The 115343-nt window shown below is 59.3% G+C and carries 99 protein-coding genes, 1 pseudogene and 1 riboswitch (2 of these 101 only partly in view); of the genes and pseudogenes, 47 read left to right on the top strand and 53 right to left on the bottom strand.

Annotated features, from left to right (window positions below):
- From FQ185_RS04735 to FQ185_RS04725, 3 genes are all read left to right on the top strand, one after another.
- Nucleotides 1–119: the end of a PepSY domain-containing protein gene (locus tag FQ185_RS04735; protein WP_149416483.1), read on the top strand. Its footprint begins 1012 nt before the window's first position; the window shows 119 of its 1131 coding nt (coding positions 1013–1131); its start codon lies off the left edge, out of view; it ends in the stop codon at nucleotides 117–119.
- Entirely contained in the window at nucleotides 116–295 is a 180-nt protein-coding gene (locus FQ185_RS04730; RefSeq protein ID WP_090178942.1) for a hypothetical protein, read from the top strand. Before FQ185_RS04735 ends, FQ185_RS04730 begins: the two co-directional genes overlap by 4 nt.
- 171 nt (nucleotides 296–466) lie before the next feature.
- On the top strand, nucleotides 467–1096 hold the full coding sequence (locus FQ185_RS04725) for a glutathione S-transferase (RefSeq protein WP_149416482.1): 630 nt from the start codon (nucleotides 467–469) through the stop codon (nucleotides 1094–1096).
- Nucleotides 1097–1292: 196 nt separating this feature from the next.
- On the opposite strand, the pseudogene FQ185_RS04720 reads toward FQ185_RS04725, so the two are convergent.
- Together FQ185_RS04720 and FQ185_RS04715 are read right to left on the bottom strand one after the other, a co-directional pair.
- Nucleotides 1293–1634: pseudogene (locus FQ185_RS04720) on the bottom strand (inner membrane CreD family protein); the annotation flags it as partial.
- Between the two features lie 75 nt (nucleotides 1635–1709).
- Entirely contained in the window at nucleotides 1710–2216 is a 507-nt protein-coding gene (locus tag FQ185_RS04715) for an ATP-dependent zinc protease (RefSeq protein ID WP_149416481.1), read from the bottom strand.
- Nucleotides 2217–2409: 193 nt separating this feature from the next.
- Between FQ185_RS04715 and FQ185_RS04710 the strand changes: the two genes are divergently transcribed.
- Entirely contained in the window at nucleotides 2410–3297 is an 888-nt protein-coding gene (locus FQ185_RS04710; RefSeq protein ID WP_149416480.1) for an acyltransferase, read from the top strand.
- A gap of 1 nt (nucleotide 3298) precedes the next feature.
- Here FQ185_RS04710 and FQ185_RS04705 read toward each other — a convergent pair whose 3' ends face one another.
- From FQ185_RS04705 to FQ185_RS04665, 9 genes are all read right to left on the bottom strand, one after another.
- Nucleotides 3299–3856 (bottom strand): DUF2780 domain-containing protein, encoded by a 558-nt coding sequence (locus tag FQ185_RS04705; RefSeq protein WP_149416479.1) that lies wholly within the window; start codon nucleotides 3854–3856, stop codon nucleotides 3299–3301.
- Nucleotides 3857–4059: 203 nt separating this feature from the next.
- Nucleotides 4060–5259, bottom strand: a complete 1200-nt coding sequence (gene fdhA, locus FQ185_RS04700) for a formaldehyde dehydrogenase, glutathione-independent (RefSeq protein WP_033053966.1) — start codon at nucleotides 5257–5259, stop codon at nucleotides 4060–4062.
- A gap of 205 nt (nucleotides 5260–5464) precedes the next feature.
- Nucleotides 5465–6322, bottom strand: coding sequence for a formyltetrahydrofolate deformylase (gene purU / locus FQ185_RS04695; RefSeq protein ID WP_149416478.1), 858 nt, complete (start codon nucleotides 6320–6322; stop codon nucleotides 5465–5467).
- A gap of 126 nt (nucleotides 6323–6448) precedes the next feature.
- Nucleotides 6449–7081: a sarcosine oxidase subunit gamma gene (locus FQ185_RS04690; protein ID WP_149416477.1), complete on the bottom strand. Its 633-nt coding sequence runs from the start codon at nucleotides 7079–7081 to the stop codon at nucleotides 6449–6451.
- Between the two features lie 148 nt (nucleotides 7082–7229).
- On the bottom strand, nucleotides 7230–10247 hold the full coding sequence (locus tag FQ185_RS04685; protein WP_149416476.1) for a sarcosine oxidase subunit alpha: 3018 nt from the start codon (nucleotides 10245–10247) through the stop codon (nucleotides 7230–7232).
- On the bottom strand, nucleotides 10244–10573 hold the full coding sequence (locus tag FQ185_RS04680) for a sarcosine oxidase subunit delta (RefSeq protein ID WP_059407449.1): 330 nt from the start codon (nucleotides 10571–10573) through the stop codon (nucleotides 10244–10246). The genes FQ185_RS04685 and FQ185_RS04680 overlap by 4 nt, the downstream gene beginning before the upstream one ends.
- Nucleotides 10574–10587: 14 nt before the next feature.
- On the bottom strand, nucleotides 10588–11838 hold the full coding sequence (locus tag FQ185_RS04675; protein WP_007947735.1) for a sarcosine oxidase subunit beta: 1251 nt from the start codon (nucleotides 11836–11838) through the stop codon (nucleotides 10588–10590).
- A 23-nt stretch (nucleotides 11839–11861) separates the two neighbouring features.
- On the bottom strand, nucleotides 11862–13115 hold the full coding sequence (gene glyA, locus FQ185_RS04670) for a serine hydroxymethyltransferase (protein ID WP_149416475.1): 1254 nt from the start codon (nucleotides 13113–13115) through the stop codon (nucleotides 11862–11864).
- 284 nt (nucleotides 13116–13399) lie between these two features.
- Nucleotides 13400–14119 (bottom strand): TraX family protein, encoded by a 720-nt coding sequence (locus tag FQ185_RS04665; protein ID WP_149416474.1) that lies wholly within the window; start codon nucleotides 14117–14119, stop codon nucleotides 13400–13402.
- Between the two features lie 133 nt (nucleotides 14120–14252).
- On the opposite strand from FQ185_RS04665, the gene FQ185_RS04660 reads away from it, so the two are divergent.
- The gene (locus FQ185_RS04660) at nucleotides 14253–15293 is read left to right on the top strand and encodes a low specificity L-threonine aldolase (protein ID WP_149416473.1); all 1041 of its coding nucleotides are present in this window, start codon (nucleotides 14253–14255) and stop codon (nucleotides 15291–15293) included.
- A 127-nt stretch (nucleotides 15294–15420) separates the two neighbouring features.
- Nucleotides 15421–16245, top strand: a complete 825-nt coding sequence (locus FQ185_RS04655; protein ID WP_149416472.1) for an NAD(P)-dependent oxidoreductase — start codon at nucleotides 15421–15423, stop codon at nucleotides 16243–16245.
- Between the two features lie 138 nt (nucleotides 16246–16383).
- On the opposite strand, the gene gbcB is transcribed toward FQ185_RS04655, so the two are convergent.
- On the bottom strand, nucleotides 16384–17484 hold the full coding sequence (gbcB, locus tag FQ185_RS04650) for a glycine-betaine demethylase subunit GbcB (protein WP_149416471.1): 1101 nt from the start codon (nucleotides 17482–17484) through the stop codon (nucleotides 16384–16386).
- Between the two features lie 284 nt (nucleotides 17485–17768).
- Between gbcB and gbcA the strand changes: the two genes are divergently transcribed.
- Nucleotides 17769–19064 (top strand): glycine-betaine demethylase subunit GbcA, encoded by a 1296-nt coding sequence (gene gbcA, locus FQ185_RS04645; protein ID WP_149416470.1) that lies wholly within the window; start codon nucleotides 17769–17771, stop codon nucleotides 19062–19064.
- A gap of 108 nt (nucleotides 19065–19172) precedes the next feature.
- Here the strand turns inward: gbcA and FQ185_RS04640 are convergent, their stop codons facing one another.
- The 10 genes from FQ185_RS04640 to FQ185_RS04590 all read right to left on the bottom strand — a co-directional run bounded on the left by FQ185_RS04640 (nucleotide 19173) and on the right by FQ185_RS04590 (nucleotide 35426).
- A complete protein-coding gene (locus FQ185_RS04640) occupies nucleotides 19173–20423 on the bottom strand; it encodes a metallophosphoesterase (RefSeq protein WP_149416469.1) in 1251 nt (416 codons plus the stop codon).
- A gap of 27 nt (nucleotides 20424–20450) precedes the next feature.
- On the bottom strand, nucleotides 20451–22319 hold the full coding sequence (locus FQ185_RS04635; RefSeq protein ID WP_149416468.1) for a hypothetical protein: 1869 nt from the start codon (nucleotides 22317–22319) through the stop codon (nucleotides 20451–20453).
- Nucleotides 22320–22478: 159 nt separating this feature from the next.
- A complete protein-coding gene (locus FQ185_RS04625; RefSeq protein ID WP_149416466.1) occupies nucleotides 22479–25931 on the bottom strand; it encodes a GMC oxidoreductase in 3453 nt (1150 codons plus the stop codon).
- Between the two features lie 1027 nt (nucleotides 25932–26958).
- Complete coding sequence (locus FQ185_RS04620; RefSeq protein ID WP_149416465.1) at nucleotides 26959–27525, bottom strand: GNAT family N-acetyltransferase; 567 nt, start codon at nucleotides 27523–27525, stop codon at nucleotides 26959–26961.
- A gap of 113 nt (nucleotides 27526–27638) precedes the next feature.
- Nucleotides 27639–28409: an electron transfer flavoprotein subunit beta gene (locus FQ185_RS04615; RefSeq protein WP_149416464.1), complete on the bottom strand. Its 771-nt coding sequence runs from the start codon at nucleotides 28407–28409 to the stop codon at nucleotides 27639–27641.
- Between the two features lie 15 nt (nucleotides 28410–28424).
- A complete protein-coding gene (locus FQ185_RS04610; protein ID WP_149416463.1) occupies nucleotides 28425–29645 on the bottom strand; it encodes an electron transfer flavoprotein subunit alpha/FixB family protein in 1221 nt (406 codons plus the stop codon).
- Nucleotides 29645–31594, bottom strand: a complete 1950-nt coding sequence (gene dgcB / locus FQ185_RS04605; RefSeq protein WP_149416462.1) for a dimethylglycine demethylation protein DgcB — start codon at nucleotides 31592–31594, stop codon at nucleotides 29645–29647. Before dgcB ends, FQ185_RS04610 begins: the two co-directional genes overlap by 1 nt.
- Before the next feature lie 169 nt (nucleotides 31595–31763).
- Nucleotides 31764–33824 (bottom strand): dimethylglycine demethylation protein DgcA, encoded by a 2061-nt coding sequence (gene dgcA / locus FQ185_RS04600; RefSeq protein ID WP_149416461.1) that lies wholly within the window; start codon nucleotides 33822–33824, stop codon nucleotides 31764–31766.
- A 15-nt stretch (nucleotides 33825–33839) separates the two neighbouring features.
- Nucleotides 33840–34370: a DUF5943 domain-containing protein gene (locus tag FQ185_RS04595; protein ID WP_008033249.1), complete on the bottom strand. Its 531-nt coding sequence runs from the start codon at nucleotides 34368–34370 to the stop codon at nucleotides 33840–33842.
- Nucleotides 34371–34448: 78 nt separating this feature from the next.
- Nucleotides 34449–35426 (bottom strand): dipeptidase, encoded by a 978-nt coding sequence (locus FQ185_RS04590; protein ID WP_149416460.1) that lies wholly within the window; start codon nucleotides 35424–35426, stop codon nucleotides 34449–34451.
- Between the two features lie 236 nt (nucleotides 35427–35662).
- Between FQ185_RS04590 and FQ185_RS04580 the strand changes: the two genes are divergently transcribed.
- Both FQ185_RS04580 and FQ185_RS04575 read left to right on the top strand, forming a co-directional pair.
- Nucleotides 35663–36064, top strand: coding sequence for a lysozyme inhibitor LprI family protein (locus tag FQ185_RS04580; RefSeq protein WP_149416459.1), 402 nt, complete (start codon nucleotides 35663–35665; stop codon nucleotides 36062–36064).
- Nucleotides 36065–36125: 61 nt separating this feature from the next.
- On the top strand, nucleotides 36126–36542 hold the full coding sequence (locus tag FQ185_RS04575) for a DUF3010 family protein (RefSeq protein ID WP_149416458.1): 417 nt from the start codon (nucleotides 36126–36128) through the stop codon (nucleotides 36540–36542).
- 138 nt (nucleotides 36543–36680) lie between these two features.
- On the opposite strand, the gene FQ185_RS04570 is transcribed toward FQ185_RS04575, so the two are convergent.
- The gene (locus FQ185_RS04570; protein ID WP_149416457.1) at nucleotides 36681–37640 is read right to left on the bottom strand and encodes a GlxA family transcriptional regulator; all 960 of its coding nucleotides are present in this window, start codon (nucleotides 37638–37640) and stop codon (nucleotides 36681–36683) included.
- A 223-nt stretch (nucleotides 37641–37863) separates the two neighbouring features.
- Here FQ185_RS04570 and FQ185_RS04565 point away from each other — a divergent pair, with 223 nt between their 5' ends.
- From FQ185_RS04565 to FQ185_RS04535, 6 genes are all read left to right on the top strand, one after another.
- Nucleotides 37864–38808, top strand: a complete 945-nt coding sequence (locus tag FQ185_RS04565) for a choline ABC transporter substrate-binding protein (RefSeq protein WP_149416456.1) — start codon at nucleotides 37864–37866, stop codon at nucleotides 38806–38808.
- 74 nt (nucleotides 38809–38882) lie between these two features.
- Nucleotides 38883–39770 carry a 3-keto-5-aminohexanoate cleavage protein gene (locus FQ185_RS04560; protein ID WP_149416455.1) on the top strand — a complete coding sequence of 296 codons (888 nt, stop codon included), beginning with the start codon at nucleotides 38883–38885 and terminating at the stop codon, nucleotides 39768–39770.
- A gap of 142 nt (nucleotides 39771–39912) precedes the next feature.
- A complete protein-coding gene (locus tag FQ185_RS04555; protein WP_149416454.1) occupies nucleotides 39913–40878 on the top strand; it encodes an L-carnitine dehydrogenase in 966 nt (321 codons plus the stop codon).
- A gap of 143 nt (nucleotides 40879–41021) precedes the next feature.
- Nucleotides 41022–41498, top strand: a complete 477-nt coding sequence (locus FQ185_RS04550) for a thioesterase family protein (RefSeq protein ID WP_149416453.1) — start codon at nucleotides 41022–41024, stop codon at nucleotides 41496–41498.
- A 13-nt stretch (nucleotides 41499–41511) separates the two neighbouring features.
- Nucleotides 41512–42675: a gamma-butyrobetaine dioxygenase gene (locus tag FQ185_RS04545; protein ID WP_149416452.1), complete on the top strand. Its 1164-nt coding sequence runs from the start codon at nucleotides 41512–41514 to the stop codon at nucleotides 42673–42675.
- A gap of 388 nt (nucleotides 42676–43063) precedes the next feature.
- Nucleotides 43064–43327: a hypothetical protein gene (locus tag FQ185_RS04535; protein ID WP_149416450.1), complete on the top strand. Its 264-nt coding sequence runs from the start codon at nucleotides 43064–43066 to the stop codon at nucleotides 43325–43327.
- A gap of 52 nt (nucleotides 43328–43379) precedes the next feature.
- Here the strand turns inward: FQ185_RS04535 and FQ185_RS04530 are convergent, their stop codons facing one another.
- Nucleotides 43380–44483, bottom strand: coding sequence for a GlxA family transcriptional regulator (locus FQ185_RS04530; protein WP_149416449.1), 1104 nt, complete (start codon nucleotides 44481–44483; stop codon nucleotides 43380–43382).
- Between the two features lie 535 nt (nucleotides 44484–45018).
- Complete coding sequence (locus FQ185_RS04525) at nucleotides 45019–46395, bottom strand: L-serine ammonia-lyase (protein ID WP_149416448.1); 1377 nt, start codon at nucleotides 46393–46395, stop codon at nucleotides 45019–45021.
- 435 nt (nucleotides 46396–46830) lie between these two features.
- On the opposite strand from FQ185_RS04525, the gene FQ185_RS04520 reads away from it, so the two are divergent.
- The 3 genes from FQ185_RS04520 to choV all read left to right on the top strand — a co-directional run bounded on the left by FQ185_RS04520 (nucleotide 46831) and on the right by choV (nucleotide 49879).
- The gene (locus tag FQ185_RS04520) at nucleotides 46831–47781 is read left to right on the top strand and encodes a choline ABC transporter substrate-binding protein (RefSeq protein ID WP_149416447.1); all 951 of its coding nucleotides are present in this window, start codon (nucleotides 46831–46833) and stop codon (nucleotides 47779–47781) included.
- Between the two features lie 77 nt (nucleotides 47782–47858).
- A complete protein-coding gene (gene choW / locus FQ185_RS04515; protein ID WP_149416446.1) occupies nucleotides 47859–48704 on the top strand; it encodes a choline ABC transporter permease subunit in 846 nt (281 codons plus the stop codon).
- The gene (gene choV / locus FQ185_RS04510) at nucleotides 48701–49879 is read left to right on the top strand and encodes a choline ABC transporter ATP-binding protein (RefSeq protein WP_149416445.1); all 1179 of its coding nucleotides are present in this window, start codon (nucleotides 48701–48703) and stop codon (nucleotides 49877–49879) included. The genes choW and choV overlap by 4 nt, the downstream gene beginning before the upstream one ends.
- Before the next feature lie 157 nt (nucleotides 49880–50036).
- Here the strand turns inward: choV and FQ185_RS04505 are convergent, their stop codons facing one another.
- Nucleotides 50037–51986: a BCCT family transporter gene (locus FQ185_RS04505; protein ID WP_256730368.1), complete on the bottom strand. Its 1950-nt coding sequence runs from the start codon at nucleotides 51984–51986 to the stop codon at nucleotides 50037–50039.
- A 379-nt stretch (nucleotides 51987–52365) separates the two neighbouring features.
- Here FQ185_RS04505 and betI point away from each other — a divergent pair, with 379 nt between their 5' ends.
- The 9 genes from betI (at nucleotide 52366) to yccS (ending at nucleotide 66148) form a co-directional block, all read left to right on the top strand.
- Complete coding sequence (gene betI / locus FQ185_RS04500) at nucleotides 52366–52959, top strand: transcriptional regulator BetI (protein ID WP_149416443.1); 594 nt, start codon at nucleotides 52366–52368, stop codon at nucleotides 52957–52959.
- 108 nt (nucleotides 52960–53067) lie between these two features.
- Nucleotides 53068–54540, top strand: coding sequence for a betaine-aldehyde dehydrogenase (gene betB / locus FQ185_RS04495; RefSeq protein ID WP_149416442.1), 1473 nt, complete (start codon nucleotides 53068–53070; stop codon nucleotides 54538–54540).
- A 144-nt stretch (nucleotides 54541–54684) separates the two neighbouring features.
- The gene (betA, locus tag FQ185_RS04490) at nucleotides 54685–56388 is read left to right on the top strand and encodes a choline dehydrogenase (protein ID WP_149416441.1); all 1704 of its coding nucleotides are present in this window, start codon (nucleotides 54685–54687) and stop codon (nucleotides 56386–56388) included.
- Between the two features lie 268 nt (nucleotides 56389–56656).
- A complete protein-coding gene (locus FQ185_RS04485; RefSeq protein ID WP_149416440.1) occupies nucleotides 56657–58099 on the top strand; it encodes a TldD/PmbA family protein in 1443 nt (480 codons plus the stop codon).
- Nucleotides 58099–59436: a TldD/PmbA family protein gene (locus FQ185_RS04480; RefSeq protein ID WP_149416439.1), complete on the top strand. Its 1338-nt coding sequence runs from the start codon at nucleotides 58099–58101 to the stop codon at nucleotides 59434–59436. The genes FQ185_RS04485 and FQ185_RS04480 overlap by 1 nt, the downstream gene beginning before the upstream one ends.
- Nucleotides 59437–59493: 57 nt before the next feature.
- The gene (mdtD, locus tag FQ185_RS04475) at nucleotides 59494–60921 is read left to right on the top strand and encodes a multidrug transporter subunit MdtD (RefSeq protein ID WP_149416438.1); all 1428 of its coding nucleotides are present in this window, start codon (nucleotides 59494–59496) and stop codon (nucleotides 60919–60921) included.
- Nucleotides 60922–61026: 105 nt separating this feature from the next.
- On the top strand, nucleotides 61027–62364 hold the full coding sequence (gene dbpA, locus FQ185_RS04470; RefSeq protein WP_256730367.1) for an ATP-dependent RNA helicase DbpA: 1338 nt from the start codon (nucleotides 61027–61029) through the stop codon (nucleotides 62362–62364).
- Between the two features lie 142 nt (nucleotides 62365–62506).
- The gene (locus FQ185_RS04465) at nucleotides 62507–63685 is read left to right on the top strand and encodes an NAD(P)/FAD-dependent oxidoreductase (RefSeq protein ID WP_149416436.1); all 1179 of its coding nucleotides are present in this window, start codon (nucleotides 62507–62509) and stop codon (nucleotides 63683–63685) included.
- 279 nt (nucleotides 63686–63964) lie between these two features.
- The gene (gene yccS, locus FQ185_RS04460) at nucleotides 63965–66148 is read left to right on the top strand and encodes a YccS family putative transporter (RefSeq protein ID WP_149416435.1); all 2184 of its coding nucleotides are present in this window, start codon (nucleotides 63965–63967) and stop codon (nucleotides 66146–66148) included.
- Between the two features lie 50 nt (nucleotides 66149–66198).
- Here yccS and FQ185_RS04455 read toward each other — a convergent pair whose 3' ends face one another.
- Nucleotides 66199–66936, bottom strand: coding sequence for an ABC transporter substrate-binding protein (locus FQ185_RS04455; protein WP_149416434.1), 738 nt, complete (start codon nucleotides 66934–66936; stop codon nucleotides 66199–66201).
- Between the two features lie 259 nt (nucleotides 66937–67195).
- Here FQ185_RS04455 and FQ185_RS04450 point away from each other — a divergent pair, with 259 nt between their 5' ends.
- Nucleotides 67196–67648 carry a GNAT family N-acetyltransferase gene (locus tag FQ185_RS04450; RefSeq protein ID WP_149416433.1) on the top strand — a complete coding sequence of 151 codons (453 nt, stop codon included), beginning with the start codon at nucleotides 67196–67198 and terminating at the stop codon, nucleotides 67646–67648.
- 123 nt (nucleotides 67649–67771) lie between these two features.
- Here FQ185_RS04450 and FQ185_RS04445 read toward each other — a convergent pair whose 3' ends face one another.
- Genes FQ185_RS04445 through FQ185_RS04435 form a run of 3 tightly spaced genes read right to left on the bottom strand, consistent with a single transcriptional unit; the run spans nucleotide 67772 to nucleotide 70761 of the window.
- Nucleotides 67772–68068 (bottom strand): helix-turn-helix domain-containing protein, encoded by a 297-nt coding sequence (locus FQ185_RS04445; RefSeq protein ID WP_085697800.1) that lies wholly within the window; start codon nucleotides 68066–68068, stop codon nucleotides 67772–67774.
- 31 nt (nucleotides 68069–68099) lie between these two features.
- Nucleotides 68100–68591 (bottom strand): M48 family metallopeptidase, encoded by a 492-nt coding sequence (locus FQ185_RS04440; protein WP_149416432.1) that lies wholly within the window; start codon nucleotides 68589–68591, stop codon nucleotides 68100–68102.
- A gap of 46 nt (nucleotides 68592–68637) precedes the next feature.
- Complete coding sequence (locus FQ185_RS04435; protein WP_149416431.1) at nucleotides 68638–70761, bottom strand: bifunctional diguanylate cyclase/phosphodiesterase; 2124 nt, start codon at nucleotides 70759–70761, stop codon at nucleotides 68638–68640.
- Nucleotides 70762–71085: 324 nt separating this feature from the next.
- Between FQ185_RS04435 and FQ185_RS04430 the strand changes: the two genes are divergently transcribed.
- Nucleotides 71086–71754, top strand: a complete 669-nt coding sequence (locus FQ185_RS04430; protein WP_149416430.1) for a polysaccharide lyase family 7 protein — start codon at nucleotides 71086–71088, stop codon at nucleotides 71752–71754.
- Nucleotides 71755–72455: 701 nt separating this feature from the next.
- Entirely contained in the window at nucleotides 72456–72743 is a 288-nt protein-coding gene (locus FQ185_RS04425) for a fructose-bisphosphate aldolase (RefSeq protein ID WP_149416429.1), read from the top strand.
- 135 nt (nucleotides 72744–72878) lie between these two features.
- On the opposite strand, the gene FQ185_RS04420 is transcribed toward FQ185_RS04425, so the two are convergent.
- Nucleotides 72879–73109, bottom strand: coding sequence for a hypothetical protein (locus tag FQ185_RS04420; protein WP_149416428.1), 231 nt, complete (start codon nucleotides 73107–73109; stop codon nucleotides 72879–72881).
- A gap of 46 nt (nucleotides 73110–73155) precedes the next feature.
- On the bottom strand, nucleotides 73156–73404 hold the full coding sequence (locus FQ185_RS04415) for a hypothetical protein (RefSeq protein ID WP_149416427.1): 249 nt from the start codon (nucleotides 73402–73404) through the stop codon (nucleotides 73156–73158).
- 285 nt (nucleotides 73405–73689) lie between these two features.
- On the opposite strand from FQ185_RS04415, the gene FQ185_RS04410 reads away from it, so the two are divergent.
- Complete coding sequence (locus FQ185_RS04410) at nucleotides 73690–75075, top strand: IS4 family transposase (RefSeq protein ID WP_149416426.1); 1386 nt, start codon at nucleotides 73690–73692, stop codon at nucleotides 75073–75075.
- Nucleotides 75076–76804: 1729 nt separating this feature from the next.
- On the opposite strand, the gene fba is transcribed toward FQ185_RS04410, so the two are convergent.
- The 6 genes from fba to tkt all read right to left on the bottom strand — a co-directional run bounded on the left by fba (nucleotide 76805) and on the right by tkt (nucleotide 83147).
- On the bottom strand, nucleotides 76805–77869 hold the full coding sequence (gene fba / locus FQ185_RS04405; RefSeq protein WP_149416425.1) for a class II fructose-bisphosphate aldolase: 1065 nt from the start codon (nucleotides 77867–77869) through the stop codon (nucleotides 76805–76807).
- A gap of 251 nt (nucleotides 77870–78120) precedes the next feature.
- Nucleotides 78121–78453: an MliC family protein gene (locus tag FQ185_RS04400; RefSeq protein WP_149416424.1), complete on the bottom strand. Its 333-nt coding sequence runs from the start codon at nucleotides 78451–78453 to the stop codon at nucleotides 78121–78123.
- 56 nt (nucleotides 78454–78509) lie between these two features.
- The gene (locus FQ185_RS04395; protein ID WP_149416423.1) at nucleotides 78510–78734 is read right to left on the bottom strand and encodes a hypothetical protein; all 225 of its coding nucleotides are present in this window, start codon (nucleotides 78732–78734) and stop codon (nucleotides 78510–78512) included.
- A gap of 34 nt (nucleotides 78735–78768) precedes the next feature.
- A complete protein-coding gene (locus FQ185_RS04390; RefSeq protein ID WP_149416422.1) occupies nucleotides 78769–79932 on the bottom strand; it encodes a phosphoglycerate kinase in 1164 nt (387 codons plus the stop codon).
- A gap of 12 nt (nucleotides 79933–79944) precedes the next feature.
- A complete protein-coding gene (gene epd / locus FQ185_RS04385) occupies nucleotides 79945–80997 on the bottom strand; it encodes an erythrose-4-phosphate dehydrogenase (protein ID WP_149416421.1) in 1053 nt (350 codons plus the stop codon).
- A 152-nt stretch (nucleotides 80998–81149) separates the two neighbouring features.
- Nucleotides 81150–83147 carry a transketolase gene (tkt, locus tag FQ185_RS04380; RefSeq protein ID WP_149416420.1) on the bottom strand — a complete coding sequence of 666 codons (1998 nt, stop codon included), beginning with the start codon at nucleotides 83145–83147 and terminating at the stop codon, nucleotides 81150–81152.
- 273 nt (nucleotides 83148–83420) lie between these two features.
- Between tkt and FQ185_RS04375 the strand changes: the two genes are divergently transcribed.
- The 4 genes from FQ185_RS04375 (at nucleotide 83421) to FQ185_RS04360 (ending at nucleotide 88052) form a co-directional block, all read left to right on the top strand.
- Nucleotides 83421–84416 carry a metalloregulator ArsR/SmtB family transcription factor gene (locus tag FQ185_RS04375; protein WP_149416419.1) on the top strand — a complete coding sequence of 332 codons (996 nt, stop codon included), beginning with the start codon at nucleotides 83421–83423 and terminating at the stop codon, nucleotides 84414–84416.
- A gap of 18 nt (nucleotides 84417–84434) precedes the next feature.
- Entirely contained in the window at nucleotides 84435–85625 is a 1191-nt protein-coding gene (gene metK / locus FQ185_RS04370) for a methionine adenosyltransferase (RefSeq protein ID WP_149416418.1), read from the top strand.
- Between the two features lie 253 nt (nucleotides 85626–85878).
- The gene (gene ligB, locus FQ185_RS04365; protein ID WP_149416417.1) at nucleotides 85879–87558 is read left to right on the top strand and encodes an NAD-dependent DNA ligase LigB; all 1680 of its coding nucleotides are present in this window, start codon (nucleotides 85879–85881) and stop codon (nucleotides 87556–87558) included.
- Between the two features lie 98 nt (nucleotides 87559–87656).
- Nucleotides 87657–88052, top strand: a complete 396-nt coding sequence (locus FQ185_RS04360) for a DUF1090 domain-containing protein (protein ID WP_149416416.1) — start codon at nucleotides 87657–87659, stop codon at nucleotides 88050–88052.
- Between the two features lie 66 nt (nucleotides 88053–88118).
- Here FQ185_RS04360 and FQ185_RS04355 read toward each other — a convergent pair whose 3' ends face one another.
- Nucleotides 88119–88568: a cytochrome c gene (locus FQ185_RS04355; protein ID WP_149416415.1), complete on the bottom strand. Its 450-nt coding sequence runs from the start codon at nucleotides 88566–88568 to the stop codon at nucleotides 88119–88121.
- Between the two features lie 127 nt (nucleotides 88569–88695).
- Between FQ185_RS04355 and FQ185_RS04350 the strand changes: the two genes are divergently transcribed.
- On the top strand, nucleotides 88696–89868 hold the full coding sequence (locus tag FQ185_RS04350) for a murein transglycosylase A (RefSeq protein ID WP_149416414.1): 1173 nt from the start codon (nucleotides 88696–88698) through the stop codon (nucleotides 89866–89868).
- A gap of 80 nt (nucleotides 89869–89948) precedes the next feature.
- On the opposite strand, the gene FQ185_RS04345 is transcribed toward FQ185_RS04350, so the two are convergent.
- Together FQ185_RS04345 and FQ185_RS04340 are read right to left on the bottom strand one after the other, a co-directional pair.
- Entirely contained in the window at nucleotides 89949–90332 is a 384-nt protein-coding gene (locus tag FQ185_RS04345) for an MAPEG family protein (RefSeq protein WP_149416413.1), read from the bottom strand.
- Between the two features lie 40 nt (nucleotides 90333–90372).
- The gene (locus tag FQ185_RS04340; RefSeq protein ID WP_149416412.1) at nucleotides 90373–91206 is read right to left on the bottom strand and encodes an EamA family transporter; all 834 of its coding nucleotides are present in this window, start codon (nucleotides 91204–91206) and stop codon (nucleotides 90373–90375) included.
- A gap of 219 nt (nucleotides 91207–91425) precedes the next feature.
- Here FQ185_RS04340 and FQ185_RS04335 point away from each other — a divergent pair, with 219 nt between their 5' ends.
- Together FQ185_RS04335 and FQ185_RS04330 are read left to right on the top strand one after the other, a co-directional pair.
- Nucleotides 91426–92595 carry an MFS transporter gene (locus tag FQ185_RS04335; RefSeq protein ID WP_149416411.1) on the top strand — a complete coding sequence of 390 codons (1170 nt, stop codon included), beginning with the start codon at nucleotides 91426–91428 and terminating at the stop codon, nucleotides 92593–92595.
- A gap of 101 nt (nucleotides 92596–92696) precedes the next feature.
- Entirely contained in the window at nucleotides 92697–93962 is a 1266-nt protein-coding gene (locus FQ185_RS04330; protein WP_149416410.1) for a sodium:proton antiporter, read from the top strand.
- Here FQ185_RS04330 and FQ185_RS04325 read toward each other — a convergent pair whose 3' ends face one another.
- Nucleotides 93963–94850 (bottom strand): formate/nitrite transporter family protein, encoded by an 888-nt coding sequence (locus FQ185_RS04325; protein WP_149416409.1) that lies wholly within the window; start codon nucleotides 94848–94850, stop codon nucleotides 93963–93965.
- Between the two features lie 192 nt (nucleotides 94851–95042).
- Nucleotides 95043–95447: an acyl-CoA thioesterase gene (locus FQ185_RS04320; RefSeq protein ID WP_149416408.1), complete on the bottom strand. Its 405-nt coding sequence runs from the start codon at nucleotides 95445–95447 to the stop codon at nucleotides 95043–95045.
- Nucleotides 95448–95645: 198 nt separating this feature from the next.
- Nucleotides 95646–95748: riboswitch (S-adenosyl-L-homocysteine riboswitch) on the top strand.
- 23 nt (nucleotides 95749–95771) lie between these two features.
- Here FQ185_RS04320 and ahcY point away from each other — a divergent pair.
- From ahcY to FQ185_RS04300, 4 genes are all read left to right on the top strand, one after another.
- On the top strand, nucleotides 95772–97181 hold the full coding sequence (ahcY, locus tag FQ185_RS04315) for an adenosylhomocysteinase (protein WP_149416407.1): 1410 nt from the start codon (nucleotides 95772–95774) through the stop codon (nucleotides 97179–97181).
- Nucleotides 97182–97371: 190 nt separating this feature from the next.
- Entirely contained in the window at nucleotides 97372–98217 is an 846-nt protein-coding gene (gene metF, locus FQ185_RS04310) for a methylenetetrahydrofolate reductase [NAD(P)H] (RefSeq protein WP_149416406.1), read from the top strand.
- Nucleotides 98218–98408: 191 nt separating this feature from the next.
- Nucleotides 98409–99224 carry an ABC transporter substrate-binding protein gene (locus FQ185_RS04305; protein WP_149416405.1) on the top strand — a complete coding sequence of 272 codons (816 nt, stop codon included), beginning with the start codon at nucleotides 98409–98411 and terminating at the stop codon, nucleotides 99222–99224.
- 223 nt (nucleotides 99225–99447) lie between these two features.
- The gene (locus tag FQ185_RS04300) at nucleotides 99448–101337 is read left to right on the top strand and encodes a DEAD/DEAH box helicase (protein ID WP_149416404.1); all 1890 of its coding nucleotides are present in this window, start codon (nucleotides 99448–99450) and stop codon (nucleotides 101335–101337) included.
- A gap of 66 nt (nucleotides 101338–101403) precedes the next feature.
- Here FQ185_RS04300 and FQ185_RS04295 read toward each other — a convergent pair whose 3' ends face one another.
- Both FQ185_RS04295 and FQ185_RS04290 read right to left on the bottom strand, forming a co-directional pair.
- On the bottom strand, nucleotides 101404–102030 hold the full coding sequence (locus FQ185_RS04295) for a YceI family protein (protein ID WP_178113488.1): 627 nt from the start codon (nucleotides 102028–102030) through the stop codon (nucleotides 101404–101406).
- Nucleotides 102030–102581: a cytochrome b gene (locus tag FQ185_RS04290; RefSeq protein WP_149416402.1), complete on the bottom strand. Its 552-nt coding sequence runs from the start codon at nucleotides 102579–102581 to the stop codon at nucleotides 102030–102032. Before FQ185_RS04290 ends, FQ185_RS04295 begins: the two co-directional genes overlap by 1 nt.
- A gap of 590 nt (nucleotides 102582–103171) precedes the next feature.
- Between FQ185_RS04290 and FQ185_RS04285 the strand changes: the two genes are divergently transcribed.
- The gene (locus tag FQ185_RS04285; RefSeq protein WP_149416401.1) at nucleotides 103172–103663 is read left to right on the top strand and encodes a hypothetical protein; all 492 of its coding nucleotides are present in this window, start codon (nucleotides 103172–103174) and stop codon (nucleotides 103661–103663) included.
- 435 nt (nucleotides 103664–104098) lie between these two features.
- Here the strand turns inward: FQ185_RS04285 and FQ185_RS04280 are convergent, their stop codons facing one another.
- Complete coding sequence (locus FQ185_RS04280; protein WP_149416400.1) at nucleotides 104099–105862, bottom strand: flavin monoamine oxidase family protein; 1764 nt, start codon at nucleotides 105860–105862, stop codon at nucleotides 104099–104101.
- A gap of 222 nt (nucleotides 105863–106084) precedes the next feature.
- Here FQ185_RS04280 and FQ185_RS04275 point away from each other — a divergent pair, with 222 nt between their 5' ends.
- Complete coding sequence (locus tag FQ185_RS04275; protein ID WP_149416399.1) at nucleotides 106085–107491, top strand: adenosylmethionine--8-amino-7-oxononanoate transaminase; 1407 nt, start codon at nucleotides 106085–106087, stop codon at nucleotides 107489–107491.
- Between the two features lie 174 nt (nucleotides 107492–107665).
- Nucleotides 107666–108385 (top strand): 16S rRNA (uracil(1498)-N(3))-methyltransferase, encoded by a 720-nt coding sequence (locus FQ185_RS04270; RefSeq protein ID WP_149416398.1) that lies wholly within the window; start codon nucleotides 107666–107668, stop codon nucleotides 108383–108385.
- 99 nt (nucleotides 108386–108484) lie between these two features.
- Here the strand turns inward: FQ185_RS04270 and FQ185_RS04265 are convergent, their stop codons facing one another.
- From FQ185_RS04265 to FQ185_RS04255, 3 genes are read right to left on the bottom strand one after another with little or no spacing between them, the layout of a single operon-like run.
- Entirely contained in the window at nucleotides 108485–109387 is a 903-nt protein-coding gene (locus FQ185_RS04265; RefSeq protein ID WP_149416397.1) for a transporter substrate-binding domain-containing protein, read from the bottom strand.
- A 27-nt stretch (nucleotides 109388–109414) separates the two neighbouring features.
- On the bottom strand, nucleotides 109415–109765 hold the full coding sequence (locus tag FQ185_RS04260) for a RidA family protein (protein ID WP_149416396.1): 351 nt from the start codon (nucleotides 109763–109765) through the stop codon (nucleotides 109415–109417).
- 18 nt (nucleotides 109766–109783) lie between these two features.
- Nucleotides 109784–111025, bottom strand: a complete 1242-nt coding sequence (locus FQ185_RS04255; RefSeq protein ID WP_149416395.1) for a D-amino acid dehydrogenase — start codon at nucleotides 111023–111025, stop codon at nucleotides 109784–109786.
- Nucleotides 111026–111132: 107 nt separating this feature from the next.
- On the opposite strand from FQ185_RS04255, the gene FQ185_RS04250 reads away from it, so the two are divergent.
- Entirely contained in the window at nucleotides 111133–112041 is a 909-nt protein-coding gene (locus FQ185_RS04250) for a LysR family transcriptional regulator (protein WP_149416394.1), read from the top strand.
- Nucleotides 112042–112046: 5 nt separating this feature from the next.
- On the opposite strand, the gene FQ185_RS04245 is transcribed toward FQ185_RS04250, so the two are convergent.
- Nucleotides 112047–112664 carry a hemolysin III family protein gene (locus FQ185_RS04245; RefSeq protein ID WP_149416393.1) on the bottom strand — a complete coding sequence of 206 codons (618 nt, stop codon included), beginning with the start codon at nucleotides 112662–112664 and terminating at the stop codon, nucleotides 112047–112049.
- 138 nt (nucleotides 112665–112802) lie between these two features.
- On the opposite strand from FQ185_RS04245, the gene FQ185_RS04240 reads away from it, so the two are divergent.
- On the top strand, nucleotides 112803–113717 hold the full coding sequence (locus FQ185_RS04240) for a LysR substrate-binding domain-containing protein (protein WP_149416392.1): 915 nt from the start codon (nucleotides 112803–112805) through the stop codon (nucleotides 113715–113717).
- An 85-nt stretch (nucleotides 113718–113802) separates the two neighbouring features.
- On the opposite strand, the gene madM is transcribed toward FQ185_RS04240, so the two are convergent.
- From madM to mdcH, 3 genes are all read right to left on the bottom strand, one after another.
- On the bottom strand, nucleotides 113803–114567 hold the full coding sequence (gene madM, locus FQ185_RS04235) for a malonate transporter subunit MadM (protein WP_149416391.1): 765 nt from the start codon (nucleotides 114565–114567) through the stop codon (nucleotides 113803–113805).
- 5 nt (nucleotides 114568–114572) lie between these two features.
- Nucleotides 114573–114965 (bottom strand): malonate transporter subunit MadL, encoded by a 393-nt coding sequence (gene madL / locus FQ185_RS04230; protein ID WP_149416390.1) that lies wholly within the window; start codon nucleotides 114963–114965, stop codon nucleotides 114573–114575.
- Nucleotides 114966–115029: 64 nt separating this feature from the next.
- Nucleotides 115030–115343, bottom strand: partial view of a malonate decarboxylase subunit epsilon gene (mdcH, locus tag FQ185_RS04225; protein WP_149416389.1) — the final stretch only. It continues 598 nt past the right edge of the window; only the last 314 of its 912 coding nucleotides appear in the window; its start codon lies beyond the right edge, outside the window; it ends in the stop codon at nucleotides 115030–115032.

The raw sequence follows: 115343 nt of genomic DNA, 5'->3' as shown, positions 1-115343 counted from the left end.
TCCTCTGGGCGACGCTCGATGTGCTGACGATCATCGTGCTCGGCAGCGGGGTTTACCTGTGGGTGGTGCGGCGCAAGGCTGCCAAACCTGCGCTTGAACAAGCAGAGGCTCAAGCATGAGGCCAAGGCAGTCGAACTTCTGGAAAGTCTTCGCCACCCCCACGGTCATCGCCCTGCTCAGCGCCGCCGGGTTATTTGCCGCGCTGTTGGGGGATGGCGTGTGGGACGCGTTGAGCTGGCTTGGCCTGGGCGTTCCCGCCGCTCTCGCGCTGCGCGGCCTGCTGCAACGTCGCTGACGCAAACGGTCCGATCGCAACCCTCGTAACAGCTGCCGAGCCCGCGAGGCTCGACAGCTGCTACGAAATCAGTCCGCCTCGAAATCGGGTCGCCTGGTTCCACATGTGCCGCTTGAGCTCCCGGGTCAACGCGCTATGCTGCCCAGCACTGCCACCGACCGAGACGCTGCCATGTCCGCCCCCAGCATGACCCTGATCCACAACCCTTTGTCGCCGTACGTTCGCAAAGTCATGGTGCTGCTGCACGAGACCGGACAACAGGACCGCGTGGCACTGCAAGCCAGTGTGCTCAGCCCGGTCAGCCCGGATCTTGCCCTCAACGAAGACAACCCGTTGGGCAAGATTCCCGCCCTGCGCCTGGCCGACGGCAACGTCATCCATGACAGCCGGGTGATCCTCGATTACCTCGACCACCAGCACGTCGGCAACCCGCTGATCCCCCGCGATGGCTCGGCCCGCTGGCGCCGCTTGACCCTGGCCTCCCTGGCCGACGGGATCATGGACGCCGCGGTGCTGATTCGTTATGAAGTGGCCCTGCGCGCCCCGGAGAAACACTGGGACGAGTGGCTCGATGGCCAGCGCGACAAGATTCGTCGCGCGCTGGCGCTGCTGGAAAAGGACGCGATCGCCGAGCTGACCAGCCATTTCGATGTCGCTGCGATCAGTGTGGCGTGTGCGTTGGGCTACCTGGATTTGCGCCATCCGGATCTGCAATGGCGCACGGCGAATCCGCAGCTGGCGGCCTGGTATTTTGAGGTGAGTCAGCGGGCTTCGATGCTGGCGACAATGCCTAAGGTCTAGGTTTTCGCCGACGCTACGGGCCTCATCGCGAGCAAGCTCACTCCCACCGTTGATCGGTTGTGTGCACAAACTTTGTGTTCATTGGAGATCCCTTGCTCGCGATGGCACCACAGCGGATCCACTGGAAACAACACCGCAACCCGCGTCGCCAGCCCTTCCCCTTCTCACTGATCCTCGCGCAATCCCAACGACCGGTTCATTCCACCGCTCCGATATCAAACTCCAGTGGCTTCACCGATTTCTGCCCAATCCCGTACCCGTCCAGCTTGCGCGTCAGCACCATGAACACGCCCAGCAACCCAAACAACAGCAACGAGCCCATCAACAGCGCGTAATCCTCGGCGCTCAACAATCCATAAAGCAGGCCATACAGCGCCGCCAACCCCGCCGACAGCAGATACGCCAGGGCGAAGCCGATGTGTTCGGACAGTGACAGCAACAGCAGGTAGAAAAACGCCAGAGCGACACCCACCAAGGCGTATTGCACAGGGTGTACCGCCAGGCTTTTGAACACTTCGAAGAGGAAGAATCCAGCAAAGGGGAATATGAAGCATGGCGTCCGAGCCCGGCAGTTAAGTGGGCGAACGGTGCTCCAGGGCTGATTCGCCGTCAATCAGCAGTCGGGTTTGTCTGCCGTGAAGCGTCGCGCCGGGTTCACCGCCGCACCGAACTCACGCAAGGCTTTGGCGCCGATCAACAGCGGGTAGTTGAAGCTGCTGCGGTCGGTGAGGTTGACCTCCACCGTGCGTTTGACGTTGCCCAGGCACAGCTCCAGATCGACGACCGGACGTTTGGTGGGTGCGCTCTCGTCCTTCTCGTCCTCGTCTTCTTCGGAGCGGGTCTTGATCTTGCTGATCCGCGCGATCTTGTGTTCGTAGACCTTGTTGCTCGCGTCTTTGGTGCCGAGGCGGAAGCGCACCCACTCGTCGCCGTCGCGGGTGAAGGTCTCAATGTCCTTGGCCGACAGCGACGCAGTCAGGGCGCCGGTGTCCATTTTGGCCTTGAGGACTTCGCCGCCGATTTCCGGCAGCGCGATATATTCGTAGCGCCCGTACAGGGTCGGCTCAGCAGCCAGGACTGGCAGTGCCACGAGGGAAAGCAGTGCAAGGAGGGATTTCACGTAATGGGCTTCCTTGAAGAGTGGGCTGCGGGATTTTAGACCGTTATACGCATGATCGTTCCCATGCTCCGCGTGGGAACGATCGGTTAGGCCAAACATACCGGTTCGAAAGTGAAACATTTGTCGTCACCGATTTGGCCTTCCGCCCGAAGCTGCCTATCATGGCGCGCCCAAAAGCTTTCAAGAGTTACTTATGCGCCGCCTGCTCACCGGCTGTTTCGTTACCCTGCTGCTGTTGCTCAACACTTTGGTCCTGTTCGGCCCGCTGATGCTGTTCGCCTTGCTCAAGCTGGTCCTGCCCGGGCGCTTTCGCGATGTTGCCTCAGGGGTGGTGATGTGGATCGCCGAAACCTGGGCCGAAATCGACAAGCTGATCTTCCGGCTGTGCATCCCTACTCAATGGGACATTCGCGGTGGCGATCATCTGCGCCGCGACACCTCGTACCTGGTGATCAGCAACCATCAATCCTGGGTGGATATTCCGGCACTGATCCAGACGCTGAACCGACGCACGCCGTTCTTCAAGTTCTTTCTCAAGAAAGAGCTGATCTGGGTGCCATTCCTGGGACTGGCCTGGTGGGCCCTGGATTACCCGTTCATGAAGCGCTACACCAAGGCGTTTCTGGCGAAAAACCCTGAACTGGCCGGCAAGGATCTGGAGATCACCAAAGCGGCGTGCGCGTTGTACAAGCGTCAGCCGGTAACGGTGGTCAATTATCTGGAAGGTACCCGGTTCACTGCAGCGAAAAGTGCCCAGCAGCAGTCACCCTTCACTCACCTGCTCAAACCCAAGGCGGGTGGTGTGGCGTTTGTGTTGGCGGCGATGGGCGAACAGCTGGACGCCGTTCTGGATGTGACGGTGGTATATCCGAACCAAAAGATTCCGGGGTTCTGGGATCTGATCAGCGGCAACGTGCCGCGGATCATTATCGACATCAAGACCCGCGAGCTGGACCCGGCGTTGTGGCAAGGCGATTACGAAAACGATCCAGTGTTTCGCGAAACGGTCCAGAACTGGGTCAACCAGCTCTGGATCGAGAAGGACCTGCGCATCGACGCGTTGCGCGCCGAGCGCCGCTGAATCAGATACCGGAACCGGTGCCTGCGCCCCAGATCCCGCCCAGGTTTTGCAGCAGTGAACCGCCGACGCCCTGCTGACCGAAAAACTGCAGAAGCACGGGGGCAAACAGGCCGATCATGCCAGTGTCCATGCCCAATGCGCTGAAGGCACTGTTCAGGTCGTTGGTGTTACTCACGTTGCCCATGAGGTTGTCCAGGCCTGCCGATTTACCGGACGAGCCAAGCAAGCCGCTGAGGACACCCAGTTCACCGCCACCGGACAGCAACTCGATGCCGGGCACGCTTTTGGCCAACTCCGAGTAGTCGGTCGAACTCAATTGATTCTTCGCCAGACCAAGCATCGCCCCGGCACCGCCAATGGCTTGTTCTGGCGTCACGTTCAATTGACTGAGCGCACTCAGCAGACCGGCCGTCTGCGAAGTCGGCGCGGCCGCGGCGGCGTCATCGCCCTGCGTGCCGGAGAGGGCATTGGCCGCATCGAACAGGCTGAACTGAGCAAAGACCGGACTGGCTGCCAGACACATCAGCGAAGCCAGTGCAAAACCGCGTGAAATCTTCATCCAGACATCCTCAAGTGCCATGAAAACCGCCCGGCAATGGGCAGCGAAAAATCGTGTGTTGGACTGGCATCCAGAGGGATTGTTCCCAGCCTTGGCGAGTCCCTGACGAACAGTCGAAAAAGAACTGACCGAGCGTGAGAACGATCATTCCAGTCATAAAAAACGGCGCCCCAAGGGTCGCCGTTTTGTTTTGCCAGAAGCCTTTACGCTGCGCTAAACAGTTTGTGCGGATCGATCACAAACTTCTTCGGTACACCCGCATCGAACTCGCCATAACCACGTGGCGCGTCATCCAGGCTGATGACTTCCACGCCCACGATGTCGGCAATGTGAATGCGGTCCCACATGATCGCCTGCATCAGCTGGCGGTTGTACTTCATGACTGGCGTCTGGCCAGTGTGGAAGCTGTGGGATTTGGCCCAGCCCAAACCGAAGCGGATGCTCAGGCTGCCCATCTTCGCGGCGGCGTCGACTGCACCCGGATCTTCAGTCACGTACAGGCCTGGGATACCGATTTTGCCGGCAACCCGAACCACACCCATCAGCGAGTTGAGCACGGTGGCCGGAGCCTCGTGTTTCACGCCGTCATGGCCGTGACCACGCGCTTCGAAGCCCACGGCGTCGACGGCGCAATCCACTTCTGGTTCGCCCAGCAGTGCAGCGATTTGTTCGTGCAGCGGGGTGTCCAGGGACAGGTCGGCGATTTCGAAACCCTGAGCCTTGGCGTGCGCCAGGCGGACGGTGTTGACGTCACCGATGATCACCACCGCTGCGCCCAACAGGCGAGCGGAAGCGGCAGCGGCCAGACCGACAGGACCGGCACCGGCGATGTACACGGTGCTGCCCGGACCAACGCCGGCCGTCACTGCGCCGTGGTAACCGGTCGGCAGGATGTCGGAGAGGCAGGTCAGGTCGCGGATTTTTTCCATCGCACGATCGCGATCCGGAAGTTTCAGCAGGTTGAAGTCGGCATACGGCACCATCGCGTATTCAGCCTGACCGCCGGTCCAGTCGCCCATGTCGACATAACCGTACGCACCGCCCGGACGCGCCGGGTTAACGCTCAGGCAAACACCGGTGTGCATCTCTTTGCAGGAACGGCAGCGCCCGCAAGCGACGTTGAACGGCACCGATACCAGGTCGCCAATCTGCAGGTTCTCGACGTCGCTGCCCTTCTCGATCACTTCACCGGTGATTTCGTGACCCAGTACCAGGCCGGTTTGAGCCGTAGTACGACCGCGCACCATGTGCTGATCGGAACCACAGATGTTGGTGGAAACCACGCGCAGGATGACAGCGTGATTAATCTTCCTGCCGCGCGGGTCCTGCATTTTCGGATAGTCGATTTTCTGTATTTCGACTTTGCCATCGCCGAGATACACCACACCACGATTGCCAGACATGCTTTCACCTCGCTGTTGTTTTTATGTAGCGGTCGCGTCGCCATGGATCGGCGGCGCGTTGATTGCTCGGGTTGTTGCCTGTGTGTCTTGTGTTGTCTGTTATGGCCCCATCGCTGGCAGGCCAGCTCCCACAGTGATTCGGGTGAGCACAGGATTTGTGAACAACCCAAAACCCTGTGGGAGCTAGCCTGCTAGCGATGGCGATCTAAAGAACGACGGTGCGATTGGCGTTCAAAAACACTCGTCTTTCAATGTGATAACCAACGGCCCGGGCCAACGTCAGTCCTTCGATATCCCGCCCCTTGGCGATCAAATCTTCCGGGTAATGACTGTGGTCCACGACCTCGACCCCCTGGGCGATGATCGGGCCTTCGTCCAGGTCGTTGTTGATGTAGTGCGCCGTAGCGCCAACCAGTTTCACGCCCTTGTTGTAGGCCTGGTGATAGGGCTTGGCGCCCTTGAAACCCGGTAGCAGGGAGTGATGGATGTTGATCGCCTTGCCGTCGAGTTTGCGGCACAGCTCTGGCGACAGGACTTGCATGTAACGGGCAAGGATCACCAGTTCGGCGCCAGACTCTTCGATCACCTGCAAGACCTGACGCTCCTGCGTCGGCTTGTCGTTCGGGTCGAGCGGGAAGTGGTAGTACGGAATCTGGTGCCAATCGGCCAACGGTTTGAGGTCCGGGTGGTTGGAGACCACGGCGGCCACGTCCATCGACAACTGGCCGATGCGCTGGCGGTAGAGCAAATCGTTGAGACAGTGATCGGCCTTGGAGACCATGATTACCACTTTTGGCCGGTAGTTCGGTGGCGTCAGTTCGAAGATCATGCCGAAGGCTTGGCCGCGTTCTTCGAGGCCGGCGCGGAAGGCTTGCTCGTCGAAGCCGTCCGGCTGGCGGAATTCCACGCGAATGAAGAAACGGCCCGAAAGCCGATCATCGAAGGAATGGTGCTCGGTGACGTAGCAGCCCTGCTCGAACAGAAAGCGGGTCACCGCGTCCACGGTGCCGAGAACGCTTGGGCAGTCGGCGGTCAGAATCCATGTGTCTGGGGCGCGGCTCATAGTGCGGTGACTCCTATCTGATCGTTCCCACGCTCTGCGTGGGAACGCCGCCATGGACGCTCTGCGTCCGCTTTGGGACGCGGAGCGTCCCGGGATGCATTCCCACGCAGAGCGTGGGAACGATCATTACGCCTGAACGCTAAGGCCGTATTCGGCGGCCGCATCCTGCAACCACAACCACCAGTAATCCGAGAAGCTGCGACGAATCAGCAGCTCCCAGGTGTCTTCGGAGGTATGGCGGATCACCAGTTGCGACTTGGCAAACACGGTGCCGACGGCCTTGCCCACCGGAAAGCTGTTGGGGTGCACGTCGTAGCTGGTGGACTTCATCAGCACCTGGCGCACGTTCGGGCCGCTCAGTTCGAGGAGCTGCTGGCCGCCGCTGACGTTGGTGATCGCGATGTGCAGGTCGCCCAGCGCTTCACGCAGTTTTTGCTCGGCGGCGAATTCTTCACCGGTCGGCACGATCAGCAGCCATTCATCCGGCCCCATCCATTGCAGGCTGGTTTCGCCTTTGACGATGACGGTGAGCGCGCCCGGCAATTCGATGCCGAGGGCTTTGTGCACACCGGCAGCGAACGCCGCATCATGGCCATCGCCACGGATGGTCAGGTGGCCGAGGAGTTTTTTCTCACGCACGATCACGCCGGCGCTTTTGCGACCCTTGCCCACCAGGCTGGCGAGGTCGGCGTGATGCAGCGACGACTCGGCCTTGGCCCCGGTGGTTGGGCGTTGTTGGTAAACATTGGCTGCGGTCATAAAGCACCTTTCCTAAATTCTGTTGGTCCTGTGGAGGCTGTTCTGCCGCCATCGCGAGCAGGCTCGCTCCCACATTTGACCGCGATCTCCTGTGGGAGCGAGCCTGCTCGCGATGGCGGTAGCAGGCACCCCACAGGACCCGAAGCCATTAGATGTTCTGGCGATCCCCTTTCGGATCGAAGAACACCGAAGAAACGATTTCCGCTTCGATCACGCTGCCATCGGCCAGCGGTGCGAACACGCGCTCGCCGATACGCTTCAACCCGCCTTTCACCACACCCATGGCAAACGAATAGCCGAGAGAGTTGTGCAAGTAGCTGGAAGTCACGTGGCCCACCATGGTCATCGGGATGGTTTGCTTGGTGTTGAACACCAGTTGCGCACCTTCCGGCAGCCATTTGGTCGGATCGATCGGCTTCAGGCCCACCAGCTGTTTGCGCTGGTCACGCACGCAGTCTTCACGGTTCATGCCACGCTGGCCGATCCACGAGAACGGTTTGGTGCGACCGACACACCAGCCCATGTTCAGGTCATCCGGAGTCATCGACCCGTCAGTGTCCTGGCCAACGATGATGAAACCCTTCTCGGCCCGCAGCACGTGCATGGTTTCGGTGCCATACGGGGTCAGGTTGTACTGCTTGCCGGCCTCGACGATTTTTTCCAGCACGCCCATGGCGTAGTCGGCCTGAACGTTGACTTCGTACGACAGCTCACCGGTAAACGAAATCCGGAACACCCGCGCTGGTACGCCGCCGACCAGACCTTCTTTCCAGGTCATGAACGGGAACGCTTCGTTGGTCAGGTCTATGTCGGTGACTGCGCTGAGCAGCTTGCGGCTGTTCGGCCCCGACAGGGTCATGGTTGCCCAGTGATCCGTCACGGAGGTGAAGTACACCTTCAGGTTTGGCCATTCGGTCTGGTGGTAGATTTCCAGCCATTGCAATACGCGTGCAGCGCCGCCAGTGGTGGTGGTCATCACGAAATGGTTGTCAGCGAGACAGGCTGTTACGCCGTCGTCGAACACCATGCCGTCTTCTTTGCACATCAGGCCGTAGCGCGCCTTGCCCACGTCGAGCTTGGTCCAGGCGTTGGTGTAGATGCGGTTGAGGAACTCGCGCGAGTCCGGGCCCTGGATGTCGATTTTGCCCAGGGTCGAGGCGTCCAGCAGGCCGACGCTGTCGCGCACGGCTTTGCATTCGCGTTTCACGGCGGCGTGCAGGTCTTCACCGTTTTTCGGGAAGTACCAAGGGCGCTTCCATTGACCGACGTCTTCAAACTCGGCGCCGTTTTTCACGTGCCAATGATGCAGCGCGGTGTGACGGACAGGCTCAAAGATGTGCCCACAATGACGGCCGGCCACGGCGCCGAATGTTACCGGCGTGTAGTTCGGACGGAACATGGTGGTGCCCATCTGCGGGATGGTCACGTTCAGCGAACGGGCGGCAATGGCCAGACCGTTGACGTTGCCGAGCTTGCCCTGGTCAGTGCCGAAGCCCAGCGCGGTGTAGCGTTTGACGTGCTCGACCGACTCGAAGCCTTCGCGGGTCGCCAGTTCGATGGCGGCAGCGGTGACGTCGTTCTGCAGGTCGACGAATTGCTTCGGCCCGCGCGCGGTGCCTTTTTCGTGAGGCACCTGGAACAGCGCCAATGTCGGTTCTTCCAGACGGCTCAGGGCTTTCGGCAAGGCGCCTTCGACCACGCTGAAACCGGCTTCGCTGGCGGCGCGAGCACCACCTGCAAAACCATCTACCAGGGAATCACCGAGGCCATAGACGCCGTTGATGCCACCCACGCATACGCGTTTCTGCGGTGCTTCGCCCGGTACGAAACCGAGGATGTCTTCACGCCAGGTCGGCTTGCCGCCCAAGTGCGAAGCCAAGTGAACCACCGGGCTGTAACCGCCAGACGTCGCGACGAGGTCGCAATCCAGCCATTCGCCAGGACTGGTAACAGCGTGACCTTTGACATCAATCGCAGCGATGCGCGCCGCGGTCACGCGCTTGGTGCCGCGAGCCTCGATCACGGCACTGCCGGTCAGGATGCGAATGCCTTTGGCGCGTGCTTCTTCCACCAGCGCACCGCGCGGATTGCTGCGGGCATCGGCGATGGCGACGACTTGCAGGCTGGCGTCGAGCCAATCCAGAGCAACGCGATAGGCGTGATCGTTGTTGGTCGACAGCACCAGTTTTTTGCCCGGTGCCACGCCGTAACGGCGCACGTAGGTGGAAACAGCGCCGGCGAGCATGTTGCCCGGCACGTCGTTGTTGCCGTAGACCAGCGGACGCTCGCACGCGCCGGTCGCCAGGACCACACGCTTGGCGCGAACCCGGTGGATGCGCTGACGCACTTGGCCAATCGGGGCGCGGTCGCCGAGGTGATCGGTCAGGCGCTCGTGAATGGTCAGGAAGTTGTGGTCGTGGTAACCGTTGACCGTGGCGCGCGGCAACAGCAGCACGTCCGGGGTGTTTTTCAGCTCGTCGATAACGCTGGCGACCCACTCGCTGGCAGGCTTGCCGTCGAGGCTTTCGCGGGAGTCGAGCAGGCTGCCGCCGAACTCTTCCTGCTCATCGGCGAGGATTACGCGGGCGCCGCTGCGGGCAGCCGCCAGTGCAGCGGCCAGTCCAGCCGGGCCACCGCCGACGATCAGCACGTCGCAGTGCTGGTTCATGTAGTCGTAGGTGTCCGGATCGTTCTCGGTCGGCGAGCGGCCTAAACCTGCAGCCTTACGGATGTATTTCTCGTAAGTCATCCAGAACGATTGCGGGTACATGAAAGTTTTGTAGTAGAAGCCCGGCGGCATCAGCTTGCCGCCGACCTTGCCGAGAATCCCCATCATGTCGTTGTTCACGCTCGGCCAGCCGTTGGTGCTGGTGGCGACCAAACCTTGATAGAGCGCTTGTTGCGTAGCGCGTACGTTCGGGATCTGCGTGGCTTCGGTCGCGCCGATCTGCAGCACAGCGTTCGGCTCTTCGGCGCCAGCGGCGAAGATGCCGCGCGGACGGGAATACTTGAAGCTGCGACCGATGATGTCGACACCGTTGGCCAGCAAGGCTGCGGCCAGGGAGTCGCCTTCAAAGCCTTTATAGGTCTGGCCGTTGAAGGTGAAGCTCAGCACTTTGTTGCGGTCGATCCGTCCGCCGTTGGACAGGCGATTGATCTGGCTCATACCTTCTCTCCCAGAGCCGTGGCGGCCGCTTTCGGGCTATCGGTCTTGTCGGTGAATTGTGGCTTGGTGCCGATCTTGTAAGTTTCGAGAATCTCGTAGGTCACGGTGTCGCGGGTGGCGTTGAAATACTGACGGCAACCGGCGACGTGATCCCACAGCTCGTGGTGCAGACCGCGAGGGTTATCGCGGAAGAACATATAGTCGCCCCACTCCTCGTCGGTGCAGGTAGTCGGATCCAGTGGACGCGGGATGTGCGCCTGGCCGGATGCGTGGAATTCCTCTTCGGAGCGCAGCTCGCCGCAGTGAGGACAGAAGATATGCAACATGGGGATTTCTCCTGTTAGTGGGCAACCGCAGCAGCGCCGTGTTCGTCGATCAACGCACCGTTGTGGAAACGGTCGATGGAGAAAGGTGCAGCCAATGGGTGCATTTCACCCTTGGCCAGACTCGCGGCAAACACGTTGCCCGAGCCAGGTGTTGCCTTGAAGCCACCGGTGCCCCAACCGCAGTTGAAGAACATGTTCGGGACCGGGGTTTTCGAGATGATCGGGCACGCATCCGGCGTGGTGTCGACGATGCCGCCCCACTGACGGTTCATGCGTACGCGGGACAACACCGGGAACATCTCGACGATGGCCTGGATGGTGTGCTCGATCACCGGGTACGAACCACGCTGGCCGTAGCCGTTGTAGCCGTCGATACCGGCGCCGATCACCAGGTCGCCCTTGTCGGACTGGCTGATGTAACCGTGTACGGCGTTGGACATGATCACGCTGTCGATAATCGGCTTGATCGGCTCGGACACCAGCGCTTGCAGCGGGTGGGATTCGATCGGCAGACGGAAACCGGCGAGTTTGGCCATGTGCCCGGAGTTACCGGCGGTCACCACACCGACGCGCTTGGCGCCGATGAAGCCTTTGTTGGTTTCAACGCCGATGCACACGCCGTTTTCCTTGCGGAAACCGATCACTTCGGTCTGTTGAATCAGGTCAACGCCCAAGGCGTCGGCGGCACGGGCAAAGCCCCACGCCACGGCATCGTGACGAGCCACGCCGCCGCGACGCTGGACGGTGGCGCCCATGACCGGGTAGCGCGTGTTCTTGGAGCAGTCGAGGTACGGAATCTCGTCAGCCACTTGTTTGGCATCGAGCAGTTCGCCGTCCACGCCGTTAAGGCGGTTGGCGCTGACCCGACGCTCGGAATCACGAATGTCCTGCAGGGTGTGGCACAGGTTGTAAACGCCACGCTGGGAGAACATCACGTTGTAGTTCAGGTCCTGGGACAGACCTTCCCACAATTTCATCGCGTGTTCGTACAGGTGCGCCGACTCGTCCCACAGGTAGTTGGAGCGAACGATGGTGGTGTTGCGCGCGGTGTTACCGCCGCCCAGCCAGCCTTTCTCGACCACGGCCACGTTGGTGATGCCGTGCTCTTTGGCCAGGTAGTAGGCGGTCGCCAGACCATGCCCGCCACCGCCGACGATGACCACGTCATAGACCTTTTTCGGGGTCGGCGTGCGCCACATCTTCTGCCAGTTTTCGTGATGGCTGAGGGAGTGTTTGAAGAGGCCGAAGCCCGAGTAGCGTTGCATAGTCATTTACTCCAAAACCGCGCTCAGCGATAAACCGGGAAGTCCGCGCACAGTGCCGAAACTTGTTGCGCAACATTGGCCTCGACATCGGCGTCGCCGAGGTTATCGAGGATGTCGCAGATCCAGCCGGCCAGCGTGATGCACTGGGTCACCTTGAAGCCGCGAGTGGTCACCGCCGGGGTGCCGATGCGCAGGCCGGAGGTTACGAACGGCGACTGTGGATCGTTCGGAACAGCGTTCTTGTTCACGGTGATGTGGGCACGACCGAGTGCTGCATCTGCCTCTTTGCCGGTGAGGCCCTGACGGATCAGGCTGACCAGGAACAGGTGGTTGTCGGTACCGCCGGACACTACATCGTAGCCGCGTTTGATAAATACGCCGGCCATGGCCTGGGCGTTGTCGATCACTTGTTGTTGGTAGGCCTTGAAGCCAGGCTCCAGCGCTTCCTTGAAGCACACCGCTTTACCGGCGATGACGTGCATCAGCGGGCCGCCCTGTGCGCCGGGGAATACCGCGGCGTTGAGTTTTTTCTCGATCTCTTCGTTGGACTTGGCCAGGATCAAGCCGCCACGCGGACCGCGCAGGGTCTTGTGGGTGGTGGTGGTGACCACGTCAGCGTACGGCAGCGGATTCGGGTACAGGCCAGCGGCGACCAGGCCGGCAACGTGGGCCATGTCGACGAACAGCAGCGCACCGACCTTGTCAGCAATCTGCCGGAAGCGCGGGAAGTCGAGGGTCTTGGAGTAAGCCGAGAACCCGGCGACGATCATTTTCGGCTTGCACTCGACGGCCAGACGTTCAACTTCGTCGTAGTCGATCAACCCGGTCTTGGTGTCGATGCCGTACTGCACGGCGTTGTAGAGCTTGCCCGAGGACGATACTTTCGCGCCGTGGGTCAGGTGACCGCCGTGAGCCAGGCTCATGCCGAGAATGGTGTCGCCCGGCTGGATCAGGGCCAGGTAAACGGCGCTGTTGGCGGAAGAACCGGAGTGCGGCTGCACGTTGGCGTAGTCGGCGCCGAACAGCTGCTTGGCGCGTTCGATGGCCAGTGTTTCAACTTTATCGACGTGCTCGCAGCCACCGTAGTAACGCTTGCCCGGATAGCCTTCGGCGTATTTGTTGGTCAGGCCGCTGCCTTGCGCTTCCATGACGCGTTTGCTGGTGTAGTTCTCTGACGCGATCAGCTCGATGTGATCTTCCTGGCGTTGCTCCTCGGCATTCATCGCCGCCAGCAGTGCATCGTCGTAACCCTTGATCTGGTCTTGCTTGCTGAACATCGCGTCTCTCCCAGCGGCATCTCTGCGCCATTCGTCTCGGTAAGGCACTGGCGTTTTCGACAGTGCCCTTTGATGCGATGGTATGACCGGCGCAGACAGGTCAAATGCCTACGGACGCCACGCAAAGGTGCGTTTACGACATGGCGGGAAATGGCATGCCGAACATAACCTTCGAACCAGCGAAGATCCCCTGTGGGAGCGAGCCTGCTCGCGATAACGGCCTCACATTCAACATTGATGTTGCCTGAGCTGCCGCCATCGCGAGCAGGCTCGCTCCCACAGGGTCAGGCGATGACCTGACGTATTGCGAGCAGCAGTAGAAAATGCATCGGATAGAGCGCATAAGCCCAGCGACGCATCGGTGGTGGTGGCTTGAAAGACTGGGCGTATCGCAACAAGAGTAGCCCGAGCAATGGCGCAATCAGACAAGCGGCGATGCCGAGGATGGCGGAGTTGCTACCCAGTCGGGCACCGTAATACAACACTTGCCATTGATTAGCCGCCAGGCAAACCAGCCCCGGCAGCAGGCTGAAATACCAGGGCCGCCCGATCACCAGCAACATCGCCAACGGCAACAGCACGCCGAAGAACCCGAACATCAGGCGCTCAGAGAACAGAGCTGCCAGCAGCAAGGCGCCTGCCGCCAACAGTCGCGTTTGCAGGGTTCGTCCCTGCCAGCCACGGGCCACCAGCAATCCCAGCGCCAACGTGGGCAGCACGTTCAAGGTGTCGATATCAGGAATGAACATCCGGTAGGGAATTTCGCTGACGGCGCTAAACAACAGCAACCATCCCAAGTACCGCCACTGGCCGTCGGTCGACACTGCTCGCGTCCGAGCCAGATTGGCGGCCATTGCCAGACAGAACCACGGGAACGCCAATCGTCCCGGCACATACAGCAGATCGACGGAATAGCCGACATATCGCAGGTGATCGATCACCATGCTCAACAGCGCCAGCCACTTAAGCAGATCCAGTGCCCCATCCCTTTGCGTCATGTGCATAATTGCCCGTCGTCTTTGTATTGTTCTGTCAGACGCATCGCGTGTGCTCCCCGGATGATCTTCGGTAAAGTGCGCACCATCATTGACCACGAGTCGCTTCACCATAAGCGCCTCGACCACGGAAAGCAGGGCCATGACCGATAAGAGCCAACAATTCGCCAGCGACAACTATTCCGGTATCTGCCCTGAAGCCTGGGCTGCCATGGAACAGGCCAACCACGGCCACCAGCGCGCTTATGGCGACGATGAATGGACCGCCCGCGCGTCCGACGATTTCCGCAAACTGTTTGAAACCGACTGCGAAGTGTTCTTCGCCTTCAACGGCACTGCGGCCAACTCACTGGCCCTGTCGTCACTGTGCCAGAGTTACCACAGCGTGATCTGCTCGGAAACCGCCCACGTCGAAACCGACGAATGCGGCGCACCGGAATTCTTTTCCAACGGTTCCAAGCTGCTCATCGCCCGCACCGAAAACGGCAAGCTGACCCCGGAATCGATCCGCGAAATCGCCCTCAAGCGTCAGGACATTCACTACCCGAAACCGCGCGTGGTGACCCTGACCCAAGCGACCGAAGTCGGCAGCGTCTACACCCCGGAAGAAATCCGCGCCATCAGCGCCACCTGCAAAGAGCTGGGCCTGAACCTGCACATGGACGGCGCACGCTTCTCCAACGCCTGCGCTTTCCTTGGCTGCTCGCCAGCGGACCTGACCTGGAAGGCCGGCGTCGACGTACTGTGCTTCGGCGGCACGAAAAACGGCATGGCGGTGGGGGAAGCAATTCTGTTCTTCAACCACAAGCTGGCTGAAGACTTCGATTACCGCTGCAAACAGGCCGGGCAACTGGCGTCGAAAATGCGCTTTCTGTCGGCGCCGTGGGTCGGGATTCTGGAAAACGACGCCTGGCTCAAATACGCCAAACACGCCAACCACTGCGCGCAGTTGCTGGCGGAACTGGTGAGCGACATTCCAGGCGTGGAACTGATGTTCCCGGTGCAGGCCAACGGCGTGTTCCTGCAACTGTCGGAACCGGCCATCGCCGCACTGACCGCCAAGGGCTGGCGCTTCTACACCTTCATCGGCAACGGCGGCGCACGCTTCATGTGCTCATGGGACACCGAAGAAGAACGCGTGCGGGAACTGGCGGCGGATATTCGCGAAGTCATGTCCCGCTAACCCCCCGCCGACCCACTGATCGTTCCCACGCGGAGCGTGGGAACGATCAGTGGCGACTGGAGAGTTGGTCTACATTGATTGGCGAGCCGTTCCATCCGCTCAGATAACAATAATCAGGAGCGCACGCATGTCTTTACAAGGCAAAACCCTGTTCATCACCGGCGCCAGTCGCGGGATCGGTCGCGAAATTGCGCTACGCGCCGCACGGGATGGGGCCAACATTGTGATTGCCGCCAAAAGCGCCGATCCCCACGCCAAACTGCCGGGCACGATTTTCAGCGTGGCCAAGGAAGTTGAAGACGCGGGCGGCAAGGCGCTGCCGTTGCAGGTGGATGTTCGCGATGAACTCGCGGTACGCGAGGCGCTGGCCCGGGCCCACGAACATTTCGGCGCCATTGATGCGCTGATCAACAATGCTGGGGCGATCAAGCTGACCGGGGTTCAACACATCGAGCTCAAGCGCTTCGACCTGATGCACCAGATCAACACCCGCGCCGTGCTGCTGTGCAGTCAGGCTGCCCTGCCCTATCTGAAAAAAACCAGTGGTCACATTCTTAACCTGTCGCCACCGTTGAACCTGGCGACGAAATGGTTCGCCCAATACAGCCCCTACACGGTGACCAAATACGGCATGAGCATGCTGACCCTGGGCATGAGTGAGGAATTTGCCGGTTATGGCATCAGCGTTAATTCGCTGTGGCCGCAGACGATGATTGCCACCGCCGCCATCGAATTTCAGCTCGGCTCACGCGAGTCCTTCAAACACGCACGAACGCCGGCGATCATGGCGGATGCCGCCCATGCCATTCTGGACAGCAGCGGTCGCAGCATTACCGGGCGGTTGCTGATTGATGAGGAAATTCTGGGTGAAAACGGGGTGACGGATTTTGAACAGTATCGGTTTGCGCCCGACACCACCGACCCGCTGATGCCGGACCTGTTTGTCGACTGAAGAAAAACAACCGATCAGAAAAGATACAAAACCTGTGGGAGCGAGCCTGCTCGCGCAGGCGTACTGACATTCAACATTGATGTTGACTGATCCGGCGCTTTCGCGAGCAGGCTCGCTCCCACAAGGGATTGGCGTTGCTTAAAACTCGATGCGCACGTCACCCTTCGGCACGCTGCAGCACGAAAGAATGAACCCTTCCGCTTCGTCTTCCTCGGTGATCCCGCCGTTGTGCTCCATTTCCACCTCGCCGCCCAGCTTCATCACCTTGCACGTCCCGCAAATCCCCATCCCGCAAGCCTTCGGAATCAACAGACCCAACTTGGCAGCGGCGGCGTGAACGGTTTCCCCCGGCGCCACACGAATGCTCTTGCCGGACGCAGTGAACTCCACCTGGTGCAGGTCCGCGACGTCGATATCCGGTGCGTCTGCGGCGATTTCGGCTTGTTCCACCGCATCGGCGCGGGCTTCCGGTGGCGTAGCACCGAAAGATTCCTCGTGATAACGCGACATGTCGAAGCCGACCGCTTCGAGCATGTGCTTGATTGCGTTCATGTACGGCGTCGGGCCACAGCAGAAGACTTCCCGCTCAAGAAAGTCAGGCGCCATCAGTTCGAGCATCTTGTGATTCAGGTAACCGCGATAACCGGCCCACGGCTCGCCCAGACCGTGCTTTTCGCAGATCAGGTGCAGGCTGAAGTTATCGATCCGCGACGCCATGTGTTCCAGTTCGCGGTGGTAAATGATGTCTTTGGGCGAGCGGGCGCTGTGGATAAACACCATGTCGACATTGCCGTTGGTGTCATAGAACCAGCGCGCCATCGACATGACCGGCGTGATGCCGACGCCACCGCTGAGGTACAGCACCTTCGGCGCGGTGAAGTCCATGGCGTTGAACAGCCCGACCGGCCCGTGCACCGCCAGCTCCTGGCCTTCGTGCAGGGTGTCGTGCAGCCAGTTCGACACCTTGCCGCCCGGCACGCGCTTGATGGTCACCGAAAAGCTGTACGGCACCGACGGCGAGCTGGAAATGGTGTACGAGCGCATGATCGGCACGCCTTCGATTTCCAGCTCCAGGGTGACAAACTGCCCCGGCTTGAAAAAGAACAGGATCGGCTGGTCAGCCATAAAGCAGAAGGTGCGCACATCCCAGGTTTCCTGGATGACTTTGACGCAACGGACGATGTGTCGACCATTGGCCCAGGTCTGGGTGGTTACCGGATTCAGGAAGCTGTTGGACATGCTGTTCTCCACCGCCGATGGTCGGCCTTATGTTGGCGATTCTGCGTAACGAGCGAACCACCCATTTACCTATCTGCGACATTCACATACTTATCGCGACCAGCCCCCAATTACCGGGGGTTGCGCGTCGGGAACAGATTGGGCCATGTCGCCCATGGATAAGGTTCCGGACAACGCCGGCCCCACACTCGCTCCATACCAAGACACAATCTTTACACCCTTGCGTAGCAAACCTGATTAGCCACTTTCGCCGGCCACACAGAATGGCCATGAGGATCAAATCGATGGACGTCACCGCAAAAATCAGCCTGGGCGATCCGCTGGAACCCGCACGCAAGGCCACCGCGCAGATGCTGCAAGAGCGCGAGCGCACTTTCTCGCTGCCGCAGCCGTTTTACTCTGACGAGCGGCTGTTTGATATCGACATGCAGGAAATCTTCCAGAAAGAGTGGTTGATCGCCGGCATGACCTGCGAGATCCCGACCAAGGGCAACTACCTGACCCTGCAAGTCGGCAAGAACCCGATCATCGTGATTCGCGGCGCCGAAGGCGTGGTGCATGCGTTCCATAACGTCTGCCGCCACCGTGGTTCGCGGCTGTGCACCAGCGAAAAAGGCAAGGTCGCCAAGCTGGTCTGCCATTACCACCAGTGGACGTATGAGCTGGACGGTCGTCTGTTGTTCGCCGGCACCGAAATGGGCGCCGACTTCGACATGAAGCAGTACGGCCTCAAACCGGTGAACGTGAAGACCGCTGGCGGCTATATCTTCATCAGCCTGTCGGAGAATCCGCCGGCCATTGATGACTTTCTGTCGACGCTGAACCATTACATGGAACCGTACGACATGGAGAACACCAAGGTGGCGATTCAGACCACCTTGTTTGAAAAAGCCAACTGGAAACTGGTGCTGGAAAACAACCGCGAGTGCTACCACTGCAACGCGTCGCACCCGGAACTGCTGAAAACCCTGCTGGAATGGGATGACATCACCGACCCACGCGCCGACCAGGCCTTCAAGGACCACGTCGCGGCCTCCGCCGCTGCCTGGGAAGCCGAGAAAATCCCTTACGCCCACGCAAGCTTCGGTTTGCGTAACCGCATCGTGCGCATGCCGCTGCTCAAAGGCACCGTGTCGATGACCCTGGACGGCAAACAAGGCTGCGCCAAACTCATGGGCCGGATCAAAAACCCGGATCTGGGCTCGATGCGCATCCTGCACCTGCCGCACTCCTGGAACCACTGCATGGGCGACCACATCATCGTGTTCACGGTGTGGCCGATCAGCGCGCAGGAAACCATGGTCACCACCAAATGGGTGGTCCACAAGGACGCGGTGGAAGGCGTGGACTACGACGTGGAGCGCATGCGCCAGGTCTGGGATGCGACCAACAACCAGGATCGTCGCCTGGCCGAAGAGAACCAGCGCGGCATCAACTCCACGGCTTACCAGCCTGGGCCTTACTCCAAGACCTATGAGTTTGGCGTGGTGAACTTTGTGGATTGGTACAGCGAGCGGTTGCTGAACAACCTGGGGGCAGAGCCTGCGCCTTACCTCAAGGGCGTGCCGGTTCAGGGCTAACGTCAAAAGCTTCGCGAGCAGGCTCGCTCCCACACTGGATCTATGTGCACTGATGATCCCTTGTGGGAGCGAGCCTGCTCGCGATGACGGCCTACCCGTCACCACAAATCAATGGGCTGACGAAGACCACCGCACCGACCCATCCTCCCCAATAAACGTCTCTTCGATGTTTTCCCCCACCAGCCGCACCTTCACATAACCGTTCAACACCCGATCCGGGTACGCCTCATCCCGCGCATTTTGCGTTTCCGACCACAGCACCCGCGTATGCCCGTCCAACTCGCTGGCATTGCCATACGGAATCGCCCCGTGCCCGGCGCAGCGTGCATGCAAACCGCCCTGAGCCGCGTAGCAGATGCCGTTGTGCAAATGCCCCCAATACCAGTAATCCGGCTCCCGCCCCAAGGCGTCACACACCGTTTGATACAGCGCGGTCTTGTTGTGCCCGGAGATATCAAAACCCTGGTGGTGGCTGAGCACCATGATCTTCTTGCGCTGGGGCAGGTCTTTCATCCAGGCGATCTGCTCCTTGTTCAGCGTGCCGTCCATGTACAGGTTGATCGCATCGGAGGCGTACGCGCTGTCGAGCCCGACCACCAGCCAGTCGTCGTTGTACAACGCGAAGTAACTGGTGCCCTGCTGCGCCGGAAAACGTTCGGCCAATTCCTTGAAGTAGCCGTGGGCGCCGCTGTACATCTCGTGGTTGGAATTGAGGGTAAACGAGCCGTGCTTGCCCATGGGCCAGCCGACCATGTCGACGTCTTCCTGGGAGTGGGTGCCGGCGTAATACACATCCCCCAGGTGAACGGTGAAATCAGCCTGGGCCAGTTGCATCTGATTGGCCACCGCTACCGCCGGGGCGTGGCTGTCGAACGGTCCGGTGCCCCAGTCGCCAGCAATCGCCAGGGTCACGTCGCTGTCCATTTTCATCAGCGCCGGGTTGGTGGCGAACGGTGCGTGATGGCGCAGGTTCTCGATCCACTTCAGCAGCGCCTCGCTCCACAGCAAATCCAGCAGCTCCCATTTACGACAACCGAGCAGGCTGCCGTCCTTGAGCACCCGGGTTTGCAATTCGTCTACCGATTGCGGCAAGGGAGCGGCGTTGCCGATGTGCAGGATCGACAAACCGTGGGACAACTCCCACGGCACGCTCGGCTGATCGTCGGGCAAGTCGCCGTTTTTGAGCACGTATTGCGCCTGATCGTGACCCCGTTGCAGCAGCGCGACGATCGCCTCGAACTCCTCGGGCTCGAGATCGCTGATGAGCTTTTTCCAGGACATCTCCAGCCGCGTGAACAGCCCGTGCAGGCGCAGCTTGACCTTGTCGTATTCATGCTCCCAATGAGTGACGAGTGACATGTCGGTATTCCTCCATCCGTAGTGGGATTACAGGGTTTTCATGAACTCGATGAGCGCCCGCTTATCGAGTTCCGACAGCTGCGTGCCGTACAGGTGGCCACCGTTGTGGTTGCCCTCCAGGCGCGTGTCGTATTCAAAGTCCGCCGAGGCTTTCATTTGCTCACCACTGGTGACGAAGCCGACCTTGACCTGGTCGTACACATCGGAGCCGGTGAAGAACACCTGCGGCCGCTGTTCCGGTGGTTGCAGCAAATCCCACAGGGTCGGCACCGAACCGTTGTGCAAGTACGGCGCACGCAACCAGACGCCGTCGGTCGGCGTGTTGCTGTAGCTCTGGGTCTTGCGGTAGGCGCCAAAATCGAACGGCGATGTCTTGAAGCCGTGAAAGGCCGTCACTAAACCTGTGGTGAACGAGTTCAGCCGATGGGGATCGGTGCCCAGTTCATCAATGTTGGTGGTGACCTGACCGGTGTCGGCGCGACCGAAATCATGGCAACCGGCGCAGTTGGTTTCCCAGACCGGTTTGCCCTGGGCAGCCTTGGCCTGATCCAGCGCGAACGGCCAGGCCGGTGATTTGTGGCCCAGCAGCCAGTTGGTCACCCGGTTGAAACTGGCTGGCAACACTGATTCCTGCGTCGCGCCCACGGCCATGGCCGCCGCGTAGTTGCGCTCATGGATGTCGTTGTTGTTGCCGTCCCAGTGCAGGTACAGCGACTCCCGGGGTTTCTGGTTCCAGACTTGCGGCAAGTCGACGGTGCCGATGGTCGAGTCATCCGGGAAGCCGAACACCACCATTTTTGTCGGGTTGAAGGTGTCGGTCCGCCCCGGCCCTTGCGGCGCGCGCAGTTGCTGCCAGGCATAGGCCTGTTTCTGCTTGATCAGCGCGCTCGTGGCCATCGGGATGATCAGGTAGCGGTTGTACAGGCGTTCGAAGAACCCGAGCTGGAACTTGCTGTTGATCGCGGTCATCACCGCGTCGGTGGTGAATTTCGGGTCGCTGGCGCAATCGTAGGCGAACCACTGGAAGGCCTGCAGTTGCAGGGTATTGGCCGGCGCAGTGGCCACCGGGATCGCGACATCGCTGGTATTGGCCCGATAGGAGCCGGTGTGGCACAGGGCGCAGTTGGGCTCCACGGTCGGGTAGCCGATCTGCCGCTTGGCCATGCCGATGGGCAGGTCATTGCCATTCTCGTAGAGGAAACCGAAGACTTCGTAGCCGCCGGGTTTTGGCATTTTCTCCGGGCACATCTGCGGCAACACGGCAAACAGGTAATAGGGAATCCGCGCTTCGATACCCAGGCCAATGGCGGCGTATTTGTAGTGATCTTCGTCGGAGGCGTATTGCTCTGCCGGCACCACCCGCAGCATCTGGTACCAGGTCTGGTAACCGATGAATCCCAGCGCCAGCACCACGACCAGCGTGGCGACCTTGAAGCTGTGCCGCTGCCAGCGTCGCGCCCAACCTGCGCGCCATTCCCGCCCGCCGTCGCGAAGCAACGCCAGCGGTCGATTGGCCGGAGCGCTGCCCAGGTACAGCAGGATCCCGAGGATCAGGAACATGCTCAGATCGCCCATCAGCATCGGCACGAACACCTGAGCCTGATTGCTGGTGTTGATCAGGTAGATCCAGAACGCTACGGCGACCAATCGCGACAACACGCACAGCCACGAATGCACAACGTATCGTGGTGCGTTGAAGCCTGACGGCATGTAGAACAGGCTGATCCCCACCAGCAGCATGCCGGCGTTTTCCAGCCACGGGTCGGAGAGTTGCGGTGGCATCCCGAGCAACGAGGTCAGCAGCGCCGGAGCGAAAAGCGCCGGGATTGCGAAGACCATGTTCATCACGATGCCTAGCCAGATGAAGCGTTGAAACCAGCGGATGTAACTGTCCATATCATCCTTTTCCTTCTAATCCTGAACACCGTCCACTGTGGGAGCGAGCCTGCTCGCGATAGCGGTGTGTCAGGCGACATCAATGTTGACTGTGCCGCCGCTATCGCGAGCAGGCTCGCTCCCACAGGTTGTGTGACAAATTTCCAGCCACCGGCAGTTCTAGCCGAGGGCAGTTTTCTCCAGGTGTTGCAGGATGATCGGGTACACATCGACCACCGCATCCTTGCCGAACATGCAATCGATATGGCCGTAACCCGGCACCACATGCCGGCTGTAGCGCTCCGGCCCATGCACCTTGCACACCCGCTCGTAAGTCTTGAGCGTGCTTTCCGGCAGGTAGCACTGGTTGTCCGCGCCGCTGATAAAGCAGATCGGCATGCTCAGCCGGTCGAAGTGCGGCATGTAGACATCCTCGCCCTTGAAGTCCACCAGATGCCCTTTGCGCACGATCAGCGCCAGGTGCTCGAAGGTGTGCATGTTCGACTCGCCGAACAGCTCGTGCAGGTTGTCGTGCAGGGTTTCATTGAGGGTGTCGTGGCGATACAACGATGCGTACATGAAGGTGATGCGGTGGCACACCGGGTTGGTGCAGTAGCCCTGCGCCTCGATCCGGGCATAGCCGTTGAGGGCTTTGTCATAGAGTTTGTTGAACCAGTTTTCCTTGTTGTCGGCGTACGCCGTGAGGGATTTGATGCCAATGGCGTCGAGCATGCCTGGCAGGTGCAAACCGGCCTTGAGCCCGGTGGCCGTGGCAACCACGGCATCTGCCGCGATCTGCGAACAGACCACCGAACGCACGCCCTGCAACCCGGCCAGCAATGACATGAAGAAGGTTGTCGCGCCGTAGCAGTGCACCACGCACTGGACGTCTGGTGCTGTGGTTTCCTGCTGGATCTGCGCGATGGCAGCCTTGAAGTCGTATTGGGCGATCTGGTCGCCGTTCCATTCCTTCTTGCTGGCGGGCAGCAGGATGCTCACTCGCAAGTCCAGTAACCAGACGTCGTACTCGTGCTTGCACAAGTACTCCAGCAGGTTGGTCTGGATGGTGTCGGTCGAGAAAATATTCGAGCCCACCCCCAAGCCATGAACCAGCATCACCGGTCCTTTGCTGCCGCCCTGATAACGGGTCAGGCGCAGCTCGACGTTGTCTTCGGTCTCGAAGAAGTGCACCACTGGCGGCGGCGCATCCAGCGGTCGTTTGAGCCGTGGCGGTGCGTCGGGATTGAAGTAGATGTCACCCGCAAACACCCCGCCGTAGCTCTCCCAGAGAATCCCGGCGAAGAACTTGCCGAAGCGCGCCAACCCATCGATGCGCTCGCGCTCATTGCGGGCATTGAGCACCTTCATGGTGGTCATCTGCTTGGCGAAGTCGGTCGGATGGATGTGCATCACCCCCGACCCGATAACCTCGCCGGTCTTGTCCGGCCCGCGATAGAGCGTCACGTAGAGGGTACTGGTGTCGTGCCAGATGTTCAGCACGCCGTTGTCTTCCGGCACGGTTTTGAAGGCGCTGAAGAAATAGTCGTTGCCGTCCTCGGCGGTCAGTTTCATGTCGTACTTCATGTGCCGTACGCCGACCTGTTCCTGATACTGCTCGAACAGGTTGAACACGCCGTTACTTGCCGTCAACGGCTGCGGCGACAGGCTTGGAGCGTTGACCGTCCCCACCAGCGTCGCGGCGTGCTCCGGCTCCTTGATCATGCGATTGAGGTCGTTGGCGGTGATGGTCAAGGTGAAATCGATGGGCGAGTTGTCCGCCTCACCGCGCTTGGCCGCCGCTTCGTAGACCTTCAGGTCAGTGCTCTGGGCCGCCGTGAACGCCCGGGAGAAGTAGCCTTTCATGGTTTCGGTGAACTGCACGCCAAGGGTCGGTGGCGCCACTTGTTTGCGCGGCGCCGAAGGTAGCGTGTAATCGATTTGCCACCCGCGATCGGCGGCCAGCAGGCCCATGTTGCGCTCACTCACCGCCGAAATAGTCAGCAGCGGATTCACGGCCAGCGACGTCGGGATAACCGCGCCGTCGGTCACATACAAACCGGCATACACATCGGTGCCGCTGGCCCCGCTGAACACCTGGCCCTTGTGGTTGACCACGCCCTGCCCCGCGTCCTCGCCCATGACGCAACCGCCCAGCGGGTGAACCGATACGATGCTGTGCTTGAGCAGCTTGGTCCAGATCGGATTTTCGACCCAGATTCCGCCCAGCGCCTTGGTGCTCTGTTGCAGCCGCTCGTTGCCGATCTTCACGTTCTCCTGTTCGCCGACGCCCGGCCAATCGATGCGCAGCTGATCCTTGCTATCCAGCACCATGCGGCCCTTGCCGTTGTCGTGGCTCATGATCAGGTACGTCTGCATGTTGTGCAGTGCGCCGTAGTACGGTCCACGGAGGAAGCTTTCGGCTTCGCGCTCCTTGTACTTCATTTTCGCAGTGAAGCCGTCGTCGGTAGGTACGCCGATCAGCTCGGCGAACCCGGCCATGCTCGGCACCATCGGCCGCCCGAGAGCGCCGGGGATCGAGCCTTCTTCGATGACCATCCGGCTGCGCCAGTCGCCTTCGGTGCGCATGTCGATGACCGAGGTGATGCACGGGCCGACCGGGTGCAGTTCCTTGGCCGGATGCGCGCCGAAACCGATGCCGTTGATCGGTTGCTCGCAGTTGTGGCCGAAGCCAAGGATGTCACCGTTGCCGCTCATGTTTTCCCCGAGCTGGCCGGACATCGACAGGCCTTTATCCCGGGAGCGCAGAAGGATTTCAGTAGAGCCCAAGGTGCCGGCGGAAACGACCACGATGTCGGCTTTGACGAACAACGTCGGCGCGGAAAACTTCTCGCGACCACTGTCCAGGTACTGGAAGTGCACGATCCAGCCATCGCCGTCGCGTTCCAGATGCCGCACCTCGGCCTGACAGAAAATCTCCGCGCCGTGATTCCAGGCGTCCGGCAGGTAGTTCATCAGCGTGGTGTTCTTGGCCTTGTTGTTACAGCCCGAAACGCAGTCGCCGCAGTGGTTGCAAGGTAATTGCTCGACGCCGACGTGGTTGAGGTTGTTCGGCAGTTTGTCGAAGGTCACGTTGATCGGCGGCTTGTAAAAATGCGCGCCTTGCTTGAGGTAATCCGCCGACTTCTTGTTGGCTTCGAGTTTGGGCAACACCGGCGACGTGTTGGGGTACGGCATGGGTTTGAGCATTTCCCGAGCCCGGGCATAACCGTCCTTGAGCAAGGTGTCGCGATGTTCACGCACCGCCAGTGGCCAGCGCGGATCGTCGAATACGCCGGGCTCCGGCTCCAGGGCGACGTTGGCGTTGATCAGCGATGTACCACCCAGGCCGCAACCGACCACCACGTTCTGCTGGGCGTTGACGTGCAAGTCGAACAACCCGGTGCGCGAGCCGATGTGACCATCCGGGTCATGCACCTGCAACTCCTCGGTCGCCGCCAACATCGTGTTGGGGTACTCGCCGGGCTGCATTTCGCGACCGCGTTCCAGCAGGCAAACCCGCTTGCCGGCGCGAGACAGGCGCGACGCAGCGATCCCGCCGCCGTAACCCGAGCCTATGACGATCACGTCGTAATGTTCCTTGATGTCGCTGATGGGCGTTGCGATCCGTGTCATGGGTCTATTCCTCTGTCAGGCAGATGGGCAACTCTGCGGTTGCCTGCAATCAATGGGCGAACGAATACCTGGCCACTGAGTGAACTCAGCGGCAGTAAGCGGGTGTCATTGGAAAAGGTCAGGCGCTATAGACGAGCACGCTGATTGGCGGCGTGCCGGTGAATACGTTTGCGCAACAAAGCTGCCGGCGTGGGCACGCAGGTTATGCAGAGAATGGGGGGCGAGCGGTGTGGCTGGCTATCCATCACGCGTTCTCCCTTGAACCAGATGTGGATAAGTGGCGGCTGTCCTTGTGTGCCCTGAGAGTGAAGACAGCGGACAGTTCGAAGTCAAGGAGCGACTTAGAACTGTATGAAATCTGATCTATTGCGTTCAGGCCTATACCGGACGTGGCTTGCAGGGTTTCGCGAACAAGTTATCCACACCTCCACCCACAGTTAATGGGGACAAGTGTGGATTTCGTGGAAACTTTCTCCACAGAAACTGAAGAAAATCCGTGACTTATCCAGTAGTAGGGTTTTCAAGAGCAATTGGTTGTTTTTTGATCGAAAGGCTGTAAGTCACGTATTACATGGCCTTCAGAGGATGGCGAACACCTTATCCACAGAAGCGCCAACAGACTTTGGGGGCAACTTGGGCGGATCTGTGGAAAACCGTTGGAGTCCGCGATAAATCGGGGTTTGCGCGAGGTTTATCAGCTTAAAACGACGATTTGATCGTTTTTTGATCAGCTGCCTGATAAGCCCGCTTTATATGGCCTGTAGAGGACAGCGAACATCTTATCCACAGATGCGCTAACAGAGATTGGGGGCAAGTATTGGCTCGCTTACAAAGTTATCCTCTGGAAAAAGCCTGAAAAAACCGCAAGTTAGGCTGGTTGTTTTTTGTACGAAGGGTCGCAGGGCTTGATTTACATGGGATGTAGCGAAGGGCGAACATGTTATCCACAGAAGCGCTAACAGGGATTGTGGGTAAATGCATAACAACTGTGGGAGCGGGCTTGTTCCCACAGGGATTGGATTCGACTTTACGGCCGATACATCAAATAGGCCTCACCCGTAACCCGAATCATCGGATGGGGCGTGATCTGGCAGGTATCAACGATACGAAAGCCATGTCGCTCGTAAAACCGGCGGGCGCCGGTGTTCACGGCGTAGTCGATCAGGCTCAAGCCATTGAGCTCCAGTTGGTTGGCACGGTCGTAAGCGTAGGCGAGGAACTGCTTGCCCAAGCCCTGGTTTCGCCAGCCTTCATGAAGCGCGAGGCTGGAGATGTAGAGGGTGTCGGGGATTTCCATTTTGGCGTACGGCGCCAGCACGGGATCGGTGACGGGAGCGGCCAGCGGATCGTGACGCATCACATAGCTGTGCATCATGCCGATGACGTTTCCCCCTGCCTCGGCGATGAGGCAGTTCTGCCAGGAAAAATCCACGCCTTCACGCGCATAGCGACTGGCACCGACATCCAATAGATCCTGACCGGGTTGCGCCAGTTGGCTCCAGATGTAATCCGCAGCACCTTCTGACGAAATCTGGAACAAGCGAGCAATCTCCCGCGCATCCGCGCGCAGGGCAGAACGAAATTCAACGGTCATTACTTTCTCCGACGGGATGATAGCGAGCGTCCTTCACGCTCAGCGTTTCAGGCAGGCAAAGAGTCCCGGGCGGCATTCCCACGCAGAGCGTGGGAACGATCACGGTGTGAAGATCAGCGGACTACGCCTTCTTCGATCAGCAACTTGAGGATCGCCTCGGCACCTGCTTGCGCAGTCACGCCTTTAAGCACTTGCCCGCCACCGCCGCTGGCCTTGGCCGTCGCGGCTTTCATCCGGTCCGCGCCGCTCTTGGCCTTGATCACTTTCAAGCGTTTAGGCCGTGGCTTGGCCGGTTGCAGCGTGGCGACCGCCAGCAGTTCATCGTCGATCACTTCGACTTCATCTGCCTGCAACACCCCGCGTCGGGCCGGGCCGTAGGCGCTCTGCCGAGGTTTCGGTGCAGCGTTATCCACAGTGGCGAGGAACGGCAGCCGCACTTTCAACCGACGGCGTTGACCGCGAGGCAAGGCTTGCAGCACCAGCGCTGAACTGCCGTCGATGGATTCAACTTGAGCCAGCCCTACCACCAGCGGCCAGCCCAGGCTTTCGGCCAGCAAAAACGGCAACATGCCCGAGCCTTCGCCGGTTTCCGCCTGACTGCCGGTCAGCACGACCTGCGCCCCGGCGTCGCGCAAATAGGCGGTCAATGCTGGTAGTGCATCGGCGCCTGAAGGTTGTTCAAGCACGTGCAGCTGTTCCAGGCCCATGCCCAGATACGCGCGCAACGCCGGTTCGGCGACGTCGCCGGCATGCAGCACTTGCAGGTTATCCCCAGCCAGCTGCAGACCCAGCTCCACCGCCCGCGCATCCTGCTCCGCGCGACGTGGCCGGCCGGAGGTCGGGTGGGCGCCGATGGACACCAAGCTGATGATTTTCGTGCTCATAACCCTTTCCTTTCCTTAAGCCGCATCGCGCTTGGCTTCGTTGCGGTAAGCCTCTACCGCCGCGATCAAGGCTTGAAGAATCTCAGCGCTCTCGCCGACCACCGACAGGTCGGCCCGTTTGATCATGTCGCAGCCTGGGTCGAGGTTGATCGCCACCACCTTGTCGCAGGCACCGATGCCTTGCAGGTGCTGGATCGCCCCGGAAATCCCAACCGCCACGTAGACCCTTGCGGTGACCCAGGTGCCGGACGCGCCGACCTGACGGTCACGGGCCATGAAGCCATCGTCCACCGCCACTCGGGACGCGCCTTCGGTAGCGCCCAACGCCTCGGCCGTCCTGTGGAAAAGTCCCCAGTCCTTGACCCCGTTGCCGCCGGAGAAGATGAACTCGGCTTCGGCCATCGGAATCGCCGCCGGGTCCACCGCTACCGCGCCCAAATCCTCGATGCGCGACAAGCTGCGCGCGACAGCTGTGGATAACTCCACCGGCAAGGCTTCGTGACGGGTTTCGCTGACCGGTTCGGCGCACTCGACGGCAGCCAGAATCAAGCGTGCCACCGGGCGCGCAAGGTCTTGCAAACCGGCACCGGCGCGGCCGATGCATTCCTGATCCTTGACTTGCCAGACCCGCGTGGCCGGGCGTTCGCCCAGTGCTGCGGCAAAGCGCCGACCCAGTTCACCACCGCCGCTGCGGCTGTCGGGCAGCAACCAGTGACGCGGGCTGAACTGGTTATCCACAGCCCGCAGGCCCTGGACCCGTTGTTCCGGTGCATAACCGCTGAATTCGTCGCCATCCAGCACCAGCAAGCGATCAACGCCAGCGGTGGCGAAAGCGTTTTCTTTGTGTTCACCGAAGACTACGGCCAATACAGCGCCGTCCTTGCCGGCCAATTGATGAGCCAGGCCCAGCAAGTCGCGGTCGTGACTGCTCAAGCGGCCGCCGACCATGTCCGGCACCACGCTGATGTAAAACGCAGGTGCCGGCACTTGATGCAGCGGCAACTGCACTTCAACCGCGGCCGAGCGTTTGCTCGCCCCGCCCTGTTGAGCGCCGCTGCGGTCAATGCGTTTGATGCCGTTGGGACCGATAAAACCGATGCCGTGCAGATTCTTGCGGATGACGCCGTTAGGCCCCATCCAGCTGTGTTGCGCCGGCTGCATGGCCGCGTGCAGCGGGTGCAGGCGATTGCGGGCGATCCATTCGGCACGTGGGTCGCGGCGGATAATGTCGCTCATCAGTGGGCCTCCGCAGGTTCACGTTGGGCCGGTGCGGCCGGTTTGCTCGGCGTCGCGTCTTCGAGCAACGCGTCGGCCACCAGTTCGGCGATGTCCTTGATCAAAGGGCGAGGTTCGACCACGCCTTCGAGCATCGCGGTGCACTGCGGACAACCCACGGCCACCAGTTCGGCACCCGTTTCGCGGATGTCTTCCATGCGCATGTCGGGGATCCGTTGTTTGCCCGGGATGTCGGTAATCGGCGCACCGCCGCCACCGCCGCAGCAGCGCGAGCGGAAACCGGAGCGTTGCATTTCTTTCACTTCAATCCCGAGGGCACGCAGCACTTCACGCGGCGCCTCGTATTCGCCGTTGTAGCGGCCGAGGTAGCACGGGTCGTGATAAGTCACGCTGCTGCCTTTGTGCTGGCCGAGGTTCAGGGCGCCAGCGCCGATGATTTCCGCCATGTAGGTGCTGTGGTGCTGCACGAGGTAGTTGCCGTCGAAGGCGCCGTACTCGTTTTTAAGCACGTGAAAGCTGTGCGGATCGCAGGTGACGATGCGGTTGAAGCTGTACTTGGCCAACGTCTGGATGTTGCGTTTGGCCAACAGCTGGAAGGTCGCTTCGTCACCCAGACGTCGGGCCACGTCACCGCTGTCGCGCTCTTCAAGGCCCAGCACCGCGAAGTCGACCTTGGCCGCTTTCAGCACTTTGACGAAGGCGCGCAACGTGCGCTGGTTGCGCATGTCGAAAGCACCGTCGCCGACCCAGAACAGCACGTCGACCGCTTTCTTCTCGCTGAGCAGGTTCAGGTTCAAATCCGCCGCCCAGTTCATCCGCCCGCCCGGCGCGAAGCCGCCAGGGTTGTCAGTGGCGATGAGGTTTTCGAGGACGTCGGCGCCCTTGTTCGGGGTCGCGCCTTTTTCCAGGGTCAGATGGCGGCGCATGTCGACGATGGCGTCGACGTGCTCGATCATCATCGGGCACTCCTCGACACAGGCGCGGCAAGTGGTGCAGGACCACAAAGTTTCAGCGTCCACCAGACCGTTGACGATCGGTTGATGCGGGTTGCCGGCGTGTTCGCCAATCGCCTTGCCTGGATACGGACTGCCGGCGAATTTGGCGTCAGTACCGCCAGCCAAACCAACGACCATGTCCTGAATGAGTTTTTTCGGGTTCAGCGGCTGGCCGGCGGCGAACGCCGGGCACGCGGCTTCGCACTTGCCGCACTGCACGCAGGCGTCGAAGCCGAGCAGTTGGTTCCAGGTGAAATCCTTGGGTTTTTCCACGCCCAGCGGCGCGGTTGGGTCGTTCAGGTCCAGCGGTTTCAAACCGGTGGAACGGCCGCCGCCAAAACGCTCGGCGCGACGGTGCCAGGCGAGGTGCAAAGCACCGGCGAAGGCGTGCTTCATCGGCCCGCCCCAGGTCATGCCGAAGAACAGTTCGCTAACGCCCCACAGCACGCCGACGCCGAGGATCGCAGCCACCACCCAACCGCCGAAGTTTTCCGGGAGGATGCCCGCCACCGGCAAGGTCAACAGGAAGAAGCTCGCCGAGAACGCCAACAGGCTTTTCGGCAGACGCATCCATGGCCCTTTGGAAAGGCGAGCCGGTGGGTTGCGACGACGCAGGAACATGAAAATCGCACCGACGAACATCACCGCCGAGGCAATCAACAGGGCAACGCCGAGAATGCGACTCTGCAGGCCGAAACCGTGAACCAGGATCGCCAGCACAATGGACGCCACCGCACCGCCAGCCGTGGCGACGTGAGTGTTGGCGATGTATTTGTCCCGTGCGACGACGTGGTGCAAGTCGACCATGTAACGCTTGGGCATGGCGAACAGGCCGCCGATCAGGTCGACCTTGGAGGCCCGGCCTCGGCGCCACATAGCCACCCGCCGCAACGCGCCGAGGACGGCAAGTCCGGTGGCTGCGAACAACAGGATTGGAAGAAGGGTGTTCAACATGGTGGAGCTCCCAAAGACCTCGGGGTCTTGCAGGCCAAACTACCTGGATGCCTTGCTCGATTCCTGTGGGAGTGAGCCTGCTCGCGATTCAGACGCCGCGGTGCCTCAGGCAAACCGCGTTATCGTTCATCGCGAGCAGGCTCACTCCTACAGGGTTATCCACAAGCTCTTAGAAATCCTTGCACAACCGCAGCGCGTCATAGATCGCCGCGTGGGTGTTGCGCTGGGCCACGCAGTCGCCGATGCGGAACAGCAAGTAGCCGTCGCCCGCCTGGCTCAATGAAGGTTGTGGCTTGATTGCGAACAGGGCCTCGATGTCCATCTGGCCTTTGTTGCGCGAGCCTTCCTTCATGGCGTAGTAGATTTCTTCGTCCGGACGCACGCCGTTTTCGACGACGACCTGGTCCACCACCCGCTCCTCTTTGGCGCCGGTGTATTCGTTTTCCAGTACCGCGATCAGCTTGTCGCCTTCGCGGTAGACCTTCTCCAGCATCATGTCGCCGGTCATGATCACTTCTTTGGGGTACATGCTGCGGTAGTACGTCGGGAACGATGTGCCGCCAATCGCCACGCCCGGTTTGATGTCGTCGGTGACGATCTCCACCTGGCTGCCCTTGTCGGCAAGGAAGTCCGCCGCCGACATCCCGGTGAACTCGCAAATGGTGTCGTAGACCAGCACGTTTTTGCCCGGCGCGACCTTGCCATCGAGGATGTCCCAGCTGCTGACCACCAGGCCTTCAGCCGCGCCCCAGTGCTCGTTCTGCTCCAGGAATGGATGACCGCCGACGGCGAGTACTACCACGTCCGGACGCAGGTCGAGAATGGTTGCCGCATCGGCTGCCACGCCAAGGCGCAAGTCGACTTTCAAACGCGCCAATTCCAGCTGGAACCAGCGGGTGATACCGGCGATCTGGTCCCGTTGCGGGGCTTTCGAAGCGGTGGTGATCTGCCCGCCGATGAATTCTTTCTTCTCGAACAGGGTCACGTCGTGGCCACGTTCGGCCGACACACGCGCCGCTTCCATCCCGGCAGGACCGGCACCGACCACCACAACTTTGCGCTTCACACCGGTCGATTTCTCGATGATGTGCGGCACGCCCATGTATTCACGGGAGGTTGCGGCGTTCTGGATGCACAAGACGTCCAGGCCCTGGTACTGACGGTCAATGCAGTAGTTGGCGCCGACGCATTGTTTGATCTGGTCGATCTGGCCCATTTTGATCTTGGCGATCAGGTGCGGGTCGGCGATGTGGGCGCGGGTCATGCCGACCATATCGACGTAACCGCCTTCCAGAATACGGGTCGCCTGGTTCGGGTCCTTGATGTTCTGCGCGTGCAGTACCGGAACCTTGACCACTTCCTTGATACCGGCTGCCAAATGCAGGAACGGCTCCGGTGGATAACTCATGTTCGGGATAACGTTGGCCAGGGTGTTGTGGGTATCACAACCCGAACCGACCACACCGATGAAGTCGAGCATGCCGGTGTCGTCGTAATACTTGGCGATTTGTTTCATGTCCTCATGGGACAGGCCATCCGGATGGAACTCGTCACCACACAGGCGAATACCGACACAGAAATCCGGGCCCACTTCGGCCCGTACGGCCTTGAGCACTTCCAGGCCGAACTTCATCCGGCCCTCAAAGGTGCCGCCCCATTCGTCGGTACGCTTATTGACCCGTGGGCTCCAGAACTGGTCGATCATATGCTGATGCACCGCGGACAGTTCAATACCGTCCAGGCCACCGGCCTTGGCACGACGTGCAGCCTGAGCGTAGTTGCCGATCACTCGCCAGATTTCTTCCGGCTCGATGGTTTTGCAGGTAGCACGGTGCACCGGTTCACGAATGCCCGACGGCGACATCAGGGTTGGCCAGTTGAAGCCGTCCCAACGCGAACGACGCCCCATGTGGGTAATCTGGATCATGATCTTGGCGCCGTGCTTGTGCATGGCGTCCGCAAGATTCTGGAAGTGCGGGATGATGCGGTCGGTGGACAGGTTCACCGAACTCCACCATTCCTGTGGACTGTCGATGGCCACCACAGACGAACCACCGCAAATCGCCAGGCCGATCCCGCCCTTGGCTTTCTCTTCGTAATACTTGACGTACCGGTCGGTGGTCATGCCGCCGTCGGTGGCGTAGACCTCGGCGTGCGCGGTGCTGAGCACGCGGTTGCGGATGGTCAGTTTGCCGATCTGGATCGGCTGGAACATTGCTTCGAAAGCCATGGCGGGGTCCTCGACTTACAACGGCTTGACGGTGAACAAACCGTCGTCGTGGCCTTCTTCGGAGCCACCGTAGACTTGTTCGGCGACGGTGCGAATCTTGCTGCCACGGGCTTGCAGAATCTGGTCCATGGCACCGGCAAACCAACCGGTGAACATGTAGTCGACCTTGCGCCCGACCTTGCCGTACACGTAGACGAACGCCGAGTGTTCGAGCTTGACGCTGGCGGTGCCTTTGTCGAGGTCGATGTCCTGAATCTTGAACAGGCCCCAGCCGCGTTGCGACAGACGTTTCATGTAGTGCTCGAATACCGCGACACCTTCCAGGCCGTGGCATTCAGCTTCTTTTTCACACCAGTGCCAGGCGGATTTGTAGCCGGCCTTGTAGAGGATTTCGGCGTAGGCGTCGGCGCCCAGCACTTCCTCGATGCCCATGTGGTTGTTGACGAAGAAATGACGCGGTACGTACAGCATTGGCAGGGCGTCGGAAGTCCAGACACCCGTTTCGCTGTCGACTTCGATTGGCAATTGCGGGGCGATCTTGGCCATGGAAACTTAACTCCAGAAAATTTTTGGTGTTGCCCCCGGCACGGACGGCCGGGGGAAAGGATTCAGAGGTGCTGTGGCTTACTCGCCCCAGACGTCCTTTAGGACATTGACCCAGTTCTCGCCCATGATCTTGCGCACCACGCGCTCGCAATGGCCGCGCTTGAGCAGCGTCTCGGTCAGGTTCGGGAACTCGCCGACGGTGCGGATGCCCAGCGGGTTGATGATCTTGCCGAAGCTGGTCAGACGGCGGGCGTAGCCCTTGTCGTGGGTCAGGTATTCGAAGAAGTCCTGGCCATGGCCCTGGGTGAAGTCGGTGCCGATGCCGATGGCGTCTTCGCCGACGATGTTCATGGTGTATTCGATGGCTTCGGCGTAATCGTCGATGGTCGAATCGATGCCTTTGGCCAGGAACGGCGCGAACATGGTCACGCCGACGAAACCGCCGTGGTCGGCAATGAATTTCAGTTCTTCATCGGATTTGTTGCGCGGGTGAATTTTCAGACCCGACGGCAGGCAATGGGAGTAGCAGACCGGTTTCTTCGATTCGAGGATGACTTCTTCGGAGGTTTTCGAGCCGACGTGGGACAGGTCGCACATGACGCCGACGCGGTTCATCTCGGCGACGATTTCGCGACCGAAACCCGACAGGCCGCCATCGCGCTCGTAGCAACCGGTACCGACCAGGTTTTGGGTGTTGTAGCACATCTGCACAATACCGACGCCCAGCTGCTTGAACATCTCGACATAGCCGATCTGGTCTTCAAAGGCGTGGGCATTCTGGAAGCCGAAAAGGATGCCAGTCTTGCCCTGCTCCTTGGCTTTGCGGATGTCGGCGGTGGTGCGCACCGGAATCACCAGGTCGCTGTTCTCGCGGATCAGCTTCTGGCTGGCGGCGATGTTGTTGACGGTGGCCTGGAAGCCCTCCCACACCGACACGGTGCAGTTGGCCGCGGTCAGACCGCCCTTGCGCATGTCTTCAAACAGCTCGCGGTTCCACTTGGCAATAATCAGCCCGTCGATAACGATGCTGTCGGCGTGCAATTCGGCTGGGCTCATCAGGCTGTCCCCTATTAGCGATTCATGCGCCGAATCGTATGCCGGCGCTTTGGGGCCAGCATATGCCTGAGGGAGGGGGCAGCCGGGTGCAAAAACGACAGGGGGTTTGCCGAAAGCGTCAATCCGCGACAAAGGGTCGTCGCCGGACGTCATGAGCCACCTGTTCAAGGGCCTGCGCATGGGCCAGAATTCGCGCCATTACTGGATGCTTTACTGGAAAAAGGGGCGGCGGCGCAATGAAATCGATCTTCCTGGCTTTGGCACTGATAGCGACCGGCGTACACGCGGCTGAAGAGGCCGACGATAACCCCTGCGACAAAGTCGAAAACGAGGTCCAGACCCTGGAATGCTCGGTCTACAGCAGAAGCGCCGCCGAAGACCTGCTGAGCGAAAACTACAAGAGCCTGGCTGATCGCATGCAAATGCTCTACGAAAAGAACCCGGCGCAACTGACCGACATCACCGCCAAGCTCAAGGCGGCTCAACAGCAGTGGTTGAAGACGCGTGACGCGGATTGCGCAGTTGAAGCGTTCCCGGCGACGACCGGTAGCAAGGCGTTCACTATTGCGCAGAATGACTGTGTGGCGCGGATGAGTGACGAGCGGTCGGAGTTTTTGGAGTCGATTGGGCAGGAGTAAGCACAAATCCCAGCCAACCATACCTGTAAGCTGAACACCTTCTGCCAGTAAAGGAATTCAAATGAAAATCTGCGGCATCGAAATCAAAGGCAGCGAAGCCATCATTGCCGTGGCCTCCCTCGACGATCAGGTCCTGAGCCACATCCCGCTGAACACCAAGAAAATCGCCCTCGACGATGACGACGAAGCCGCGAACGTCAAAGTCTTTGCCGCTCAGGTGGCGTCGTTTGTGCGGGAAAATTCCATTGATCGGATCGCGATCAAGAAGCGCAGCAAGAAGGGTGAGTTTGCCGGTGGGCCGACCACGTTCAAGATCGAGGGCGTTTTCCAGCTGCTGGAAAATTGCGAGGTCACGCTGCTGTCGCCACAAACCATCAATGCGCAGAACAAGAAATTCGACTTCGAACTGCCGGCCACGCTGAACAAGTATCAGCATGAAGCGTTTAAAGCGGCCTGTTCGGCGCTGATGAAGAAGTAAGGCCCACAGCAGATCAAAACGGTGGGAGCGAGCCTGCTCGCGATAGCGGTGGATCAGTCGACATCAACTTGAATGACCGACCGCCATCGCGAGCAGGCTCGCTCACACAGGGTTCTCTGGTGTTGTCAAAACTTAAGTTCAGACCAGTTCCCGGCCATCCCCCAACCGCCGCCGATCCTCTCGCGGACACCGCTCAAACCGCGCCCGATAGCTGCGGGTGAAGTACGACGGTGATTCAAACCCGCACGCAATACTCACTTCCAGCACGCTCATATCGGTCTGGCGCAACAACTGCCGGGCCTTCTCCAGCCGCAAGCGCAGGTAGAAATTGCTCGGTGTGTCGTTCAGGTGCAGGCGAAACAACCGCTCCAACTGCCGTCGCGTCACCTTGATCGACTCCGCCAATTCCAGCGTGCTCAGCGGCGGCTCGCTGTGCTGCTCCATCTCGCCAATCACGTGAACAAGTTTCTTGTTGCTGATGCCATAACGCGTGGCGACTTCCATGCGCTGGTGGTCTTTGCGCGGTCGGATACGGCCGAGTACGAATTGTTCGCTGACCTGGATCGCCAGTTCCGGGCCATGGGCCTGACCGATGAGGTCGAGCATCAGATCAATCGATGCGGTACCGCCGGCAGAGGTGATGCGCCGGCGGTCGATCTCGAACAGTTCCTGGGTGACGCTCAGCTGTGGATAGGACTCCTTGAAGGCGTCGATGGCTTCCCAGTGCAGAGTCAGGCGATGACCATCGAGCAAGCCGGCCTCGGCGAGGACGAAGCTGCCGGTGTCGATGGCGCCGAGGGTCACGCCTTCGTTGTCCAGTCGGCGTAGCCAGTGCTCCAGAGACGGGGTGGCGAATTTCAGCGGCTCGAAGCCAGCGACCACCAAAAGAGTCGCACCTTTTTTCAGCGGCTCCAGCGCCGCATCGGCGTTAACCGACATGCCATTGCTGGCCAAAACCGCACCGCCATCGGCGCTTAGTACGTGCCAGCGATACAGCTCGCCGCGAAAGCGATTGGCGACCCGCAACGGCTCGATGGCCGAGATAAAACCGATGGCCGAGAAACCCGGCATCAACAAGAAGTAGAAATCCTGGGACATGGAGCGCACTCGCTTAGCAGGTAAAAAGAGGCCAGGTAACGAGAGGGCGGGTAGCGTGTGGACGTTGATACGCCACTTGCACCCGGCATTCAAGAGCACAGGTCGCTGCAGTGCAAGAGCTGGTCGCCGCAGTGCGCTTTCATAGGGGCTTAGCTGCGTAACTTGTCATCACCGGCGCACGAAGATGCCGGAACCCACAATAACGTCTGCCGAGGAACCCGACATGAAACGACTGATCAGCAGCTGTGTTCTTGCACTCAGCGGTACCGCTTTCTTGAGCGCCAGTGTCATGGCGGCCGAACCCGCATCGTGCCAGAACGTACGCATGGGCGTAGTGAACTGGACCGACGTGATCGCCACCAGTGCCATGACCCAGGTCCTGCTCGACGGCCTCGGCTACAACACCAAACAAACCAGCGCCTCCCAGCAAATCATCTTCGCCGGGATCCGCGACCAGCGCCTGGACTTGTTCCTGGGCTACTGGAACCCGCTGATGACCCAGACCATCACCCCGTTCGTCGATGCCAAGCAGGTCAAGGTGCTTGAGGCGCCAAGCCTCAAGGACGCCCGCGCCACCCTTGCCGTACCGACTTACCTCGCCGACAAGGGCCTGAAAACCTTCGCCGACATCGCCAAGTTCGAAAAAGAACTGGGCGGCAAAATCTACGGCATCGAGCCAGGCTCGGGCGCCAACACCCAGATCAAGGCGATGATCGCCAAGAACCAGTTTGGCCTCGGCAAGTTCCAACTGGTCGAATCCAGCGAAGCCGGCATGCTCGCGGCGGTGGATCGCGCCGTGCGGCGCAAGGAAGCCGTGGTGTTCTTCGGCTGGGCGCCGCACCCAATGAACGTCAACGTGCAAATGACTTACCTCACCGGCAGTGAAGACGCCCTGGGCCCGAACGAAGGCATGGCCACCGTCTGGACCGTTACCTCGCCGAACTACGCCCAGCAATGCCCGAACATCGGTCGCCTGCTGAGCAACCTGACCTACACCGCCGAAGACGAGAGCCGGATGATGCAGCCGCTGCTGGATCACAAGGACGCCTTCGAATCAGCCAAGCAATGGCTGAAGGATCACCCGCAAGACAAGCAACGCTGGCTCGAAGGCGTGACCACCTTCGATGGCAAACCAGCGGCTGAAAACCTGAAACTGACGACCAAATAAACCTGATTGAACCACCGCCTCGCAGCCCGACCGGGCTGCGAACGGAATCATCACGCCTGCAAGGAACCCGCCTCATGAACCACGACGTCATCATCACCTGCGCACTCACCGGTGCTGGCGACACGACCAGCAAGAGCCCACACGTGCCGGTCACCCCGAAACAAATCGCCGCGGCCGCCGTGGAAGCCGCCAAGGCCGGAGCCACGGTCGTTCACTGCCACGTTCGTAACCCCGAAACCGGCAAATTCAGCCGTGATGTAGCGCTGTATCGCGAAGTGATGGAGCGCATCCGCGAAGCCGACGTAGACATCATCGTCAACCTTACCGCCGGCATGGGCGGCGACCTGGAAATCGGCGCCGGTGAGAACCCGATGGAGTTCGGCCCCAACACCGACCTGGTCGGCCCGCTGACCCGTCTGGCCCATGTTGAAGCACTGCTGCCGGAAATCTGCACGCTCGATTGCGGCACCCTGAACTTCGGCGACGGCGACACCATTTACGTGTCCACCCCTGCCCAGCTGCGCGCTGGCGCCAAACGCATTCAAGAGCTGGGCGTGAAGGCCGAGCTGGAAATTTTCGACACCGGTCACCTGTGGTTCGCCAAACAGTTGATCAAGGAAGGTCTGCTCGACGACCCGCTGTTCCAGCTCTGCCTGGGCATCCCGTGGGGCGCACCGGCCGACACCACCACCATGAAAGCCATGGTCGACAACCTGCCTGCCAATGCAGTCTGGGCCGGGTTTGGCATCGGTCGCATGCAAATGCCGATGGCCGCGCAAGCCGTGCTGCTGGGCGGCAACGTGCGGGTCGGCCTGGAAGACAACATCTGGCTGGACAAGGGCGTGCTGGCGACCAACGGCCAACTGGTCGAACGCGCCTCGGAGATCCTCAGCCGTCTTGGCGCTCGCGTTCTGACGCCGGCTGAAGGCCGGGAAAAAATGGGCCTGACCAAGCGCAGTTGACCCTTACACACTTTCCCCCTGTGGGAGTGAGCCTGCTCGCGATAGCGGTTTACCTGCCTCAATTGATGCATCGGATGTACCGACGCCATCGCGAGCAGGCTCGCTCCCACAGTTTTTTCCGAGCCAAATTCAGGAAGTGACCATGAGCTTTATCACCGAAATCAAAACCTTCGCCGCTCTGGGCAGCGGTGTCATCGGCAGCGGTTGGGTGTCCCGCGCCCTCGCCCACGGCCTCGACGTGGTCGCCTGGGACCCGGCGCCTGGTGCCGAAGCGGCCCTGCGCAAGCGCGTCGCCAATGCCTGGGGAGCGCTTGCGAAACAAGGCCTGGCACCCGGCGCATCGCAGGATCGACTGCGCTTTGTCGCGACGATTGAAGAATGCGTGCGTGATGCGGACTTCATTCAGGAAAGCGCCCCTGAGCGTCTGGACCTGAAACTGGAACTGCACAGCAAGATCAGCGCCGCGGCCAAGCCCGATGCGCTGATCGGTTCAAGTACGTCGGGCCTGTTGCCAAGCGAGTTCTACGAGAATTCGACGCACCCGGAACGCTGCGTGGTCGGGCACCCGTTCAACCCGGTTTACTTGCTGCCATTGGTCGAAGTGGTCGGCGGCAAAAACACCGCGCCTGAAGCCGTTCAAGCGGCGATGAAAGTTTACAAATCCTTGGGCATGCGCCCGTTGCATGTGCGCAAGGAAGTGCCCGGGTTTATCGCTGACCGCTTGCTGGAAGCGCTGTGGCGTGAAGCGTTGCACCTGGTCAACGACGGCGTGGCGACCACCGGTGAGATTGACGATGCGATCCGCTTTGGCGCGGGGCTGCGCTGGTCGTTCATGGGTACGTTTTTGACTTACACCCTGGCGGGTGGCGACGCGGGCATGCGCCACTTCATGGCGCAGTTCGGTCCGGCGTTGCAATTGCCGTGGACATATTTGCCGGCGCCGGAGCTGACCGACAAGTTGATCGATGATGTGGTGGATGGCACCAGTGAGCAGTTGGGCACGCACAGCATTTCGGCGCTGGAGCGCTATCGTGATGATTGCTTGCTGGCAGTGCTGGAGGCGGTGAAAACCACCAAGGAAAAGCACGGGATGGCGTTCAGCGAGTAACTGCGCACTGATCGTTCCCACGCTCTGCGTGGGAATGCAGCCCGGGACGCTCCGCGTTCCAAAGAGCGGACGCAGAGCGTCCATTGAGGCATTCCCACGCGGAGCGTGGGAACGATCATCCCCGATCCTGCCTGGAGAGAATCATGCCCACCCTCACCACCTACCAAACCAAAATCATCCCGGATTGGGTCGATTACAACGGCCACCTGCGCGACGCGTTCTACCTGCTCATCTTCAGCTACGCTACCGACGCGCTGATGGATCGCCTCGGCATGGACAGCAACAACCGCGAAGCCAGCGGTAACTCGCTGTTCACCCTCGAACTGCACCTCAATTACCTGCACGAAGTGAAGCTCGACGCCGATGTTGAAGTGCACACCCACATCATCGGCCACGACGGCAAACGCCTGCACCTCTATCACAGCCTGCATCTGGTGGGCGATGACAAGGAACTGGCAGGCAACGAGCAAATGCTGCTGCACGTCGACCTCGCCGGGCCGCGATCCGCGCCGTTCTGCGAAGAAACCTTGAGCAAGCTGCAAGCCATCGTCGCTGAGCAAACCGGCCTTCCCGCCCCCGCCTACATTGGTCGAGTGATCGCTTTACCCCCCCAAAAATAACAAGGAGATCGCCATGAACACCGCCGCCGCTTTTGCCGACTTCCGTACCTACCCGTTGATCAGCGCGTTAACCGCCGTGCAAACACTGACGGATCGAATTCAAGTGAAGTGGGCCGACGGCAGGGTCAGCCCCTTTCATCATCAGTGGTTGCGCGACAACTGTCCGTGCCCGCTGTGCGTCTACACCGTGACCCGCGAGCAAGTGCTGGAAATTGTCGACGTCGAAGAAAACCTGATCGCGACTCAGGCAAGCGTCGATGCGCAAGGATGCCTCTGCGTCGACTGGCAGGACGGCCACCTCAGCCGCTTCGATCCAGGCTGGTTGCGCGCCCATGCCTATGACGATGAATCCCGCGCCGAACGCCGCGCCCCCAAGCCGAAAAGTCAGCTGTGGGACAACCATCTGAAGCTGCCGGTGTTCGAGTATCAGGCGTTGATGAATGACAACGACGCGTTGCTGCAATGGCTGCTGGCGGTGCGCGATATCGGCCTGACCCAGGTCCGTGGCGTGCCCACCGAACCGGGTTCGCTGAAGCTGATTGCCCAACGGATTTCCTTCATCCGCGAGAGCAATTTCGGCGTGCTGTTCAACGTGCAATCCAAGGCCGATGCCGACAGCAATGCCTACACCGCTTTTAACCTGCCGTTGCACAGCGATTTGCCGACTCGGGAGCTGCAACCGGGGCTGCAATTTCTGCATTGCCTGGTGAATGACGCCGAGGGTGGCGAGAGTATTTTCGTTGATGGTTTTGCCATCGCCGAAGCCCTGTGCCAGGAAGATCCCGAGGCGTTTAAAGCCTTGTGTGAAATCCCCGTGGAGCTCCGCAACAAAGACCGCCACAGCGACTACCGCTGCCTCGCACCGATCATTGCCCTGGATGCATTGGGGCAGGTGTCGGAAATCCGCATGGCGAACTTTCTGCGCGGCCCGTTCGATGCTTCGGTCGAGCAGATGCCCGCTCTCTATCATGCCTACCGCCGCTTTATTGCGATGACCCGGGAAATGCGATTCCGGGTGATGACGCGGTTAAATCCCGGCGAAATGTGGTGTTTCGACAACCGCCGCACCCTCCACGCCCGCAACGCTTTCGACCCCGCCACCGGCGCCCGGCATTTTCAGGGGTGCTATGTCGATCGTGATGAGTTGTTGTCGCGCATCCTTGTGTTGCAACGCTAGACCGCGTCATCGTTCATCGCGAGCAGGCTCACTCCCACAGTTGACCGAGTTCTAACAGGAGAATGCGGTCGAATGTGGGAGTGAGCCTGCTCGCGATGGCGTCGGCTCAAACACCTCATTCCTCCCTGATTCACAGGCAAAAAAAACCCCGATCAAGCCGTGACAGGATCGGAGCTGAGGAGGGTACTGTTGAGGAGCCGTTGCGCGAGGGTGACCAAACCTTCGTGAAGCCAGCTGATCCCAGTGTGCCCACTCTCCCTTCTCGCAAGTTAGCCGAAAACGACCTGTTCATAGGTATTGCGGCCATTGCGACAAATCGTCCTTGCCGCCACTCCGTACCCCTACGAGAATCGAACCACGACACCGTTCCCTGAAGAAGGATTGCGTCATGATGTATGCCGATTTGATTGACCAGGAAGACCTGTTGGGCCAGCTCAAGGCGTTAGGGTTTGCAGTGCCCCCTGGTGCAACCGCCGAGCAGGCCTGCGAATGCGCGGTACGGGGTTTGAACAACGAACGGGCAACGGAACTGCGGACCATGGTCAAGCAGATGTACACCAGCAGCGCGACCATCCTGCCGGCCGTGCGCCAAGCCATCGACAGGCAATTGCTGCCCGCGTTGGCGGAGTATCAGCAGAGCCGTAGCGCCTGAGTATCGCCTCGCCATGATCGTTCCCACGCTCTGCGTGGGAACGATCAGAGCGTCAGAGCCTTACGCTGGCAAACGTCGACTCGTTGCGCGCCTGACTCAACGCCGACAACGGCCCGGACAACGGCGACAGCACCAACGCTTGCGGCAGCGGCATCATCGCCACTTGTTGCGTGGTGTTGGAACCTACGCGCTCGTCACGCGGTGGAATGCCGAAGTATTCGCGGTAGCACTTGGAGAAGTGCGGCGTGGAAACGAAACCACATACCGACGCCACTTCGATGATCGACATCGGTGTTTGCTTGAGCAGTTGCCGAGCACGGATCAAACGCAGTTTCAGGTAGTAACGCGACGGCGAGCAGTGCAGGTATTTCTGGAACAGCCGCTCCAGCTGACGACGCGACACAGCGACGTACACCGCCAGTTCGTCGAGGTCGATCGGCTCTTCCAGGTTGGCTTCCATCAGCGCGACGATTTCCTGCAACTTCGGCTGGTTGGTACCAAGCATGTGCTTGAGCGGCACACGCTGGTGATCCTGCTCGTTGCGGATGCGCTCATAGACGAACATTTCCGAGATGGCTGCCGACAGTTCACGACCATGATCGCGGCTGATCAGGTGCAGCATCATGTCCAGCGGCGCGGTGCCGCCGGAACTGGTGAAACGGTTACGGTCGAGGGTGAACAACCGGGTGCTCATGGCCACACGCGGAAACGCTTCCTGCATAGCGGCCAGGCATTCCCAGTGCACGCTGCAATCGAAACCGTCCAGCAGGCCGGCGCACGCCAGGGCCCAGCTGCCGGTACAAACAGCACCGAGACGGCGCGACTGACGCGCCTGGCTTTGCAGCCACGACACGTGTTCGCGAGTAACAGTGCGCTGGATGCCGATTCCGCCGCAGACAATGATGGTGTCCAGGGCAGGCGCTTTGTGCATGGAGCAGTCGGGGGTGATCTGCAGACCATCACTGGCCCAGACCTGACCACCATCGACGGTGAGTGTGGTCCAGCGATACAGCTCGCGACCGGACAATTGGTTGGCCATGCGCAGGGGTTCGACTGCGGAGGCCAGAGAAATAAGCGTGAAATTGTCCAGCAGCAAAAAGCCGATGGATTGAGGCGCACGGTTCTGGGGTTGGGCCCCGGAGTTGAACGTCGTCATCGCGGTATCTCCTCACACAAAGCGGGTGATGGCCTCAGGCGGAGGCTCTTGTTATTGCCATCGTTCTCGCGTGGAGACGGGCTTTGTAATGACAGAGCAAATGCCATGCCTAAAATTGAATGGCCGTTCAATAACTCCTGAAAACGACGTCGCGGCGCGTCTATATAAGCCGCGCCGTGAGTGGGGGTTATAAGTGCCATCAATGGAAGCAAACGCTCTGTTCCGTAGCGCGTGAGCAAATCGGTAGCACTTGTGGGAACAGGGCTGCGACGTGCTGGAGAAGAGTGTCACCACAAGCACGGGTGACAGGCGGTAATGGCCAAACTGGATCCTGGCTTTCGGGAAGTCGCTTATCTGTAAGCGACGCTCCAAAACGTGGCGCGTTTTGATTTCGGTGTTCACTTGGCGCGCAGTTTTGACTGGTCTGACACTATCGCTGGCAAGCTCCCACAAGGTTCTGCTATGTCGCATAGATAGCCTTCACACCAGAGATCCCTGTGGGAGCTGGCTTGCCAGCGATTGGGGCGACGCGGTATCAACACTCAACCGCACTCACCGCCAACCCGCCCCGCGATGTCTCTTTATATTTGTCATGCATATCCGCCCCGGTATCACGCATGGTGCGGATCACCCGATCCAGCGAGATAAAGTGCTGACCATCGCCCCGCAACGCCATCTGCGCGGCATTGATGGCTTTCACCGCGGCAATCGCATTGCGCTCGATGCACGGCACTTGCACCAGCCCGCCGACCGGGTCGCAGGTCAGGCCGAGGTTGTGTTCCAGGCCGATTTCCGCCGCGTTGCACAACTGTTCCGGCGTGGCGCCGAGAATCTCCGCCAACCCAGCCGCCGCCATGGCGCAGGCTGAACCGACTTCGCCCTGGCAGCCGACTTCGGCACCGGAAATCGAAGCGTTCTTCTTGCACAGAATCCCTACCGCCGCCGCACTGAGGAAGTAGTCGACGACGTTGGCGTCAGTCACCACCTCGCTGAACTTCATGAAGTAGTGCAGCACCGCCGGAATAATCCCCGCCGCGCCGTTGGTCGGTGCCGTGACCATGCGCCCGCCCGCGGCGTTTTCTTCGTTGACTGCCAGGGCGAACAGGTTGACCCACTCCATCGCGCTCAGCGTCGAGCCGATCACGTTGGGTTTGCCCAACTCCTGCAGACTGCGATGCAGTTTGGCCGCACGACGGCGCACATTCAGGCCGCCGGGCAGGATGCCTTCGTGCTTGAGGCCTTGGTCGACGCAATCCTGCATGGCGCGCCAGAGTGTCATCAGGCCGGCGCGAATTTCCTCTTCGCTGCGCCAGACCCTCTCGTTGGCCATCATCAATTCGGCCACGCGCAGGTTGTGTTTCTGGCAGAGGCTGAGCAGTTCGACGGCGCTGGAAAAGTCATACGGTAATACGGTGCGATCCAGATCGACCACGCCGCTGGAGGCCTGTGCCTCATCGACGACAAAACCGCCGCCAATGGAATAGTAGGTGTCGCGATGCAGCTCACCGTGATCGCCTTCGACGATCAGGGTCATGGCGTTGGGATGGAATGGCAGGTTTTCGTCGATCAGACGCATGTCGCGGCCCCAGATGAACGGGACCGACAGGCGACCGTCGAGCAACAGCGTGTGAGTTTCGCGCAGGGTTTCGATGCGAATACCGATTTGCGACGGATCGATCGCATCCGGCCACTCGCCCATCAGCCCCATGATCACGGCGTTATCACTGCCGTGGCCGATGCCGGTGGCCGACAACGAACCATAAAGCTGAACTTCAACGCGCCTTACTTGTTCCAAAAGACCCTGCTCACGCAAACCTTGCACGAACAACGCCGCGGCCCGCATAGGCCCCACGGTGTGAGAACTGGAAGGGCCAATGCCGATTTTGAACAGGTCGAAAACGCTGATAGCCATTACTGCCGAACTCCTGGATGTGCCAACTCCAGACGCAAAAGCGCCCAGTGACGGAGCTGCTACGCTCAAGCTGCAATCCGTCGGGATGGCCGCATCATCAGGCTTTTACCGTGTCGTTCGACGTCTCACACCGACGCACTCATGCTCACCAACGCCGCGGGCCTTTTACGCTGCGTTTTCGCCGTTTTTTTGCGGTTCAGGTGGGCAAACGGGGCTGAAAAAAGCTGTAAACGACGTCACCGACACTGGATGCGACCATCCCTGTACTGGATACGACGCCCCCTGTAGGCGTCAGATTTTCACTGGTACATGATCGTATCGACTCGATTGCAAGGCGCCGTGGTAGAGCTGTCTCCAAAACGCCATCCAACCGCAACCTATAAGTGCGGTGGTCCAGTCGGAACACTGCCAAAAAAAACACCAAGGAGTCCATCCATGAAAGGTTCCCCGTCGTTGTTGTTGGCCGCCATGCTGAGTCTGCCGTTTCTGGCGCAAGCCGCAGAACCGGCTCAGTGCGATACCGTAAACTTCTCCGATGTCGGCTGGACTGACATTACCGCAACGACCGCGACCACCAGCGTCGTCCTCCAGGCGCTGGGCTACAAGACCAAAACCACGATGATTTCCGTGCCGGTAACCTACAAGTCCCTGGCTGATGGCAAGAACATGGACGTGTTCCTCGGTAACTGGATGCCGACCATGGAAAACGACATCAAGGCTTATCGTGATGCCGGCACCGTGGACGTCGTACGCACCAACCTCACAGGCGCCAAGTACACCCTCGCCGTGCCGCAAGCGCTGTACGACAAAGGTCTTCACGACTTCGCCGACATTCCGAAATTCAAGAAAGAACTCGACGGCAAGATCTACGGCATCGAACCGGGTAACGATGGCAATCGTCTGATTCAGAGTATGATCGACAAGAACGCCTTCGGCCTGAAAGACGCCGGTTTCAAGATCGTCGAGTCCAGCGAAGCGGGCATGCTGTCGCAAGTCGACCGCGCCCAGAAACGGGACACCGCAGTCGTGTTCCTCGGCTGGGCACCGCACCCGATGAACAAGCGTTTCAAGATCCAGTACCTGACCGGTGGTGACGATTTCTTCGGCCCAGACTTCGGTGCCGCCACCGTCGCAACCAACACCCGCAAGGGCTATGCCCAGGAATGCAGCAACGTTGGTCAGCTGCTGAAAAACCTGGAATTCACCGTCGACATGGAAAGCTCGCTGATGGGCAACATCCTGGACGACAAAATGAAGCCTGACGCGGCCGCCAAGGCCTGGCTCAAGAAGAATCCACAGGTGCTCGATACCTGGCTCGCTGGCGTGACCACCATTGACGGTAAACCAGGCCTGGAGGCCGTGAAAGCCAAGCTCGCGCAGCCTTGAATTAAGAAGCACCGCTTACGCCGGGCGGGTTCGCTCGCCCGGGCTGTTTATTTCCTTGCATGCGGACGTTCACTACCATGCTGATTGATCAGAAAATACCCTTAGGCCAGTACATCGCGGGATTCGTTGAATGGTTGACGCAAAACGGCGCCGACACCTTCGACGCAATCGCCGTGTCACTGGAAACGATGATTCACGGCGTGACTTTTGCGCTGACCTGGTTCAACCCGCTGGCATTGATCGGCCTCATTGCGCTACTGGCTCACTTCATTCAACGAAAGTGGGGCCTGACCGTTTTCGTCATCGCCTCCTTCCTGCTGATCCTCAATCTGGGGTACTGGCAGGAAACCATGGAAACCCTCGCCCAGGTGCTATTCGCAACCCTGGTCTGCGTGGTCATCGGCGTGCCGTTGGGCATCGTCGCCGCGCACAAACCGATGTTCTACACACTGATGCGTCCGGTGCTCGATCTGATGCAGACCGTACCGACCTTCGTGTACCTCATTCCTACCCTGACCCTCTTCGGTCTGGGTGTGGTCCCGGGTCTGATCTCCACGGTGGTGTTCGCGATTGCCGCGCCCATCCGCCTGACCTACCTGGGCATTCGCGATGTTCCCGCAGAATTGATGGACGCCGGCAAAGCCTTTGGCTGCTCGCGCCGTCAACTGCTCGCGCGCATCGAATTGCCCTACGCCATGCCAAGCATCGCGGCCGGTGTCACCCAGTGCATCATGCTGTCGCTGTCGATGGTGGTGATCGCGGCACTGGTGGGTGCCGATGGCCTGGGCAAACCCGTGGTCAACGCACTGAACACTGCTGATATCGCCCTGGGCTTCGAAGCAGGCCTGGCGATCGTACTGCTGGCGATCATGCTCGACCGTATCTGCAAACAACCCGACGCTAAAGTAGGGGGTGACGCATGAGCATTATTCGGTTCGAAGACGTTGACGTAATCTTTTCGAAAGACCCGCGCGAGGCACTCAAACTCCTCGACCAAGGCATGACCCGCGATCAGATCCTGAAAAAGACCGGGCAAATCGTCGGTGTCGAAAAAGCCAGCCTGGACGTCGACAAAGGTGAAATCTGCGTACTGATGGGCCTCTCCGGCTCCGGCAAATCCAGCTTGCTGCGCTGCATCAACGGCCTCAATACCGTCAGCCGTGGCAAGTTGTTCGTCGAGCACGAAGGCAAGCAGATCGACATCGCCTCCTGCACCCCGGCAGAGCTGAAAATGATGCGCACCAAGCGCATCGCGATGGTGTTCCAGAAATTCGCCCTGATGCCTTGGCTGACCGTTCGCGAGAACATCAGCTTCGGCCTGGAAATGCAGGGCCGTCCGGAAAAGGATCGGCGCAAACTGGTGGATGAAAAGCTTGAGCTGGTGGGCCTGACCCAATGGCGCAATAAGAAACCCGACGAGCTCTCCGGTGGCATGCAGCAGCGTGTTGGCCTGGCCCGCGCGCTGGCGATGGACGCCGACATTCTGCTGATGGACGAACCGTTCTCGGCACTTGACCCGTTGATCCGCCAAGGTCTGCAAGACGAACTACTGGAACTGCAAAGCAAGCTGAACAAAACCATCGTATTCGTGAGCCACGACCTCGATGAAGCCCTGAAGCTCGGCAGCCGTATCGCAATCATGAAAGACGGCCGGATCGTCCAGTACAGCAAGCCTGAAGAGATCGTTCTCAACCCTGCGGACGACTACGTGCGGACCTTCGTGGCCCACACCAACCCGCTGAACGTTTTGTGCGGTCGCAGCCTGATGCGCACCCTGGACAACTGCAAACGCATCAACGGTTCGGTGTGTCTGGATCCGGGTGGCGATTCGTGGCTGGACCTGGCCGAAGGCAACACCATCAAAGGCGCTCGCCAGAACGGCGCGAGCCTGGACCTGCAGAACTGGATTCCTGGGCAGGCGGTTGAAGGTTTGGGTCGTCGGCCAACGCTGGTGGACTCGAACATCGGCATGCGCGACGCGCTGCAGATTCGATATCAGACGGGCAACAAGCTGGTGCTGCACGACAACAACAAAGTGGTCGGTATTCTCGGTGACAGCGAGCTGTATCACGCACTGCTCGGCAAGAACCTGGGGTAAGGCAGCAGACACAAAAAACGCCGCGAGAGGATCGCGGCGTTTTTGTTTATAGGGATATCGGGGCGTTGGTGTATCGGCGCTGACACCCCCTTCGCGGGCAAGCCCGCGATGAAAGCGACGCGGTGCTTCAGACAGAAACACCGCGCATTCTCACAACTCAGCTATAGACACGGCCAAGGAGCTGCCGATGGCTTTCAAACTGATCGAGCACGTCACGGGTGATCTGATCCTGAGTGAAGCCCATCAAGTCGTAATCCTGGCTGCCGTTGTGCAGGTACACCTCGGCACGGTAGTAACGTGCGCGCGGTTCATCAGCACTTTCAGCCGACACCATGTCGCTCGCCGCTGCCAGATAGCCGTCCAGGCTCACTTCGTAGACAAAAGGGTTGCCCTCTTCCATCTCGATGCGCACGCCCATGCAACGCTTCGACTTGCCCAGCAACGTTTGCACGTCCAGACCCTGAGCGCCCAATTGCGCAGCGGCATCTTCCAGCGCCGGGCTGACTTGTTTGTCCATAAAGCGCTGCACGATCGACTGATTCGGTTGCAGGTCCAGCTGAGTCAAACGCTCGCTGAAACCACGACGACCGCGCGCTGCGAGCTCCGCTTGCTCCTGTTCGATCTGCACGTCCTGGCGCATCGCCTTGTGCAAGCCGAACATGAAGAACACCAGCACCACCGAGAACGGCAAACCGGCCAGCACCACCATGGTTTGCATGGCTTCGAAGTTACCGGCGAACAGCAGGCCGATGGTCACCAGGGTAATCACCGCCGACCAGAAGATCCGCAGCCAGTGCGGCGCATCTTCATCGACGTTACCGCCCTTGCACGAAAGGTTGGCCATCATCACCGCGCCGGAATCCGCCGGAGTCAGGAACAGCACGAAACCGACAAAGATCGATACGCCGATCACAACCTTCGACGCCGGGTAATGCTCCAGCAACTGGTAAATCGCCATCGACGGCTGTTCCAGCGCCGTCTTCCCGAGTTCCACTGCCCCATGGTTCATCACCAGGTCCAGGGCCGAGTTACCGAAAATCGACAACCATGCCAGGGTGAAACCCAGTGGAATCAGCAGCACGCCAGCGACCAGTTCACGCACCGTGCGGCCACGGGAAATACGCGCGATAAACATGCCTACAAATGGCGCCCAGGAAATCCACCAGGCCCAGTAGAACAGGGTCCACAGGCCCAACCAGCGGTCAGATTTCTCGCTGTCGCCTTCGTACACATAGAGGTCGAAGGTCTTCAGCACCACGCCGTTCAGGTAGTCACCGATGTTTTGCACGAAGCCGTTGAGCAGGTGCAAGGTCGGGCCGAACAACAAGACGAAAATCAGCAGACCGCTGAACAGCACGATGTTCAGGTTGGACAAACGACGGATGCCGTTTTCCACGCCAGACACGGCAGCGATGGTCGCCACGGTGCTCATTACGATGATCACGATCAGCAGGTTGGTGTTGCTGTGTTCCATGCCGAACAGGTTTTCCAGCCCCGACGACACTTGCAGCGAACCAATCCCCAGGTTCGTCACCAGACCCAGCAGGGTCACAAACATGCCGAAGCCGTCCACCGCATGACCGGCCGCGCCTTTGACCCAACGCTCACCCACCAGCGGATACAACGCCGAACGCAACGCCAGCGGCTGGTTATGACGGTAAGCAAAGTACGCCACAGCCAGGCCGACCAACGCGTAAATCGCCCAGCCATGCAGGCCCCAGTGCAGGAACGTCAGCTGAACCGCCTGACGTGCCGCGAGGTTGCTGCCGGCCACGCCTTCCGGCGGGTTGAAGTAGTGGTCCAGAGGCTCGGAAGCACCGAAGTACAACAGCGAAATGCCGATCCCCGACGAGAACAGCATCCCCGCCCAGGCGCCGTAGCTGAAGTCCGGGGTGTCGTCCTTGCTGCCCAGCTTGAGTTTGCCGTAGGAAGAAAACGCCAGGCCGACCACAAAAACCAGGTAAGCGGCGATCACCACCATGTAGTACCAGCCGAAGCTGCGCGACAACCAGGCCTGGGCAATACCGAGCAATCTGCCGGCCTCTTGCGGGGCGATGATCAGAATGGCGGTCAACAACAGGATCAACGCGGTAGAGGTGTAGAACACCCAACCGTTGACCGTCACCTTCTCGGGCGGGGTCTTTATAAGAGAGGCAGAACTCATGGCACAGATGCTCCGGGCAGTGCGGGAGAAGAACACAAGGCAACGCGGTACCCGACCAATCGGTTAGTTGGCAGCCGACCGGCGGGTGATATAAAGACACCCCGAAAAAAGCCCGAAGCCCGGGAGCGCCAGTGCGCGGGGGTTTCGAGCGATTTCAGACGTCGTTTTTCCGCCAACTACGTGTAGGAAAAACCTGTAGGCAGCGACGAATTGTCGCAGATCTTATTCTTTGTTGATTGAACGTTCAATCAAAACAAAATAGACTGGCCTTCAATCCGATAGACGCTTTACGTCCGCCGGAAGGCCTAAGGAGATGTGCAAGATGCCCAAGGTCGGTATGCAACCCATCCGCCGTCAGCAGTTGATCGAAGCCACATTGCAGGCGGTTGATCAGGTCGGAATGGGGGACGCCAGCATTGCGCTGATCGCCCGTTTGGCCGGTGTCTCGAATGGCATCATCAGTCACTATTTTCAGGACAAGAACGGCCTGATCGCGGCCACCGCGCAGTATCTGATGAGTGTCCTCAGCGAGAACGTCACCGTGCGCCGTCAGGCGCTGACAGATGACAGCCCGCGGGCGCATCTGCAGGTGATTATCGAAGGCAACTTCGACGCCAGCCAGGTCAATGGCCCGGCAATGAAAACCTGGCTGGCCTTCTGGGCCACCAGCATGCACCACCCGTCTTTGCACAGGTTGCAGCGGATCAACGATCACCGTCTGTATTCCAACCTGTGCTGCCAGTTCCGCCGTGTATTGCCGCTTGATCAAGCGCGCAGTGCAGCCCGAGGCCTGGCAGCCCTCATTGACGGTTTGTGGTTGCGCGGCGCGCTGTCGGGAGATGCTTTCGACACCGAGCAGGCGCACCAGATCGCTTACGAATACATGGATTTACAACTGGCCAAGCAGGTGAGTTAGAGCACACAGAACCGCTCAGCACCTGAACTGCCACTGACCAGCGTTGCCAAGGCTTTAGGGCACGCCCGGTGGTTAACGCCAACTAACTTATGCACTTGCGAGGACTTTATGGCCCGTTTCGAACTGCAAAAACTCTACATCGATGGCGGCTACAGTGACGCCAGCAGCGACGCCACCTTCGAAGCCATCAACCCAGCTAACGGTGAAGTCCTCGCAACAGTACAGCGTGCGACCCAGTCAGACGTCGAGCGCGCTGTGGTCAGCGCCGAAAAGGGTCAGAAAATCTGGGCCGCGATGACCGCCATGGAGCGTTCGCGCATCCTGCGTCGTGCCGTCGACATCCTGCGCGAGCGCAACGATGAACTGGCCGCCCTGGAAACCCTGGACACCGGCAAGTCGTTCTCCGAAACCAAGTACGTCGACATCGTTACCGGCGCTGACGTGCTGGAGTACTACGCTGGTCTGGTGCCGGCCATCGAAGGCGAGCAGATCCCGCTGCGCACCACTTCGTTCGTCTACACCCGTCGCGAGCCGCTGGGCGTCGTCGCCGGTATCGGCGCGTGGAACTACCCGATCCAGATCGCTCTGTGGAAATCCGCACCCGCCCTGGCAGCCGGTAACGCGATGATCTTCAAGCCAAGCGAAGTCACTTCCCTGACCACGCTGAAACTGGCCGAGATCTACACCGAAGCCGGCGTGCCGGCTGGCGTGTTCAACGTGCTGACCGGCAGCGGCCGTGAAGTCGGCACCTGGTTGACCGAGCACCCGCGCATCGAAAAGATCTCCTTCACCGGCGGTACCGACACCGGCAAGAAGGTCATGGCCAGCGCTTCCGCTTCGTCGCTGAAAGACGTGACCATGGAACTGGGCGGCAAATCCCCGCTGATCATTTTCGACGACGCCGACCTCGATCGCGCCGCCGATACCGCCATGATGGCCAACTTCTACAGCTCCGGTCAGGTCTGCACCAACGGCACTCGCGTGTTCGTACCGACTCACCTCAAAGCAGCATTCGAAGCCAAGATCGCCGAGCGCGTTGCCCGCATCCGCATCGGCAACCCGGAAGACGAAAACACCAACTTCGGCCCGCTGGTCAGCTTCGCCCACATGGAAAGCGTGCTGGGTTACATCGCCAAAGGTAAGGAAGAAGGCGCTCGCGTTCTGTGCGGCGGTACTCGCCTGACCGAAGGCGAATTCGCCAAAGGCGCGTTCGTGGCACCGACCGTGTTCACCGACTGCACCGACGAGATGACCATCGTTCGCGAAGAAATCTTCGGCCCGGTCATGGCGATCCTGACTTACGACACCGAAGAAGAAGTGATCCGTCGCGCCAACGACACCGACTTCGGCCTGGCCGCTGGCGTTGTCACCAAAGACCTGAACCGCGCTCATCGCGTGATTCATCAACTGGAAGCCGGTATCTGCTGGATCAACGCCTGGGGCGAGTCCGACGCGAAGATGCCGGTCGGTGGCTACAAGCAGTCGGGTGTGGGCCGTGAGAACGGCATCAGCTCGCTGAACAACTTCACACGCATCAAATCGGTACAGGTCGAACTGGGCGATTACACCTCGGTTTTCTAAGGCGGTATTTGCTTCGCCTGCGAGGCCGTCATCGCCAGCAGGCTGGCTCCCACAGGAGTACGCATTCCAATGTGGGAGCCAGCCTGCTGGCGATCGAGTGCGCAGCACTCGCCGACCTGAACAATTTCAAAGAGGGTGCATTCAATGTCCCAAGAATTCGATTACATCATCATCGGTGCCGGCTCGGCCGGTAACACCCTGGCGACCCGTCTGACTGAAGACGAAGGCGTCACCGTCCTGCTGCTCGAAGCAGGCGGCCCGGATTACCGCTTGGATTTTCGCACGCAAATGCCGGCCGCTTTGGCGTTCCCGCTGCAAGGTCGTCGCTACAACTGGGGCTACGAAACCGATCCAGAGCCACACATGGACGGTCGCCGGATGGAATGCGGTCGCGGCAAGGGCCTGGGCGGTTCCTCGCTGATCAACGGCATGTGCTACATCCGCGGCAACGCGATGGACTACGACAACTGGGCCAAACTGCCAGGTCTTGAAGACTGGGACTACCTGAACTGCCTGCCGTATTTCCGCAAGGCTGAAACCCGTGACATCGGCCCGAACGACTATCACGGTGGCGAAGGTCCGGTCAGCGTGACCACGCCAAAAGCCGGCAATAACCCGCTGTTCAGCGCGATGGTTGAAGCCGGCGTGCAAGCCGGTTACCCGCGCACCGAAGACCTCAACGGTTACCAGCAGGAAGGTTTCGGTCCGATGGACCGCACCGTGACGCCAAACGGCCGTCGCGCCAGCACCGCTCGCGGTTACCTAGACATCGCCAAGAAGCGTTCGACCCTGACCATCGTCACCCACGCCCTGACCGACAAGATCCTGTTTGAAGGCAAGCGTGCGGTTGGTGTGCGTTACTTGATCGGCGCCGCTGAAGAACGCGTTGAAGCCCGCGCCCGCAAAGAAGTGCTGCTGTGCTCCGGCGCCATCGCTTCGCCGCAGATCCTGCAACGCTCCGGCGTCGGCCCGGCCGAACTGCTGAAAAAACTCGACATCCCGGTGGTCCACGACCTGCCGGGCGTGGGTGAGAACCTGCAGGATCACCTCGAGCTGTACCTGCAATACGCGTGCACCCAACCGGTCTCGCTGTACCCGTCGCTGCTCTGGTACAACCAGCCGGCCATCGGTGCCGAGTGGCTGTTCAACGGCACCGGCATCGGCGCCAGCAACCAGTTCGAAGCCGGTGGTTTCATCCGTACTCGCGAAGAATTCGATTGGCCGAACATCCAGTACCACTTCCTGCCGGTCGCGATTAACTACAACGGCAGCAACGGGGTGAAAGAGCACGGTTTCCAGGCGCACATGGGCTCCATGCGTTCGCCGAGCCGTGGTCGCATCCAGGCCAAGTCGAAGGATCCGCGCGAGTACCCGAGCATCCTGTTCAACTACATGGCCACCGAGCAGGACTGGCAGGAATTCCGCGACGGCATCCGCCTGACCCGTGAAATCATGCAACAGCCTGCACTGGACGCTTTCCGTGGCCGCGAAATCAGCCCGGGCATCGACGTGCAAACCGATGAGCAGCTCGACAAGTTCATCCGCGAACACGCCGAAACCGCGTTCCACCCGTCTTGCTCGTGCAAGATGGGCACCGACGAAATGGCCGTGGTTGATGCTGAAGGTCGTGTGCACGGCATGCAAGCCTTGCGTGTGGTCGATGCCTCGATCATGCCGATCATCACCACCGGTAACCTGAACGCGCCAACGATCATGATCGCCGAGAAAATCGCCGACAAGATCCGCGGTCGCAAGCCGTTGCCGCGTAGCAAGGCTGCCTATTTCGTAGCCGGCGATGCGCCGGTGCGTGGCAAGCCGCTGCGGGATGTGAGCCTGACCTCGCAGTAAACCCGCGTCACGGCCAATCGCGAGCAGGCTCGCTCCCACAGGTTCCGGGTTGGATTGCAAATGTGCGATCAACCCAAAAACCCATGTGGGAGCGAGCCTGCTCGCGATGGGGTCCTGACAAACACCACACATCTCTCGGCATTCCTTTTCCCACGCCGATCCAAGCTTGATCCTACCCCCCGCACCGGCCTAATCTAGCGCCACGCAAACGTTTCACCCCCCCTCGCAACATCGATACACCGCCACTCCATACCAAGGAGGTTCCCGAATGTTCGATTTCCACCCCCAGCTCAAGCAGCGCTTCGCTGCCTTGCGCACGGGCGCAGAATTCTTTTCGCTGCGTTATGTACGCGAGTCCGGCCAATACCTGTCGGTGCGCAAAAACGTTGCCGAACCTCCCAGCCTGAGCCGAGACGAAGGCGCGATGCTGACCGTTCGGGTCAACGGCGTCGAAGCCTACGCCGCGACCAACGACCTGTCCCGATCAGGCCTGCAAGCCGCCCTCGAGCGAGCCGAGCAACAAGCCCGCCGACTCAAGCCCCACGCCCTGCTCGACCTGCGCGAGCAAGCCGTTTCCAGCGACCGCGCCGACTACTTTTCGCCGAATCTGGACCAGCCCTTCCCGTCCCTGAGTGATTGCTATCAACTGCTCGGCGCCGAATCCGCGTCCGTGCCCAAGGACGAGCGACTGGTGAACTGGCAGGTGAGCATCGGCATCACCAACGTCGAGCAGATCTACCTCAACAGCGCCGGTGCCGAGCTGCGCCAGGCCCAACGTTTCGTCTACCCGAGTCTGGAAGTCACCGCCTACGACGGCCGCGACAGCCAGACTCGCAGCCTCGGCCGCGAAAACTTTGGCCAGCAAGGCGGCGCCGATGTCATCAGCCGTTGCGGCCTGGTCGGTGCCGGTCCGAAAGTTGCTGATCAAGCGCTGCAATTGTTGCTGGCGCCGAATACCCCGCAAGGCCCGCGCGACCTGCTGTTGATGCCGGACCAGATGATGCTGCAGATCCACGAGTCCATCGGTCACCCGCTGGAACTCGACCGCATCCTCGGTGATGAACGCAATTACGCGGGGACCAGCTTCGTCAAGGCAGAAGACTTTGGCAGCCTGCAATACGGCTCCAAACTGCTCAACGTGACCTTCGATCCGGACATCCCCGAGCAGCTCGCCAGTTATGGCCATGACGACGACGGCACGGCGGCAAGCAAACAGTTTTTGATTAAAGAAGGCTTGTTGCTGCGCCCATTGGGTGGCGCACTCTCGCAATTCCGGGCCGACATGGACGGCGTGGCCAACAGCCGCGCCTGCGGTTGGAACCGCCCACCGATCGACCGCATGGCCAACCTGAACATCGAGCCCGGCGAGCAACCGCTGGATCAGCTGATCGGCAATATCGAACACGGAATCATGATGTCGACCAATCGTTCCTGGTCCATCGACGATGCGCGCAACAAATTCCAGTTCGGTTGCGAATGGGCTCAGTTGATCGAAAACGGCGAACTCAAGGGCGTGGTGAAGAACCCCAATTACCGGGCGATTTCCGCGCAGTTCTGGAAGAGCCTCAGCGCCGTCGGCGACGCCAGCACCGTCAAGGTCCTGGGCACGCCGAACTGCGGCAAGGGCGAACCGAATCAGGTAATCCGCGTCGGCCATGCCTCGCCTGCCTGTGTGTTCAGCAACGTGGATGTGTTTGGGGGAGATGCCTGATGAGTACTTCAAAAAATCAGGCCGAGTCGTTCAAGGCTTTGGTCAATTGGTTGCGCGACGCCATGCGCGAACCGGAACAGTTCACCCTCAGCTACGCCGCCGAGTCGTCGGCCTTCGTGCGATTCAATCACGCCAAGGTGCGTCAGGCCGGTCAGGTGCAGCAGGCGAGTGTCGGTTTCAAACTGATCAATGAGGGTCGCCACGCCGACCTCAACATCACACTGGCAGGCGACCCTGAAGTCGACCTTGAGCGTCTGGCCGAAGGTCTGCAACAGTTACGCGAAACCTTGCCGCTGCTGCCGCAGGATCCGTACCTGCTGCTCAATCACAACGGTTGGCAGAGCAAGAATGTGCAGGAGCATCCGCTGCCGGACACCGAGCACGTGGTCGCTGAAATCACCCAGGCGGCTGAAGGGCTGGACCTGGTCGGTTTCTACGCAGCCGGGCCGATCAGTCGTGGTTTCGCCAGCTCCTCGGGTGCGTTCGGCTGGCATCAAGCCAATAGCTTCAACTTCGATTTCAGCCTGTTCCATGACAACGGCCAAGCGGTGAAAGCCAGCTACGCCGGGCACGACTGGAACAGCGAAGTGTTTGCCAAGCGCTTTGCGCAGGCTCGCGAGCAGTTGGCCTTTCTAGGCAGACCGCAACACACCCTCGCGCCGGGTCAGTACCGCGCCTATCTCGCTCCGGCAGCCTTGGGTGAAATCATGGACATGCTCGGCTGGGGCGGTTTCTCTGCACAGTCGATTGCCAGCAAGAGCAGTCCGCTGCAGAAGCTTTACGCAGGCGACAGTTCGTTCAGCCCGTTGGTGTCCGTCGATGAAAAGGTCAGCGGTTCGTTGAGCCCGGCATTCTCCGGCGAAGGTTATCCGCGCAGCGATCTTGGGTTGATCGTCAACGGCAAGGCCGGCGAACAAATGGTCAGTTCACGCAGTGCGGCCGAGTACGGCCTGACCGCCAACGGCGCCAGCGGCGGTGAAATGCCGAGCGCAGTGAACATGACGGCCGGTGCGTTGCCAGACGCTGAGATTCTCAAGCAACTGGGCACGGGGTTGTACATCAGCAACCTGTGGTACCTGAACTACTCGGATCAACCGGCGGCGCGCCTGACCGGCATGACGCGGTTTGCGACCTTCTGGGTCGAGAACGGCGAGATTCAGGCACCGGTGAGTACGATGCGGTTTGATGACAGTGCTTTCAGTTTGCTGGGGTCGCAGCTTGAAGCGTTGACTGAGGAGCGTGAGCTAATGCTGTCGGCCAGCACCTATAGCCAGCGGGCCACCGCCTCGGCGTTACTGCCGGGCGCGCTGATCAGCAAACTGACCTTGACCCTCTGACCCTGATCGTTTCCACGCTCCGCGTGGGAACGATCATCTCCAACAACAAGAGGTCCCATGCCCAACCGCCCGCCTCTCGACGCTGTCACCGCCCGCTGGGTGCCGTGGGTCGTCGCCATCGCGTTCTTCATGCAATCCCTCGACGGGACCATCCTCAACACCGCCCTGCCCGCCATGGCCCGTGACTTGGCCGAAGACCCGCTGCGCATGCAAGGCGTGATCATCGCCTACATGCTCACCGTCGCCCTGCTGATCCCTGCCTCGGGCTGGATTGCCGACCGTTTCGGTACCCGGAAAATCTTCTTCAGCGCGATCCTGCTGTTCAGCCTCGGCTCGTTGCTCTGCGCCCTGTCGAGCACCCTGAGCCAGTTGATTGGCGCGCGGGTGATTCAGGGCCTGGGCGGCGCGCTGATGTTGCCGGTCGGGCGACTCGTAGTACTCAGGGCGTACCCGCGCTCGGAGCTGGTGCGAATCATGGGTTTCATCACCATCCCCGGCCTGCTCGGCCCATTGCTCGGCCCGACCATGGGCGGCTGGATGGTGGAATACCTGACCTGGCACTGGATCTTCCTGATCAATCTGCCGGTGGGCGCCGTCGGTTGCTACGCCGTGTGGAAATTCATTCCCGACCTGCGTGGCAGCGAGCGCACGCGTTTCGACAGCCTGGGCTTTTTGCTGTTTGGTGCCGCGATGGTACTGATCACCGTTGCCATGGAAGGCCTCGGCGAACTGCATCTGCCACACTTGCGGGTGATGTTGCTGCTGTTTGGCGGCATGGCGTGTCTGGCGGCGTACTGGCTACGGGCCGGGCACATCGATAATCCGCTGTTCGCGCCGTCGCTGTTCAAGACCCGGACCTTCGCCGTGGGCATCCTCGGCAACCTGTTCGCCCGTCTTGGCAGCGGCGCCCTGCCGTTCCTCGTGCCGTTGCTGCTGCAAGTGGCGCTGGGTTATTCGCCGTCCCAGGCGGGGATGAGCATGTTGCCGCTGGCCGCTGCGGCAATGGTCGCCAAATCGGTGGCGCGACCGCTGATCGAACGCCTGGGCTATCGCATTGTGCTCACCGGCAATACGTTGGCGCTGGGGCTCATGCTGGCGAGCATGGGGCTGGTCAGCGAGCAGACGCCGTACTGGCTGCTGTTGGTGATGCTATCGATTCTGGGCGCGATCAACTCCTTGCAGTTCACCGCGATGAACACCGTGACCCTGATCGACCTCGACGACGCCAGCGCCAGCAGCGGCAACAGCTTGCTGTCGGTGGTCGCGCAATTGTCCCTCAGTCTTGGTGTTGCCTGCGCCGGCGCGCTGCTCGGCGGCTTCACCGCAGAGGTCGGTAATGATGGCGTGAACACGGTCCTGGGCGCGTTCCAGCTGACCTTCCTGACCGTCGGAATCATGGCGATGCTCGCCGCAACCATCTTCTCCCAGCTCTCAAAGGAAGACGGACGGCGCGTCAAACGTCCGGAAGAACACATCGAGCCTTAGGGCGAATGGCCACCGGGCTGGTACACTGCGCGACATTTTGTTTTGCAGGCCAGTCCCGTGACCACCATCGCCACCGCTTTTAATACTTTGCCGCTGTCCGCCGCCATGCTGGCTAACCTCGACTCCCTCGGTTATGCCCAGATGACGCCGATCCAGGCGCAAAGCTTGCCGGTGATCCTCAAGGGGATGGACCTGATCGCGCAAGCCAAGACCGGCAGCGGCAAGACCGCCGCCTTCGGTATCGGCCTGCTGAACCCGATCAATCCGCGCTTCTTCGGTTGCCAGGCGCTGGTCATTTGCCCGACTCGCGAGTTGGCTGACCAGGTCGCCAAGGAAATCCGTCGTCTGGCCCGTGCCGAAGACAACATCAAGGTCCTGACCCTGTGCGGCGGCGTGTCTTTCGGCCCGCAGATCGCTTCGCTTGAGCACGGCGCGCACATCATCGTCGGCACCCCGGGGCGCATCCAGCAGCACCTGCGCAAGGGTTCGCTGGTGCTCCATGGCCTGAACACCCTGATCCTCGACGAAGCCGACCGCATGCTCGACATGGGTTTCTACGATTCCATCGAAGAAATCATCGCCCAGACCCCGGAGCGCCGCCAGACCCTGCTGTTCTCCGCCACGTACCCGGTGGGCATCAAGCAGCTGGCGTCGAAATTCATGCGCACCCCTCAGATCGTCAAGGCCGAGGCGTTCCACGACGATACGCAGATCGAGCAGCGCTTCTACGAGATTTCTCCGGAAGAGCGTATGGATGCGGTGGTCAAAGTCCTCGCGCATTTCCGCCCGGCGTCTTGCGTAGCGTTCTGCTTCACCAAGCAGCAGGTTCAGGAAACCGTTGATCACCTGACCTCCAAAGGCATTTCCGCCGTCGGCCTGCAAGGCGATCTGGAACAGCGTGATCGCGACCAGGTGCTGGCGATGTTCGCCAACCGCAGTACGTCGGTATTGGTCGCAACCGACGTCGCCGCTCGCGGTCTGGACATCGATGCGCTGGACATGGTGATCAACGTCGAACTGGCCCGTGATTCGGAAATCCACATCCACCGTGTTGGCCGTACGGGCCGCGCCGGTGAGAAAGGGATTGCGATCAGCCTGGTCGCACCGTCCGAAGCCCACCGCGCCCAAGCCATCGAGCAACTGCAGAAGTCGCCGTTGAGCTGGGATCAGCTGGACAACCTCAAATCCCAGGGCGGTGCACCGCTGCTGCCGGTCATGAGCACGTTGTGCATCGGTGCTGGCCGTAAAGACAAGGTGCGTCCGGGTGACATTCTGGGTGCACTGACGGGCGATGCCGGTATTCCGGGCGCTCAGGTTGGCAAGATCGCGATTTTCGATTTCCAGGCGTATGTGGCTGTTGAACGCGGGATCGCCAAGCAAGCCTTGCAGCGCCTGAACGACGGAAAGATCAAAGGCCGTTCGCTGCGCGTTCGCATTTTGTAAGGACACTGTCTTTCCCTGTGGGAGCGAGCCTGCTCGCGATGGCGGACTGTCAAACAACATCTATGTTGAATGTGCAGGCCTCATCGAGAACAGGCTCGCTCCCACAGTTTGTTTTGTGGCGTCACATCAAGAGGACACCGTTTTGCGCTCTACCGAAGTCGTGATCATTGGCGCTGGCGCCGCAGGGTTGATGTGTGCGCTGACTGCCGCCGGGCGCGGGCGCAAGGTTATGTTGCTCGACCACGCCAACAAGGCCGGCAAGAAAATCCTGATGTCGGGCGGTGGCCGCTGTAATTTCACCAACATGTACACCGAACCGGGCAATTTCCTCTCGCAGAACGAACACTTCTGCAAATCCGCCCTGGCGCGCTACACCCAGTGGGATTTCATCGGCATGGTCGCCAAGCACGGCGTGCCATACCACGAGAAAAAACTCGGCCAGTTGTTCTGCGATAACAAATCCAGCGACATCCTCGAGATGCTCCTCAACGAGTGCGATCAGGTCGGCGTCAGCCTGCATCTGGACACCTCGATCCAGACCATCGAGAAACTCGAAAGCGGTTATTTACTGGACACCACGCTAGGCCAAATCACCTGCGAATCCCTGGTAATCGCCACTGGCGGCTTGTCGATCCCGACGCTGGGCGCGACCGGTTTCGGCTATCAGGTGGCCAAGCAGTTCGGCCACGACTTGCTGCCGACCCGCGCAGGTTTGGTGCCGTTCACCATTACCGATCAGCTCAAAGAGCTGTGCACCGAGCTGTCCGGTACGTCGGTGGATTGTCTGGTGAGCTGCAATGACCAGAGTTTCCGCGAGAACATTCTGTTCACTCACCGCGGCCTCAGCGGTCCGGCGATTTTGCAGATTTCTTCGTTCTGGGAATCCGGCGATACGATTGAGATCAACCTGCTGCCGGATCACGACGTACCGAGCTGGTTGCAACAGCAGCAAGCCGAACGTCCCAACAGCGAACTGAAAACCCTGCTCGGTGAAATCTTCACCAAGAAAATGGCCAACCTGCTGGCGGACAACTGGTTCGTCTCCAAACCGATGAAGCAATACACCCACGCGGAAATTGCCGACATCGCCGAAAAACTGGCGAGCTGGAAAGTCGTGCCGGCCGGCACCGAAGGCTATCGCACCGCTGAAGTGACACTGGGCGGCGTCGACACGCGCGAAGTGTCGTCCAAGACCATGGAATCGCTGAAAAGCCCCGGCCTGTACTTCATCGGTGAAGTGCTGGATGTCACCGGGCATTTGGGCGGTTTCAACTTCCAGTGGGCGTGGGCCTCGGGCTACGCGGCTGCGCAGTACGTCTGACTCACATAACCTGAATGTGAAATACGCTCAATTGTGGGAGCTGGCTTGTCGGGGCGCCGTATCGCTGCGATAGCGGTCTGACAGTCAGCATAGATGTTGAATGTGCTGGCTTTCTCGCAGGCAAGCCCGCTCCCACAGGTTTCTCTGCCATTCCCGATTTTTGCGATCAGCATTGAGCTCCAAGGAACAGATTTTGCTGTCAGATGTGATCGGCGCCATTGCGTCGACGTCATTACTGGCTCAATTTAGCGGCATTGCCTCGGAAGGCCTTCGCACTTCATGTCATCGACCCCATTTAGTCAGTCTCTGCGTCGCCTCTGGGCGCTGGATAAATTCAGCTACAGCGTGCGGGTATTCATCGCCCTGACCGGCAGCATGGCGCTGTGTTGGTATAAGGATGAAATGGGGCTGCTGATCCCGCTGTTCCTCGGGATTATCGCCAGCGCCCTGGCCGAGACCGACGACAGTTGGCAGGGCCGCCTCAACGCGCTGGCCGTGACGCTGGTGTGTTTCAGCGTTGCCGCCCTTTCCGTCGAATTGCTGTTCCCCTACCCCATCGTCTTTGTCATCGCCCTCGCACTGGCCAGTTTCGGCCTGACCATGCTCGGAGCCCTCGGTGAACGCTATGGCGCCATTGCTTCGGCGACATTGATTCTGTCGGTCTACACCATGATCGGCGTGGAACAGCGCGGCGGCGAGGTCACTGATTTCTGGCACGAGCCGGTGCTGCTGGTGGCCGGTGCGGCCTGGTACGGTCTGCTCTCGGTGCTGTGGCAGGCGATGTTCTCCAACCAGCCGGTGCAGCAGAGCCTGGCGCGGTTGTTCCGTGAACTGGGTTTTTACCTGAAGCTGAAATCGTCGCTGTTCGAACCGATCCGGCAGATGGATGTGGAAGCGCGGCGGCTGGAACTGGCGCAGCAGAACGGTCGGGTTGTCGCCGCACTGAACGTCGCCAAGGAGATCATCCTGCACCGGGTCGGCAACGGTCGGCCGGGCTCGAAAGTCAGCCGATACCTCAAGCTGTACTTCCTTGCCCAGGACATCCACGAGCGCGCCAGTTCATCGCACTACCCCTACAACGCCCTGGCCGACGCCTTTTTTCACAGTGACGTGATGTTTCGCTGTCAGCGTCTGCTACGCCAGCAAGGCAAGGCCTGTCGAGCGTTGGCCGAGTCGATCCAGATGCGCCAGCCGTTTGTCTATGACGCAAGCTTCGCCGAAGCCCTGAGCGATTTGCACGCCTCGCTCGAACACCTGCGCATTCAGAGCAACCCGGCATGGCGCGGATTGCTGCGGTCGTTGCGGGCACTGGCGGCCAACCTCGGCACACTCGACCGTCTGCTCAGCGACGCCAGCAACCCCGACGCCTTGGCCGACGCCACCGACAGCAGCCTGCTCGACCGCTCGCCACGCAGCCTCAAGGATGTGTGGATTCGCTTGCGCACGCAGCTGACACCGACGTCATTGCTGTTCCGTCACGCCCTGCGTTTGCCCCTGGCGTTGAGCATCGGCTACGCAATGGTGCATTTGATCCACCCGTCCCAAGGCTACTGGATCATCCTCACCACGCTGTTTGTCTGCCAACCGAACTACGGCGCCACCCGGCGCAAACTCGGCCAGCGGATCATCGGCACCGCCATTGGCCTGACCGTGGCCTGGGCGCTGTTCGACCTGTTCCCCAACCCGCTGGTGCAGTCATGCTTCGCAATCGCTGCCGGGGTGGTGTTCTTTATCAACCGCACCACTCGCTACACCCTGGCGACCGCCGCGATCACCCTGATGGTGCTGTTTTGTTTCAACCAGGTCGGGGATGGTTACGGGCTGTTCCTGCCAAGGCTGTTCGATACCTTGCTCGGCAGCCTGATCGCCGGGCTGGCGGTGTTCCTGTTCCTGCCGGACTGGCAGGGTCGACGTCTGAACAAAGTGCTGGCCAACACCTTGACCTGCAACAGCATTTACCTGCGCCAGATCATGCAGCAATACGCCGCCGGCAAAAGCGACGACCTGGCTTATCGGCTGGCGCGACGCAACGCCCACAACGCCGACGCGGCACTGTCGACGACACTGGCGAACATGCTGATGGAGCCGGGGCACTTCCGTAAGGAAGCAGACGTCGGGTTTCGCTTCCTGGTGTTGTCGCACACCTTGCTCAGTTATTTGTCGGGACTGGGTGCACACCGGGAAACCCAGTTACCGGCGGACGTACGCGAGCATTTGATCGAAGGAGCCGGTGTGAGGCTGGCAGCGAGCATCGATGAGATCGCCCAGGGGTTGGCGAGCAAACTGTCGATTGCGATTCAGAGCGACGAGGAAGAAGCGCTGGCCAATGAGCTTGAACAGATGCCGGATGAAATCGATGAAGGGCAGCGGTTGGTGCAGACTCAGTTGGCGTTGATTTGCCGACAGCTTGGTCCGTTGCGCACGCTGGCTGCGCATTTGATCAAGGATACGAGCGAGGATTGAGATCTGTGGTGATCGGGCTGACCTCAACATAAGCACTGGATCAACGCCACTCACATCCCATGTTGTTTCAACAACCGCTCGTAACTCCCGTCCACTTTCATCGCCGCAATCTCCCGATCGAAACCCGCGACGATCTGTTCATGCTTCGGGTTCTTCAGGCTGACCAGAATGTGCAGGCTGTTTTCGCTCAGTGGCTTGGGCAAAAACTCCACGGAATTGCGCACCTTGGATGATTCCCGGGCCAAGTAATAACGAGCGACGTATTCGTCTTCCAGCGTCAGCTTGACCCGGTCGGCAGCGACCATGCGCACGGCCATGGCGAAGCTGTGCACCGGCACTTTCTGCAGCGACACATCATCATCGAACTCCGACGAATAGGCGTAACCGCGCACTACCGCTATCGGGTAGGTATGCAATTGCTGCAGGTTGTTGTATTCGATCGGCGCGTCTTTGCGCTTGAGAAAGCGCACGCGGTTGAGCAGGTATTCGCCGGAAAACTGCCCGAGTTTGGTGCGTTCGTCGGTGTACCAGGCGTTGACCAACACGTCGTATCGACCCTCGCCCACCCCCAGCAAGGCTCGCGCCCAAGGCACCTGTTCGAAATCACTGGCATAACCGGCCCGGGCCAGTGCGGTGCTGACGATGTCTGTGGCCAGCCCACCGTTGACCAGTGTGGCGTCGGTAAAGGGTGGCCAGGCATCGGCCACCAGCCGCAGCTTTTCTGCTGCCGCGCCCTGAGCCAGCGACAGCAATCCAATCAAAGCAAAGGCTCGATGCACTCGCGGCATGCTAGAAAATCCTTAGCGGGCGGGTTGCCCGGCGTGTTTTTCAGCCAAAACTCCAAGGCCCCCGTACCGCCAAAACCCAGGTACTAACATTAGCTCATTGAAGCCACTGCACAGCGCTTCATCGCAGATTACACAAAGAAGACAACGCCGCGAGAAATGAATGATGGCATTTTGGCCTTCGTCACAGATTTCTCCGTCATCAAGACATCTTTCGGCTGGGCGCTTAGTATCGGAACGACGTTGATCAAGGAATGTGAAGATGACAATCGATTGGGTCTGCAAACACCACAGTGATCTGGGCAAAGAACAGCTGTACGCCATTCTGCAGCTACGGGCAGAGGTGTTCGTCGTCGAGCAGAAATGCGTCTATCAAGACATCGATGGCCAGGATCTTGAAGGTGACACTTACCATTTGATGGCTTGGGACGGGGATCGCCTGGTGGCGTACCTGCGGTTGCTCGACCCGGAGTTACAGGGCGGCGACGTGGTGATCGGGCGGGTGATCATTGCCCCTCAGGCACGCGGCACCGGACTTGGGCATGAGTTGATGGCCCAGGCGTTGAAGCAGGCCGAAAAACGCTGGCCCGAAGTCCCGATCTATCTCTCGGCCCAGGCGCATTTGCAGAGGTATTACGGGCGATACGGGTTTGTTGTGACAGGTAAGGAGTTTCTGGAGGATGACATTCCACACATCGGGATGCGTCGTTCCTGAGGACCCCATCGCGGGCAAGCCCGCTCCCACAGTGATCGCGAGTGAATCACAAATTTGCAATTCACCTCGGTACCTGTGGGAGCGGGCTTGCCCGCGAAGGCGTCAGCTCAGTCACCGCAGCAGCTAGGGATATTCCAGCACCGCTTTGATCTGCCGCAAATTACGCTCGATCCATCCCCGATCAATCGCCCCCCACTCACGAATCCGATAGCGCCCGGCATGGTTGCGTGCGCCTTCTTCTTGCTCGAATTCGCAAACAATATCCAGATCCGCCAACGCGGCGATGGTGTCCTGGGCCGTGCGCCGGGGCATGCCGGTTATCTCGGTCAGCGCCGGGACGCTGCTGGCCAGCCCGCTGTCGATCAGGTACGCCACGTACAACCGACGATAGAAGCTGCTCTTGGTCTTGCTCACGTCCATCTAAACACTCCCGGCTGCGATCTTGATTTTTCTACTGCATGTCCCGCCACGTCAGGTACACCCGCACATCGAATTCCACCTGGTGATACCCCGGCAACATGTGTTCGCACAACTTGTAGAACGCCTTGTTGTGATCCGACTCTTTAAAGTGCGCGAGCTCATGCACCACGATCATTTTCAGAAACTCGGAAGGTGCCTCTTTGAACAACGAGGCCACGCGAATTTCTTTCTTGGACTTGAGCTTGCCACCCTGAACCCGAGAGATTGTTGTGTGCAGGCCAAGGGCGCGATGGGTCAAGTCCAGACGGTTGTCGAACAACACCTTATCGATGGTCGGGGCGTTACGCAGGTATTCCTGCTTGAGGTCCAGGGCATAGGTGTACAACGCCTTGTCGCTCTGTACCTGGTGTTTTTCCGGGTAACGCTGGCTCAGGTAATCGCCCAGCCGACCTTCGGCGATCAGCTGGCGCACCTGGTCCTGCAATGCAGCGGGATAGGCCTGGAGGTATTTCAACGCGGTCATTGGGGCGGGCAACACGAGTCACGAAAAGGTCGCCAGTGTAACGAATTCAGCCGGTCAGCGCGCTCCAGTCGAACGGCTGCACAAAGTTGCCGATGTCCTCGGCCATCATCGGCCGCGACACCAGAAAACCTTGCACGTATTCGCAGCCATTGGCTTGCAGCCACTCGTATTGCGCAACGGTTTCCACCCCTTCGGCAATCACCAGCATGCCGTACTGCTTGCACAGGTCGATAACGTTGCGCACCAGCGCTGCATCCCTCGAAGACTCCGGCAACCGGGCGATCAAATGCCGGTCGAATTTGACCGTATCCAGCTCCAGATCACGCAGATGAGACAACGAGCACGGCCCTGAACCGAAGTCATCCAGGGCCACTCGCACGCCCAGGTTACGCAACAGGCGCAGCTGTTTGCGGGTTTCCTCGGGGTTGAGCGTCAACGCCTCTTCAGTGATCTCGACTTCCAGATGGCGCGCCTGCAAACCATGACGCTCCAGCACCTGGCGCAATTCCGTCACCAGGTTAGGCATGCCGAACTGCGTACTGCTCAAACTGACGCCCAGCACCAAATCCTCGGCAAACAAGGTTTCCCAGGCTTTGCGCTGGCCCGCCCCGCGCTGATAAATCCAGCTGCCCAAGCGACTGATCAACCGCGCCTCTTCCAGCAACGGCAAAAACAGCCCTGGCGGGACATCGCCAACGCTCGGATGCTGCCAGCGCAGCAACGCCTCGAAGCCGCGAATTTGCCCGCTGACAATGGCCACCTGAGGCTGATACACCAAATTGAAATCACGGTTCTCGATGGCCGCGCGCACACTTTCTTCGAGCATCAACCGCGAGCGTGCGCGGCCATTCATTTCGTGATCATAGAAGCGATATTGCTGACGGCCGGCGCGCTTGGCTTCGTACATGGCGATGTCTGACGCACGCAGCAAGCCGTCGAGATTGGAGCCGCAATCCGGGTAAGTCGCAATGCCGATGCTGGCGCCCAACGCGATGTCCAGACCATCAATCTGCTGACAGATCGACACCCGCTCAATGAGCTTCTCGGCAATCTTGGCCGCTTGCTCGGGGAATTCCAGATCCAGCAACGCCGTGAACTCGTCACCGCCCATGCGCGCCAGAATGTCGAAGGGCCGCAGGCAGGCCTTCAACTGCTCGGACACCCAACGCAGCACCCGATCCCCGGCATCGTGACCGAGGGAATCATTGACCCGCTTGAAGCCGTCGAGGTCCAGATACAGCAGCACCCAGGCGCTGTCAGTGCGGTCGCCACGCCGCAGCAGGTTTTCCGCCGTCTGGTAAAAGCCGCGACGATTGAGCAGCCCGGTCAATGGGTCAGTGACCGCCTGGAATTCCAGTTGCTGATGCAGATGGCGCACCACCGACATGTCCAGCACCGTCACCACCATCGCATGTTGCTCGCTGGGCAACGGTGCACAGGACAATGCTACGGGCACCTGCTGGCCGGGCGCGGTTCGCAGCAACGCATCATGCAGGCGCAAGGTTTCAACACGCTTGTATCCGGCCAACAGCTCTGAATCGGCCCAGACCGGAATATGCGGCTTTTGCAGGAAATCCAGGAACTCCCTGCCTTGCAGGTCTTGCACCGTGGCATTGAGCAGCCGCGACATCGCCGGGTTGGCAAAGCGGATCAGACCGTCCTCATCGACCACCAGAATGCCTTCGGCTGCGTTATCCAGCACCGAGGCATTAAAGGCACGAGCGACCTCCAGATCGTGGCTCAGGCGCTGCAGCGCACGCCGGTTGCGTTGATGCTCGAGCAACGCCTGGACTTTGGGCTTGAGAATTTGCGGGTCGAAGGGTTTGAACAGGTAATCCACCGCACCACTGGCGTAGCCCTTGATCACGGCGTCCTGGGACTGTTCGTTGGCGGTCAGAAAAATGATCGGCGTGAGACGGGTTCGCTGACTCCCGCGCATCAGGCGCGCCACTTCGAACCCGTCCATACCCGGCATCTGCACATCCAGCAGCACCAGGTCGACATCATGTTCGAGTAACAGACTGAGTGCTTCGAAGCCCGAGGCGGCGGTCATGACCTGCCAGTCCTGGCGCTGTAACAACGCGCGCATGCTGATCAGGTTTTCAGGGTAGTCATCGACGATTAAAAGGATTGAGCTGCCTTCAACTGGCGTGGGTTGCGCGCATTCCATGCTGCTTCTCTTGTTCGGGGCGTCAGGCCGGTTTCTCGTGAAAACCGGACAAATACTAAGCCTTCACTCTAGACCGGGATCAGTGAAAGCAGAAGGTGTCGGTGCGCCATCATTTAATCAAAGCGTTCATTTGCCGACTAACGGTCAGCGCCACAGGCCCCTGAAACCGGGAAAGATGGCCTTTCGACAGGATGTTGACGTCAACCATCTGCCAGACGGGCATTAACAAATAACCCTTCTGCGCTTATAAAGATCGCCCTCGAAGGTGCGTGCTAGAGCTTCTGGCACGTGCGTGCAGTAAAAAATCCGTGGAAGCTTTTGTCTATGATCGATCTCGCAACCTGGAACCTCAGCGTTCCCGTCGGCAATCCGCCGTACACCGTTGAAACGTCAAAACTGGTGGATGGCTTCAAGGACCAATACTTCCACTCCGATACCGGCACCTTGTTTTTCTGGACCCCGGTCACCGGTTCTACAACTGAAAACGCAAAGTATCCCCGCACCGAACTTCGCGAAACCTACAGCAACGGCACGCTGAAAAACTGGCTCTACCCAGACGCCGACAACTCACTGCGCGCGACCCTGACGGTGAATCAGGTGCCGACCTCGGGCAAGATCGTCATCGGCCAGATCCATGCCTATAAGAGCCAGAAACCCATGGTGAAGGTCGAGTATCAGTACAAGACCACTACGCAGACAGGCAACATCGTCGCCAAGGTTCGTATGCGCCCCGATGACGATACCGCCCGGATAATCACCATTGCTACCGGGGTGAAACTGGATCGGGAGTTTTCCTACCTCATCCACCTGAGCCCGGGCGGAGCGCTGGGCATTAGCGCTGCCGGCTACCAATGGGACACCGACATCAGCGCGACCTGGCGTGACAAGCCGCTGTACTTCAAGGCCGGGGCCTATGTGCAGGACCACACCGGGTACACCAGTGAAGGCGGGAAAGTGACGTTCAGCAAGCTGGATATTGATCACGACAAGTAATCCTCACACCGATCGTTCCCAAGCTCCGCGAGGGAATGCAGCCCGGGACGCTCAGCGTCCCATTCCTCCCAAGAACAACTCAATCCCCGTAGCAGCGGCCGAGCCCGCGAGGCTGCGTTCGGCTGCGCAGCAGTCGTATCCCGGCAAACGAAAAACACCGTCTCGGGTTTTACGACTGCTTCGCAGCCGAACTCAGGCTCCCAAGCTCGACAGCTGCTACAAGCAACTGAACATTTTGAGCGTCCGCAAAAGTCGTAGGACTGATCCGACTGTGTCGAGGGAGCTTGTTCCCGCTCGGGTGCGAAACAGCTCCCAAACTCTGCCACCCCATTCCTACCGATGCACCGCTCTGCCCGGTTTACGACGGCTGCGCCGCCGAACTTGAGCAAGCTCCCTCACCACAATGACCGCGCTACGGTCCTACACCCCGGTTGCAGCCACCAAAGTCGCCGCTTATAGTTCGCCCCGTCGCCGGCAACAGTCGGCGATAGGGTTTCGCAGCCCTACCGAGTTAGAACCACAACCGTCAAAATACGATACGGTCAGCGTTTGCCCGTATTCGTTTTTTATGGCGGCTGTGCGTGGGAGACCTTCGGGTCTGCCGGGTCTTAACTCCTCGGTCTGCGAACCCGCGCACAGCTGCCACCCCATTTGTTTCGCAGCAAACGGTGGCGAATTCTTTCTTGAGTTAAGGATTTTCCATGAGCAATCAACAACCGCCTCGTCGCTTCACCCCCATGTCCCAATTCGCCACCGACTACCCCGTCCTGCTCATCGACAGCGACGCCCCACTCCAAGAACTCCACAATTGCGTCAGCGAACGCCTCAGCGCCGTCCTCAAATACCTGCACCTCATGGCCTGCACCAGCCTGCCGGACTATGCCGAGAACGACATCAACACCGTCACCAACATCGCCCGGATCATGGTCCAGGATGTAAGCGATGTGTTTCGGGTGATTGAGCAACGCGGGTTTGATAAACCTAAATAACTGAATATCAGGCTTTATGCGGACAATTAAATAAATACACAAAACCGTAAAAAAGTGCGGCGACCTTCCGGGCGCCGCTCTGATAATTACGTCCATGCTCTTTCTGCATTGAACCATAAAGCGAATTGATAGCCTTTAACAAAGCCTTCCACGGTCCATTACGGTTTCCGACAAAAGTCGCCCCTCCTCCATTTGGTTTATTTGCAGAGTAACGTGCACGGGGTAGCTATACATTGCTTTAACCTTTGCTTCTGCTTCTGCTTCTGCTTCTGCTTCTACTTCTGTTGGCGTGCTGGCATCAACGCCTCCGTATTGAGTGTTGTGCGTGCCGCCATCGGCATGTGCAGTGTAACTATAGCTAGTCATAATAAAACTCCTGAGAAGGGGACCGATCTATTTAAGCATCTGACTTTCAGACAACTCTTGCCGTTGACTGCGGGACAACCAGAGCTTCGATATCGTCGACATTGATCATGGTTTTCTCGTCAGTGCCAACCACCGTCAACTCCAGCTTGCCATCACTGCACGAACTAAAAAGGCCTGACACCACCTTGCCAGTTGTTAGCGTCACATCAATTCGGTCATTACTATTCAGCAACTCCAATCGAGCTGGAATAGAAAGCTGGATACTATAACCGCCACCAAATTTACTATTTTCCATGGCTACACTCTCCGCAGATCAAAGATAGAAGAAAGGTGACAGATCTGTTTAATCCACCTAACGCTTTCTTCTCCGGCTGCGCATTCACACTAGGTCGCAGCCAGCATCAAGTCACCTGTAATAAATGACAGTTTTTAATACCCTTTGGCAACAAAGGGGACAGATCTGAATGGCACTTACTTAGCAGCTAACCACTTGAGCTAAAAGCAAAAAATAAAGAAGGGCTGGTCTTGGTCTACGGTGATAGTTGCGAACACACACCGACGAACCAAGGACACAGCCCCAATGAATCGTAGACGTCAAATTCTCCAGCATCAACAGCAACGTTTCCATCGACACGCTTCGAACTGTGATACCTATGCGTTTTTCAATCTTCTCACCGCTCCCGAACTGTTACAGCGCGTCGAGTCTGCACTGCCAGAATATCGGGAGCGTCTGTTTCCGCCGACTGAAACGCTGCCTATGTTCCTGGCTCAAGCGATGAGTGCCGACCGTTCCTGCCAGAACGCCGTCAACGACTTGTCCATCAAACGGTCTTGTGGCGGCATGAAGCCCAATAGCACTCGCACGGGCGCCTACTGTAAAGCCAGAGAGCGGCTGCCTGTTGAGATGGTTTCCACGTTGGTCAGGCACACCGGTGCTTCGATAAGTGAAAAAGCACCCTCGTCGTGGCGCTGGATGGGACGGCCTGTACGCCTTGTGGACGGTACGACGGTCAGCATGCCCGACACCGCGGCCAATCAGGGTGCCTATCCGCAGTCTCGCGGTCAGAAAGTCGGTCTTGGTTTTCCGCTGTGTCGAGTGGTTGGCATCGTTTGCCTCTCCAGCGGCGCCGTTTTAGATGCCGCCCTTGGGCGTTTCCGAGGCAAGGGCGGCGATGAACAGACGCTGCTCAGATCAATGCTCGACACGTTGAATAGTGGCGACATTTTGTTGGGCGACGCTTACTACGCTACCTATTTCCTGCTGTGCGAGTTGCAACGAAGAGGTGTCGATGGCGTGTTCGAACAATATGGCGCTCGACGGCGCAGCACGGACTTTCGCTTGGGGCAAAGTCTCGGTTCGGAAGATCATCTGATCGAGTTGAAAAAGCCCGAAAGAAGGCCGCCCTGGATGAGTCAGGCGCATTACGAACAGGCGCCTGAAAGACTGACCGTGCGAGAGTTGAAGGCTGGCGGAAAGACTTTGGTGACCACGTTGCATTGCCCGAAGCAGACACCAAAAACAGCCCTTAAATCACTGTACAAGGGGCGATGGCATGTCGAGTTAGATTTGCGAAACCTCAAAGCTACGCTGGGACTTGGAAAGTTAAGCTGCAAAACCCCAGGCATGGCAGTCAAGGAGTTATGGGTCTATCTGTTGGCACACAATCTGATCCGAATGCTGATGGCACAATCGGCTCTATCAGCTGACTGCCTACCTCGCGAACTGAGCTTCAAACACAGCCTTCAGCTATGGCTGGCGCTGCGACAATATGACAGCCCTGAAGAAGAGGATGGCCTTTCAAATTTATTGGCGCTGATCGCTCAAAGGCGCGTTGGAAACCGGCCTGGTCGTATCGAGCCGCGAGCCATAAAACGAAGACCTCAAGCCTACCCCTTGCTGACCAAATCACGTCGGTCAGCAAGGGCTGATGTCAGGAAAAATGGGCACGCTAAACATGTTAAGTAAGTGCCATTCAGATCTGTCCCCTTTACAGCCCTCTGTACAACTGATTAAAGAGCTCATAAAAAACCCGCATTGCCAGGCTGTGTGAACATGCAGTCTGACAGGCGGGCCTTAAGACTTTTTCAAACATTTTAATTCATTATGAAGTACATTCGCAAAACACTATCCTTGAGTGCTAACTGTAATGGGCGTAGTCCAAGTCCCCGTACCCCCTGGCACATCTGTCAACTGAGCGTTGTAAGTACCTGGTGGAGCAGAGATATTAAGCGTAAAGTTACCCGCCTCATCAGACATAGTAGAGCCCAGAAGTCCGCCATGTCCCGCCATGCATGCATAAACAGGATCGTGCGGCCGACTAACAGTACCGGAAACAACAGCACTACCAAGTGAAGAACAGTAGTTCAATCGAATACTTGTGACTGCCATTATAATTTCTCCTTATTGAAGATATCGCAACATAAGAGTCTTTTTTCGACTCATACATCCGACTTGCAACTTGATTGCTGCACGACAGAGCCTAACCCCCCTAACTGCCAAATACACCTGTTAAAAATGACAGGATCTTATATTCTATTCGAATAATAAAAGTAGCAGCACACCAAAAACAAGCATATTGGCCGCATCAAAGACCAGCGAGGAAAAAATTATCTATTAAATTAATTGATAGCATTCCCCACTCACCCCACCATTATCTGCGGTCGACATATTAGGGCAATAAAGGGGACGCAATAGAGCCAATAAAGGGATCGGACTTATGTAACACTGTTTTTACTGCCAGGCTTGTATTTTTCACTACACGAAGGTAGAAGGTTTCATGCCCCGAAAAGCTAGTGTGGTAATGCTCAATTTTCCGCACCATATCGTTCAGCGCGGCAACAACCAGAAGGTTTTTTTCGCTCAGCCGCAAGATTTTGAGAGCTATCTCAAAACCTGAAAGAGCAAAAAAAGCATTTTTATAAAAGGCTATGCGTTTTGCTTGATGATAAAATATGTAAATTTATTACTTCACCCAAATAAAGCGGCGACAGCTCTGGGCAAGTTGATAAAGTTTCTTGCGGCTCGTACTACCCGCTACAGAAATCGTCTTAAAGATCGCTCCGGGACGTTGTGGGAGAGTCGTTACAAATCCAGTCCCGTTCAGACATACACCTATTTGCTGACGTGCGGTAGCCACACCGAACTCAACCCCGTACGCGCAGGAATAGTTGAGCACGCATGCCAATATCGCTAGTCCAGTTTAGTTCTCGATGTCCGGGATTGCCAAGGGACAATTAAACCCACCGCCAAACATAAGTGCGTACTCAGTGTAGTATCGAATTAAATGCACCATTTTACCTACAGCTATTCGTCGGAACTGTGATTTCTAATGCATCACTAGAGTTTTATCACACCGTCAATTCCCGACGACCACTTACAGAAGGATATTTATCATGACTGCCTATATTGATAGCGTCAAAGGCGGAGCTGCTACAATTACAGTTTCAGGAAGGGGTACGCCCGATTATTACAAACCATTAACGTACAAGTAAGAGAGCGTGTGGACAATATCGACTATTCAGACTGGAGCCTCACCAGTTCAGTGACGACCTCCTAACTCGCCAAACCCAAACTTAGTAGTTATCGGTATAGCTGTTGAATGCAGTTAAACTTTCAGGTTTATATTGATTTATCAAGATAATGAATATAAATAAAAAACCCGCATTATTGCGGGTTTTTTTATAAACGCTCGGACTTAATTGACCTTAGCGTTCAACTCACCTTTCAAATACCGCTGATACATCGCTTCCAACGAGATCGGCTTGATCTTCGAAGCATTCCCCGCAGTACCAAACGCTTCATAACGCGCAATACACACATCACGCATCGCAGTAACAGTCGCGCCGAAGAACTTACGCGGGTCAAACTCGCTCGGGTTGGTAGCCATCAGGCGACGCATCGCACCGGTGGAAGCCAAACGCAGATCAGTGTCGATGTTGACCTTGCGCACGCCGTGCTTGATGCCTTCGACGATTTCTTCAACCGGTACGCCGTAGGTTTCTTTGATGTCGCCGCCGTACTGGTTGATGATCGCCAGCCAGTCTTGCGGAACCGAAGACGAACCGTGCATCACCAGGTGGGTGTTCGGGATGCGTTTGTGGATTTCTTTGATGCGGTCGATGGCCAGTACGTCGCCGGTCGGTGGCTTGGTGAACTTGTACGCGCCGTGGCTGGTACCGATGGCGATGGCCAGGGCGTCGACCTGAGTGCGTTTGACGAAGTCAGCGGCTTCTTCCGGGTCGGTCAGCATTTGGCTGTGATCCAAAACGCCTTCGGCGCCGATGCCGTCTTCTTCACCGGCCATGCCGGTTTCCAGCGAACCCAGGCAACCCAGCTCGCCTTCTACCGATACGCCGCAGGCGTGAGCCATGGCCACGGTTTGTTGGGTGACGCGAATGTTGTAGTCGTAGTCGGTCGGGGTCTTGCCGTCTTCACCCAGGGAACCGTCCATCATCACCGAGCTGAAGCCCAGTTGGATGGAGCGTTGGCAGACGTCAGGGCTGGTGCCGTGGTCCTGGTGCATGCACACCGGGATGTGCGGGAATTCTTCGATGGCTGCCAGGATCAGGTGACGCAGGAACGGGGCGCCGGCGTATTTGCGAGCACCGGCCGAAGCCTGGACGATCACCGGGGAGTCAGTCTTGTCAGCGGCTTCCATGATGGCGCGCATCTGCTCAAGGTTGTTGACGTTGAAGGCTGGAACGCCGTAGCCGTACTCGGCTGCGTGGTCCAACATCTGGCGCATGCTGATAAGTGCCATTGTGTATGTCTCTCCCGGTTGAGGGTCGTTAATCGTGCCAGCCTGCCGTAGCGGCGGCGGCTATTCAAGTTATTGCAGATCGGGGGTTGGCCCGGGCTGCGAATTCGGTGTTGCCTGAATCTTCAGAACTACCCGGAACCCTTGTGGGAGCGAGCCTGCTCGCGATAGCGATCTTGCAGTCACCAGTGCAGCGACTGGGAGACTGCTATCGCGAGCAGGCTCGCTCCCACATTAGGTCCGTGGTGTGTCAATTACTGCGCTTTACAACCGCGGCCGATCAAATCGTTGGTGGCGACCCAGTAAACCAGGCCTTCCTCACCTTTTACGTGAAACGCCAGCATGTCGTTGCTGTACAGCGAACCTTCGGTGCCCGGCTCAAGCTTCAAACGGTAGACCTGATCGGCCCCGCCGAGGCGCACGTCGACTTCCTTGCGGCTGTCGTCGGTATAACGCCAGAGCACTTTGGCCTGGCTGTCGCAGGTCCAGGTGGTCCAGTTATCCGTCGATTCGGCAGGCTTGAACAGGTTGAAATTCGAACAACCTGCCAGCAGAGCCAGCGCCGTAATGGCGATAAAACCTTTCATCCATGTTCCTCGACCAGCGGCGCACGCCGCCAGCCCTGAGTAAAGAGTCTGACCCGTCAAGGGCAACCATGTTCCTTGGCCGGGGTCTGGGTCTCGTATTTCTCCAGGCCATCAGGCCCAGAACGCTTGTTGATCACCGGGTTGGTTTCCGCCTGCCAGTCGGCCTGGTAACAGCCTTTATTATCCGGCGCAGACGGCGCGGGATCCGGTTTGGCTTTCGGATTACTCCCGCAAGCCGCCAGCGAAACCGTGACGATCAACAGCGCTAACGTCTTGACCATCTGAACACTCCTTTGCCTGGTCAAATGGGCGGCCTCAGGCCTTGGCCCGGCTTTCCAGAACTTCTACGGCCGGCAGAACCTTGCCTTCGACGAACTCGAGGAACGCGCCGCCACCGGTAGAAATGTAGGAGATTCGATCAGCAACGCCATATTTATCGATGGCTGCCAGGGTGTCGCCGCCGCCAGCGATCGAGAACGCCGAGCTTTCCGCGATGGCCTGGGCCAGAACTTTGGTGCCGTTACCGAACTGGTCGAATTCGAACACGCCCACCGGGCCGTTCCACAGAATGGTCTTGGACGACTTCAGCAGCTCGGCGAAATTCGCCGCGGTCTGCGGGCCGATGTCCAGGATCATGTCGTCTGCGGCCACGTCGGCGATCAGTTTGACGGTAGCGGTCGCGCTTTCAGCGAATTCCTTGGCAACGACAACGTCGACTGGCAGAGGCACGCTGACTTTGGCGGCGATGGCGCGAGCGGTGTCCAGCAGGTCCGGCTCGTACAGGGACTTGCCGACCGGGTGACCGGCCGCGGCCAGGAAGGTGTTGGCAATGCCGCCGCCGACGATCAGCTGGTTGCAGATCTGGCTCAGGCTGTTCAGCACGTCCAGTTTGGTCGACACCTTGGAACCGGCAACGATGGCAGCCATAGGCTGGGCCGGGGCGCCGAGGGCTTTGCCCAGTGCGTCCAGCTCAGCAGCCAGCAACGGGCCAGCGGCGGCGACTTTGGCGAACTTGGCCACGCCATGGGTCGAACCCTCGGCGCGGTGAGCGGTGCCGAAGGCGTCCATCACGAACACGTCGCACAGGGCGGCGTATTGCTGGGCCAGTTCGTCAGCGTTCTTTTTCTCGCCTTTGTTGAAGCGCACGTTTTCGAACAGCACGATGTCGCCGGCCTTCACGTCAACGCCGTTCAGGTAATCGGCCACCAGCGGCACTTCACGGCCCAGGGCCTTGCTCAGGTAGTCAGCGACTGGCTTGAGGCTATTCTCGGCCGAGAACTCGCCTTCGGTCGGGCGGCCAAGGTGCGAGCAGACCATCACGGCCGCGCCTTTTTCCAGGGCCAGCTTGATGGTCGGCAGCGAGGCCAGGATTCGCGCATCGCTGGTGACAACACCGTCCTTGACTGGGACGTTGAGGTCTTCGCGGATCAGTACGCGCTTACCTTGCAGATCGAGGTCGGTCATCTTCAACACGGTCATGGGTCGCATTTCCTACTGTTTTGGAGAGGCAGATGTCTGCAGATAGTGTTCCGCAACATCCAGCATTCGGTTGGCAAAACCCCATTCGTTGTCGAACCAGGCCAGGATGTTCACCAGCCGCGGGCCGGAAACTCGGGTCTGACTGGCATCGACGATGGCCGAATGTGGGTCATGGTTGAAATCACAGCTTGCATGGGGCAGCTCGGTGTAGGCCAGAAGGCCTTTGAGCGGGCCACTGGTGGCGGCCTCGCGCAAAATCCGGTTGACCTCGGTGGCGTCGGTGTCGCTCACGGTCTGCATCGTAATGTCGAGGCAAGACACGTTTACCGTCGGCACCCGCACGGCTTTGGCCTGAATTCGCCCGGCAAGTTCCGGCAACAGCCGTTCGATGCCACGCGCCAGACCAGTGGACACCGGAATCACCGACTGGAACGCCGAACGGGTGCGGCGCAGGTCTTCGTGATGATAGGCGTCGATCACCGGCTGATCGTTCATCGCCGAGTGGATGGTGGTGATCGACACGTATTCCAGACCAATGGCCTGATCCAGCAGGCGCAACAGCGGCACGCCGCAGTTGGTGGTGCAGGACGCGTTGGACACCAGTAGCTCGTCGCCGGTCAGGCAATCCTGGTTCACGCCGTAGACGATGGTGGCGTCGACATCCGCCTCGCTGGCCATCGGCTGGGAAAACAGCACGCGCGGTGCGCCGGCGTCGAGGAAACGCTGGCCGTCTTCACGCGTGTGGTACGCGCCGGAGCACTCCAGCACCAGATCGACGCCCAGCGACGCCCAATCGATGCCTTCGGGGGTGGCACTGCGCAGGACCTTCACGCAGTCACCATTAATATGCAGACAATCGCCGTCGATCTTCACTTCACCGGGAAAACGCCCGTGAGTGGAGTCGAAGCGTGTCAGGTATTCGATGCTGGCCATGTCGGCCAGATCGTTGATCGCGACAATTTCAAACCCGGCCTTATCGCCTCGCTCAAACAACGCACGCAAGACGCAACGACCAATCCGGCCGTAGCCGTTGAGTGCAACTTTGTAAGGACGCGGTTGAGGCATGGGGTTCTCGATTACCGTGGTGAATCCGTTATTGCGGTGTTGAATGTTCCATCGTCATCGCGAGCAGGCTCGCTCCCACATGGACGATGTAGATCCCTGTGGGAGCGGGCTTGCCCGCGATGGCGTCAGAACAGGCAATACATCACCTGGACTTAGTCTTCCAGCAGCTCTTCAGCCTGACCCAGGATGTTTTCCAGGGTGAAGCCGAATTCTTCGAACAAGGCAGACGCAGGCGCCGACTCGCCGTAAGTGGTCATACCGATCACGCGGCCTTCCAGGCCCACGTACTTGTACCAGTAGTCCGCGTGGGCGGCTTCGATCGCGATACGGGCGCTGACCTGCAACGGCAGAACTGCTTGCTTGTAACCGGCGTCCTGAGCATCGAACACGCTGGTGCAAGGCATCGAAACAACGCGCACTTTGCGACCTTGTTCAGTCAGCTTGTCGTAGGCCTGAACCGCCAGGCCGACTTCGGAACCAGTGGAGATCAGGATCAGCTCAGGCTCGCCGTCGCAATCCTTCAACACGTATCCGCCACGGGAGATGTCAGCGATCTGCAACGCGTTGCGGGTTTGGTGTTGCAGGTTCTGACGCGAGAAGATCAGCGCCGAAGGGCCGTCCTTGCGTTCCAGAGCCAGCTTCCAGCACACCGCGGATTCAACGGCATCGGCCGGGCGCCAGGTGTCGAGGTTCGGCGTGGTACGCAGGCTGGTCAGTTGTTCGACCGCCTGGTGAGTCGGGCCGTCTTCGCCCAGACCGATGGAGTCGTGGGTGTAGACGAACACCACGCGTTTCTTCATCAGCGAGGCCATGCGTACGGCGTTGCGGGCGTATTCCATGAACATCAGGAAGGTCGCGCCGTAAGGCACCAGACCACCGTGCAACGAAACGCCGTTCATGATTGCGCTCATGCCGAACTCGCGAACGCCGTAGTACATGTAGTTGCCGCTGGCGTCTTCAGCCGAAACACCTTTGCAACCTTTCCACAGGGTCAGGTTGGAACCGGCCAGGTCAGCCGAGCCGCCCAGCAGTTCAGGCAGCAGCGGGCCGTAGGCATTCAATGCATTCTGGCTGGCTTTACGGCTGGCGATGGTTTCGCCCTTGGCTGCCACTTCAGCAATATAAGCCGAAGCTTTTTCAGCGAAGTCTTCCGGCAGCTCGCCGCTCAGACGACGCACCAGTTCGCTGGCCAGCTCAGGGAAGGCTGCGGAGTAAGCCGCGAAACGCTGATCCCACTCGGCTTCAGCCGCGCGGCCAGCTTCCTTGGCATCCCACTCGGCGTAGATGTCAGCCGGGATTTCGAACGGGCCGTAGTTCCACTTCAGCGCGGCACGGGTCAGAGCGATTTCCGCGTCACCCAACGGGGCGCCGTGGCAATCTTCCTTGCCTTGCTTGTTCGGCGAACCGAAGCCGATGGTGGTCTTGCAGCAGATCAGGGTCGGCAACTCGCTTTTGCGCGCCGTCTCGATCGCGATCTTGATTTCTTCAGGGTCGTGGCCGTCGACATTGCGGATCACTTGCCAGTTGTAGGCTTCGAAACGCTTCGGGGTGTCGTCGGTGAACCAGCCTTCGACTTCACCGTCGATGGAAATGCCGTTGTCATCGTAGAAGGCGATCAGTTTACCCAGGCCCAACGTACCGGCCAGGGAGCCGACTTCGTGGGAAATGCCTTCCATCATGCAGCCATCACCCAGGAACACATAGGTGTGGTGGTCGACGATGTTGTGGCCAGGACGGTTGAATTGCGCCGCCAGGACTTTTTCTGCCAGGGCGAAACCAACGGCGTTAGCCAGGCCTTGGCCCAGTGGACCGGTGGTGGTTTCAACACCTGGGGTATAGCCGAGTTCCGGGTGACCCGGGGTGCGGCTGTGCAGCTGGCGGAAGTTTTTCAGGTCATCGATCGACAGGTCGTAGCCGGTCAGGTGCAGCAGCGAGTAAATCAGCATCGAGCCGTGACCGTTAGACAGCACGAAGCGGTCACGGTCGGCAAACGATGGATTGCTCGGGTTGTGCTTCAGGTAGTCACGCCAAAGTACTTCGGCGATATCCGCCATACCCATAGGGGCACCGGGATGGCCGCTGTTGGCTTTTTGCACGGCATCCATGCTGAGGGCACGAATGGCGTTGGCACGCTCACGACGGCTTGGCATCGCTGTTCTCCTGAGGGTTCTGAATCGAGAGTGAATAAAACGAAACGGAAAAAAGGCGAGCATTTTCCCTCACCCACCCGCCTCGGGGCAATGACAGATAGTCATCTGAAGGCGTTTTTCCAATGGTTAACAGCGTATTCGACTGGTGAAACCTTTCCGCTGTTCGTTTGTTGACTAAACCTAACGCTGAGAAGTGCCATCTATCGTCCAATATCAAAACTTTTTGATATTGCCCTTGCGATGATTTCTGACCGTCACTAGACTGCTGGCCTTATGAATTTACGCGTGCCTTCCATTCGACATGACGATTGCGATGAGCTGGCGGCCCTGTGCAAGGCCGGCGGCGATCCTCTGCGCCTGAATGTATTGCGCGCGCTGTCCAACGATTCGTTTGGCGTGCTGGAACTGGCGCAGATCTTCGGTATTGGCCAGTCCGGCATGAGTCATCACCTCAAGGTGTTGGCACAGGCTGATCTGGTGGCAACTCGCCGTGAAGGCAATGCGATTTTCTACCGTCGCGCCCTGCCCCATACCGATCTAACGGGCGGCAAGCTGCATGCCGCGCTACTGGAAGAAGTGGATAACCTGGCCTTGCCTGACGATGTGCAGTCGCGGATCGCTCAGGTCCATGGGCAACGCGCGGCGGCCAGCCAGGACTTTTTCTCACGGGTTGCCGAGAAATTTCGCGCCCAGCAAGACTTGATCGCCGGCCTGCCGCAGTACCGCGAGAGCGTGGTGGCCTTGCTCGACAAGCTGAATTTCAATGAAGGCGCCACGGCCATTGAAGTCGGCCCCGGGGACGGTGCGTTTCTACCGGAACTGGCGCGCCGCTTCACTCAGGTCACGGCGCTGGACAACAGCCCGGCGATGCTTGAACTGGCGCGCCAGGTCTGCGAGCGTGAATCCTTGACTAACGTCAGCCTGCAACTGGCCGATGCATTGAATGGTGTAAGCCTTCAGGCCGATTGCGTTGTACTGAACATGGTGCTGCACCATTTTGCCGCGCCGGCCGATGCGCTCAAGCACATGGCCAATTTGCTGCAACCGGGCGGCAGCCTGCTCGTGACAGATTTATGCAGCCACAACCAGAGTTGGGCCAGGGAGGCCTGCGGTGATCTCTGGTTGGGGTTTGAACAGGACGATTTGGCCCGTTGGGCCACCGCTGCGGGACTCGCTCCCGGGGAAAGCCTCTATGTAGGCTTACGTAATGGTTTCCAGATCCAGGTCCGCCACTTTCAGCGACCGACTGGCGACACTCACCATCGGTAAATTCAGGAAAACATCGAGATGAGCGAATACTCCCTCTTCACCTCCGAGTCCGTGTCTGAAGGGCATCCGGACAAAATCGCCGATCAGATTTCTGATGCGGTGCTGGACGCCATCATTGCTGAGGACAAGTTCGCCCGTGTGGCGTGCGAGACTCTGGTGAAAACGGGCGTGGCGATCATCGCTGGCGAAGTCACCACCTCGGCCTGGGTTGACCTGGAGCAGATCGTTCGTGACGTCATCACCGACATCGGCTACACCAGCTCCGACGTCGGTTTCGACGGTGCCACCTGCGGCGTGATGAACATCATCGGCAAGCAGTCTCCCGACATCAACCAGGGCGTCGACCGTGCCAAGCCTGAAGATCAGGGCGCCGGCGACCAAGGCCTGATGTTCGGCTACGCCAGCAACGAAACCGACGTGCTGATGCCAGCGCCGATCACCTTCTCTCACCAGTTGGTGCAGCGTCAGGCTGAAGCCCGCAAATCCGGCCTGCTGCCTTGGCTGCGCCCGGACGCCAAATCCCAGGTCACCTGCCGTTACGAAAATGGCAAGGTTGTCGGCATCGACGCCGTTGTGCTGTCGACCCAGCACAACCCTGAAGTGTCGTACAAAGACCTGCGCGAAGGCGTGATGGAGCTGATCGTCAAGCACGTGCTGCCTGCCGAATTGCTGCACAAGGACACCCAGTTCCACATCAACCCGACCGGCCAGTTCATCATCGGCGGCCCGGTTGGCGACTGCGGTCTGACCGGTCGCAAGATCATCGTCGACACCTACGGCGGCATGGCTCGCCACGGTGGCGGTGCGTTCTCCGGTAAAGATCCATCGAAGGTGGACCGTTCGGCAGCCTACGCCGGTCGTTATGTGGCCAAGAACATCGTCGCTGCCGGCTTGGCCGAGCGTTGCGAGATTCAGGTTTCCTACGCAATTGGTGTAGCTCAGCCTACGTCGATTTCGTTGAACACCTTCGGCACCGGCAAGATCAGCGATGAGAAAATCGTCAACCTTGTCCGCGAAGTGTTCGACCTGCGCCCATACGCAATCACCACCATGCTCGACCTGCTGCACCCGATGTACCAGGAAACCGCTGCGTACGGCCACTTCGGTCGCACCCCGCAAACCAAGACCGTCGGTGAAGATACTTTCACCACGTTCACCTGGGAAAAAACCGACCGCGCCGATTCCTTGCGCGCTGCTGCCGGCCTGTAAGACTTCCCCGGCGGTACCAAAAGCCCTGCACGGTTCGCCGTGCGGGGTTTTTTATTGCCTTGCGCTTGAGACCGTGTCGCTGCCTTCGCGAGCAGGCTCGCTCCCACATTGATCATTGGCGTGTACAAAATTTACGGACGACGCAGACTCCCGGCCAGCCCTGCCACCAGAAATACCCGGAAAAACACCCGCCCATTGCCCCAGCAAATAGTGGCCTAGCCTTGCGACATATCCCCGAGCAAGGACGCTCACGATGCCGTTCGACCTGCGCCTGTTTTTCAGTTTCCTGCTGGCTTTTGCCTGCCTGACCACCAACGCCACCGAGTGCCCCGACTGGCCACCCGCACGCGCCCTGAACGAAATCACCACACTCCAAAAACAAATCGACCTCTGGGACGATAACTATCATCGCCAAGGCCGCTCATTGGTCACCGACGAACTCTACGATCAGTCTCGCGCTCGACTGACCGAATGGCGTGAATGTTTCGACTCAGGTCCATCCGCAGATCCGTTGCGCACTGCAGGCGGCACGATTGCACATCCCATCGCCCATACCGGCCTGGAAAAACTGCGCGATGGTCGCGCCGTCGAAGCCTGGCTAAAAAATCGCAGCGATGTCTGGGTTCAGCCCAAGGTTGACGGCGTGGCGGTGACGCTGATTTACCGCAAAGGCCTGCTGACCCAGGCGATCAGTCGCGGCGACGGAGTAAACGGGCAGGACTGGACGACTTCGGCGCGCCAGATCGCCGCTATCCCCCAACAATTGCCACAACCGCTGGACTTACTGGTGCAAGGCGAACTCTATTGGCGCCTGACCGATCACGTACAAGCCCAGGCCGGCAGCCTCAATGCCCGCGCCACAGTGGCCGGTTTGATGGCCCGCAAGAATTTGAGCGTTCAGCAAGCCGCCGGTATCGGCCTGTTTGTCTGGGACTGGCCACAAGGCCCGGCCAGTTTGCCTGTCCGCGCGGCAGCACTGGATGAATTGGGATTCCCGAGCACTGCGCTATTCAGTCAGCCGATCAAGGCATTTGCCGACGCGCAACGCTGGCGCGATCACTGGTATCGCTCGCCCCTGCCCTTTACCAGCGATGGCATTGTCCTGCGTCAGGACCAGCGTCCACCCGCCGAGCGCTGGCAGGCCAAAGTGCCTTACTGGAGCGTCGCCTGGAAATACCCTTTTGCCCAGGCGTTGGCCGAGGTGCGCAAGGTCAACTTCAAGATAGGACGGACCGGTCGGATCACTCCCGTGCTGGAACTGATACCGGTGATGCTCGATGACCGACAGATCAAGCGCGTCAGCGTCAGCTCTCTGCGACGCTGGGAAGAACTGGATATTCGACCCGGCGATCAGGTGTCCATCAGCCTTGCAGGCCTGACCATTCCAAGGCTCGACGGGGTCGTACTGCGCAGCACCGAACGCATTGAGTTGAGCGTACCGCTGGCAAAGGATTTTCATCATTTGAGTTGCTGGCAGCCGACGCCAGGATGTGAAAGCCAATTTCTCGCGCGACTGACGTGGCTAAGCGGCAAGCAGGGATTGGCCTTGCCCAGTGTCGGGCCGGGCACTTGGGAGAAACTTTTCGAAACAGGCCGCCTGAACGGCCTGCTGGATTGGTTAACCCTCGATGCTCAAGAGCTTGCTAACATTGACGGTTTCGGCGAGCGCAGCAGTGCTCGTCTTTTGAACAGTTTCAACAGTGCCCGGCAACGCCCGTTCGCACGCTGGCTCAAAGCCTTGGGTTTGCCGCCGACTGGCCAGGCACGCCTCGCCGACTCATGGCAGGAACTGGCGCAACGAAACACCGAGCAATGGCAGGCCGAAACTGGCATCGGCCCGGGACGCGCGGCGCAATTGAGCGCATTTTTCCGCGACCCGCAGGTCCTGATCTTGAGTGACATATTACGAGTGGCGGGGGTTGAGGGCTTTTAGCGGCCGGTGGTGCCGACGACCCGGGAACCCAAAGGTGCCGCAGGGCTCAAACAACGCATCGCCACATCGACCCGAATGCTTTTTTACATGGAGCTTTTATGAAACTTCTTTCACCGCTCGTCCTGCTGACCCTTTGCAGCGTGATGGCCGCTCCCCTGATGGCCGCCGAGGAGGCCCCCGGCCTGACCGGTTGCGCCGCCAAAAAACAGGGCATCATCAACCAGATCGAACTGGCCAAATCCCACGGCAACGCCGATCAACAGGCCGGCCTGGAAACAGCCTTGAGCGAAGTCACCACCCATTGCACCGACGCCTCCCTGAAGAAAGAACGGGAAAACAAGGTGCTCGACGCCAAGCACGAAGTCAGCCAGCGTCAGGCCGACCTCGACAAGGCAATGAAGAAAGGCGATGCCGAGAAAATCAACAAGCGTAAAGACAAACTCGCCGAGTCCCGCAAGGAATTGCAGGACGCGCTCGACGAGCTGGATAAGTAAGAACATTTGTGGTGATCGTTCCCACGCTCTGCGTGGGAACGATCGATCAGCTGCCACAAGTGAGAATCAGTGATCCCGAAACTCTTTATGGCACGCACTACAGGCGTCTTCGACTTTCTGCACGGCCGGCCCAAGGTTGCTGACTTTGTAGGGTTGAACCTTGCTGGCAATCACCAATTCACCGGTGGCGGCTTCAAGGGTGTGAACCATTTCCTGGAAGCGTGCCTGTTGCTGCCAGACATTGTCCTTGGCGCTGGTGTGATCTTCCTCGCGCACCTGCGGAAAATGTTTCCACGGCTCACGAGACAGTGCATCGAGTTTCACTGCGCCGTCAGCAAATTTCGGGCCGTCAAACGGGATGCGCCCACGCAACATACCGCCCAGGTCTTCGCTGGTTTTGAGCATCTGCTTGAAGATTGCCTTACGCTGGCCCAGCGGAGAGTTCGGGTCGACCCCACCGCAGGCGGACAAGGTCAGGCAGGCCAGCAATACAACAGAAAGTCTTTTAAGAGTCATGGTGGCTTCAGGTCACGGGAACGGCGGCCAGTATCCTCGCGTCATCGGCAAACACCAATAGCCCTATTATCAATACGGGTTGTTTGAGCGCATGGAGCACTCAGTCAACCGGCAAAGGAATTACTCCATGAACAGCCTTTTAAAGGCAGCGCGTCACAACCTCGCCTGGACCCTTCCGATGGTGGCCGTGCTCGCGGGCTGCACCGGTGGTGACAGCGACCAACCGAAAACCCACGCCCTGGCCACCTACTCCAGCGCCACGTGGGAAGCGCTTCCGACGGTGTCCGACAACGACCTTGTCGCCGGCTTCGGCTCATGGCGCAGTGCGTGCACCCGACTCAAGGCCGACCCGGTCTGGGGCTCGACCTGCGCAGCTGCCGCCAACGTCCCGCAAACCGCCAACGACATTCGGGGCTTCCTCAAGCAGAACCTCGACGTCTACGGCCTGCGCGCCGCCAATGACAATCCCAACGGCTTGATCACCGGCTACTACGAACCGGTCTACCCGGGAAGCCTGACCCAGACCGAAGTCGCAAACATTCCGGTGTATGGCGTGCCCGAGGACATGATCATCGTCTCTCTGGACAGCATCTACCCGGAACTCAAAGGCAAACGCCTGCGCGGACGACTCGAAGGTCGCGTACTCAAGCCTTACGACGATGCCGCGACGATTGAGACCAAAGGGGTCAAGGCTCCGGTCGTTGCCTGGCTGACCGATCCGATGAACCTGCAATTCCTGCAAATTCAGGGTTCGGGTCGTGTCCAGCTCGACGATGGTCGCCAGTTGCGCATTGCTTATGCAGACCAGAACGGCCACCCCTATCGGCCGATCGGCCGCTGGCTGGTGGATCAGGGTGAGTTGAAGAAAGAAGAAGTAACCATGGACGCGATCAGCGATTGGGCCAAGGCAAATCCTGCCCGCATTCCGCAACTGTTAGGCAGCAACCCCAGCTACGTGTTCTTCACCCGCAACCCGGACAGCAACGAAGGGCCTCGCGGCTCGCTGAACGTGCCACTGACCGCGGGTTATAGCGCAGCGGTGGATCGCAAAGTGATTCCGCTGGGCAGTCTGTTGTGGTTATCGACCACTAAACCGGACGGTACCGCGCTGGTACGCCCGGTGGCGGCTCAGGACACTGGCGGTGCAATTGCTGGCGAAGTCCGTGCGGATTTGTTCTGGGGAACTGGTGAGGCAGCCGGACAATTGGCGGGAGACATGAAACAGCAGGGGCAGATCTGGATGCTCTGGCCTAAAGGCGCAGCGTTGCCGCAAGTGCCACAGGTGACCGACAAGCTTTAAAGTCAAAGGACCGCAGGCTCGCCGCAAAAATCGCGGATGAGCGTAGAGCTGGCGAAGCCTGCGATCTTTTGATCTTGCTCTTAAACAGAAACCACAAAGAAACTGACGATCAACCCCAGCCCCACCAACCACATCAGCGACCGCAACATCGCCCAGTCCGCCAGGTAGCAAATGATGTACAGCAGCCGACTGGTGATGAACAACACCGCCAGCACATTGATCGTCACCAGCTCGGCATTGCCGGCCAGGTGAGCGACGATCACCGCCGCCGCGAACGCCGGAGTCACTTCAAAACTGTTCAGGTGCGCCGCATACGCGCGTCGGCCAAAACCATTCAGTGACTCGAGAAAGTCACGGGGGTCATGGTTGTCTTTCGCCCTGAACCCGCCATTGGCCCTGGCGATGCCCGTGCAGATATAGGGCAGGATAATCGCGATCAAGATGCACCACAGAGCAACCGTCATAAAGCAGTCCCTTCTTCAAGTTTCAACAATTCGAACTTCATCAGAATTTCATCACCAGCATGCCGATCAGCACCAACCCACAGGCTAAGAGCCGTGGCCGGCCGAAAGGTTCTTTCAAGTACCGCATACCGAACAGCACCACCAGAATCACGCTGATCTCGCGCAATGCCGCCGCTTCGGCAATTGAGCCCAGCTGCATGGCCCACAGCACCAGAGCGTAGCTGAACAACACGCAAAACCCGACCGCCAGCCCCAGTCGCCACTGCTCACGCCAGAACAACATGAAGGCCGCGCGCTTGCGCACAAACGCCAGCAACGGAAACGGCCAGGCGCTGAGCAATGTCACCCATACCAGATAATCCAACGGATGGGACCAGCGTCGTAACGCCTGACCATCGATGAAGGTGTAGCAGCCGATGCACAAGCCAATCAGCGCCACTACCGGCAGCATCGACCACGGCAAACGCGCGCCGCCACCACCCTGCCAGAGCAGACAAAGCATGCCGAACGGGATCAGCAGAATTCCGAAGATCTGCTGGTTCGTCAGCACCTCTCCGGCAAAAATCAGCGTCAGCGCCAGCACCACCAGCGGCGACAAGCCACGCATCAGCGGGTAGACCAGACCGAGGTCGCCGACCCGGTACGCTTGAATCAACAGATAGCGATAGAGCAACTCGAACGCCGCCGACGCCAGAATCCACGGCCAGATGTCCATAGGCGGCAAGTTCACGAATGGCAGCATCACGGCGACAAACAACATCGCCACGCTGTCCATGCAGGCCACCACCAACAATCGCTCTGCGCTGAATTTGATCAGGGTATTCCACGCCGCGTGTAACAGCGCCGCTACCAACACCAGTGCTGTTGCAAGCACGGCACACTCCTTTATTTATTTTTGTTCCCGGCGGGAAGCACACAGATAATTGATTCGCCATATGTCAGCAGCTGTTTATACTGCAAGCGACCACGCCGCACTCAGTTGCGCACAGACTAATTCCAATAATTTTTGCCCCCTGCCCGCTCTCGTCGAGAACGGTCATCGGCATGCGTATGCCTGATCAAAGCGTCAAGACTACCGACAGAGACCTTGCGCATGCCACTCGCCTTGCTTGCACTCGCTGTTGCCGCATTCGGCATCGGCACTACCGAATTCGTCATCATGGGCCTGCTGCCCGACGTCGCCCGCGACCTCGCCGTGAGCATTCCCCACGCGGGCCTGCTGATCACCGGCTACGCCCTGGGCGTGGTGTTCGGTGCGCCGATCCTCGCGATCGGTACAGCCAACATGCCGCGCAAAGCCACGCTGCTGGGCATGACCCTGATGTTCATCCTCGGCAACATTCTTTGCGCATTGGCGCCGAACTACGCCACGCTGATGGCCGCACGCGTGGTCACGGCGCTCTGCCACGGAGCGTTCTTTGGCATCGGGTCGGTGGTTGCCGCGAGTTTGGTGGCACCGAACAAACGCGCCCAGGCGATTGCGATGATGTTCACCGGCCTGACCCTGGCCAATGTGCTGGGCGTGCCATTGGGCACGGCGCTCGGGCAATACGCCGGTTGGCGCTCGACGTTCTGGGCGGTGTCGGTGATCGGTGTTATTGCGGCCATCGCACAATGGGTGTGGCTGCCGAAAGACATCGCCATGGAAAAGGCCAACCTCGCCAGCGAGTTCAAAGTACTGGGCAAGGTCAACGTGTTGCTGGCGCTGGGCATGAGCGTGCTGGCGTCGACCAGCCTGTTCAGCGTCTTCACCTACATTGCCCCCATCCTGCAAGACATCACCGGCGTCAGTCCGCATGGCGTGACGATCATGTTGCTGTTGTTCGGCGTTGGACTGACGGCGGGCAGTATGCTCGGCGGGCGCCTGGCTGACAGTCGTTTGCTGCCTTCGCTGGTGGGCATGGCGTTGGCTGTGCTGGTCGTGTTGGCTGCATTCAGCCAGACCAGCCACTCGGTGATCCCGGCGGCGATTACGCTGGTGTTGTGGGGGATCTTCGCGTTTGCCCTATGCCCGATCCTGCAACTGCTGATCATCGATCAGGCCCATGAGGCGCCGAACCTCGGTTCGACCTTGAACCAGAGCGCATTCAACCTCGGCAATGCGGCCGGTGCCTGGATTGGTGGGCTGGTTGTCGCCAGTGGTGCGGATCTGGCGGACTTGCCGTGGACCGGCGCGCTGGTGAGTGGTTTGACGGTGCTGACGGCCGTTTTCTACATTTACCTGCAACGTCGTGGCGCGGCTGCGGTCAATGTGTCCGGCTGATTAATTGCACCGCCCATGACATTGCCTTCGCGAGCAAGTTGACGCGGTGTACCTGCTAAATACCCAATTTCTATTTACCACCTCCCATCCAAGGACCCCGGATGCTCGAACTTGTCGCTGCGTTTATCTGCCTCACCACACTCCTCACCTACGTGAATTTCCGGTTCATCGGCCTGCCCCCGACCATCGGTGTCATGGTCACCGCGCTGATGTTCTCCCTGTTACTGCAAGGTCTGAGCTTCCTCGGCTACCCCGGCCTCGAAGAACACGTGCAACAGCTGATCGGCCAGATCGACTTCGGCGATCTGCTGATGAACTGGATGCTGTCCTTCCTGCTGTTCGCCGGCGCCCTGCACGTCAACCTGAATGACCTGCGCAGCTACCGCTGGCCCATCGGTTTGCTGGCGACTTTCGGCGTGTTGATCGCCACCGCCGTGATCGGCAGCCTCGCCTATTACATTTTTGCCCTGTTCGGCTGGCACGTGAGCTTCCTCTACTGCCTGTTGTTCGGCGCACTGATTTCCCCGACCGACCCGATCGCGGTGCTCGGTGTATTGCGAACGGCCAATGCGTCCAAACCACTGAAAACCACCATCGTCGGCGAGTCGCTGTTCAACGACGGCACTGCGGTAGTGGTGTTCACCGTGTTGCTGGGCATCGCTCAACTGGGCGAAACCCCAACCGTTGGCGCCACCGCCCTGCTGTTTGCCCACGAGGCGATTGGCGGTGTGCTGTTTGGTGGGCTGATCGGTTATCTGGTGTACCTGATGATCAAGAGCATCGAGCAGCATCAGATCGAGGTCATGCTGACCCTCGCGCTGGTGATCGGCGGCTCGGCCATGGCTTCGGAACTGCACGTTTCTGCGCCGATCGCGATGGTGGTTGCCGGTCTGATCATCGGCAATCTGGGCCGTAACCTGGCGATGAACGACATGACCCGCAAGTACCTGGACGGTTTCTGGGAACTGCTCGACGACATGCTCAACGCACTGCTGTTCGCCCTGATCGGCATGGAGCTGTTGCTGCTGCCCTTCAACTGGTTGCACGTGTTGGCTGCGAGTTTGCTGGCGATGGCGATTCTGCTGTCACGGCTGCTCACGGTAGCGCCGGCCATCGTCCTGTTGCGGCGCTGGCGCACGGTCCCGCGCGGGACGATCCGGATCCTGACCTGGGGTGGTTTGCGTGGCGGTGTTTCGGTGGCGCTGGCCTTGGCCCTGCCGCTGGGCCCGGAGCGTGACTTGCTGCTGAGCATCACGTATATCGTGGTGCTGTCGTCGATCCTGTTGCAGGGGTTGAGCATCGGCAAACTGGTCAAGCACGTGACCCGTGATGAGCCTGCGCCAGCGGCACAGGCCGAGCATCACTGATTATTTTTTGCTTTTCTGCGGGTCGGGCTCCTTGGTCTGATCCGCAGATTTTTTCGGCGGGCCGCTCTCACTGCGAATCTGCGCATGACTGATCAGCGCGAAGATGAAGCTGCCGCCGATGATGTTCCCCGCCAGCGTCGGCCCGGCAAACACCAGCCAGAAATCCTTCCACGGCAGTTGGCCGGCAAACACCAGATACGAGACCTCCGCCGAACCGACCACGATGTGGGTGAAATCCCCCAGCGCCATGAGGTAGGTGATCAAGATGATGATCCACATCTTGGCGCTTTCCATGGACGGGATCATCCAGACCATGGTGGCAATCATCCAGCCCGACACAATGCCTTTGGCGAACATCTGGCTGGCGTCGTTCTCCATGATCTTGCGCCCGATATCGAGGAAGGCCAGGTCGGTCTTGCTGTCGAAAATCGGCAGATACAGCATCACATACGCCACCAGCAACGTGCCGCACAGGTTGCCCACCAGCACCACCGACCACAGGCGTAGCAACCGACCGAAATTGTTCAGTGTGGGTTTGGTCATGATCGGCAGCACCGCCGTCAGGGTGTTCTCGGTGAACAATTGCTGACGGGCGAGAATGACCGCAAGGAACCCGGCGCAGTAACCGAAACTGGCGATCACCTTGAAGCCTTCGCCGTCTGGCAGACGGGAATTGAGCAGCCCCATGGCCATCAGCGACAGGCCCATGGTCAGGCCGGCGGCCAGCGCCGACCACCACAGCGCGGCGACGCTGCGTTCCAGCTCCAGATCGCCCTGGGTGCGGATGATTTCGTGCAGCACCGCGGCGCGCGGAGGCTGGTTCTTGTCGACCTCGTGCCGTTCTTCCGACGACAGGTTTGGGGTCTTGCCTTCTTTCTTGGCGTCCATAAAGCTCCGGAACCGGTGGCATGTCATGTAGGTACGACACGCGCGGTTCGGAGCTGTTCACTGCCTTCAACAGATCATTCCCATGCTCTGCGTGGGAATGCCTCAATGGACGCGCCGCAATCGCTCTTGGGACGCAGAGCGTGCGGGGCTGAATTCCTTTGCTGCGCGTGGGAACGATCATTACATCCGCATTTATTCGCTGATGCCGTCATCCTTGAACTGGTCTTTGACGTACTTGATCTCGGTCTGGCCGTGTGGCGCGGGCAAGCCGTCTTCACCCAGATTGACGAAGACAATCTTGTCCACCGTCAGGATGCTCTTGCGGGTGATCTTGTTACGCACTTCACACTTGAGGGTGATCGAGGTGCGACCGAACTCGGTGGCGGTAATGCCCAGTTCGATGATGTCGCCCTGGCGCGAGGCGCTGACGAAATTGATTTCGGAAATGTACTTGGTGACCACACGCTGGTTGCCCAGCTGGACGATGGCGTAGATCGCCGCTTCTTCGTCGAGCCAGCGCAACAGGCTGCCGCCGAACAGCGTGCCGTTAGGGTTGAGGTCTTCGGGTTTTACCCATTTGCGGGTGTGGAAATTCATATTCACTCCTGAGCGTCTTGCTGAATGATGGTGGGCATCATGGCAGAGCCCGACCTAGAGCTCTATTAAGCATCGACTATGGTCTCGATTGCCGTTCAGACATTGATCAACAGAAACGCTTTGGAAGTATCGCTCAGACGGCTATAATCGCCACCGTTTCAAAACGGTAACGTTCCATTGATACCGTTTTCCCGCCACCTGTCCGAGGGGCGCTGCAGCAGGTTCGACCTGTCAGGCTCGGATGGGGCGTTGACTGGCCATGATCGGCCGGACACTAAACGCACAACGGCGCCCATTCGCATACATTACGAATGGAGGCTCATCATGAGCGCTGTTATCACGCCTGCAGATTTTAACGATTACAAAGTTGCCGACATGTCCCTGGCTGCCTGGGGTCGTCGCGAAACCATCATCGCCGAATCCGAAATGCCAGCCCTGATGGGCCTGCGCCGCAAGTACGCCGGTGAGCAGCCGCTCAAAGGCGCGAAAATCCTCGGCTGCATCCACATGACCATTCAGACTGCCGTGCTGATCGAAACCCTGGTTGCCCTGGGTGCCGAAGTGCGCTGGTCGTCCTGCAACATTTTCTCGACTCAGGACCAGGCCGCTGCTGCTATCGCCGCTGCCGGCATCGCGGTTTATGCCTGGAAAGGCGAAACCGAAGAAGAGTACGAGTGGTGCCTTGAGCAAACCATCCTGAAAGATGGCGCGCCTTGGGATGCCAACATGATCCTCGACGACGGCGGCGACCTGACCGAGTTGCTGCACAAGAAATACCCGGCGATCCTGGACCGCGTCCACGGCGTGACCGAAGAAACCACCACCGGCGTTCACCGTCTGCTGGACATGCTGGCCAAGGGCGAGCTGAAAATCCCGGCCATCAACGTCAACGACTCGGTGACCAAGAGCAAGAACGACAACAAGTACGGCTGCCGTCATAGCCTGAACGATGCGATCAAGCGCGGCACCGACCACCTGCTGTCCGGCAAGCAAGCGCTGGTCATCGGTTACGGTGACGTGGGCAAGGGTTCGTCCCAGTCCCTGCGTCAGGAAGGCATGATCGTTAAAGTCTCCGAAGTCGATCCGATCTGCGCCATGCAAGCCTGCATGGACGGCTACGAGCTGGTTTCGCCGTTCATCGACGGTATCAACAACGGCACTGAAGCAAGCATCGACAAAGCGCTGCTGGGCAAGATCGACCTGATCGTGACCACCACCGGCAACGTCAATGTTTGCGACTCGAACATGCTCAAAGCCCTGAAGAAGCGCGCTGTTGTCTGCAACATCGGCCACTTCGACAACGAAATCGACACCGCTTTCATGCGCAAGAACTGGGCATGGGAAGAAGTGAAGCCACAGGTTCACAAAATCCACCGTACCGGTCCTGGCGCGTTCGACGCTCAGAACGACGACTACCTGATCCTGCTGGCCGAAGGCCGTCTGGTTAACCTGGGTAACGCAACCGGCCACCCAAGCCGCATCATGGACGGTTCGTTCGCCAACCAGGTCCTGGCGCAGATCTTCCTGTTCGGCCAGAAGTACGCCGACCTGTCGCCAGCCCAAAAAGCCGAGCGTCTGACCGTTGAAGTACTGCCGAAGAAACTCGACGAAGAAGTGGCCCTGGAAATGGTCCGTGGCTTCGGCGGCGTGGTGACTCAACTGACCAAGACCCAGGCCGACTACATCGGCGTGACCGTTGAAGGTCCGTTCAAGCCGCACGCTTACCGCTACTGATTCGCCCTGCTGCTCGCTCCCTCTGTGGGAGCGAGCTTTTGTGGGAGTTGGCTTGCCTGCGATAGCATCACCTCAGTGCTCCTGAAGCACCAGGGTGTCAGCATCGCGGGCAAGCCTGGCCTCCACAAAAGCCCGCTCTACATTGGCATATGCAAGCCTTCCAGGCTTACGTGTTTCCAAGGATATGACCATGTCCCAAGACCGTCGCTACAGCTTCGAGTTCTTCCCTACGAAGACCGACGCTGGGCATGAAAAGCTGCTCGCCACTGCTCGTCAGCTGGCTACGTACAACCCCGATTTCTTCTCCTGCACCTATGGCGCTGGCGGTTCGACCCGTGATCGCACCCTCAACACCGTGTTGCAGCTCGAAAGCGAAGTCAAAGTCCCTGCCGCACCGCATTTGTCTTGCGTTGGCGACAGCAAGGCCGACCTGCGCGGCTTGCTGGCTCAATACAAGGCAGCCGGCATCACGCGCATCGTTGCTCTGCGCGGTGACCTGCCCTCAGGCATGGGCATGGCCAGTGGCGAAATGCGCCACGCCAATGACCTGGTTGAATTCATTCGTGAAGAGACCGGCGATCATTTCCACATCGAAGTCGCCGCCTACCCGGAAATGCATCCGCAGGCGCGCAATTTCGAAGACGATCTGACCAACTTCGTGCGCAAGGCCAATGCTGGCGCCGACAGTGCGATCACCCAGTACTTCTTCAACGCCGACAGCTACTTCTACTTCGTCGAGCGTGTACGGGCGATGGGCGTGAATATCCCGATCGTGCCGGGGATCATGCCGATCACCAACTACAGCAAGCTGGCGCGTTTCTCCGATGCTTGCGGCGCGGAAATCCCGCGCTGGATCCGCAAGCAGCTGGAAGCCTACGGCGACGACACCCAGAGCATTCAAGGCTTTGGTGAGCAAGTCATCACCGAGATGTGCGATCGCCTGCTGCAAGGTGGCGCTCCAGGGCTGCACTTCTACACATTGAACCAGGCCGAAGCGAGCCTGGCGGTGTGGAACAACCTGAAGTTGCCGCGCTAAAAGTCGTTAAAGCAAGATCAAAAGATCGCCGCCTTCGGCAGCTCCTGCAGGGGAATACGGACCTTTGCAGGAGCTGTCGGAGGCGGCGATCTTTTGCTTTTAACGCACTGTTATTGTGTAGCAACACACTGAGTTAGAGCTTCTGGATCCCGTTTCTGGCTCTTTCCGGTTTCTCGTCGTAATCTCAACCCATGCCTTTGATCGCGCAATTACTGACCGTGTTTCTTTTTACTTGCCTGAGCTTTGCCGCTCGGGGCGAGAAGCTGCGCATTGTCACCGAACCGTGGGCGCCGTACGTGTATGAAGAAAACGGCAAAGCCTTGGGACTGGACTACGAAACCACCGCAATTGTCTTCAAGCGCCTGGGTATCGAAGTGGAATGGCAGTTCCTGCCTTGGAAACGCTGCCTGTCGATGCTTGAGCAAGGACAGGCGGACGGCGCGCTCGACATCTTCCACAGCGATGAGCGCGACGCGACCTTGCTTTACCCCGGCGAGCCGCTCTCGGAAGTCGAGTTCGTGATGTTCTACGCCAACGAGCATCCCCACCCGTTCCGCACCCTCAACGAACTGCGCGGCCTGACCATCGGCACCTCGCCGGGCTACCTGTATAGCGAGGACTTTAGCGAATCGACCCTATTCATTCGCGAACCGGCACCGAGTCATGAAGCCAACTTCGGCAAGCTGGTCCGTGGACGAATCGATCTGCTGATCACTGATCGCCGGGTGGGGCAGCACTTGCTCGACGAATTGAACGTCCGCGACAAGATCACCCAAAACCCGACCGTCATCAGCCAACAGAGCCAGTTTCTGGCGGTGCGTCGCAATGCCGGCATGGACTTGTTGGTGCAGCGCTTTGGCGCCGAGCTCAAGCGCTTCAAGCGTGAGCCCGCTTACGCTGAACTGAGCGCCCGTTATGGCGCCAACCCGGCGATCGGCGCGAAGACCGCAACAGCCACGGCGGCCGCCGAAAAAACCGTTGAGCAGCAGGAAAGCGGCGCGCGGTGATTGCTCTGTTATACTCCGGCCTTCCCGCCAGGCTCACGCCCGGACGCTCGGAATCGTTCAAGGCATCTCGACCCCGCTACAGCGCAGCTTTTCAGCCCGCGCGAGCGCTCCAGGCGAGCCTTCGAAACCCAGCAGGACCGGACGGGATTGCGTTCTTCTTAAACGCCATTCGCGCCAGGCAAGACTCCCATTGGGCCAAGCCCTAACTAAAACAGGATTACTCATGTCCTTTGCTTCCCTCGGTCTCTCCGAGGCTTTAGTCCGCGCCATCGAGGCAGCGGGCTATACCGAGCCTACTCCGGTGCAACAGCGGGCTATTCCCGCCGTGTTGCAAGGTCGCGACCTGATGGTCGCGGCACAGACAGGTACTGGTAAAACCGGCGGCTTCGCCCTTCCGATTCTGGAGCGGTTGTTTCCGGGCGGTCACCCGGACAAATCCCAGCGTCACGGCCCGCGCCAACCGCGTGTACTGGTCCTGACCCCTACCCGCGAACTCGCGGCCCAGGTGCATGAAAGCTTCAAGGTCTATGCCCGTGACCTGAAGTTCGTCAGCGCCTGCATCTTCGGCGGCGTCGGCATGAACCCACAGGTTCAGGCCATGTCCCGCGGTGTTGACGTGCTGGTGGCCTGCCCCGGCCGCCTGCTCGACCTCGCCGGCCAAGGCAGCGTCGATTTGTCCCACGTGGAAATCCTCGTGCTGGACGAAGCCGACCGCATGCTCGACATGGGCTTCGTCCATGACGTGAAAAAGGTCCTCGCCCGTCTGCCGAGCAAACGCCAGAACCTGCTGTTCTCGGCGACCTTCTCCAAAGACATCACCGACCTCGCCGGCAAGCTGCTGCACAACCCGGAACGCATCGAAGTCACGCCGCCGAACACCACGGTCGAGCGTATCGAACAGCGCGTGTTCCGCCTGGCTGCCAGCCACAAGCGTTCCTTGCTGGCCCACTTGATTACCGCCGGCGCCTGGGAACAGGTTCTGGTGTTCACCCGCACCAAACACGGCGCCAACCGCCTGGCCGAGTACCTGGACAAACACGGCCTGAGCGCCGTCGCCATCCACGGTAACAAGAGCCAGAACGCTCGCACCAAAGCCCTGGCCGACTTCAAGGCCGGTGAAGTGCGCATCCTGGTTGCGACCGACATCGCCGCTCGCGGCCTCGACATCGATCAGTTGCCACACGTGGTCAACTTCGAACTGCCCAACGTCGACGAAGACTACGTGCACCGTATCGGCCGTACTGGCCGTGCCGGTCGCTCGGGCGAGGCGATTTCGCTGGTTGCCCCGGACGAAGAAAAGCTGCTGAAAAGCATCGAGCGCATGACCAAGCAGAAGATTGCCGACGGCGACCTGATGGGCTTCGACTCCAGCGCTGTAGAAGCTGAGAAACCTGAAGTTCGCGAGCGTCCGGATGTGCGTAACCCGCGCAACCCACGTGGCCCGCGCGGTGACGGCCCGAACGGCACTGGCGGTGGCGGCGGTCGTAAAGACAAAGGCAAGGACAAGGGCGGCAAGGAAAAACCTGCTGCCACTGGCCGCGGTGATCGCCCGGCGCGTGAACACAAGCCACGCGAAGGCACTCCGGCTCGCGAGCAACAACGTCCAGCGCCACGCGCCGCTGCTGCAGACCGTGCTCCGGACGAGTTCCTGGACGACGACATCGATAACTTCGGTAACCGCGTCGACTACGTTCCTCAAGCCAAACCGGCTCAGGGCCGTGGTCGCCGTCCGGGTGCTCCGGCACAAGGCGCCGCAGCTGGCGCAGGTGCAGGTGCTCCGCGCACCGGCGGCGGCAAGCCTCAGGGTCGTCAAAGCGGCCCGCGCAGCAGCGATGGCGCCACCACCGGCACTCCGCCGGCCAAGCGCAGCGGCCCACGCAACGGTGCTCCACGTGACGGTCAGGCCCGTCGCGAAGAGTCCCGCAATCGCCGCCCGGCCCGTACCGACGACCAGCCGCGTTCGGAACCGGCCGTGCAGAACCCGCGCGGTCCGGCACCGAAGATCATTCACAAGGAGTCGAAAAGCGATCGCTTCCCGACACCTGAGCAACTTGATCAGCTGCCAGGCCGTCCGCGTGGTGAAAAACCAGCGTTGCTGACCCGCAACCGCTGATTTATCGCACCATAAAAAACGCCCCCGATCGCGAGATCGGGGGCGTTTTTGTGTCAGGCACGAAAGTTACTTCGCTTTGACACCTTCAAACGTCACGTACAACTCGACCGCGTCGGACGATGGGCCCAAGTCTTTCTGCTTGCCGAAATCGGAACGCTTGATGCTGGTGGTGCCTTCGAAGCCGGCACGGTAGCCGCCCCATGGATCCTTGCCTTCACCCAGGAAAGTGGCCTTGACCACGACTGGCTTGGTCACGCCCAGCAGGGTCAGGTCACCGGTCACGTCCGCAGTATCCTTGCCAGCGGCGTTTTTGCCGGTGGATTTGACGCTGGTGGACACGAACGTGGCTTTAGCGAATTTGCTCGCGTTCAGGAAATCACCGCTGGCAATGTGCTTGTCGCGCTCTGCATGGTTGGTGAACACGCTGGCGGTGTTCACGTTGAACTCGATCTTGCTGGCTTCAGGCTTGGCAGCGTCGAAGCTGAACTTGCCGTCGATGTCCTTGAAGGTACCGGTGATGAAGCTGTAGCCCAGGTGGCTGATCTTGAAGTCAACGAAGGCGTGCTGGCCTTCCTTGTCGACAACGTAGTCAGCTGCCGTCACGTTGGCGGACAGCAGGGCAGAACCGATTGCCAGAGCGGCGAGGGTCTTTTTCAACATATTTTCTATTCCTTTGGAGTCGAGGTTGAACATCAGGCTTTGCGTCCCAGCATTCGCGTCAGGGTCGCATCACGATCAATAAAATGGTGTTTCAGTGCTGCCAACGCATGGAGACCGGAAAAAATTACCAGCGCCCAGGCCAGGTAAAAATGAATCACACCGGCTGTATCTGCCTGATCCGGTAGTCCGGAAACCAGCGCAGGAACTTCAAACAGGCCAAACACCGGTATCCCGACACCGTCTGCGGTGGAAATCAGGTAACCGGTAATCATCACAGCGAACAGACTGAGATACAGGAACGAGTGACCGAACTTGGCGCCAATGCGCGTCGTGCGGTTATAGCTTTCCAGTACTGGCGGCGGCGGGCTGATGAACCGCCACAGCACCCGTAGGACCATGACGGCTAACAACACCAGGCCAATGCTCTTGTGCAAGTCGGGCGCGTCTTTGCGCCAGACGCTGTAGTAGTCGAGACCGACCATCCACAAGCCCAACGCAAACAGACCGAAAACCACCAGCGCCACACCCCAGTGCATGAAGATGCTGACCCAACCGTAGCGGGAAGAAGAGTTACGTAGCTGCATTGCCCAAATCCTGTGAGAACTGCGAACCAAGACTATCGACTTATCTATCGAGTTAAAGCGGAAAATTTCGCTTTGAAATATCGAGAAATACGATCAAAGAGTTTGAAAGCGGTGAGTTAAGGAAAGATTAAAGGCGAAAGTGAGGCGGGATGTTAGTGGAAAGACATAAATTAAGGGCTCCCGTACGGGCCTCTTCGCGAGCAAGCCCGCTCCCATAAGGGATCTGCTGTGTGACATGAATTGTGTCCCACAGATCGAAAAGTGAGAGCTGGCTTGGATCAGGCAAAAAAACAGCACGATCCTTGAGCCGGGTGTCTGCTCATTCCACAGCTTTACTGCGTCTTGGCCTCGGCAGTTTGGCCGTCGGGTTCTTCGCTGGTTCAGTTTTTTCGCCGGGGGTTTGGCCGGTGCCGCCTTGGCAGGCTCCGCCCCACCAATCCAGAGTACTTAATGGCTACCGCTTGCTTTCGTGTTTCACGCTAATCTGCGATTAAATGTTTTTTAAGACAAGCTATAAATATGTATAGCCATTTCCGTATTTGAATTTGATTCAATGAACACTCAACAACTCATTGATCAAGGTGAAAAATATGGCTATTACATACACCCCATTTCAAGCAAGTGGTTCGTCGGTACTGCCTCCCAATCAATCGATGTTGCCGGGGCAATATCTTATGTCCGAAAACGGTCGATTTCGATTGATATTGCAAGCTGATGGAAATTTGGTCATTACGGATAATGGTGCTGTAGCATGGATTGCAGACAACAATCAGCTTTACAGCAAAACTTTGTATCCGAGAAAAATGCTTCCTCTGCAATTTGTGATCAGCAATAGTGGATTTCTTTATGATCCGTCTAGAAAGCGCTTATGGATTGCTGAAAGCACTCACAGCACTGATAAATCGCTGTGGTACAACACATGTATGGTTATTCAAGATGACGGGAATCTGGTCATTTATGATCAGCGGACGGGAGATCTGCGCTGGGCCCGCTCTGGATTTGTTCCTGGTCGCTTCCCTAAACAAAAGAAGCTTAATGTACTAGCTCAGGGAATACCAATTTTTCATTGGGAGTTTAACTAACACCGCTTATTCATGACAAGAAATTAAGCATCATGCGTTAAGGGACTGCTAATTAATGACACCACCTAATTGACTGAGCACTCAGGTTTATAAGGGTCCATTCGGCATTTGTGAGCCAACTCAGCGTCGCGCTTGGGAAGCATAGGAATTTTCAGCGGATCTCTACATTCACCAACCACACAACCAGAAAGCATTATCAAGATTATAATTGCCACTAGTAGTTTCATATATGCTCCAGATTTTTGAAGAGCATATACCTCAAACTCAACCCTATCGGTCATTTGCTTCTGATAATTTTGTGGGAAGTATCTGATACATCGCTAAAGACTGTAGGACTGAAATCAAGGTTTTGCGAATACAGAGTTCAGCCTAGGTAAAACCGGATGATCAAGAAAAAGCGCGACCCTCGGGCCGCGCTTTTTTTACGCCTGAACGTTACTGAACCTTGGTCTCAGTGGTCGCTGCTGGTTTAGCCGCTGGCTTCTTCGCCAGTTCAGCTTTCTTCACCGGGGCTTTTACCGAGGCTTTTTTCGCCTCGGTCTTGGCAGCAGGCTTTTTCACTGGAGTTTTGACCGGAGCTTTTTTCGCCGGCTCGGTTTTCACCGGTACCGCAGGCTTCGGCGCTTCGACTGGGACAGGCGCCGGGGTCGGGGCTGGCACTGGAGTCGGTGCCGGAGCAACCGGAGCCACGGGCTCAGGCTTCTTGGCCGGTTCCGGTTTGTCGTCAGAACCACCGAACAAATTAGTGAAGAAATTACCTTTCTTCGCCGCCACTGCACCGGCCGCAACAGCAGTCGCTGCCGGAACAACCTTCGCCGGTTCAAACGACTTGCCGGCCGCCAAGTCTTCAACCTGACTGGCTGCCCGCTGACCGGTGCGCAATGCGCCTTCCAGCGTGCCCGGGTACAAGGTGTCGGTGTGTTCGCCGGCAAAGGCTACACGCTGAATCGGACGCTCCCACAGACGCCAGTACTTGCTGATCTGGCCAGGGCCGAACGCCAGGTAAGCGCCGCCCATTGAAGGGTCGGTGCTGTAGCGGCGAATTTCATAACCGGTAAACGAACCGCGCGCCTGTGGATAAAAGGCATGCAGACGGATCAGCACCTGATCGACCATCTGTTTGTCGCCGAAGGCCTGCATCACACGGGCGTTGTCGCCGGACAGGTTGATCACCACGTTGGCGCCGCCCTTCAGGGCCGGCTCAACCCACATCATGCCCAGGCCGGTGTTGCTGTAGATCTCGCCGGACATGCGCGCCTTGCTTTCCCACACCGGCGTCTTGAACTTCAGCATGATCTGGTCGCGCCAGCCGTAGTTGGTGCCCTTGATGGCAGCCATGTGCTGAGCATCCAGCGCCGGAGTCATCTGGATCTTGTTCAGTGCGCGCAACGGCACGGCCACAATGACGTAGTCAGCCTGATAGCCAACGCTGCCGACTTTGACGGTCACGCCGTCCTTGTCCTGAATGATCGCCGAAACCGGAGAACTGGTCTTGATGGTTTTCAGCTGTTTGACGAAGGCCTGGGCCAGCACCGGGCTGCCACCGAGCAGGCGCGAAGCTCGCAGATCGCGATCGGAAACACCACGGTAAACCCGGCTCTGTTGTGCGTAGTACAACAGCGACAGGCGCGAAGGTTCGTCATAACGGGTACGAATCTGCTGATTCACCAATTGGCGGGCCGTGGCTGGCAAGCTCAGGCGATCAAGCCAGTTCGACACGTTGATCTGGTCCAGTGCGTGCAGCGTGCTGTTGGCCGCCGGGTTCTGCGGGTCTTCGATGGAACGCGCCAGATCGTCCAGGGTCGTTTCGTAGCGCTTGAGCGCCTCGCTGGTGGCCGGCTGCTTGGTGGCCAGATCGGCAGCGGTGTAATACACGCCGTCGATCAGGTAGCTCGGGGTACGGACGAACTCAGGAGCCGGCGTGGTGCTCAGCTTGAAGATCGAGACGTACTTATTCAAATCCGGCTGGGTCTTGTCGTTGCCGATCCACTCACTGGTGGCCATGCCGGAACGGCCGCCCATGCCCGGCTTGGCTTCCAGCAACGTGACCTGCCAGCCTTTGTTCTGCAGTTCATAGGCAGCCGTAAGTCCCGACAGGCCACCGCCGATCACGATCGCGGTTTTATCCTTGGCCAGCGCAGACACGCTGAACAGCCCCAACATCACCAGCGCACAGGCGCGCAGCCAACCAGCAGACATTCAGCGAACTCCGGAAATACACGAGGAAATAGAGGTTTTACGGGTCAGGCGACCCAAAGAACCGCGAAGAATACGTCAGCCATCAAAAGGCCGCCAGCGACGTCTATCGTCCTATACAAAGTAGCTCAATCGACACAATGGGTTGTCCCCGTGACGCGCATTGCATAGGCTTGCGCGATTGTTTGCCCGCGCCTGTCGCGAGCCGCCTCGAGGAGACTGAAAATGGGCCTGAATAATCAGTGGATGCAACGCGATCTCGCCGTGTTGTGGCATCCCTGCACCCAGATGAAAGACCACGAACAGTTGCCGTTGATCCCGATCAAGCGCGGTGAAGGCGTGTGGCTGGAAGACTTCGAAGGTAAACGCTACCTCGATGCGGTCAGTTCCTGGTGGGTCAACGTGTTTGGCCACGCCAACCCGCGGATCAACCAACGCATCAAGGATCAGGTCGATCAACTGGAACACGTGATTCTTGCCGGTTTCAGTCATCAGCCGGTGATCGAGTTGTCCGAGCGTCTGGTGAAGATGACGCCGGAAGGCCTGACCCGGTGCTTCTACGCCGATAACGGGTCGTCCTGCATCGAAGTTGCGCTGAAAATGAGCTTTCACTATTGGCTCAACCGCAGCCAGCCGAACAAGAAGCGCTTCGTCACCCTGACCAACAGCTACCACGGCGAGACGATGGCGGCGATGTCGGTGGGCGATGTGCCGCTGTTTACCGAAACCTACAAGGCCTTGCTGCTGGACACCATCAAGGTACCGAGCCCCGATTGCTACCTGCGACCGGAAGGCATGAGCTGGGAAGAACATTCGCGCAACATGTTCGCGGCCATGGAACAGACCCTGGCCGAGAACCACGACACCGTCGCTGCAGTGATCGTCGAGCCGCTGATCCAGGGCGCCGGCGGCATGCGCATGTACCACCCGGTTTATCTGAAACTGCTGCGCGAAGCCTGCGACCGTTATGGCGTGCACCTGATCCACGACGAAATCGCCGTCGGCTTCGGCCGCACCGGGACGATGTTCGCCTGTGAACAGGCTGGCATCCGCCCGGATTTCCTCTGCCTGTCCAAGGCCCTGACCGGTGGTTACCTGCCGCTGGCGGCCTGCGTAACCACCGAAGATGTCTACAGCGCGTTCTACGACGACTACCCGACCCTGCGCGCCTTCCTGCATTCCCACAGCTACACCGGCAATCCGCTGGCGTGCGCGGCGGCATTGGCGACGTTGGATATCTTCGAAGAAGACAACGTCATCGAGAACAACAAGGCACTGGCCCAGCGCATGGCCACCGCCACCGCGCATCTGGCCGATCACCCGAACGTTTCGGAAGTGCGCCAGACCGGCATGGTGCTGGCCATTGAAATGGTCAAGGACAAGGCCACTAAGGAAGCTTATCCATGGCAGGAGCGTCGTGGCTTGAAAGTGTTCCAGCATGCGCTGGAGCGTGGTGCTTTACTTCGACCGTTGGGCAGCGTGGTGTACTTCCTGCCGCCGTACGTGATCACGCCTGAACAGATCGACTTTCTGGCCGAAGTGGCGAGTGAAGGTATCGACATTGCCACCCGTGACAGCGTCAGTGTTTCAGTGCCGAAGGACTTTCACCCCGGTTTCCGAGATCCGGGCTGATGCATCGAACGATGCGGTCCATGTGGGAGTGAGCCTGCTCGCGATTGCGGTGTAACAGTCAAAATTGATGTCGACTGACACCCCGCTATCGCGAGCAGGCTCACTCCCACAAAGGTTCGCGCACAGAAGCCAACAATGATTTCAGATGATTAACACCCTTTTCAGAGACCCCGCATGAGACTGTCCCGCTTCTTTATCGACGCCCCCTTGAGCACCGGCGAACACGAGTTGCCCGAGGCCCAGGCGCATTACATCAGCCGCGTGTTGCGCATGGCCGAGGGTGATGCGCTGCAACTGTTCGACGGTTCGGGCCATGAGTTTCGCGCCACGCTGATAGAAGTCGGCAAGAAGCGCGTCGTCGTGCAAATCGATGAAAGCTTCACCGGGCAGGTCGAGTCGCCCTTGTCGATCCATCTCGGCCAGGGCTTGTCCCGTGGCGAGCGGATGGATTGGGCGATTCAGAAAGCCACCGAATTGGGCGTCACCGAGATCACCCCGATCTTCAGCGACCGCTGTGAAGTCCGGCTGAAGGACGAGCGTGCCGACAAACGCCTGATGCACTGGCGCCAGGTTGCGATCAGCGCGTGCGAGCAATGCGGGCGTTCACGGGTGCCGGTGATTCATCCGCCGCTGCTGTTGGCGGACTGGTTGAAGCAGACCGAGGCTGAATTGAAACTGGTGCTGCATCCGGTGGCGGAGCCGTTGGTGAGCCATGCGAAGCCTGCGACGTTGGCGTTCTTGATTGGCCCGGAAGGCGGGTTGTCCGACGCTGAAGTCGAGCAGGCCAAGGCTGGCGGTTTTCACGCCGCCCGCCTCGGCCCTCGAGTGTTGCGCACCGAAACCGCGCCGGTGGTGGCGTTGGCGGTGGCCCAGCAACTTTGGGGTGATTTCTAAGGCCTCTTCGCGGGCAAGTCGAATCGTCGCACCGCCGCTCCCACAGGAGACCGCGTACTGATCGTTCCCACGCAGAGTGTGGGAACGATCAGTCAGGAACTATTGCACCGGATCACTCACCGGTTTGGCGATGATTGCCTTCAGCTCGCTGGTCATCGGGAATTCCAGGTTCAAGCCTTTGGGCGGGATCGGCTGCTGGAACCAGCGGTTGTAGATGCCGTTGATTTCCCCGGAGCTGTACAGATCGGCAAGTGTCGAGTTCACCAACTCGAGAAACTGCGGATCACCCTTGCGCACCATGCAGCTGTAGATTTCCCGCGATTGTTCTTCGCCAACCACCACCCATTTATGCGGATCACGGGCCTTGGCGCGCTCACCATAAAGCAGCGCGTCGTCCATATAGAACGCCGCCGCCCGACCCGTCTCTAACATCTGGAAAGCTTCGCCGTGGTCCTTGGCGCTGATGACGAACATATCGATCTTGTGATCGATGTTGTAGCTCTTCAGAAACCGCTCGTTGGTGGTGCCGGCGGTGGTCACGACGTTCTTGCCGCGCAGGTCGGCGAAGCTTTTTATGCCGCTGTCCTTCGCCGTGAGCAACTGCCCCTTCACATAAATAAACCCATATGAAAACGCCACTTGCTGCATGCGCTCGGCGGTCACGCCGGTGGAGCCGCACTCAAGGTCGACCGTGCCGTTCTGCACCAGTGGAATGCGCGTTTGCGAGGTCACCAGGTTGTACTTCACCTGCAAATCCGGCAGCTCGAGTTTTTGCTTGATGCGCTCGACAATCTTACTCGCCAGATCCACCGAGTAGCCCATCGGCTGCCCCGAGTGATCACCCACATAAGAGAACGGCACCGACGCGTCGCGATAGCCTAGCGTGATGCTCTTGGCATTGGCGACCTTGTTCAGCGTACCGGTCAGCGGCGCTTCGTTGGCCTGGACCTGACTGGCGAGCAGCAGGCCGAGGGTGCAGCCGATCAACGTGATTTTTTGCATTGTTATTCTCCGTTGTGGGTAGAGCGATTAGCGGCGGGCGGCGATCACAGTGATTTCCACCAGAACCTCTGGACGGGCCAGCTGCGCCTGCAAAGTAGTGCGGGTCGGCGCGTTGCCCGGTGACAGCCACTGCGACCAGACCTCGTTCATGGCGGCAAAGTCGCGGCCAATGTCGTTCAGGTAAATGGTCGCGTTGAGCAGATGATCCTTGTCGCTGCCAGCTTCGGCCAACAACGCATCGATTTTCGCCAGCACCTCGGCGGTTTGGCCGGTGACGTCGGGGCTGTCACCCGGAACCTGTCCCGAGAGAAACACCAGATCGCCAAAGGTCACCGCGCCAGAGAGACGGTTGTTGCTGTTGATACGGTTAATGCTCATCGGTTTTTCCTTTTCAAGTCAGGCGACGCGAGGTGCGAGGCCCAGCATTTCGATCGAAGGTGCGCGCCGGGCAATCAATTCGCCAAGCAACCGAGCGCTGCCACAGGCCAGGGTGAAACCCAGAGCGCCATGACCGAGGTTGAGCCAGAGATTGCGGTATGCCGTGGCGCCAATCAACGGCACGCCGCTGGGGGTCGCCGGGCGCATGCCGGCCCATTCGATGGCGGCATCGTAATCGCCGGCATTGGGCAAGGTTTCCTGCGCCTGGCGCTTGATCAGCGCCAGACGCTTGGGATCGAGCGCCGGGTCGAAACCGACAATGTCGACCATTGCCGCCACGCGCAGTTGTTCACCGATGCGGGCGTAAACGATCTTGCGGTTGTAATCGGTGATGCTCAGGTCTGGCGCCCGATGCTCGGCGCGAATGGGCAAGGTCAGGCTGTAGCCCTTGAGCGGATACAGCGGCAGGTTCATGCCCGGCAACGCCAACGCCGGACTGCGATGACCGGCAGCCATCACCAGTTGCTCGACCGGCAGCACCTGTGAACCCATTTCGACCGCCTGCACCGCACCGTCCGCATGGCGAATGCCGGTGACCTTGCGGCCAAGCAAAAACTCGCAACGTCCCGACGCCTGAAGTCGAGCCAGCAGTTGCTGGCAGAAAGCATGGCAATCGGCGACCTCCTCATCGGGGGTATAAATCGCGCCCACAAACGGCGCCTCGGCGAGTGCAGGCTCCAACTGTGCGCACTCGCTGCGGGACAACACCTGTTGCTGTCGCGGATCAGCCAGGGCATGGCGGGCATGTTCGAAACTCGCGGCTTCACGAAACGTCACCAGTTTGCCGTTGCGCCGCCAGTCGAATCCGTCGAGGCGATCTTCCTCGCGCCAGCCTTGCAGCGTGGCCTGACTCAGCAGCGCCAGACGCAGCAGATGCGCGCCATTGCGCTGATTCACCGAGCGACGACAGGCTGCCAGAAAGGACGCCATCCAGCGCCATTGCGCCGGGTCCAGACGCGGGCGCAGCTTCAATGGCGAGTCACCGCGCAACATCCAGCCAAGCGCCTGCAACGGTACGCCCGCATCGGCCAGCGGCGCGACGTAACGGTAGGATAACTGCCCGCCGTTAGCGAAACTGGTCTCGCTGCCCAACGAATCCCGGGCCTCGATCAACGTCACGTCGATGCCTTCGCGAACCAGTGCGTAGGCTGTCGTCAGCCCGATAACGCCGCCACCGATGATGCAAACCCGCTGAGCCATGTCTGTCCTTAAGCGTTGTTGAAACAGGCCTCAGGTTAGGACCAGGTGACAGACGTTGAACAATGCATAAAGATGCCTGACCCATAAACAAAGGTTATGGATTTGCCATGCGACTGCGACACATCGAGATTTTCCAGGCTATTCGCCAGACAGGTTCGGTCAGTGGCGCCGCGCAGCTGCTGCACGTATCGCAACCGGCGGTGAGCAAAGTGCTGCAACACGCCGAACAGCAACTGGGCTTCCCGTTATTCCTGCGGGTGCGCGGTAAATTGCAGGCCACGCCCGAAGCGCTGGAGCTTGAGCGCGAGGTCGACAAAGTCACCGAAAGCTTGCAAGGCGTGCGACGTCTGGCCCAGAGCCTGCGCCGCGAGCCGGGCCACAGCGTACGGATCGGCGCAACCCCGGCACTGACCCTGTCGCTGCTGCCGCCGGCGATCAACGAATGGACGCAACGTTACCCGGACATTGCCTGCGAGCTGTCCAGCGCCCACAGCCGTGAGCTGATTCAGAATTTGTTGATGCGCGAAGTGGATGTCGCGCTGACGTTGCAAGCGCCGGATCATCCGGGACTCAAAGCACTGGCCTTGGCCAGCGGAGTTTTGGTGGCGCTGGCGCCGTTGGGCTATTGGCCCGACGACGCCTTGGGCCAACCGTTGCCGTTGATCGAACTGGCGGGTGCGCCACTGATCGGCCTGTCCAGCGCCGACCCGCTGGCAGCCAGGCTCGACAGTTACCTTGAGGCGGTCACGCCACCACCACGGGTACGCATCGCGGTGCAGACCTATTCGCTGGCGCGGGCGATGGTTGAATCCGGTGCCGGGTTGGCGGTGATCGATCCGTTTACCGCGCTTGGCGCGTCCCCCGCCACCACGGCGATTCGACCTCTGGCGCCAGCGTTATCGATCACGTTGTACGCAGTGACCCGCGCCGACGAACCGCCGCCGCACACCTTGAGCGATTTGCTGCAGGTGTTCAGCCGACGGGCGCAGGCGCAACTGGATCGTTTGATCCCGTGACGGCCTCACAAGACGTAAAACATAATCGCCACAAAGTGCAGCAAACTCCCGGCGATCACGAATAGATGCCAGATCCCGTGGGCATGGCGCAAACGACTATCCAGCGCAAAAAAGACAATGCCCACGGTGTACAACACGCCGCCCGACGCCAGCCAGGCAAAACCTGTACTGCCCAACGCCGCCAGTAACGGTTTGACCGCCACCAGCACGATCCAACCCATCACCGCGTAGATCACGATCGATAGAATCCGCGCTTCCGAACGCGGTTTGATCTCTTGCAGGATACCGATCAGCGCCAGCCCCCAGACGATGCCGAACAGCGTCCAGCCCCACGGCCCGCGTAGCGTCACCAGGCAGAATGGCGTGTAGCTACCGGCAATCAGCAGATAGATCGAGTAGTGATCGACCTTCTGCATGATCTCTTTCTTGCGCCCACGCACGCTGTGGTAAACGGTCGACGCGCTGTAAAGCACCAGCAAGGTAAACCCGTAAATCGCTACGCTGACGATCTTCCACGGGCTACCGTCCATGCCGGCGATCACCAGCATCCACACCACCCCGACAACTGCCGCCACCGCCCCGACCAGATGCGTCCAGGCGTTCAATCTTTCCCCGTGATACATGTGTTGCTCACCTCGGAATTCGTTACAACAATGCGCAAGGCTCAGGCCTTGAGACTAAAAGCGCAATGTTGCAGAACACAAATCCCCCAAGAACCTACATACGTGCACAATCGAGACATTCGAATAAGAGTCCCCGCCATGCTGATCGATGAAGAGTTGACCCTGAAAAAACTCGAGGTGTTCCTGGCCTTCATGCGCACCGGCAACCTGGCCCGGGCCGCCGCCGAGTTGCAGACCAGCAATGTCAGCGTGCACCGGGCAATTCATTCTCTGGAAAGCGCCCTGCGCTGCCCGCTGTTCAAGCACGAAGGCCGCAATCTGACGCCGCTGGAAAGCGCTTACGTGCTGGAAGAACGCGCGCAAAAGCTGATTCAGGACGTGGTCGAAACCGTGCGCCTGACCCGCGAAGCCGCCGGGTTCTCCGCCGAGCGCTTCAAGCTTGGCTCGCTGTATTCGCTGACGGTGAAGACCGTGCCGCAGCTGATCATGGGCCTGAAAATCCGCCGCAGCGAGCTCAATATCGACCTGATCCTCGGTTCGAACTTCGACCTGTTGTACAAGCTCAAAAACATGGAAGTCGACGCGATCCTGGTGTCCCTGGATGAAAGCGTCAACGACCCGGATTGCGAGCAAATCCCGCTGTTTTCCGATGACATGTTCCTGGCCACACCAGCCGACTCAAAGTTTGCTCAACGGACCGAAGTCGACCTTGCCGAAGTGCGCGATGAGACATTCATTACGCTGACCCAGGGCTTCGCCACGCATCAGGACGGTAATCGGGTGTTCAGGCAGGCGGGGTTCGAGCCAAAGGTGGCGATGCAGGTCAACGACATCTTTACCCTGCTGAGCATGGTCAGCTCGGGCGTGGGTTATGCGTTGCTGCCAGGAAGGATTGCGGCGGTGTATGAGAACCGGGTGAAGCTGATTCCGCTGCAGGAAAAGTATCGGTTGCAGCAGCACATCGGGGTGGTGTTCTTGAAGGCCAAGGAGCGGGATCCGAATCTGCTGGCGTTGCTGGCTGAGTGTCGGATGTATGCCAATCGCAATGCCTGAGACCGCGGCGCCCCCTTCGCGGGCAAGCCACGCTCCCACAGGCATTGCGCAGGTCCTGTGGGAGAGTGGCTTACCCTCGAAGACATCAGCCCATTAATCCGCGCATGATCAGAAACAGCAATGAAGGCCCGAGTAAACAGCCTAATGCTGTGTAGAACGCAGCGGTCAGGCAACCATAAGGCACCAGTTTCGGATCCGTGGCCGCCAACCCTCCCGCCACACCGCTGGATGTCCCCATCAAGCCCCCGAAGATCACCGCACTGCGTGGGTTGTTCAAACCAATCATTGGCGCCACGAACGGCGTCATGACCATCACCAGAATGGCTTTGATCAACCCTGCCGCAATCGACAGCGCCATGACCTCGGAACTGGCACCGATGGCAGCCCCGGTTACCGGACCGACGATATACGTCACGGCCCCGGCACCAATGGTGGTCAGGCTTACCGCATCGGTGTAACCGAAGGCCATGGCCACGGCGACACCGGCAATGAACGACGTCCCGACGCCGACGAACAACGCCAGTACTCCGACAAAACCGGCACGTTTCAGTTCATCGACACTGACGCCGAACGCCGTGGCCACAATGGCGAAATCGCGCAACATGGCACCGCCCAGCAGACCGATCCCGGACAGTAACGGGATGTCCACCACGCCTTTCTGGCCTCCGGTCAACGCACCACCGATATAGGACAACAACAGGCCGAGCAAAATGGCGATGGCCGAGCCATGCAAGCGGCCTTTGGTGAACGTATTGGACATCCAGTAGGACACCCACATGGTCACGCCGACAATCGCAAAGCCACTGATCAGCCCGTAACCGGTAATCACCTTCATCATCGATTCGTACATGGTGATCACCCTGCAGTCTTAGAAGGAATGACCGAGGCCGGTTCTTTGTTACCGATACGAACCAGCACCGGCACCAAGGCAAAAGCGATGGTGACTGCAGCCACTCCCGCCAGAATCGCCATTGGTCCACCCTTGAACGCGCCATAAACGTTCTGCTGTGCCGCCATGGCAACGACAATCGGAATGTAAACTGCGCTCCAGAACTCCACGCCCTGTTCGGTTTTACCTTTGAACCAGCCGCTTTTGTTGAGGTAACTCCCGAGCCCGATCAACAGCAGCATCGCAATACCGACACCGCCGACGTTGGCCGGTACGCCTATCAGCTTGCCGAGCAGCTCGCCGATAAAAATACCCGTCAGGGTACAAAAGGCGAGAAACGCCACACCGTAAATAATCATTGTTGTTGTCCTCAAAGTGCATCGTCGAATGTTGTTTTTGTTGTTCGAAGGCCTGAGTCGGGGTTTAAGGTTGGCGGCTTCCCTCCTCACGCAACAGCGCCTGCAAGGTATCGAGCCGCGCACCGTCGAAGGCAATCACGGTGCCCTGCTCGAATACCCGGCGCGCCAGCCCGGTCAGCACCGCACCGGGCGGCAGTTCGATCTGTAGACGTACGCCACGCTCATAGGCGCTTTGTACCGTGCCGCGCCAATCCACCACGCGGCACATGTTGAATGCCAGGTCGTCGCGCAAGGCTTCGATGCTTGTGACCGGCCGGGCGCGACTGCCGCTCAGATAACCCGTTGTCGGAGTTTTCAATGGCACCTTGGCGAGGGCTG

Source organism: Pseudomonas sp. ANT_H12B (genome assembly GCF_008369325.1).
Taxonomy (GTDB): Bacteria; Pseudomonadota; Gammaproteobacteria; order Pseudomonadales; family Pseudomonadaceae; genus Aquipseudomonas.
This window is presented reverse-complemented; position numbering and strand designations above follow the sequence as displayed.

Bases quoted from the DNA above. Each gene is read 5' to 3' on its own strand.
- FQ185_RS04535 (WP_149416450.1), top strand. From the start codon at position 43,064: ATGATGTATGCCGATTTGATTGACCAGGAAGACCTGTTGGGCCAGCTC.
- FQ185_RS04435 (WP_149416431.1), bottom strand. From the start codon at position 70,761: ATGGAATGCGCGCAACCCACGCCAGTTGAAGGCAGCTCAATCCTTTTA.
- FQ185_RS04530 (WP_149416449.1), bottom strand. From the start codon at position 44,483: ATGACGACGTTCAACTCCGGGGCCCAACCCCAGAACCGTGCGCCTCAA.
- FQ185_RS04730 (WP_090178942.1), top strand. From the start codon at position 116: ATGAGGCCAAGGCAGTCGAACTTCTGGAAAGTCTTCGCCACCCCCACG.
- FQ185_RS04335 (WP_149416411.1), top strand. From the start codon at position 91,426: ATGCCACTCGCCTTGCTTGCACTCGCTGTTGCCGCATTCGGCATCGGC.
- FQ185_RS04280 (WP_149416400.1), bottom strand. From the start codon at position 105,862: ATGTCTGCTGGTTGGCTGCGCGCCTGTGCGCTGGTGATGTTGGGGCTG.
- gbcB (WP_149416471.1), bottom strand. From the start codon at position 17,484: ATGTCCAACAGCTTCCTGAATCCGGTAACCACCCAGACCTGGGCCAAT.
- FQ185_RS04350 (WP_149416414.1), top strand. From the start codon at position 88,696: ATGAACAGCCTTTTAAAGGCAGCGCGTCACAACCTCGCCTGGACCCTT.
- FQ185_RS04250 (WP_149416394.1), top strand. From the start codon at position 111,133: ATGCGACTGCGACACATCGAGATTTTCCAGGCTATTCGCCAGACAGGT.
- FQ185_RS04445 (WP_085697800.1), bottom strand. From the start codon at position 68,068: ATGGACGTGAGCAAGACCAAGAGCAGCTTCTATCGTCGGTTGTACGTG.
- FQ185_RS04625 (WP_149416466.1), bottom strand. From the start codon at position 25,931: ATGACACGGATCGCAACGCCCATCAGCGACATCAAGGAACATTACGAC.
- choW (WP_149416446.1), top strand. From the start codon at position 47,859: ATGCTGATTGATCAGAAAATACCCTTAGGCCAGTACATCGCGGGATTC.
- madL (WP_149416390.1), bottom strand. From the start codon at position 114,965: ATGATTATTTACGGTGTGGCGTTTCTCGCCTTTTGTACCCTGACGGGT.
- FQ185_RS04300 (WP_149416404.1), top strand. From the start codon at position 99,448: ATGTCCTTTGCTTCCCTCGGTCTCTCCGAGGCTTTAGTCCGCGCCATC.
- FQ185_RS04550 (WP_149416453.1), top strand. From the start codon at position 41,022: ATGCCCACCCTCACCACCTACCAAACCAAAATCATCCCGGATTGGGTC.
- FQ185_RS04430 (WP_149416430.1), top strand. From the start codon at position 71,086: ATGATCGATCTCGCAACCTGGAACCTCAGCGTTCCCGTCGGCAATCCG.
- dgcB (WP_149416462.1), bottom strand. From the start codon at position 31,594: ATGTTGAACACCCTTCTTCCAATCCTGTTGTTCGCAGCCACCGGACTT.
- FQ185_RS04410 (WP_149416426.1), top strand. From the start codon at position 73,690: ATGAATCGTAGACGTCAAATTCTCCAGCATCAACAGCAACGTTTCCAT.
- FQ185_RS04660 (WP_149416473.1), top strand. From the start codon at position 14,253: ATGACCGATAAGAGCCAACAATTCGCCAGCGACAACTATTCCGGTATC.
- FQ185_RS04620 (WP_149416465.1), bottom strand. From the start codon at position 27,525: ATGACCGTTGAATTTCGTTCTGCCCTGCGCGCGGATGCGCGGGAGATT.
- FQ185_RS04290 (WP_149416402.1), bottom strand. From the start codon at position 102,581: ATGCAGCTACGTAACTCTTCTTCCCGCTACGGTTGGGTCAGCATCTTC.
- FQ185_RS04590 (WP_149416460.1), bottom strand. From the start codon at position 35,426: ATGAGCCCAGCCGAATTGCACGCCGACAGCATCGTTATCGACGGGCTG.
- FQ185_RS04640 (WP_149416469.1), bottom strand. From the start codon at position 20,423: ATGTCACTCGTCACTCATTGGGAGCATGAATACGACAAGGTCAAGCTG.
- betB (WP_149416442.1), top strand. From the start codon at position 53,068: ATGGCCCGTTTCGAACTGCAAAAACTCTACATCGATGGCGGCTACAGT.
- FQ185_RS04400 (WP_149416424.1), bottom strand. From the start codon at position 78,453: ATGAAAGGTTTTATCGCCATTACGGCGCTGGCTCTGCTGGCAGGTTGT.
- FQ185_RS04575 (WP_149416458.1), top strand. From the start codon at position 36,126: ATGAAAATCTGCGGCATCGAAATCAAAGGCAGCGAAGCCATCATTGCC.
- FQ185_RS04520 (WP_149416447.1), top strand. From the start codon at position 46,831: ATGAAAGGTTCCCCGTCGTTGTTGTTGGCCGCCATGCTGAGTCTGCCG.
- FQ185_RS04260 (WP_149416396.1), bottom strand. From the start codon at position 109,765: ATGAGCATTAACCGTATCAACAGCAACAACCGTCTCTCTGGCGCGGTG.
- FQ185_RS04440 (WP_149416432.1), bottom strand. From the start codon at position 68,591: ATGACCGCGTTGAAATACCTCCAGGCCTATCCCGCTGCATTGCAGGAC.
- FQ185_RS04525 (WP_149416448.1), bottom strand. From the start codon at position 46,395: ATGGCTATCAGCGTTTTCGACCTGTTCAAAATCGGCATTGGCCCTTCC.
- madM (WP_149416391.1), bottom strand. From the start codon at position 114,567: ATGTACGAATCGATGATGAAGGTGATTACCGGTTACGGGCTGATCAGT.
- choV (WP_149416445.1), top strand. From the start codon at position 48,701: ATGAGCATTATTCGGTTCGAAGACGTTGACGTAATCTTTTCGAAAGAC.
- FQ185_RS04455 (WP_149416434.1), bottom strand. From the start codon at position 66,936: ATGCCGCGAGTGCATCGAGCCTTTGCTTTGATTGGATTGCTGTCGCTG.
- FQ185_RS04545 (WP_149416452.1), top strand. From the start codon at position 41,512: ATGAACACCGCCGCCGCTTTTGCCGACTTCCGTACCTACCCGTTGATC.
- ahcY (WP_149416407.1), top strand. From the start codon at position 95,772: ATGAGCGCTGTTATCACGCCTGCAGATTTTAACGATTACAAAGTTGCC.
- FQ185_RS04635 (WP_149416468.1), bottom strand. From the start codon at position 22,319: ATGGACAGTTACATCCGCTGGTTTCAACGCTTCATCTGGCTAGGCATC.
- FQ185_RS04615 (WP_149416464.1), bottom strand. From the start codon at position 28,409: ATGAGCACGAAAATCATCAGCTTGGTGTCCATCGGCGCCCACCCGACC.
- FQ185_RS04390 (WP_149416422.1), bottom strand. From the start codon at position 79,932: ATGACCGTGTTGAAGATGACCGACCTCGATCTGCAAGGTAAGCGCGTA.
- FQ185_RS04725 (WP_149416482.1), top strand. From the start codon at position 467: ATGTCCGCCCCCAGCATGACCCTGATCCACAACCCTTTGTCGCCGTAC.
- FQ185_RS04355 (WP_149416415.1), bottom strand. From the start codon at position 88,568: ATGACTCTTAAAAGACTTTCTGTTGTATTGCTGGCCTGCCTGACCTTG.
- metF (WP_149416406.1), top strand. From the start codon at position 97,372: ATGTCCCAAGACCGTCGCTACAGCTTCGAGTTCTTCCCTACGAAGACC.
- FQ185_RS04610 (WP_149416463.1), bottom strand. From the start codon at position 29,645: ATGAGCGACATTATCCGCCGCGACCCACGTGCCGAATGGATCGCCCGC.
- FQ185_RS04240 (WP_149416392.1), top strand. From the start codon at position 112,803: ATGCTGATCGATGAAGAGTTGACCCTGAAAAAACTCGAGGTGTTCCTG.
- FQ185_RS04450 (WP_149416433.1), top strand. From the start codon at position 67,196: ATGACAATCGATTGGGTCTGCAAACACCACAGTGATCTGGGCAAAGAA.
- FQ185_RS04425 (WP_149416429.1), top strand. From the start codon at position 72,456: ATGAGCAATCAACAACCGCCTCGTCGCTTCACCCCCATGTCCCAATTC.
- glyA (WP_149416475.1), bottom strand. From the start codon at position 13,115: ATGTTCAGCAAGCAAGACCAGATCAAGGGTTACGACGATGCACTGCTG.
- FQ185_RS04295 (WP_178113488.1), bottom strand. From the start codon at position 102,030: ATGTTCAACCTCGACTCCAAAGGAATAGAAAATATGTTGAAAAAGACC.
- FQ185_RS04375 (WP_149416419.1), top strand. From the start codon at position 83,421: ATGAATTTACGCGTGCCTTCCATTCGACATGACGATTGCGATGAGCTG.
- FQ185_RS04305 (WP_149416405.1), top strand. From the start codon at position 98,409: ATGCCTTTGATCGCGCAATTACTGACCGTGTTTCTTTTTACTTGCCTG.
- FQ185_RS04395 (WP_149416423.1), bottom strand. From the start codon at position 78,734: ATGGTCAAGACGTTAGCGCTGTTGATCGTCACGGTTTCGCTGGCGGCT.
- betI (WP_149416443.1), top strand. From the start codon at position 52,366: ATGCCCAAGGTCGGTATGCAACCCATCCGCCGTCAGCAGTTGATCGAA.
- gbcA (WP_149416470.1), top strand. From the start codon at position 17,769: ATGGACGTCACCGCAAAAATCAGCCTGGGCGATCCGCTGGAACCCGCA.
- dgcA (WP_149416461.1), bottom strand. From the start codon at position 33,824: ATGGCTTTCGAAGCAATGTTCCAGCCGATCCAGATCGGCAAACTGACC.
- dbpA (WP_256730367.1), top strand. From the start codon at position 61,027: ATGCTGGCTAACCTCGACTCCCTCGGTTATGCCCAGATGACGCCGATC.
- FQ185_RS04345 (WP_149416413.1), bottom strand. From the start codon at position 90,332: ATGACGGTTGCTCTGTGGTGCATCTTGATCGCGATTATCCTGCCCTAT.
- FQ185_RS04480 (WP_149416439.1), top strand. From the start codon at position 58,099: ATGAGTACTTCAAAAAATCAGGCCGAGTCGTTCAAGGCTTTGGTCAAT.
- FQ185_RS04680 (WP_059407449.1), bottom strand. From the start codon at position 10,573: ATGTTGCATATCTTCTGTCCTCACTGCGGCGAGCTGCGCTCCGAAGAG.
- FQ185_RS04690 (WP_149416477.1), bottom strand. From the start codon at position 7,081: ATGACCGCAGCCAATGTTTACCAACAACGCCCAACCACCGGGGCCAAG.
- FQ185_RS04325 (WP_149416409.1), bottom strand. From the start codon at position 94,850: ATGGACGCCAAGAAAGAAGGCAAGACCCCAAACCTGTCGTCGGAAGAA.
- FQ185_RS04245 (WP_149416393.1), bottom strand. From the start codon at position 112,664: ATGTATCACGGGGAAAGATTGAACGCCTGGACGCATCTGGTCGGGGCG.
- metK (WP_149416418.1), top strand. From the start codon at position 84,435: ATGAGCGAATACTCCCTCTTCACCTCCGAGTCCGTGTCTGAAGGGCAT.
- FQ185_RS04595 (WP_008033249.1), bottom strand. From the start codon at position 34,370: ATGGCCAAGATCGCCCCGCAATTGCCAATCGAAGTCGACAGCGAAACG.
- FQ185_RS04665 (WP_149416474.1), bottom strand. From the start codon at position 14,119: ATGCACATGACGCAAAGGGATGGGGCACTGGATCTGCTTAAGTGGCTG.
- epd (WP_149416421.1), bottom strand. From the start codon at position 80,997: ATGCCTCAACCGCGTCCTTACAAAGTTGCACTCAACGGCTACGGCCGG.
- FQ185_RS04560 (WP_149416455.1), top strand. From the start codon at position 38,883: ATGAACCACGACGTCATCATCACCTGCGCACTCACCGGTGCTGGCGAC.
- FQ185_RS04655 (WP_149416472.1), top strand. From the start codon at position 15,421: ATGTCTTTACAAGGCAAAACCCTGTTCATCACCGGCGCCAGTCGCGGG.
- FQ185_RS04710 (WP_149416480.1), top strand. From the start codon at position 2,410: ATGCGCCGCCTGCTCACCGGCTGTTTCGTTACCCTGCTGCTGTTGCTC.
- FQ185_RS04255 (WP_149416395.1), bottom strand. From the start codon at position 111,025: ATGGCTCAGCGGGTTTGCATCATCGGTGGCGGCGTTATCGGGCTGACG.
- FQ185_RS04275 (WP_149416399.1), top strand. From the start codon at position 106,085: ATGGGCCTGAATAATCAGTGGATGCAACGCGATCTCGCCGTGTTGTGG.
- FQ185_RS04420 (WP_149416428.1), bottom strand. From the start codon at position 73,109: ATGACTAGCTATAGTTACACTGCACATGCCGATGGCGGCACGCACAAC.
- FQ185_RS04555 (WP_149416454.1), top strand. From the start codon at position 39,913: ATGAGCTTTATCACCGAAATCAAAACCTTCGCCGCTCTGGGCAGCGGT.
- FQ185_RS04580 (WP_149416459.1), top strand. From the start codon at position 35,663: ATGAAATCGATCTTCCTGGCTTTGGCACTGATAGCGACCGGCGTACAC.
- FQ185_RS04675 (WP_007947735.1), bottom strand. From the start codon at position 11,838: ATGCAACGCTACTCGGGCTTCGGCCTCTTCAAACACTCCCTCAGCCAT.
- FQ185_RS04265 (WP_149416397.1), bottom strand. From the start codon at position 109,387: ATGCAAAAAATCACGTTGATCGGCTGCACCCTCGGCCTGCTGCTCGCC.
- FQ185_RS04330 (WP_149416410.1), top strand. From the start codon at position 92,697: ATGCTCGAACTTGTCGCTGCGTTTATCTGCCTCACCACACTCCTCACC.
- FQ185_RS04705 (WP_149416479.1), bottom strand. From the start codon at position 3,856: ATGAAGATTTCACGCGGTTTTGCACTGGCTTCGCTGATGTGTCTGGCA.
- yccS (WP_149416435.1), top strand. From the start codon at position 63,965: ATGTCATCGACCCCATTTAGTCAGTCTCTGCGTCGCCTCTGGGCGCTG.
- FQ185_RS04285 (WP_149416401.1), top strand. From the start codon at position 103,172: ATGGCTATTACATACACCCCATTTCAAGCAAGTGGTTCGTCGGTACTG.
- ligB (WP_149416417.1), top strand. From the start codon at position 85,879: ATGCCGTTCGACCTGCGCCTGTTTTTCAGTTTCCTGCTGGCTTTTGCC.
- FQ185_RS04685 (WP_149416476.1), bottom strand. From the start codon at position 10,247: ATGAGCCAGATCAATCGCCTGTCCAACGGCGGACGGATCGACCGCAAC.
- tkt (WP_149416420.1), bottom strand. From the start codon at position 83,147: ATGCCAAGCCGTCGTGAGCGTGCCAACGCCATTCGTGCCCTCAGCATG.
- FQ185_RS04485 (WP_149416440.1), top strand. From the start codon at position 56,657: ATGTTCGATTTCCACCCCCAGCTCAAGCAGCGCTTCGCTGCCTTGCGC.
- FQ185_RS04565 (WP_149416456.1), top strand. From the start codon at position 37,864: ATGAAACGACTGATCAGCAGCTGTGTTCTTGCACTCAGCGGTACCGCT.
- fba (WP_149416425.1), bottom strand. From the start codon at position 77,869: ATGGCACTTATCAGCATGCGCCAGATGTTGGACCACGCAGCCGAGTAC.
- purU (WP_149416478.1), bottom strand. From the start codon at position 6,322: ATGAGCCGCGCCCCAGACACATGGATTCTGACCGCCGACTGCCCAAGC.
- FQ185_RS04570 (WP_149416457.1), bottom strand. From the start codon at position 37,640: ATGTCCCAGGATTTCTACTTCTTGTTGATGCCGGGTTTCTCGGCCATC.
- FQ185_RS04320 (WP_149416408.1), bottom strand. From the start codon at position 95,447: ATGAATTTCCACACCCGCAAATGGGTAAAACCCGAAGACCTCAACCCT.
- FQ185_RS04415 (WP_149416427.1), bottom strand. From the start codon at position 73,404: ATGGAAAATAGTAAATTTGGTGGCGGTTATAGTATCCAGCTTTCTATT.
- fdhA (WP_033053966.1), bottom strand. From the start codon at position 5,259: ATGTCTGGCAATCGTGGTGTGGTGTATCTCGGCGATGGCAAAGTCGAA.
- FQ185_RS04360 (WP_149416416.1), top strand. From the start codon at position 87,657: ATGAAACTTCTTTCACCGCTCGTCCTGCTGACCCTTTGCAGCGTGATG.
- mdtD (WP_149416438.1), top strand. From the start codon at position 59,494: ATGCCCAACCGCCCGCCTCTCGACGCTGTCACCGCCCGCTGGGTGCCG.
- FQ185_RS04270 (WP_149416398.1), top strand. From the start codon at position 107,666: ATGAGACTGTCCCGCTTCTTTATCGACGCCCCCTTGAGCACCGGCGAA.
- betA (WP_149416441.1), top strand. From the start codon at position 54,685: ATGTCCCAAGAATTCGATTACATCATCATCGGTGCCGGCTCGGCCGGT.